The organism is Paenibacillus sp. FSL R5-0490 (assembly GCF_001956215.1).
In the GTDB taxonomy this organism is placed as follows: domain Bacteria; phylum Bacillota; class Bacilli; order Bacillales; family Cytobacillaceae; genus Cytobacillus.
Genome location: NZ_MRTQ01000002.1, coordinates 1 through 115,343, shown reverse-complemented (window position 1 = coordinate 115,343; position 115,343 = coordinate 1). Strand labels below are relative to the sequence as shown.

Annotated in this window: 115 protein-coding genes, 1 pseudogene and 1 riboswitch (1 of these 117 running past the window's edge); of the genes and pseudogenes, 35 read left to right on the top strand and 81 right to left on the bottom strand. The window is 41.8% G+C overall.

The features are described from left to right. The 3 genes from BK139_RS02425 to BK139_RS02415 form a co-directional block, all read left to right on the top strand. Nucleotides 1–187: the 3' portion of a hypothetical protein gene (locus BK139_RS02425; RefSeq protein ID WP_083675282.1), read on the top strand. The gene continues 110 nt to the left of window position 1, outside the view; the window shows 187 of its 297 coding nt (coding positions 111–297); its start codon lies beyond the left edge, outside the window; it ends in the stop codon at nucleotides 185–187. A gap of 93 nt (nucleotides 188–280) precedes the next feature. Beyond that, nucleotides 281–1,072 (top strand): LAGLIDADG family homing endonuclease, encoded by a 792-nt coding sequence (locus tag BK139_RS02420; RefSeq protein WP_076256425.1) that lies wholly within the window; start codon nucleotides 281–283, stop codon nucleotides 1,070–1,072. Nucleotides 1,073–1,102: 30 nt separating this feature from the next. Further along, on the top strand, nucleotides 1,103–1,474 hold the full coding sequence (locus BK139_RS02415; protein WP_076256423.1) for an rRNA methyltransferase: 372 nt from the start codon (nucleotides 1,103–1,105) through the stop codon (nucleotides 1,472–1,474). Between the two features lie 598 nt (nucleotides 1,475–2,072). Here the strand turns inward: BK139_RS02415 and BK139_RS02410 are convergent. The 24 genes from BK139_RS02410 to BK139_RS02295 all read right to left on the bottom strand — a co-directional run bounded on the left by BK139_RS02410 (nucleotide 2,073) and on the right by BK139_RS02295 (nucleotide 26,220). After that, nucleotides 2,073–2,546 carry a staygreen family protein gene (locus tag BK139_RS02410; protein WP_076256422.1) on the bottom strand — a complete coding sequence of 158 codons (474 nt, stop codon included), beginning with the start codon at nucleotides 2,544–2,546 and terminating at the stop codon, nucleotides 2,073–2,075. 75 nt (nucleotides 2,547–2,621) lie between these two features. Then, on the bottom strand, nucleotides 2,622–3,383 hold the full coding sequence (locus tag BK139_RS02405) for a hypothetical protein (RefSeq protein WP_076256420.1): 762 nt from the start codon (nucleotides 3,381–3,383) through the stop codon (nucleotides 2,622–2,624). 104 nt (nucleotides 3,384–3,487) lie between these two features. Then, nucleotides 3,488–4,918, bottom strand: a complete 1,431-nt coding sequence (locus BK139_RS02400) for an alanine/glycine:cation symporter family protein (RefSeq protein WP_076256418.1) — start codon at nucleotides 4,916–4,918, stop codon at nucleotides 3,488–3,490. Between the two features lie 324 nt (nucleotides 4,919–5,242). After that, nucleotides 5,243–7,687 carry a DNA topoisomerase IV subunit A gene (gene parC, locus BK139_RS02395; protein WP_076256416.1) on the bottom strand — a complete coding sequence of 815 codons (2,445 nt, stop codon included), beginning with the start codon at nucleotides 7,685–7,687 and terminating at the stop codon, nucleotides 5,243–5,245. Beyond that, entirely contained in the window at nucleotides 7,684–9,666 is a 1,983-nt protein-coding gene (parE, locus tag BK139_RS02390) for a DNA topoisomerase IV subunit B (protein ID WP_076256414.1), read from the bottom strand. The genes parC and parE overlap by 4 nt, the downstream gene beginning before the upstream one ends. A gap of 314 nt (nucleotides 9,667–9,980) precedes the next feature. Further along, nucleotides 9,981–10,394, bottom strand: coding sequence for a CoA-binding protein (locus BK139_RS02385; protein WP_076256412.1), 414 nt, complete (start codon nucleotides 10,392–10,394; stop codon nucleotides 9,981–9,983). Nucleotides 10,395–10,466: 72 nt separating this feature from the next. Further along, on the bottom strand, nucleotides 10,467–11,327 hold the full coding sequence (locus tag BK139_RS02380) for a GNAT family N-acetyltransferase (RefSeq protein WP_076256410.1): 861 nt from the start codon (nucleotides 11,325–11,327) through the stop codon (nucleotides 10,467–10,469). A 71-nt stretch (nucleotides 11,328–11,398) separates the two neighbouring features. Then, nucleotides 11,399–12,736 carry a 5'-deoxyadenosine deaminase gene (locus BK139_RS02375; RefSeq protein ID WP_076256408.1) on the bottom strand — a complete coding sequence of 446 codons (1,338 nt, stop codon included), beginning with the start codon at nucleotides 12,734–12,736 and terminating at the stop codon, nucleotides 11,399–11,401. Beyond that, nucleotides 12,733–13,905, bottom strand: coding sequence for a M20 family metallopeptidase (locus BK139_RS02370; RefSeq protein ID WP_076256406.1), 1,173 nt, complete (start codon nucleotides 13,903–13,905; stop codon nucleotides 12,733–12,735). Before BK139_RS02370 ends, BK139_RS02375 begins: the two co-directional genes overlap by 4 nt. Then, nucleotides 13,905–14,528, bottom strand: coding sequence for a DUF1989 domain-containing protein (locus BK139_RS02365; protein ID WP_076256404.1), 624 nt, complete (start codon nucleotides 14,526–14,528; stop codon nucleotides 13,905–13,907). Before BK139_RS02365 ends, BK139_RS02370 begins: the two co-directional genes overlap by 1 nt. Nucleotides 14,529–14,548: 20 nt before the next feature. After that, nucleotides 14,549–15,232, bottom strand: coding sequence for a cyclase family protein (locus BK139_RS02360; protein ID WP_076256402.1), 684 nt, complete (start codon nucleotides 15,230–15,232; stop codon nucleotides 14,549–14,551). A gap of 59 nt (nucleotides 15,233–15,291) precedes the next feature. Next, on the bottom strand, nucleotides 15,292–17,103 hold the full coding sequence (locus BK139_RS02355; protein ID WP_076256401.1) for an adenine deaminase: 1,812 nt from the start codon (nucleotides 17,101–17,103) through the stop codon (nucleotides 15,292–15,294). Between the two features lie 3 nt (nucleotides 17,104–17,106). After that, nucleotides 17,107–17,385: a EutN/CcmL family microcompartment protein gene (locus tag BK139_RS02350; protein WP_048010084.1), complete on the bottom strand. Its 279-nt coding sequence runs from the start codon at nucleotides 17,383–17,385 to the stop codon at nucleotides 17,107–17,109. Between the two features lie 13 nt (nucleotides 17,386–17,398). Next, complete coding sequence (locus BK139_RS02345; RefSeq protein ID WP_286147727.1) at nucleotides 17,399–18,106, bottom strand: hypothetical protein; 708 nt, start codon at nucleotides 18,104–18,106, stop codon at nucleotides 17,399–17,401. A 26-nt stretch (nucleotides 18,107–18,132) separates the two neighbouring features. Next, on the bottom strand, nucleotides 18,133–18,417 hold the full coding sequence (locus BK139_RS02340; RefSeq protein WP_009334686.1) for a BMC domain-containing protein: 285 nt from the start codon (nucleotides 18,415–18,417) through the stop codon (nucleotides 18,133–18,135). A 23-nt stretch (nucleotides 18,418–18,440) separates the two neighbouring features. After that, nucleotides 18,441–18,854, bottom strand: a complete 414-nt coding sequence (locus tag BK139_RS02335; protein ID WP_076256396.1) for a BMC domain-containing protein — start codon at nucleotides 18,852–18,854, stop codon at nucleotides 18,441–18,443. Nucleotides 18,855–18,943: 89 nt separating this feature from the next. Then, a complete protein-coding gene (locus BK139_RS02330) occupies nucleotides 18,944–19,903 on the bottom strand; it encodes a hypothetical protein (protein ID WP_076256394.1) in 960 nt (319 codons plus the stop codon). Between the two features lie 32 nt (nucleotides 19,904–19,935). Next, a complete protein-coding gene (locus tag BK139_RS02325) occupies nucleotides 19,936–20,199 on the bottom strand; it encodes a BMC domain-containing protein (RefSeq protein ID WP_076256391.1) in 264 nt (87 codons plus the stop codon). Nucleotides 20,200–20,224: 25 nt separating this feature from the next. After that, nucleotides 20,225–21,562, bottom strand: coding sequence for a UbiD family decarboxylase (locus BK139_RS02320; protein ID WP_076256389.1), 1,338 nt, complete (start codon nucleotides 21,560–21,562; stop codon nucleotides 20,225–20,227). Then, nucleotides 21,559–22,146: a UbiX family flavin prenyltransferase gene (locus BK139_RS02315; RefSeq protein ID WP_420485106.1), complete on the bottom strand. Its 588-nt coding sequence runs from the start codon at nucleotides 22,144–22,146 to the stop codon at nucleotides 21,559–21,561. The genes BK139_RS02320 and BK139_RS02315 overlap by 4 nt, the downstream gene beginning before the upstream one ends. Beyond that, nucleotides 22,139–22,729 (bottom strand): cysteine hydrolase family protein, encoded by a 591-nt coding sequence (locus tag BK139_RS02310; RefSeq protein ID WP_076256384.1) that lies wholly within the window; start codon nucleotides 22,727–22,729, stop codon nucleotides 22,139–22,141. The genes BK139_RS02315 and BK139_RS02310 overlap by 8 nt, the downstream gene beginning before the upstream one ends. Nucleotides 22,730–22,757: 28 nt before the next feature. Further along, nucleotides 22,758–24,218 (bottom strand): allantoinase AllB, encoded by a 1,461-nt coding sequence (gene allB, locus BK139_RS02305; RefSeq protein ID WP_076256382.1) that lies wholly within the window; start codon nucleotides 24,216–24,218, stop codon nucleotides 22,758–22,760. A gap of 70 nt (nucleotides 24,219–24,288) precedes the next feature. Then, nucleotides 24,289–25,617, bottom strand: coding sequence for a nucleobase:cation symporter-2 family protein (locus BK139_RS02300; RefSeq protein WP_076256379.1), 1,329 nt, complete (start codon nucleotides 25,615–25,617; stop codon nucleotides 24,289–24,291). A 252-nt stretch (nucleotides 25,618–25,869) separates the two neighbouring features. Next, entirely contained in the window at nucleotides 25,870–26,220 is a 351-nt protein-coding gene (locus BK139_RS02295) for a Na-translocating system protein MpsC family protein (RefSeq protein ID WP_076256378.1), read from the bottom strand. A gap of 162 nt (nucleotides 26,221–26,382) precedes the next feature. Further along, a riboswitch (purine riboswitch) is annotated at nucleotides 26,383–26,480 on the top strand. 181 nt (nucleotides 26,481–26,661) lie between these two features. Between BK139_RS02295 and BK139_RS02290 the strand changes: the two genes are divergently transcribed. From BK139_RS02290 to ade, 8 genes are all read left to right on the top strand, one after another. Further along, on the top strand, nucleotides 26,662–27,150 hold the full coding sequence (locus BK139_RS02290; protein WP_076256376.1) for a (2Fe-2S)-binding protein: 489 nt from the start codon (nucleotides 26,662–26,664) through the stop codon (nucleotides 27,148–27,150). A 3-nt stretch (nucleotides 27,151–27,153) separates the two neighbouring features. Continuing rightward, complete coding sequence (locus tag BK139_RS02285) at nucleotides 27,154–27,750, top strand: nucleotidyltransferase family protein (protein ID WP_076256372.1); 597 nt, start codon at nucleotides 27,154–27,156, stop codon at nucleotides 27,748–27,750. Nucleotides 27,751–27,754: 4 nt separating this feature from the next. Beyond that, on the top strand, nucleotides 27,755–28,630 hold the full coding sequence (locus tag BK139_RS02280) for an FAD binding domain-containing protein (RefSeq protein WP_076256370.1): 876 nt from the start codon (nucleotides 27,755–27,757) through the stop codon (nucleotides 28,628–28,630). Then, complete coding sequence (locus tag BK139_RS02275; RefSeq protein ID WP_076256368.1) at nucleotides 28,627–30,915, top strand: xanthine dehydrogenase family protein molybdopterin-binding subunit; 2,289 nt, start codon at nucleotides 28,627–28,629, stop codon at nucleotides 30,913–30,915. Before BK139_RS02280 ends, BK139_RS02275 begins: the two co-directional genes overlap by 4 nt. Before the next feature lie 8 nt (nucleotides 30,916–30,923). Beyond that, nucleotides 30,924–31,757, top strand: coding sequence for an XdhC family protein (locus BK139_RS02270; protein ID WP_076256366.1), 834 nt, complete (start codon nucleotides 30,924–30,926; stop codon nucleotides 31,755–31,757). After that, nucleotides 31,736–32,050 (top strand): XdhC family protein, encoded by a 315-nt coding sequence (locus tag BK139_RS02265; protein ID WP_076256364.1) that lies wholly within the window; start codon nucleotides 31,736–31,738, stop codon nucleotides 32,048–32,050. The genes BK139_RS02270 and BK139_RS02265 overlap by 22 nt, the downstream gene beginning before the upstream one ends. 88 nt (nucleotides 32,051–32,138) lie before the next feature. Next, nucleotides 32,139–33,506: an NCS2 family permease gene (locus BK139_RS02260; RefSeq protein WP_076256363.1), complete on the top strand. Its 1,368-nt coding sequence runs from the start codon at nucleotides 32,139–32,141 to the stop codon at nucleotides 33,504–33,506. A 38-nt stretch (nucleotides 33,507–33,544) separates the two neighbouring features. Beyond that, complete coding sequence (gene ade, locus BK139_RS02255) at nucleotides 33,545–35,287, top strand: adenine deaminase (protein ID WP_076256361.1); 1,743 nt, start codon at nucleotides 33,545–33,547, stop codon at nucleotides 35,285–35,287. A 26-nt stretch (nucleotides 35,288–35,313) separates the two neighbouring features. Here ade and BK139_RS02250 read toward each other — a convergent pair whose 3' ends face one another. From BK139_RS02250 to BK139_RS02240, 3 genes are all read right to left on the bottom strand, one after another. Next, on the bottom strand, nucleotides 35,314–37,035 hold the full coding sequence (locus BK139_RS02250) for a glycosyl hydrolase family 18 protein (protein WP_076256359.1): 1,722 nt from the start codon (nucleotides 37,033–37,035) through the stop codon (nucleotides 35,314–35,316). A 129-nt stretch (nucleotides 37,036–37,164) separates the two neighbouring features. Next, entirely contained in the window at nucleotides 37,165–38,607 is a 1,443-nt protein-coding gene (locus tag BK139_RS02245; protein ID WP_076256357.1) for a phospholipase D family protein, read from the bottom strand. Between the two features lie 130 nt (nucleotides 38,608–38,737). Continuing rightward, nucleotides 38,738–39,061 (bottom strand): DUF3243 domain-containing protein, encoded by a 324-nt coding sequence (locus tag BK139_RS02240; protein ID WP_076256355.1) that lies wholly within the window; start codon nucleotides 39,059–39,061, stop codon nucleotides 38,738–38,740. 194 nt (nucleotides 39,062–39,255) lie between these two features. On the opposite strand from BK139_RS02240, the gene plsY reads away from it, so the two are divergent. The 5 genes from plsY (at nucleotide 39,256) to BK139_RS02215 (ending at nucleotide 43,270) form a co-directional block, all read left to right on the top strand. Further along, nucleotides 39,256–39,840 carry a glycerol-3-phosphate 1-O-acyltransferase PlsY gene (plsY, locus tag BK139_RS02235; RefSeq protein WP_076256353.1) on the top strand — a complete coding sequence of 195 codons (585 nt, stop codon included), beginning with the start codon at nucleotides 39,256–39,258 and terminating at the stop codon, nucleotides 39,838–39,840. Between the two features lie 159 nt (nucleotides 39,841–39,999). Continuing rightward, entirely contained in the window at nucleotides 40,000–40,716 is a 717-nt protein-coding gene (locus tag BK139_RS02230) for a sensor histidine kinase (RefSeq protein ID WP_076256351.1), read from the top strand. A 114-nt stretch (nucleotides 40,717–40,830) separates the two neighbouring features. Continuing rightward, nucleotides 40,831–41,991, top strand: coding sequence for a CapA family protein (locus BK139_RS02225; protein ID WP_076256628.1), 1,161 nt, complete (start codon nucleotides 40,831–40,833; stop codon nucleotides 41,989–41,991). A gap of 66 nt (nucleotides 41,992–42,057) precedes the next feature. Further along, on the top strand, nucleotides 42,058–42,870 hold the full coding sequence (locus tag BK139_RS02220) for a CPBP family intramembrane glutamic endopeptidase (protein ID WP_076256350.1): 813 nt from the start codon (nucleotides 42,058–42,060) through the stop codon (nucleotides 42,868–42,870). A 106-nt stretch (nucleotides 42,871–42,976) separates the two neighbouring features. Further along, nucleotides 42,977–43,270, top strand: coding sequence for a HesB/YadR/YfhF family protein (locus BK139_RS02215; protein ID WP_076256348.1), 294 nt, complete (start codon nucleotides 42,977–42,979; stop codon nucleotides 43,268–43,270). A gap of 94 nt (nucleotides 43,271–43,364) precedes the next feature. Here BK139_RS02215 and BK139_RS02210 read toward each other — a convergent pair whose 3' ends face one another. The 9 genes from BK139_RS02210 to acnA all read right to left on the bottom strand — a co-directional run bounded on the left by BK139_RS02210 (nucleotide 43,365) and on the right by acnA (nucleotide 51,389). Further along, nucleotides 43,365–43,664, bottom strand: coding sequence for a hypothetical protein (locus BK139_RS02210; protein WP_076256346.1), 300 nt, complete (start codon nucleotides 43,662–43,664; stop codon nucleotides 43,365–43,367). A gap of 67 nt (nucleotides 43,665–43,731) precedes the next feature. Beyond that, a complete protein-coding gene (locus BK139_RS02205; RefSeq protein WP_076256344.1) occupies nucleotides 43,732–44,169 on the bottom strand; it encodes an acyl-CoA thioesterase in 438 nt (145 codons plus the stop codon). Between the two features lie 2 nt (nucleotides 44,170–44,171). Continuing rightward, the gene (locus tag BK139_RS02200) at nucleotides 44,172–46,484 is read right to left on the bottom strand and encodes an AAA family ATPase (protein ID WP_076256341.1); all 2,313 of its coding nucleotides are present in this window, start codon (nucleotides 46,482–46,484) and stop codon (nucleotides 44,172–44,174) included. Nucleotides 46,485–46,610: 126 nt separating this feature from the next. Next, nucleotides 46,611–46,862 (bottom strand): small acid-soluble spore protein Tlp, encoded by a 252-nt coding sequence (tlp, locus tag BK139_RS02195; protein WP_076256340.1) that lies wholly within the window; start codon nucleotides 46,860–46,862, stop codon nucleotides 46,611–46,613. Nucleotides 46,863–47,018: 156 nt separating this feature from the next. Continuing rightward, nucleotides 47,019–47,162 carry an acid-soluble spore protein N gene (locus BK139_RS02190; protein ID WP_035332449.1) on the bottom strand — a complete coding sequence of 48 codons (144 nt, stop codon included), beginning with the start codon at nucleotides 47,160–47,162 and terminating at the stop codon, nucleotides 47,019–47,021. A gap of 61 nt (nucleotides 47,163–47,223) precedes the next feature. Beyond that, the gene (locus tag BK139_RS02185) at nucleotides 47,224–47,355 is read right to left on the bottom strand and encodes an FbpB family small basic protein (RefSeq protein WP_175609044.1); all 132 of its coding nucleotides are present in this window, start codon (nucleotides 47,353–47,355) and stop codon (nucleotides 47,224–47,226) included. Nucleotides 47,356–47,587: 232 nt separating this feature from the next. Continuing rightward, nucleotides 47,588–48,109, bottom strand: coding sequence for a peroxiredoxin family protein (locus tag BK139_RS02180; RefSeq protein ID WP_076256338.1), 522 nt, complete (start codon nucleotides 48,107–48,109; stop codon nucleotides 47,588–47,590). Between the two features lie 55 nt (nucleotides 48,110–48,164). Continuing rightward, a complete protein-coding gene (locus BK139_RS02175; protein WP_076256336.1) occupies nucleotides 48,165–48,581 on the bottom strand; it encodes a hypothetical protein in 417 nt (138 codons plus the stop codon). 99 nt (nucleotides 48,582–48,680) lie between these two features. Further along, nucleotides 48,681–51,389, bottom strand: coding sequence for an aconitate hydratase AcnA (gene acnA, locus BK139_RS02170; protein WP_076256334.1), 2,709 nt, complete (start codon nucleotides 51,387–51,389; stop codon nucleotides 48,681–48,683). A gap of 353 nt (nucleotides 51,390–51,742) precedes the next feature. Between acnA and sspO the strand changes: the two genes are divergently transcribed. Next, on the top strand, nucleotides 51,743–51,892 hold the full coding sequence (sspO, locus tag BK139_RS02165; RefSeq protein ID WP_061790826.1) for a small acid-soluble spore protein O: 150 nt from the start codon (nucleotides 51,743–51,745) through the stop codon (nucleotides 51,890–51,892). A 358-nt stretch (nucleotides 51,893–52,250) separates the two neighbouring features. Here sspO and BK139_RS02160 read toward each other — a convergent pair whose 3' ends face one another. Beyond that, on the bottom strand, nucleotides 52,251–52,508 hold the full coding sequence (locus BK139_RS02160; RefSeq protein WP_076256332.1) for a hypothetical protein: 258 nt from the start codon (nucleotides 52,506–52,508) through the stop codon (nucleotides 52,251–52,253). 86 nt (nucleotides 52,509–52,594) lie between these two features. Here BK139_RS02160 and BK139_RS02155 point away from each other — a divergent pair, with 86 nt between their 5' ends. Both BK139_RS02155 and BK139_RS02150 read left to right on the top strand, forming a co-directional pair. Further along, entirely contained in the window at nucleotides 52,595–52,774 is a 180-nt protein-coding gene (locus tag BK139_RS02155; RefSeq protein ID WP_076256331.1) for a hypothetical protein, read from the top strand. After that, nucleotides 52,771–52,917 carry a small acid-soluble spore protein P gene (locus tag BK139_RS02150; protein ID WP_076256329.1) on the top strand — a complete coding sequence of 49 codons (147 nt, stop codon included), beginning with the start codon at nucleotides 52,771–52,773 and terminating at the stop codon, nucleotides 52,915–52,917. Before BK139_RS02155 ends, BK139_RS02150 begins: the two co-directional genes overlap by 4 nt. A gap of 44 nt (nucleotides 52,918–52,961) precedes the next feature. On the opposite strand, the gene selA is transcribed toward BK139_RS02150, so the two are convergent. Next, nucleotides 52,962–54,359, bottom strand: a complete 1,398-nt coding sequence (selA, locus tag BK139_RS02145; protein WP_076256328.1) for an L-seryl-tRNA(Sec) selenium transferase — start codon at nucleotides 54,357–54,359, stop codon at nucleotides 52,962–52,964. A 92-nt stretch (nucleotides 54,360–54,451) separates the two neighbouring features. Between selA and BK139_RS02140 the strand changes: the two genes are divergently transcribed. Next, nucleotides 54,452–54,853, top strand: a complete 402-nt coding sequence (locus BK139_RS02140) for an Hsp20/alpha crystallin family protein (protein ID WP_076256326.1) — start codon at nucleotides 54,452–54,454, stop codon at nucleotides 54,851–54,853. 86 nt (nucleotides 54,854–54,939) lie between these two features. Here the strand turns inward: BK139_RS02140 and BK139_RS24530 are convergent. Then, nucleotides 54,940–55,122: pseudogene (locus BK139_RS24530) on the bottom strand (Rdx family protein); the annotation flags it as partial. A gap of 330 nt (nucleotides 55,123–55,452) precedes the next feature. Between BK139_RS24530 and BK139_RS02130 the strand changes: the two are divergent. Continuing rightward, entirely contained in the window at nucleotides 55,453–56,196 is a 744-nt protein-coding gene (locus BK139_RS02130) for an arylamine N-acetyltransferase family protein (RefSeq protein ID WP_076256324.1), read from the top strand. Between the two features lie 34 nt (nucleotides 56,197–56,230). On the opposite strand, the gene BK139_RS02125 is transcribed toward BK139_RS02130, so the two are convergent. After that, on the bottom strand, nucleotides 56,231–57,175 hold the full coding sequence (locus tag BK139_RS02125) for an L-threonine 3-dehydrogenase (protein WP_076256322.1): 945 nt from the start codon (nucleotides 57,173–57,175) through the stop codon (nucleotides 56,231–56,233). Nucleotides 57,176–57,231: 56 nt separating this feature from the next. After that, the gene (locus BK139_RS02120; RefSeq protein ID WP_076256320.1) at nucleotides 57,232–58,422 is read right to left on the bottom strand and encodes a glycine C-acetyltransferase; all 1,191 of its coding nucleotides are present in this window, start codon (nucleotides 58,420–58,422) and stop codon (nucleotides 57,232–57,234) included. 353 nt (nucleotides 58,423–58,775) lie between these two features. Between BK139_RS02120 and arcA the strand changes: the two genes are divergently transcribed. The 4 genes from arcA (at nucleotide 58,776) to BK139_RS02100 (ending at nucleotide 64,648) form a co-directional block, all read left to right on the top strand. Further along, nucleotides 58,776–60,011, top strand: coding sequence for an arginine deiminase (arcA, locus tag BK139_RS02115; RefSeq protein WP_076256319.1), 1,236 nt, complete (start codon nucleotides 58,776–58,778; stop codon nucleotides 60,009–60,011). 292 nt (nucleotides 60,012–60,303) lie between these two features. Beyond that, complete coding sequence (katA, locus tag BK139_RS02110; RefSeq protein ID WP_076256317.1) at nucleotides 60,304–61,761, top strand: catalase KatA; 1,458 nt, start codon at nucleotides 60,304–60,306, stop codon at nucleotides 61,759–61,761. A 208-nt stretch (nucleotides 61,762–61,969) separates the two neighbouring features. Then, on the top strand, nucleotides 61,970–63,523 hold the full coding sequence (locus BK139_RS02105; protein WP_076256316.1) for an ABC-F family ATP-binding cassette domain-containing protein: 1,554 nt from the start codon (nucleotides 61,970–61,972) through the stop codon (nucleotides 63,521–63,523). A 270-nt stretch (nucleotides 63,524–63,793) separates the two neighbouring features. Beyond that, nucleotides 63,794–64,648, top strand: a complete 855-nt coding sequence (locus BK139_RS02100; RefSeq protein WP_076256625.1) for a DegV family protein — start codon at nucleotides 63,794–63,796, stop codon at nucleotides 64,646–64,648. Nucleotides 64,649–64,680: 32 nt separating this feature from the next. Here BK139_RS02100 and BK139_RS02095 read toward each other — a convergent pair whose 3' ends face one another. The 27 genes from BK139_RS02095 to BK139_RS01965 all read right to left on the bottom strand — a co-directional run bounded on the left by BK139_RS02095 (nucleotide 64,681) and on the right by BK139_RS01965 (nucleotide 93,315). Then, entirely contained in the window at nucleotides 64,681–65,835 is a 1,155-nt protein-coding gene (locus BK139_RS02095; RefSeq protein WP_076256314.1) for a homogentisate 1,2-dioxygenase, read from the bottom strand. Nucleotides 65,836–65,844: 9 nt separating this feature from the next. Further along, nucleotides 65,845–66,768 (bottom strand): fumarylacetoacetate hydrolase family protein, encoded by a 924-nt coding sequence (locus BK139_RS02090; RefSeq protein ID WP_076256312.1) that lies wholly within the window; start codon nucleotides 66,766–66,768, stop codon nucleotides 65,845–65,847. A 4-nt stretch (nucleotides 66,769–66,772) separates the two neighbouring features. Then, nucleotides 66,773–67,393 carry a flavin reductase family protein gene (locus BK139_RS02085; protein WP_076256311.1) on the bottom strand — a complete coding sequence of 207 codons (621 nt, stop codon included), beginning with the start codon at nucleotides 67,391–67,393 and terminating at the stop codon, nucleotides 66,773–66,775. A 5-nt stretch (nucleotides 67,394–67,398) separates the two neighbouring features. Further along, entirely contained in the window at nucleotides 67,399–68,493 is a 1,095-nt protein-coding gene (gene hisC, locus BK139_RS02080) for a histidinol-phosphate transaminase (RefSeq protein WP_083675279.1), read from the bottom strand. Nucleotides 68,494–68,560: 67 nt separating this feature from the next. Further along, nucleotides 68,561–69,676 (bottom strand): 4-hydroxyphenylpyruvate dioxygenase, encoded by a 1,116-nt coding sequence (hppD, locus tag BK139_RS02075; protein WP_076256309.1) that lies wholly within the window; start codon nucleotides 69,674–69,676, stop codon nucleotides 68,561–68,563. A gap of 113 nt (nucleotides 69,677–69,789) precedes the next feature. Beyond that, complete coding sequence (gene lpdA / locus BK139_RS02070; RefSeq protein ID WP_076256307.1) at nucleotides 69,790–71,232, bottom strand: dihydrolipoyl dehydrogenase; 1,443 nt, start codon at nucleotides 71,230–71,232, stop codon at nucleotides 69,790–69,792. Next, on the bottom strand, nucleotides 71,233–72,456 hold the full coding sequence (locus BK139_RS02065; RefSeq protein ID WP_076256305.1) for a dihydrolipoamide acetyltransferase family protein: 1,224 nt from the start codon (nucleotides 72,454–72,456) through the stop codon (nucleotides 71,233–71,235). Nucleotides 72,457–72,467: 11 nt separating this feature from the next. Next, the gene (locus BK139_RS02060; protein ID WP_076256303.1) at nucleotides 72,468–73,463 is read right to left on the bottom strand and encodes an alpha-ketoacid dehydrogenase subunit beta; all 996 of its coding nucleotides are present in this window, start codon (nucleotides 73,461–73,463) and stop codon (nucleotides 72,468–72,470) included. Then, on the bottom strand, nucleotides 73,463–74,530 hold the full coding sequence (gene pdhA, locus BK139_RS02055; protein WP_076256621.1) for a pyruvate dehydrogenase (acetyl-transferring) E1 component subunit alpha: 1,068 nt from the start codon (nucleotides 74,528–74,530) through the stop codon (nucleotides 73,463–73,465). The genes BK139_RS02060 and pdhA overlap by 1 nt, the downstream gene beginning before the upstream one ends. A gap of 74 nt (nucleotides 74,531–74,604) precedes the next feature. After that, nucleotides 74,605–75,714, bottom strand: coding sequence for a Leu/Phe/Val dehydrogenase (locus BK139_RS02050; protein WP_076256302.1), 1,110 nt, complete (start codon nucleotides 75,712–75,714; stop codon nucleotides 74,605–74,607). An 84-nt stretch (nucleotides 75,715–75,798) separates the two neighbouring features. Further along, nucleotides 75,799–76,188 carry a thioesterase family protein gene (locus BK139_RS02045; protein WP_076256300.1) on the bottom strand — a complete coding sequence of 130 codons (390 nt, stop codon included), beginning with the start codon at nucleotides 76,186–76,188 and terminating at the stop codon, nucleotides 75,799–75,801. 165 nt (nucleotides 76,189–76,353) lie between these two features. Beyond that, nucleotides 76,354–77,148 (bottom strand): ABC transporter ATP-binding protein, encoded by a 795-nt coding sequence (locus tag BK139_RS02040; RefSeq protein ID WP_035332534.1) that lies wholly within the window; start codon nucleotides 77,146–77,148, stop codon nucleotides 76,354–76,356. Beyond that, nucleotides 77,123–78,154: an ABC transporter permease gene (locus tag BK139_RS02035; protein WP_076256298.1), complete on the bottom strand. Its 1,032-nt coding sequence runs from the start codon at nucleotides 78,152–78,154 to the stop codon at nucleotides 77,123–77,125. The genes BK139_RS02040 and BK139_RS02035 overlap by 26 nt, the downstream gene beginning before the upstream one ends. A 75-nt stretch (nucleotides 78,155–78,229) precedes the next feature. Continuing rightward, nucleotides 78,230–79,240 (bottom strand): ABC transporter substrate-binding protein, encoded by a 1,011-nt coding sequence (locus BK139_RS02030; RefSeq protein ID WP_076256296.1) that lies wholly within the window; start codon nucleotides 79,238–79,240, stop codon nucleotides 78,230–78,232. A 246-nt stretch (nucleotides 79,241–79,486) separates the two neighbouring features. Next, the gene (locus BK139_RS02025; protein ID WP_076256294.1) at nucleotides 79,487–80,437 is read right to left on the bottom strand and encodes an NAD(P)H-dependent flavin oxidoreductase; all 951 of its coding nucleotides are present in this window, start codon (nucleotides 80,435–80,437) and stop codon (nucleotides 79,487–79,489) included. A gap of 111 nt (nucleotides 80,438–80,548) precedes the next feature. Beyond that, a complete protein-coding gene (gene paaX, locus BK139_RS02020; RefSeq protein WP_061790851.1) occupies nucleotides 80,549–81,424 on the bottom strand; it encodes a phenylacetic acid degradation operon negative regulatory protein PaaX in 876 nt (291 codons plus the stop codon). 177 nt (nucleotides 81,425–81,601) lie between these two features. Further along, nucleotides 81,602–82,798 (bottom strand): thiolase family protein, encoded by a 1,197-nt coding sequence (locus BK139_RS02015; protein ID WP_076256292.1) that lies wholly within the window; start codon nucleotides 82,796–82,798, stop codon nucleotides 81,602–81,604. After that, nucleotides 82,795–83,661 (bottom strand): 3-hydroxyacyl-CoA dehydrogenase, encoded by an 867-nt coding sequence (locus BK139_RS02010; protein ID WP_076256290.1) that lies wholly within the window; start codon nucleotides 83,659–83,661, stop codon nucleotides 82,795–82,797. Before BK139_RS02010 ends, BK139_RS02015 begins: the two co-directional genes overlap by 4 nt. Nucleotides 83,662–83,776: 115 nt before the next feature. Then, nucleotides 83,777–84,550, bottom strand: coding sequence for an enoyl-CoA hydratase-related protein (locus tag BK139_RS02005; protein ID WP_076256288.1), 774 nt, complete (start codon nucleotides 84,548–84,550; stop codon nucleotides 83,777–83,779). 18 nt (nucleotides 84,551–84,568) lie between these two features. Continuing rightward, on the bottom strand, nucleotides 84,569–85,348 hold the full coding sequence (locus BK139_RS02000; protein ID WP_076256286.1) for an enoyl-CoA hydratase-related protein: 780 nt from the start codon (nucleotides 85,346–85,348) through the stop codon (nucleotides 84,569–84,571). Continuing rightward, nucleotides 85,341–85,649 carry an EthD family reductase gene (locus tag BK139_RS01995; RefSeq protein ID WP_076256284.1) on the bottom strand — a complete coding sequence of 103 codons (309 nt, stop codon included), beginning with the start codon at nucleotides 85,647–85,649 and terminating at the stop codon, nucleotides 85,341–85,343. Before BK139_RS01995 ends, BK139_RS02000 begins: the two co-directional genes overlap by 8 nt. Before the next feature lie 63 nt (nucleotides 85,650–85,712). Beyond that, nucleotides 85,713–86,210 carry a 1,2-phenylacetyl-CoA epoxidase subunit PaaD gene (gene paaD / locus BK139_RS01990; RefSeq protein WP_076256282.1) on the bottom strand — a complete coding sequence of 166 codons (498 nt, stop codon included), beginning with the start codon at nucleotides 86,208–86,210 and terminating at the stop codon, nucleotides 85,713–85,715. Nucleotides 86,211–86,231: 21 nt separating this feature from the next. Beyond that, nucleotides 86,232–87,032 carry a 1,2-phenylacetyl-CoA epoxidase subunit PaaC gene (gene paaC, locus BK139_RS01985; protein ID WP_139325592.1) on the bottom strand — a complete coding sequence of 267 codons (801 nt, stop codon included), beginning with the start codon at nucleotides 87,030–87,032 and terminating at the stop codon, nucleotides 86,232–86,234. A gap of 13 nt (nucleotides 87,033–87,045) precedes the next feature. After that, entirely contained in the window at nucleotides 87,046–87,411 is a 366-nt protein-coding gene (paaB, locus tag BK139_RS01980; protein WP_076256278.1) for a 1,2-phenylacetyl-CoA epoxidase subunit PaaB, read from the bottom strand. A gap of 9 nt (nucleotides 87,412–87,420) precedes the next feature. Further along, on the bottom strand, nucleotides 87,421–88,380 hold the full coding sequence (gene paaA / locus BK139_RS01975; RefSeq protein ID WP_076256276.1) for a 1,2-phenylacetyl-CoA epoxidase subunit PaaA: 960 nt from the start codon (nucleotides 88,378–88,380) through the stop codon (nucleotides 87,421–87,423). 34 nt (nucleotides 88,381–88,414) lie between these two features. Continuing rightward, nucleotides 88,415–89,722 (bottom strand): phenylacetate--CoA ligase family protein, encoded by a 1,308-nt coding sequence (locus BK139_RS01970; protein WP_076256274.1) that lies wholly within the window; start codon nucleotides 89,720–89,722, stop codon nucleotides 88,415–88,417. Nucleotides 89,723–89,919: 197 nt separating this feature from the next. Further along, nucleotides 89,920–93,315 (bottom strand): hypothetical protein, encoded by a 3,396-nt coding sequence (locus BK139_RS01965; RefSeq protein ID WP_286147693.1) that lies wholly within the window; start codon nucleotides 93,313–93,315, stop codon nucleotides 89,920–89,922. 353 nt (nucleotides 93,316–93,668) lie between these two features. On the opposite strand from BK139_RS01965, the gene BK139_RS01960 reads away from it, so the two are divergent. Together BK139_RS01960 and BK139_RS01955 are read left to right on the top strand one after the other, a co-directional pair. Further along, nucleotides 93,669–94,853 (top strand): processed acidic surface protein, encoded by a 1,185-nt coding sequence (locus tag BK139_RS01960; RefSeq protein WP_076256270.1) that lies wholly within the window; start codon nucleotides 93,669–93,671, stop codon nucleotides 94,851–94,853. Next, nucleotides 94,850–95,449 (top strand): class D sortase, encoded by a 600-nt coding sequence (locus tag BK139_RS01955; RefSeq protein WP_076256268.1) that lies wholly within the window; start codon nucleotides 94,850–94,852, stop codon nucleotides 95,447–95,449. Before BK139_RS01960 ends, BK139_RS01955 begins: the two co-directional genes overlap by 4 nt. A gap of 51 nt (nucleotides 95,450–95,500) precedes the next feature. On the opposite strand, the gene BK139_RS01950 is transcribed toward BK139_RS01955, so the two are convergent. The 3 genes from BK139_RS01950 to BK139_RS01940 form a co-directional block, all read right to left on the bottom strand. Further along, a complete protein-coding gene (locus BK139_RS01950; protein WP_035332513.1) occupies nucleotides 95,501–95,692 on the bottom strand; it encodes a hypothetical protein in 192 nt (63 codons plus the stop codon). A 361-nt stretch (nucleotides 95,693–96,053) separates the two neighbouring features. Then, nucleotides 96,054–96,773, bottom strand: coding sequence for a YebC/PmpR family DNA-binding transcriptional regulator (locus BK139_RS01945; RefSeq protein WP_048010155.1), 720 nt, complete (start codon nucleotides 96,771–96,773; stop codon nucleotides 96,054–96,056). A 190-nt stretch (nucleotides 96,774–96,963) separates the two neighbouring features. Further along, nucleotides 96,964–97,914, bottom strand: coding sequence for a Gfo/Idh/MocA family protein (locus tag BK139_RS01940; protein WP_286147688.1), 951 nt, complete (start codon nucleotides 97,912–97,914; stop codon nucleotides 96,964–96,966). A 176-nt stretch (nucleotides 97,915–98,090) separates the two neighbouring features. Between BK139_RS01940 and BK139_RS01935 the strand changes: the two genes are divergently transcribed. After that, nucleotides 98,091–98,321, top strand: coding sequence for a hypothetical protein (locus tag BK139_RS01935; protein ID WP_286147686.1), 231 nt, complete (start codon nucleotides 98,091–98,093; stop codon nucleotides 98,319–98,321). A gap of 85 nt (nucleotides 98,322–98,406) precedes the next feature. Here the strand turns inward: BK139_RS01935 and BK139_RS01930 are convergent, their stop codons facing one another. From BK139_RS01930 to BK139_RS01910, 5 genes are all read right to left on the bottom strand, one after another. Beyond that, entirely contained in the window at nucleotides 98,407–99,519 is a 1,113-nt protein-coding gene (locus tag BK139_RS01930; protein WP_139325589.1) for a thermonuclease family protein, read from the bottom strand. Nucleotides 99,520–99,633: 114 nt separating this feature from the next. Beyond that, nucleotides 99,634–100,512, bottom strand: a complete 879-nt coding sequence (gene sdaAA / locus BK139_RS01925) for an L-serine ammonia-lyase, iron-sulfur-dependent, subunit alpha (protein WP_048010158.1) — start codon at nucleotides 100,510–100,512, stop codon at nucleotides 99,634–99,636. Nucleotides 100,513–100,543: 31 nt separating this feature from the next. After that, entirely contained in the window at nucleotides 100,544–101,206 is a 663-nt protein-coding gene (gene sdaAB / locus BK139_RS01920; RefSeq protein WP_076256264.1) for an L-serine ammonia-lyase, iron-sulfur-dependent subunit beta, read from the bottom strand. 78 nt (nucleotides 101,207–101,284) lie between these two features. Next, on the bottom strand, nucleotides 101,285–101,968 hold the full coding sequence (locus tag BK139_RS01915; RefSeq protein ID WP_286147791.1) for a helix-turn-helix transcriptional regulator: 684 nt from the start codon (nucleotides 101,966–101,968) through the stop codon (nucleotides 101,285–101,287). A gap of 163 nt (nucleotides 101,969–102,131) precedes the next feature. Continuing rightward, entirely contained in the window at nucleotides 102,132–102,365 is a 234-nt protein-coding gene (locus BK139_RS01910; RefSeq protein WP_076256260.1) for a group-specific protein, read from the bottom strand. A gap of 161 nt (nucleotides 102,366–102,526) precedes the next feature. On the opposite strand from BK139_RS01910, the gene BK139_RS01905 reads away from it, so the two are divergent. From BK139_RS01905 to BK139_RS01895, 3 genes are read left to right on the top strand one after another with little or no spacing between them, the layout of a single operon-like run. Continuing rightward, nucleotides 102,527–103,903 (top strand): HAMP domain-containing sensor histidine kinase, encoded by a 1,377-nt coding sequence (locus BK139_RS01905; RefSeq protein WP_076256258.1) that lies wholly within the window; start codon nucleotides 102,527–102,529, stop codon nucleotides 103,901–103,903. Continuing rightward, on the top strand, nucleotides 103,900–104,577 hold the full coding sequence (locus BK139_RS01900; RefSeq protein ID WP_076256257.1) for a response regulator transcription factor: 678 nt from the start codon (nucleotides 103,900–103,902) through the stop codon (nucleotides 104,575–104,577). Before BK139_RS01905 ends, BK139_RS01900 begins: the two co-directional genes overlap by 4 nt. Before the next feature lie 3 nt (nucleotides 104,578–104,580). Further along, nucleotides 104,581–105,141, top strand: coding sequence for a TVP38/TMEM64 family protein (locus BK139_RS01895; protein WP_076256255.1), 561 nt, complete (start codon nucleotides 104,581–104,583; stop codon nucleotides 105,139–105,141). Nucleotides 105,142–105,181: 40 nt separating this feature from the next. Here the strand turns inward: BK139_RS01895 and BK139_RS01890 are convergent, their stop codons facing one another. The 3 genes from BK139_RS01890 to ltaS all read right to left on the bottom strand — a co-directional run bounded on the left by BK139_RS01890 (nucleotide 105,182) and on the right by ltaS (nucleotide 108,390). Further along, nucleotides 105,182–105,781 (bottom strand): YdhK family protein, encoded by a 600-nt coding sequence (locus BK139_RS01890; protein ID WP_076256253.1) that lies wholly within the window; start codon nucleotides 105,779–105,781, stop codon nucleotides 105,182–105,184. Between the two features lie 181 nt (nucleotides 105,782–105,962). Next, complete coding sequence (locus BK139_RS01885; protein WP_076256618.1) at nucleotides 105,963–106,292, bottom strand: four-helix bundle copper-binding protein; 330 nt, start codon at nucleotides 106,290–106,292, stop codon at nucleotides 105,963–105,965. A 130-nt stretch (nucleotides 106,293–106,422) separates the two neighbouring features. Next, complete coding sequence (gene ltaS, locus BK139_RS01880) at nucleotides 106,423–108,390, bottom strand: lipoteichoic acid synthase (RefSeq protein WP_076256252.1); 1,968 nt, start codon at nucleotides 108,388–108,390, stop codon at nucleotides 106,423–106,425. 327 nt (nucleotides 108,391–108,717) lie between these two features. On the opposite strand from ltaS, the gene BK139_RS01875 reads away from it, so the two are divergent. Next, a complete protein-coding gene (locus tag BK139_RS01875) occupies nucleotides 108,718–109,344 on the top strand; it encodes a YczE/YyaS/YitT family protein (protein WP_076256250.1) in 627 nt (208 codons plus the stop codon). A 34-nt stretch (nucleotides 109,345–109,378) separates the two neighbouring features. Here the strand turns inward: BK139_RS01875 and BK139_RS01870 are convergent, their stop codons facing one another. Then, nucleotides 109,379–111,670, bottom strand: a complete 2,292-nt coding sequence (locus BK139_RS01870) for an ATP-dependent DNA helicase (protein ID WP_076256249.1) — start codon at nucleotides 111,668–111,670, stop codon at nucleotides 109,379–109,381. A gap of 158 nt (nucleotides 111,671–111,828) precedes the next feature. Here BK139_RS01870 and BK139_RS01865 point away from each other — a divergent pair, with 158 nt between their 5' ends. Further along, a complete protein-coding gene (locus tag BK139_RS01865) occupies nucleotides 111,829–112,263 on the top strand; it encodes a hypothetical protein (protein WP_076256615.1) in 435 nt (144 codons plus the stop codon). 434 nt (nucleotides 112,264–112,697) lie between these two features. Further along, entirely contained in the window at nucleotides 112,698–112,883 is a 186-nt protein-coding gene (locus BK139_RS01860) for a hypothetical protein (RefSeq protein ID WP_076256247.1), read from the top strand. A 70-nt stretch (nucleotides 112,884–112,953) separates the two neighbouring features. Here the strand turns inward: BK139_RS01860 and BK139_RS01855 are convergent, their stop codons facing one another. Next, nucleotides 112,954–113,988: a mechanosensitive ion channel family protein gene (locus tag BK139_RS01855; RefSeq protein WP_076256245.1), complete on the bottom strand. Its 1,035-nt coding sequence runs from the start codon at nucleotides 113,986–113,988 to the stop codon at nucleotides 112,954–112,956. A gap of 136 nt (nucleotides 113,989–114,124) precedes the next feature. On the opposite strand from BK139_RS01855, the gene BK139_RS01850 reads away from it, so the two are divergent. Further along, entirely contained in the window at nucleotides 114,125–115,210 is a 1,086-nt protein-coding gene (locus BK139_RS01850) for an AI-2E family transporter (protein WP_076256243.1), read from the top strand. Nucleotides 115,211–115,343 lie beyond the last annotated feature (133 nt).

Sequence of the window (115,343 nt, the reverse complement as noted above, 5' to 3'; positions counted from 1 at the left end):
ACTAATCAGCATAGTGCTGAGCACAGCAGCGGTAGCTTTTACACGCAGCCGAAACCACAGCGCCAATATGCATCCCATGCAGCAGATCATGAACAAATCAAATATGAACAATGCTTTTAAGAACCAAAACCTGTCAGCACTCACTGAAATGGCAGATGAGCTTGGTTTTGAGAAGAAGAAGCAATAGATGGAAATGCCCACAAGTATGTGGGCATTTTTATATTTTTTCAACAAACAAGAACATATGTTTGATATAATAAATTAAAGGGAGAGGATAAAAATGCGAAATCCTGAAATTGATGATAAGCAAATCATAAATATGTATAAAAGCGGGATGAGTTTTAAGGAAATGACAAAGATCATAGGTTTAAGCGACAGAGCCATTCGCAATGTACTATATAAACATAAAATAGAAATGAATCGGAGTCGATCATCTGGACAACCCAGAAAGAATATGGTTAATGAGGGTTTCTTTAAGACATGGTCTAATGAAATGGCGTGGGTCCTAGGATTAATAATTACAGACGGGTGTATAAATAAAACTATAAACACAATAACTCTAACTCAAAAAAATGAAGATATTTTAAGATTAGCCGCAAAGTATATGGAAGCAGACTATATCCTGGCACCTGCAGGAAAAACTAAATCAACTCCGACATTAGTCATTAATTCAAAAAAAATAAAAAATGATTTGTTAGCGTTAGGTATAACAGCAAATAAATCTTTAATTGTTCCATTTCCCAAGGTTCCAGAAGAATATATGGCTTCTTTTATAAGAGGCGTAATAGATGGAGATGGCTGGGTGCAGAAAAAAGGGTATGTGATGAATATTACAACAGCTAGCCAAACATTTGCCAAAGGCTTACTAACTGTTTTTGAAAATTGGAGCTTAAGAAGCGAAATAACTATTGAGGTGAGCATCACGGGAAACCTCATATATCGAGTATGGGTAAAAGGAAAAACCTATCTTCCTTTGCTTGCGAATATTCTATATAATGATGCTGTTGAGCACTTGGAATCACAAAAGAAGGCAAATATGCTGATACATTCGACCTTAAATTTAAATAAATAATTTACCATTAAACAGGAGGCGGGCGTAATAATGTGGGAATTAGTAAATGGCAAGTTAATTCAAAAAACTGACGAGAATAGAGTAAAATTCAGGACAAATATAAGTAAGTCTATACTAAATGAATTAGAAACTTTATCAGCAGAACATGACACTCATATTAACTATCTGCTTGAAAGCGGACTTCAAGAAGTATTGAATCAGGATTTTATTACATATGATAAAAAAACTCGGCCAAAGGATCGAGTTCAATACAAGACAACCTACGATAAAGTCTTATTGGAAAAAGTTAAAGATTTCGCAAACAACCACGGACTCTTTATAAATGATGTTATTGAATACAGTGTACGTTTTATAAATCTGGAGAAAATAAAAAACAGCAGCTATAAGAACAGGGTAGAGTAGCAGCAGCTGCTTTATTCTTAAAATATATTACAACGCCCCGAACATAATATATATTATAGGAAGTAATGAATTGAAATAAAAATACTGTCTCATTATCAAAGTATACTTAAGATAGTGAGACAGGATTAAAATTTTCATCAAATTAATCCTGCTTGTTTAAAACGCATTTATAGAATTGTTAATTGTTAAATGAACTTTCAGCTGAATTTATTAACAGCCAAATTCATTTTCACTAAACTCCTGGCTTTACTTCTGATGCTCCAGCTAATATTGATTTAATCCTTATTTAAGGGATATTCTGATGATTTATAAGCCCCTCTTATAATTTATATTTAAACCAACTAGTTTACATAATATTTTTACGCACAACCTTCGTCAGTCTTTTATTCACTATCCTGTGTACTATTAAAGAACATTTCTGCCTGATCTTTATTCTCTTCACCTATTTTTCCATCAGATTCATAACTTAATTCAAATGTATTTTTCTAATTCCTTCTTCATTTCGATCGCTCCAGTGTTTATATGATTTGGTACAGCGTCTTTTCTGTTAATAAATGCGTTTTTACCACAACGCGAACACGCGTTCCGATTAAGTGTATCACACTGGCATCAGTGCGGCAGTTAAATACTTTCTGGGTGTCCCATAATAAATCAGCTTGCTGAATTCCGGATAAACAGATTCAAAGTATATAAAGATTGGCGAATCAAGCAGCCATGGATAGTTGGAATAAAAAGACCGGTCTCCATAGACCATGGCTGTCAGCGCCAGATTTAATTCTTTCTGGAAAATGAGAAACCTTATTTTTGAGTATTGATGATCAAATTCCCCGCTGCTGATATACACCCTACCGCTCAGAACATACTGCCCCATTTGCGGAATCCATTCAGCAAAAACTTCATCACGGAATTTAGGATTAATTGCATTAAAATCATAGCATCCGCCTATTGCCAAAAATAATTCTCCGCTTGCATCTGAGTGTGTAAGTGTATATTTCCTGCTGTCTACGGGTCTGAATTCCGTCGCAGGAGGCAAATATTTTACCGACAGCTTAGATGGATTAAATTTGCTCACATGAAGCCCCCCTATACAAATTTCCTTATGCCCAGTATATGGGAGCCATAAAAAAACGTGACAAATGCCCAGCCACTAACGCTTACGGGAATTCATTTTCATGACTTTGGTATCTTTTAAATTCCATTTCCCATCTTCATACAGCCAAAATGACTCTACAAAGGCAATGGTATCTGCATTATAGGCCCCGCTTATTCTCTGAACTCCCATTAATCCCTCTTTCCCTTCAACAGGGATGATCTTCAAAGTGCTATAAGGATTTACCATAAGCTCAGTTGGCTCGCTAAGCTTCCCGTTTACATACAGACCGAGCCGTTCATACTCTTCACTCCTGTCCCGTAAATCGAACGTATACGATTGTTTTGTTTCCTGTATGCTGATATTCGCTTTGTACCCATTTTCAAATTGACTATTAATTACTAAAGGATCTGGAACGGAGAGGTCAACCAGCTTAAAGTCCTTCAAAGTATATAAATAAAAATTCGACAGGCCTCCGCTTCCGCCAGTTGGAATACTAATATACATATCTTTGATTGAATCACGGTTTAAATCTTCAAACTGTATTTGAGGTTCATATCCTCCCTCAAGCTCCGCTTTATACGTATTACCGTCTGACGCCTTTACTTCAAGTGAAATCTCCTTTAAAAATGAAGCGCCTTCCTCATAATAGACACCCTTAATATAGACAGAGTCTGCCTTATTATCACCGGTAACATCCACTTTATCTTTTGACAGCGTTACAGTCTTTTGTTCTTGTTCACCTGCATATACACCGGTTATAGCGGATAAAGACATAAAAAAGAAAGCCGCAAACGCAAAAAGCAATTCCTTCTTCATTTACGTATCCTCCCTATTTTTTTATTATCTTGCCCAATTTTGGAAATAACATGTAAAATCAAAAAAACCTCCTATCCTAAGGATAAGAGGCTGTGATAAATACATTATTTAGCTTCTTTTTTTAAAGCACTTTCTTTTGTTTCCCAGGATTCAATCCCTTTTAGACCTGGGATAGAATCCGCATAAAACACTGGGTCTTTCCCTTCTTTCCTCTGTGCCTTATAATCATTTAAAGCGGCATAGGCGACTTTAGCAAGCAAAATAATCGCTATAAAGTTAATGATCGCCATTAAGCCCATGAATAAGTCAGCAAGGCTCCAAACGATAGCTAAATCAACTACAGATCCGAAGATAACCATTCCGATTACAGCCAGGCGATAAATAAATAGCGCAGTGCGGCTCTCTTTAATAAATTCAATATTGGTTTCTCCGTAATAATAATTTCCGATAACCGAAGTAAAAGCAAATAAGAAAATAGCAACTGCAATAAAAATAGGTGCCCATGATCCAACATGTGTGCTAAGAGCTGCCTGAGTCAATTCTATGCCAGTAAGATCTGAATTCGCATAATCACCTGATAGCAGGATAATAAACGCAGTAGCAGAACAGATTAAGATCGTATCCACAAATACACCAAGGGTTTGGATCAGTCCTTGTTTTACAGGATGGGAAACCGCTGCTGTTGCCGCTGCATTTGGTACACTACCCATACCTGCTTCATTTGAGAATAGACCCCTTTTAATACCCATCATCACAGCTGCACCCATTGCTCCGCCCGCAGCCTGATCAATTCCAAATGCACCCTTGACTATGCTGCCAATCAGATTAGGGATTTCAGTAATGTTCATGATAACAATGATGATAGCGACAGCTAAGTATATAACCGCCATAATCGGCACAACAACTTGAGAGACATGCGCAATCCGTTTAACACCGCCGAAAATGATAGCCGCCGTTAATACCGCCAGCACAATTCCGATTGTTAGACGGCTAGTGCCAAACGCTTCATTAAACGCTAAAGAGATGGTGTTCGATTGGACAGAGTTAAAGACCAATCCGAAACAGAATGTAATAATGATTGCAAAAATGATCCCCATCCAGCGCTTGTTAAGGCCTTTTTCCATATAGTAGGCAGGTCCACCACGGAAACCATCTTTATCTTTTACTTTGTAAATCTGGGCAAGTGTGCTTTCAATGAAGCTTGAAGCTCCCCCAATAAATGCGATAAGCCACATCCAGAAGACAGCACCAGGTCCCCCTGCAGCAATCGCAGTTGCTACACCGGCAATATTACCTGTACCAACACGGGAAGCTGCACTAATAGTAAAGGCCTGAAAAGATGATATCCCTCTTTTGCCTTCAGCAGATACCATTGCTTTATCGCCCAATATTCTGAACATTTCACCAAAATATCTTAATTGGACAAACCTGCTTTTAAAACTGAAAAATAAACCAAGAATAATTAATGCGGCAATCAAAATGTACGTCCATAAAAGATCATTTAGAAAGCCTACGATTGTTTCCAATAAACCCATGCTATTCCCCCTAATTATTTTTATTATCTTGCAAAAACAACACACACCTTATAATCTATCAAAAGAATTTTTAATAGACAAGTCGAATATTCATTCGCAGGAGAGAATATGCAACAAGAACCTTGATATTAAGCGGATTAGAATGGATTTTTCCACTATGCAATGAAATATTTTTAATCGCTTCCATTTAAACTAGTATTAATTTTTTATGCAAATAAACTTTCAAAAGAATAACATTATTCAAACTATTTTGATACAGTTTTTATTTTAAAAGATGATATCACAGCAGACAAAAAACCCCTGTATTCACAGGGGCTGTTAATTCTATTCAGTTGCATTGACGGCATTTTCTGCTTCAGCCTTCCAGATGCATTTTGCTTTGCCGCTTTCGGAATCGTCAATGATGAACGATCCATTTGAATAGCGGTCATTAAAACGAATTGACGAAGCATTAACTGCTTCTATATGCCCTTTTTCTGTTTCAATGTATAAGTCATCTTTACTGCGGACAATTACACACCCAACAATACGATGAGGGTTTGATTTCAATTCACGAAGCATCACTACACCGCGCTTGGCACGGGAGGTTCGTTCAAATTCAGTCAGCTTCATTTTTTTCATGGAGCCGCGCTGTGTAACAATCACGACAGCCTGCTCTTTCGGGTCCTCTATAAGCTGAGCTCCTGTAACAAAGTCGCCGTCTTTGAGATTAATGCCTTTAACGCCGGCAGCCCTTGCCCCTACAATGCTGACCTCTTCCTCATGGAACCAAAGGCCGTATCCCTGGTGGGTCGCAAGGAAAATTTCCTTCGTGCCATCTGTTAAATAAACGTCAAGAACTTCATCATCGCCCTTTACATTGACAGCAACCAGCGGTTTAGAATATCGCTGTGCCTTATATGATTTCAGTTCGGTTTTCTTTACCATGCCGTTCTTCGTCATGAAGAGAAGATAATCTTCCGTCTCAAAATCTTTTACAGGAATTGCCCGGATAATCGATTCATTCCGGTCAATCGGAATGATATTGGCAATATGCTGACCAAGGTCTTTCCAGCGGATATCCGGCAGCTGGTGAACAGGGCAGTACAGATAGTTGCCTTTATTCGTAAATACAAGGAGAACATCGGTTGTATTCATATCAAGCTGGGCAATAATTCTGTCTGAATCCTTCATGCCGAAATCCTGCCCGTTAGAGGCGGCAAACGATCTCTGGCTGGTACGCTTGACATAGCCTTCCTTCGTTACCGTTACAATAACATCTTCACTTGCTACCAGAACTTCAAGATTGATCCTGATTTCCTCGATTTCCGCTTCAATTCTGGTACGGCGTTCATCAGCAAAGCGTTTTTTGACATCCCTTAACTCTTTTTTAATAACAGAGAGCAGCTTCTTCTCGCTTTCGAGAATAGCTTTAAGCTCGCCGATTAGCTTAGCAAGCTCCTCGGCCTCTGCTCTTAAGGCGGTTATATCGGTATTGGTTAAGCGATATAGCTGCAGGGAAACAATTGCTTCTGCCTGAGGTTCAGTGAATTCAAACTTGGCAATCAGATTATCTTTCGCATCCCGTTTGTCTTTAGAAGCGCGGATCGCTGCAATCACTTCATCCAGTATTGACAGAGCCTTCATGAGACCCTCAACGATATGCTGGCGCGCCTCGGCCTTTTGCAGCTCATACTGGGATCTGCGTGTAACGACTTCTTTACGATGGCCTATATAAGCATCCAGCAACTCTCGTAACCCCATTAATTTCGGGTGGCGATTATGAATGGCAACCATATTGAAGTTATAGGGGATCTGCAGGTCACTGTTTTTGTACAGGTAGTGAAGCACACCTTCAGGATCTGCATCCTTTTTTAACTCGATCACAATGCGAAGGCCGGTCCGGTCTGTTTCATCACGGACTTCAGCAATACCTTCCACTTTCCGGTCAAGGCGGAACTCATCAATCTTCTTGACCAGATTTGCTTTATTCACTTCATAAGGAATCTCAGTGATGACGATCTGTTTTTTTCCTCCGCGCAAATCCTCAAATTCAGCCTTTCCGCGGACAATGATTTTGCCTCTTCCTGTTTCATAAGCCTTTTTTATTCCATCGACTCCCTGGATTATGCCTCCTGTAGGGAAATCCGGACCTTTGATATGCTCCATCAGATCATCTATGGAACAATCAGGCTTATCCATCCGTAAAATAACACCATCAATAATCTCATTTAGGTGATGGGGCGGAATATCAGTTGCATACCCCGCAGAGATGCCTGTTGAGCCATTGACAAGCAAATTCGGATAAACTGCCGGCAAAACGGTTGGCTCACTGGACGTGTCATCAAAGTTCGGGATGAATTCAACGGTTCTTTTCTCAATATCTCTCAGCAATTCGGAAGAAAGGGGAGATAAACGGGCTTCTGTATAACGCATGGCTGCCGGGGGATCTCCATCGATGCTCCCATTATTTCCGTGCATTTCCACAAGAAGGTTACGGACCTTCCAATCCTGGCTCATCCGCACCATCGCGTCATAAACTGAAGTATCGCCATGCGGATGATAATTGCCGATTACATTCCCGACTGTTTTAGCGGACTTTCTAAAGCCCTTTTCATGTGTGTTTCCTTCTACGTGCATGGCATAAAGAATCCGTCTTTGAACGGGCTTTAGCCCATCACGTGCATCAGGAAGGGCACGATCCTGAATAATATATTTACTATAACGCCCAAAGCGGTCGCCTAATACATCTTCAAGAGGAAGGTCCCGGAATTTTTCAGCAGAACTCATGAGTCAACACCCTCCTCCTCTAGTACTGAAATATTTTCATTTTCAAGTATGCTTCCATCTTCTTCAAGGCCGAATGCCACATTCGATTCAATCCATTTGCGGCGGGGTTCAACCTTATCGCCCATCAAGGTGGTCACACGGCGTTCAGCTCTGGCTGCATCATCAATTTTAACGCGGATCAATGTGCGCGACTCCGGATCCATAGTTGTCTCCCACAGCTGGTCGGCGTTCATTTCCCCGAGCCCTTTGTAACGCTGGAGCATGTAGCCTTTACCCACCTTTTTAATGGTATCCTGAAGGTCATCATCACTCCATGCATACTCAATCACTTCTTTTTTGCCTGACCCTCTGCTGACTTTATATAAAGGAGGCAGCGCAATGAATACCTTTCCCGCTTCAAGCAGCGGTTTCATATACCTGTAAAAGAACGTGAGCAAAAGGACCTGGATATGCGCTCCATCAGTGTCGGCATCTGTCATGATGATTACCTTATCATAGTTGACATCATCCAGATTAAAATCCGCGCCAACACCTGCCCCAACGGCATGGATAATGGTATTGATTTCTTCATTTTTAAAGATATCCGCAAGCTTTGCTTTTTCTGTATTGATTACTTTACCTCTAAGCGGAAGCACAGCCTGAAAACGCCTGTCCCGGCCCTGTTTGGCTGACCCTCCGGCAGAATCACCCTCAACCAGATATAATTCATTTCTTTGAGGGTTCCGCGATTGGGCCGGAGTCAGTTTTCCCGAAAGCATTGCTTCCGATTTTTTCCGCTTTTTCCCGCTTCTTGCTTCCTCACGTGCTTTGCGGGCCGCTTCTCTTGCCTGGAAAGCTTTTATCGCCTTTTTAATTAACAGAGAGCTTGTCTCAGGGTTTTCTTCAAGGAAATAAGATAAATGCTCGGAAACAACTGAATCGACAGCAGAACGTGCTTCACTGGTCCCCAGCTTGCCTTTCGTCTGTCCCTCAAACTGCAGAAGCTCCTCAGGAACACGAACAGAGATGATCGCCGTGAATCCTTCACGCAGATCCGCTCCATCCAGGTTTTTATCTTTTTCCTTCAGAAGATTCACTTTGCGGGCATATTCATTAAAAGCCCTAGTCATCGCAGTTTTACTCCCTGCCTCATGCGTACCGCCGTCCTTTGTGCGGACATTGTTGACGAATGAAAGAACATTTTCCGAGTACCCATCATTGAATTGAAAAGCAAAATCCACTTCAATTGCATTGCTTTCGCCTTCAAAGCTTACGACAGGGTGCAGAACATCCTTTTCTTCATTTAAATATTCTACAAATGCTTCTATGCCGTTTTCATAGTGAAAAACGTCATGAAAATCATTACGCTCATCTATGATTTCTATTTTCATTCCTTTTAGAAGGAAAGCAGATTCACGAAGACGCTCACAAAGCGTTTCGTAATTATAGGTGGTTGTCGAGAAAATCGACGGATCCGGCTTAAAGTGAATGGTGGTCCCTGATTGATTTGTCTTGCCGATCTTTTCCAATGTGGTCACCGGCTTGCCGCCCAGCTCGAAACGCTGTTCATATACAAAGCCGTCACGTTTAATTTTAACCACAAGCCATTCGGAAAGGGCGTTGACGACAGATGCACCAACACCATGAAGCCCGCCGCTTGTCTTATAGCCTCCCTGGCCAAACTTTCCCCCGGCATGAAGGACAGTTAATATGACTTCTGGAGTCGGCTTGCCCATTCTGTGCATACCTGTAGGCATTCCGCGTCCTTTATCTTGTACACTAATAGAATTATCTTTATGTATTCTGACAATGATATGATCCCCGTAACCTGCCAATGCCTCATCGACAGCATTATCGACAATCTCATATACAAGATGGTGCAAACCCCTTGCATCCGTACTTCCAATGTACATCCCAGGGCGTTTTCTAACCGCTTCAAGCCCTTCGAGTACCTGTATGGCATCATCATTGTAGTCAAAAGCTTCCTGATTTCTTGCCACGAACATACCCCTTTCATTTCCTGCAAAACACTTGCCGCTGAAAACACGGCATTGGAACACCCCATAAGAATTCGGCTGTACGGCCAATTTTCATTGTGAAAAAACAACGTTCGAACAGGTGTTCTATACTTATATTTTACCATATAAATTAGGATGGTCTATGCTTTATTTTATCTATTTATTTGGTTTTGGCAAATAAGATCTTAAGATTTAAGAGATTTATCATGATTATTTCCGTTACACGAACCCTTTATTTACAGGGATTCTATAAAAAATAAAAAACATGAGATCTTATATAGACCTCATGCTTTAGCTTACTTTGTCAGAGCATGTTCAACTTTAATGCAGCGGTCCATGATGACAGTGTACCCTTTTTCTTTAAGAAAATCGTATGCTTCCTGGTTTGCCACTCCGAGCTGAGCCCAGAAGATATCAGCATCTATTTCAGCAAATTCCCGCGCGATTTCCGGAAGAAACTCAGATCGCCTGAATACATTAACGATATCTACATGCCCCTCGATGTCTTTAAGACTGGGCACTGCCTTTACTCCAAGTACTTCATCAACAGACGGATTAACCGGAATGATTTCATAGCCCGCTTTTTGCATCGCCTCTGATACCATATAGGATGTACGATCAGGATTTCCGCTTAATCCTACAACAGCTATCCGCTTTGCCTTTTTTAAGAGGACACCGATTTCGTCCCTGCTTGGGTTTTCAATAGCCATTTTGTTCCCTCCAATTTTATCTGGTTAATTATATTTTACCTAAAAACACAAGAGCACACTAACTTATTGCTTTTATTCCCGAATATCGAGCTTATAAAAATTCAATGACCTCTCAACTGTAAACCCTGCTTTTTTATAAATAGACAGCGCTTTCCCGTTTGCTGTCCCTGCACAAAGCTTTATGCTTTCGGCACCACTATTTACAAAAAGATCATGAACCGCCATTTCCAGCAAATTCAGTCCAATCCCAATCTTGCGCTTACTGGGATTCACACCAATGAATTCAATGCTTCCTTCTTTTTCTTCACGATTGTATTCTGCATATAAATAGCCATTTAATCCATCCGCATCATCGGATGTATAGACTTTTTGATCAGCATTCATTTTTTCGATAATCTCTTTCCCTGAATAATATGTATGAGGAAACACAGTATCATGCAAATGAATAAATTCTCTATGGCGTTGAATGGGCAATAAACTGACCTTTCTTAAACCATTGCTTGAATGTTCTTTCAGTTCCATGTATGTTTGAGCCGATTGCAGCCTGAATCCATTTTTGGATGCAAATTCGGCTGCAGCTTGGTTGGATGTATCAGCAAATAAATAGTATGTATCCAGCTTTCCTTCAAAATAATGGAGTGCTTTTTCCCATAATATTCTCATAAGTTCCTTTTTCTGTACAAAAGGTCCCCATAACTCAGCTGTCCCTTTATAAAGATCTGCATCTATACCCAGAAAACCAGCAAGAGCATCACCCTCCCGGACAATAAACGCAGCTGATTCGGCATCATGATTCATTTCTTCCAGACTTTGAAAAATATCGTTTTGGCTGGTCCCCAAATACCCTATATGACACTCTGGCAAGGCGTTCATTTCTGCAATAAACTCAGATGCCTGCATGAGATTTGCATGGTCTAAAATTTCAGCTTTCAAAACATCACACCCCTTTACTATATTTTACCATAAAAAAACCCGGCTGATTTGCTTTCAGCCGAATTAGAAGATTAATAAACTGCTGTCTCTAATCTTTTGAGCAGCCTCTTTATGCTAGTGTTCGCTTCTTTTAAAACCATTTCTTTATCAACTGTTTTCAGCTTCCGTTTTTCCATCACCATTTTCCCGTTAACAATGGTGGATTCTACGTCTGCACGAGTGGCTGAATAGACAATTCTCGAGATGGTATCGATATCAAAAGACGGATACACATGAAAATCATTCAGATTAAGGATAGCAAGGTCTGCTTTCTTTCCGGGCTCCAGACTTCCGATTTCCTGTTCCATTCCAACTGCCTTAGCTCCGCCGATCGTCGCCATTCTGAAGACAGTTCTCGCATTCATTGCAGTTGGGCCGTGTACAGGCTTCTGAATGATTGCAGCCAACCTCATTTCATTAAACATATCCAGATTGTTATTGCATGGAGCTCCATCTGCTCCCAGGCTGACAAAAGCCTGCTGATCCAATAAGGAAGGAATCTCTGCCACACCAGATGCCAGCTTCAGATTGGATCCCGGACAATGGCTGACCTTTACACCCCGCTCTTTAATGATTCTTTTTTCTTCTTCATTTAGCCAAACACAGTGTGCCAGTATAAGCCTTTCATTGGCAAGCCCAATGCTGTCCAGGTAGACTACATTCCGCATGCCCAGTTCTCTTTCAACAAGGAGAATTTCATTGGCATTTTCCGATGCATGAGTATGGACCCTTACGTTGTATTGTGCAGAGAGATCCCTGACATTTGTCAGCAATTCCTCTGTGCAGGAAACGACAAATCGGGGACAGAAGGCATATTGTATTCGTCCGTTATCACGATTGTGCCATCTTTCAAGGAGATCCACGCTTTGCTGGATGGATTTGGAAGTATTTTCTCTTAACGGAACAGGGACCTCATCCCCTTTATCCATCATGACCTTTCCGGCAAGTGCCCGTATGCCGCTTTCGGCAATGGCCTGAAAGGCATATTCAGTATGATTAACGGTTTCCATGTCCACTACAGTTGTTGTTCCGCTCTGGAGCAATTCGCCAATTCCGAGCATAGCAGAATAATAGATGGACTCTTCATCATGCGAAGCCTCAAGCGGCCAGATCTTCTGCTTCAGCCAATCAAGAAGCTCCAAATCATCAGCCTGCCCGCGGAATAATGTCTGGCACAGATGGATATGTGTCTGAATAAATCCCGGAATGACCGTCTTTCCGCTGGCATCGATTACTTTATCCGCTTTATGTGTTAAATTCTGTCCAATTTCGGCAATGCGGTCATCTACAATATATAAGTCTCCGAAAATGATTTCTTCAGCTGCATTCATTGTAATAATTTCAGCGTTTTTTATCAGAATACTGCTCATTTTCTTTCTCCCCCTTGCATCGGACTGACTTCTGACGGCTCCAGGTTTCCATATGACATAATAAGCTGTCTGTAAAATTGAATGGAGCGCTGATATGCCGCCAGACTAACCCACTCATTTGGCTGATGCGCCAGCTTTTCATCACCTGGGCCGTAAATCAAGGTAGGAATTTCACTCCTTGGATTAAGTACGGCACCATCTGTATAGTAGGACACCCCGTAATGGTCCGCTTCCGATTCGCCCTTTACCATCTGCGCAATTTGAATAATGTCCCGAGCTGGATCAGTTAAAATAGATGGACGGTCAAGAAGAGTTTCAACATTGTATTTATAAATATCGCCCTGATCCAATAGAACATCCAGTTTGGATTTTAGCTTTTTTATAAAATGGGAATGAGATTGAGGGGGAACTGTTCTAATATCTGCTCTGATGCTGCATTTATCCGGAATGACATTGGTCTGCACTCCGCCTTCAATCATGGTAACAGCCAGGCTGCTTTGTCCGAGGGGCTTCTTTTCTGTCTTCCATTCAATTTTCATTTCATCCAATACCCGGATAATTTTCAGCATATGATCGACTGCATTGATTCCCTGTTCCGGCATGGAACCGTGAGAGGTTTTTCCATAAGCTGTAATCTCAAGCCAAAGGGCTCCCTTATGTCCAATCACAATTTTTTCATTTGTCGGTTCGGCAATGACAAGTGCATCAATTTTTCGGCCATCATTTTCTTTTAAAAAAGTCCTGGCACCGCAGCTGTCGACTTCTTCCCCCGCTGTTGCCAAAAAGGTAACATCTGCTGGAGGAACAGTATTTGAAAGATACAGCTCCTCCAAAGCCAGGAACATTGCTGCAAGGCCGCTTTTCATATCAGAAGCTCCTCTGCCATAAATCCGGCCATTTGCGATTTCCCCTGAAAAAGGGGAGTAAACCCATTCTCCTGTTCCAGGTGAAACTGTATCCATATGACCGCATAAGAATAGCTGTTTACCGCTTTTTCCTGGAAGCGTAACTTCAAAATTGCTTCGAGTTTCATCAAGTATGGTCACTTTAAACGGCAGACCATTTTGCTTGCATCTGTTAATAAAAGCTTCAGTCACTAAATGTTCGTTTCCGGGCGGATTGGAGCTGTCAATTTGGAGCAGATGCTGAAGGAACTGAATATCATCCATTAATCTGCCTCCATAATTTGCATTTTAATAGGGGTCACTTTAAACCCATTAACAGGCGCCATGTCCTGGGAACACGTTGTACAGGCAATGACAACATCGCACAGTGCTTTCAGCCTTATGTAATCGCCAGGCTTGGAAAGGGGTTCTGCAATGACATAATCCCCGGCATCATCAAGGACATTATTCATAAAGATATTAATGGGATCCGGAATAACCGGGGGATGAATATTATACTTTTTCAATGCATTCGCAATATTATCATGGCAATTAGGGTGGTCCTCTTTATCGAAATCAACTTTGTAGCGGTAATAATCACATGCCGGAAAGAAGAAATCATGTTTTCCAACAGTATCTTCCATCAGCTGCATTAGAGGACGGCGGCGGTTGCTGTAAAGCCAGTCTCCCGTTTTAAGCCGTATACTGCTTAGTGAAGCCCGCATATGAACAGGTGAAACATGTTCTTCGGGATCTTCATAGTTAAAGCAGACAAAGTCCCCGACCTGTTTTCCTTCCATATCAATAATAATCAGATCTTCCCCTTTGTGAATCAGTGCGCTTCTTCCTTCATACGGCGGGATAATAATTTCGTCCCGGATCTTGCCTCTGTTAAAAACCTCTTTCATTTGATCACCATCCTTTGTTGTTATTCAATGAAAACTGCCACCGCACGAATCGGAGATCCCGTTCCTTTCCGAATTCTGAGAGGGAGTCCGAAATATAGAAATCGCATGCCTGCGATCTGGTCGAGATTGCAGAGATTTTCCGTATTGGTTATTCCGTATTCACGGCAAATAAGATGTCCGGAGTACTTTGGATCATCCGGATGGTCAATGGCCGGGGCATCAATGCCTATATTGACTGCACCTTTATCAGCCAGCCATTTTGCTGCCTGATAATCCAGGCCAGTATACGTGGTGAGCCATTTATCAGTACCATAAGACCGATTGTAATGGCCTGTATAGAGGAGGACAATATCTCCTTTTTCAATAAACTGCTGTGATTTCCTCAGCGCATCCTCGAGATCACGGTCTGTTATATATTGATGAGGCTGGATGTGGGATACATCAAGGCAAACTGCGGGCCCGTAAAAATACTCAAGCGGCATTTCATCGATGTATTGGCCGTCAGGATCATACTCATAAGTTGCATCACTATGAGTTGGACCATGTTCATTGATTAATAGATTATTAGTTGCAAACGTAAATCCAATTTGCTTTTCACTTTCTTCGTGGGAGATATTCGGGAAGATCATTGTTTTCTGATGAAGGGGAAAAACAGGCATCCCCTGATAAATTTCCTGCGTTAAATCGACAAGCTTAACTCCCATGCTATTCCTCCTTTACCTGCTGTATATATGAAAAGCGGCAGAGAACGCCGCTTTAATGATCAATTAATAATGGTCGGGATAACCTCAAACTTATCTACATCAATAAGCCCCATATCTGTAATTTTCCATTTCGGGCTTGTTACCAATGACCAGAATGATAAATGCATAAAGGGAACTTCCATACCGCAGCCCAGAACTTCTTTGGCAAGATGCGATAATTCGTCGACCTTTTCACTCATTTCTTTTCCAGTTAATTCATCTGTCATTAAACCGCCAATCCGGAGAGGAAGATCACCTACTACTTTGCTATCCTTTATCATGGCTATTCCGCCATCCATGGCAATGACACGGTTAACCGCCATGGCCATATCTACGTAGTTAGTTCCTGTTACAATAATATTATGTGTATCATGAGCAACGCTTTCTGCTATGGCTCCGCTTTTCAGATCAAAACCATGAAGAAACGTCTTGCCGATTTTTCCGGTTCTGCCGTGGCGTTCAACTACCAGCAGCGGCAGCACATCCTGCTTTAAGCACGGCTGCACAATACCGTCTTTGACATTCAACATATATTCGCTTCCGCCAGTTAAGTTCTGGAAAGGTATTGCTTCAATTGCCCTAACTTTTGCACGGCTGCCTGGAGCTTCAATGGCGAGTTCCTTCACTGTTACAGGCTTCCGCTTCACTGACTTTTTCACACTTTCCGGATATATGTAGGGAGCAATATCTATAGTTAATTCGCCTTTTTCAGCTGCTTTTTTCCCTGCCAGGTATACCTGATCAATTGTCATATTGTTCAGATCGCTGATCACGACGACATCTGCTCTTTTGCCTGGTGCAATTACCCCCACATCCTTAAAGCCAAAGTGGGTGGCAGGATTAATGGTCGCCATTTGGATGGCTTCCACTGGATCAATGCCAACTGCAATGGTTCTGCGGACGATATCATTCATATGTCCGTAATTTAACAGATCAGCAGGCACCATATCGTCCGATACAAGGATTGCACGGCGGGAATCCAGCCCATCCTCGGTTATGGCGCGAATACAGTCTGCCATATTTCTTTGGGAAGAGCCTTCACGCATGAACACACTTACGCCATTGCGCAGCTTTTCGACTGTTTCTTCTTTCGTTGTAGTTTCATGGCAGGACACATGGTTCCCTCCGCTGATAATATGGGCGGCAAGCTCTTTGCCAAACAATCCCGGTGCGTTCCCTTCAACGGTTTTCCCTATGCTGTTTGCATATGAAACTGCGGCAACAAGGTCGTCTATTAATTCCGGTGCATGCTCATACACGGGACCGATATTGCTGAAGCTTTGAATCTCCCCAATTCCCTGCACATATGGGTCTGCCAGGAGCTCTTTCATATCCTTTGATGTCACATCAAAGCCGGATGTTTCAAGACCGGGAGCATCAGGCACAGCACAAGGCACCGTGAATAATACCCGGTTTGGAAGTGTCTTAGCTTCTTCAATCATTGCCTGCATCCCGTGAACACCCAGGACGTTCCCTATTTCATGCGGATCACCAATCAGCGTGGTGGTACCTGTCGGAATGGAAAGCTTGGAGAATTCCGTACACGTCAGCATCGCACTCTCAAAATGCATATGAGAATCAATGAACCCTGGACAAACGAATTTCCCCTGAATGTTTTCCACTATCGTTTTTGGTCCAATTAAGTCTTTTGCGTCCCCTGCCATTAATATATATTCGCCTTTCATCGCAACGTCTGCTTCATAGATCTCACGGGTGATCACATTAATAAAGTATCCCCCTTTCAGAACTACATCGGCATATTGGCTCGAATCAAGCAACACATCAATAAGCTTGCGGTACTGCACTGCCTTTTTGATATTTTTTGCATCCATTTATTAACCCCCTGTTTCCATTCCTTCTACACTGTCAATAATTCCGATAATGGCAGCATCGATAGGTGCATCTTTATTCTGAACCGCTCTTGATGCCATGCTTCCAGTCACATAGATGACTTTCTCGCCAATGCCGGCACCAACAGTATCAACGGTTATAATGGGGTTCGGTAACATTGAGCCGTCCAATCCTATAGGCTGGGTAATTAATAGTTTTGTGCCCACCAGATTATCATCTTTTCTTGTGGCAGTTACACGGCCAACCACTATTCCCATTTGCATAAAGACCTACCCCTTAATGTAAAATAATTTCGATCTTAAGTTCCTTTGCTGTATCTTTTGCCAGGGGGGTTATGATAGCCCCTTTTGGAACAGTCAGCTGATCAAGATTGTTCAAATAGGCAAACCGGACTGTCTCCTCGGATATAACCGTTTTCTTCATTTGATGAACAGCAAAGTCTGTCCTATCATTGAAATCTATTAATCTGATGCCAAGCACCTTCAGCTCTGTCATCTGCCCATTAAGCTTTCTTTTTAAAAAGTCCGGACCTTTATCCATTCCTTTCAGTTTCCAATACTGGCTGAAAGGATCACCTCCAGCCTTCAAAGCCGTGACCCGTTTCCCTTTTAATAAACCCATTAGGATGATCTGCACCAATGGCCTTTGTTCGTTAAGATTCAATAGATCTGCTATTAAAGAAAAAGATAGAATTGGCAAAAGAATTTCATCAAAATGATCAAGAAGCTGATCATTAATCATTGAAGCAGAGATCCAATCGTCATTTCCGGTCAGAGAAACTAACTCCTCAAGCGGAAATTGGGCCAGCATTTCTTCTTCAGCAGCCATTCTAAGTGTAATATCTTCCTCTGTTAGCTTTTTCAAGTAAGAAAATCCCGGTTCCATTCCTATCAAATGAGAGGTTAATAGAGCCAGGACATGAGGTTTTCTGTCTCTGCAGTTTTCATTTCGCATATAAAGCGCCTGCAGAGTGTTTTTCGCCATAACACTCTGCTTTCTGCTCCTCATGCTTATTCACCGATATTTTTTGATAAAAGAGCTCTTTCAACTTCGCTGTGCGGTCTCGGAATGACATGTACCGAGATCAGTTCTCCAACTCTGCTGGCAGCTTCGGCTCCTGCATCGGTCGCAGCTTTAACCGCTCCAACATCTCCTCTGACCATAACTGTTACAAGACCAAATCCCACTTTTTCATATCCGCAGATCTCCACATTTGCTGCTTTAACCATTGCATCCGCTGCCTCTACTGCGCCGACTAGGCCTTTCGTCTCGATTAATCCCAATGCTTCACCCATTGTGTGTTTCCTCCTTAAGTTTATTAAACTGATGGTTTGTCATTATCATTTTCGTCAGGCTCATTTTGTATTTTAGCTTTCTTTTTTTCATGCGGCTTTTCTACGGATTTAACCTCTTTTTCAGCACCTGCTTCCGGTTGCATGTCTTTCAGTTTGAAATTCGGAAGCAGCTTCCCTGCCACTTCACTGTGTGCACGCGGGATGACATGAGCAGAAATTACTTTTCCTATTCTCTCTGCTGAACTCACACCGGCATCGACTGCAGACTTTACAGCCGCAACATCACCGTTAAAATGGATTGTGACGCCAAGGTAGCCATCCACTCCTATTACTTTTTCAATTCCTACAATTTCTACATCTGCTGCTTTTACAGCTGCATCTGCTGCAGAAACTGCTGTTGAATAACCAACGGTTTCAATCAAACCCAATGCTTGCAACTGAAGAATCCTCCTCCTATGAAATTGTCAGACCGGCTAAATTTTCAGGAATTATTGAGCTGATCTGTGACTGTGCTGCTGGCCAAGCCTTATTTAATCCTGTCGTATTCCTTACAAAGCAGATCCGTGATCCGGGATACCTCATCAAACTGACCGTGAAGAAGCACATAGTTCTTCTCTATCAAAAATTTGATGTGTTCGGCCGTATTTTTTTTCATGTGCCGGTCAAGGAGCAAAATGCTGGAATAATAGTCGATTCCTTCAATGACACCGACACCGCCAATTGACGAGTTTAGCCCCAATTGTTTTGTAAGCCATGGACTGGGGGACTTTTCTATATGTGCTGTAATCGTTTTAAATTTTTTTTGGGAAAGTTTTTTAAAGAAGCTCTTTAAAGCGTTTAACAGTATTCCATCATCCTCTTCATAAAGCTCCAGCGAAAAGGATTGCCCGCTGTTTTTGTCCCAAGACAGGCAATATCTTAAAGAAGGAAACTCTCTTAAAAGGTCATTCAGTAAAAATAGCTGTCCCGGCGTACATTTCTCTGAAGTAACAACCCCGATTAAGGCTGTTTTTAATTCCCGCTGAAAGGAGCCTTCCAATGCGGGGTGAAGATCTGAGAACAGCCAGACTTTAACACCCTCCGGAGTTTGTCCGATAAGCTGGCTTTCTCTAGCATTTCGGCCGGGTTTTGTTTCAGCGGATTCAGCCCTGGCAGAAACCCGCTGCTTCCCTTGTACCAGGGACAGGGTCTGAAGCTGTGCAATTTTTTCTTTAGCGGAAGGCGTGGGTGAAGAAAGTGAAACTGTCTGCCTTCTAAAGTTTGGTTGTGGATTAGCAGCCTGGGGCGGGTCTGCATGCTTAACAGCTATTCTTTTATTCATTTTTTCTTTCTGATAATTTGGCCGGCTGATGCCCGGTATACCCGACTCCAATCCCGGCTGGCTTTGGTGCGGGGAAAAATTGGCAGCTCCCTTAATAGGATTTACTTTTTGCTTGCTGTAGGGCTTCATCACTTCTTCTACAACACTTTTAATAAAGTCAGACACACATTATGCACCTCCACTTATGGAACATCTTCTTATAGAATTTTGCGAAGTTCTGAATGAGGGCGGGGTATCACATTAGCCGAAACCAGTTCTCCTCCAGCCACTGTATGAGCAGTCTTCCCAACCTCGACAGCAGCTGTAACTGCCGCCACATCCCCTTCAATAATGACGGTGACAAGTCCGGATCCGACTCTCTTTAAATCAACTAAGCTGACATTTGCTGCTTTTGCCATTGAGTCCAGCGCTGCAATAGCTGCTGTCAAGCCTCTTGTTTCTATTAAGCCAATTGCCTTCATTTTTGACCTCCTCTACTGCAAAAGCTTAAAGATAGTCTTCGAGATTCACTTCAATGGGGATTGAAGTTCTTTTAAATAACTCTTCTTTTCCAAGCGGATAGGTTGCATCGATGCCCATCTTATCACTGACTCCTTTTAAATGATGAGAAGACTCGAGCGGTGAACCCTTCGCACCCTGTACGATAAAAATATCATCCCCCGCCTGCACTCTTGTCGCTATAGCCCACTCAACATCATCCGAATCAAAGATATCGACGTCATCATTCACAACAACCACATGCTTTAAATCCTTATCGCTTGCAAAAGCTGCAAGTGCCGCCTGTTTGCCGTCACCATCATGCTTCTTGTCAATTTGTATGACTGCATGATAGCGGGCGACACCGCCCATCGGGATATGTACAGCTTTGATATTTGGAACAACCTGCCTGACGGTGCTTAAAAGTGTAGCTTCCCTGACAAGCGCCATTGGCAGCCTTTCTTCATAACTTGATGGAAAAATAGTCTGTGAGATAGCGTTATTCCGGTAAGTAACGGCTGAAAATTCTACTATCGGCTGTGGCGTTCTGGTGCCATAATAACCGGCCAGTTCGCCGAACGGACCTTCCAGTTCTCTTTCAAATGGAAGCATCTTGCCTTCCAGAACAATTTCCGCTTCAGCCAGTACTTCCAAATCGACCGTTTTGCACTGAACCACATCCAGAGACTGGCCAAGCAGTGCACCTGCTACATCCAATTTGTCGGTATGATACAAATGCGTACTGATCTGAGAACTTAAGACAACAGCCGGAACCACCCCAAACATAACAGCCACTTCCATCGGTTCGCCGATGCTTTCATAATGGGCATATTGCTCCATCAGCTCCGGGGATGTTATGAGAATGTTCGTTCGATTGCCGCCAAGGTATTGCATCCTGCGAATCGAGGTATACCTTTTTCTGCCCGATAAGTCTTTAACCACCAATATTCCTGCTACATAATAAGCACCTGAGTCATCTGCATGATAGGTTGGGATAGGAAACAAATCTGCCAGATCGAATTCCCCGGTCACAAGATTCTCCTGAACAGGACCAGTTTGCCTTAAAGTTGTCGGAATAGGATTAACTATTGATTCGATGATTTTAGGTATAAGTTCAGATGGGGTGATCCCCATGCTGTCCGCCAAAAGTTCTCTGTCTCCTCCCAAACCGGCAGCCATGGAAGATTGATAGCCTTTGATTTTCTGAAATAAAAAAGGCTGTCTGCCATTTTTCGTATTTATCACTGCTCCCAGTTCATAGAGAGGGTCCACCTCTTTTTTCACCCGATGAAGAAGTCCCATGCTATCCCATCTATCCAGCAAAGCCCTCATTGTTACAGGGTTCATGCCTTTTCCCCCCATCTCTCCAAGAGCTCATGGTCGATATCCAGCATGTCCAATATCCTCGCCACCATAAAGTTGGCCAGCTCCCAAATTTCCGTCGGCTTATGATAAAAACCTGGAGATGCGGGCATTATGCAAGCCCCGCTCTCAGCAAGGAGAGTCATATTGCGCAGGTGAATCAAATTAAAAGGAGCTTCTCTCGGAACAATAATAAACTTTCGATTCTCCTTCAAAACAACACTGGCAGCCCTGCTTAGAAGTGTATCCCCGACTCCGTTCGCAATCGCACCCAATGTATTCATCGAACATGGCACAATCACCATTCCGTCTGTTTTAAAGGATCCGCTGGCAACCGCAGCGAAAAGATTCCGGTTGCTGTGGATAGCGGCATATTCCTTCAGCTCGTCCATCTTGACCCCGCATTCAAATTGCATTACTTTTTCTCCCATCTCCGTAGCAATTAAATGCGTTTCGATCTCTAATTGATGAAGAGCGCGGATCAGTGTATATGCATACAATGATCCGCTTGCTCCGGTTATGCCCACTAAAATTCGTTTTTTCCTTGGAACTGGAGAAGAGTTAGACAACGGATTCGTCTTGGGAGAATTTCTTTTTAGCCAGTTCTTTGTATTCTTCTGTTGATAATATATCTCCGAAAATGTCAATGTCTCTTAGACCAGATACGTGCATATCATCATCCTGTGAAGCGGTGGCATCTGAAACGCAAATCACATTATAGCCATGATACAAGGCATCAGAGGCGGTACTGCGTACACATACATTGGTCCAGACTCCAGTAAGGACGACCGTATCAATTTCTTCTTCTCTCAGGAAGAGATCAAAATCGGTATAGCTGAATGCACTATGCCGCCTCTTTTGGACCACATAGTCTCCTTTGCTCTCATCCGGCTGAAGCTCTGGAATGAATTCAGAACCCCAGGTTCCCTTTATGGCATGGACAGGTCTTACACGGAAATCACGGTCATTCTTTCTGTGAGCCTCCTGAACATGCACAACCTGGATATTGTGATCATGTGCGAATTCAATAAGCTCTTGAATTTTAGGAACAATTTTTTCGCCATTTTCACACCTTAATGCTGCTTTTTCGCCTATAAAGTCGTTTAACATATCAATAATGACTACACAGTGTTTTTTTCCCCTAAGTTCCAATCCGTTCTGCCTCCCTCGATATAAATAGTTATTGCTGTGCTACAGGATCTTTAGTTTTCACATTTACCGCTTCATATTTTTCAAACTTAAATGTTCTCTCAAGCCTCTGGATGCTTTGGCGTGGAACATACTCACCATATCCCGCTTCTCCGACAATCCCTTTGTCTTCTTCAAAGACTACGTTTCCGCGGATAATGGTCTGGACTGGCTTACCTTTTAGTTTCATGCCATGCAGCGGGTTGTATTTAGCCATTGATTCTGTTTTCTGCTCATCAATTACATATTCTTTTTCAAGATCAATAACCGTGAAATCTGCATCACTGCCAATTTCCATTGAGCCTTTCTTAGGATAAATGCCATAATGAATGGCGGCATTTCGGCTCGTTACTTCGACAAATCTTGATAGGGATAGACGGCCTTTATTTAACCCTTCACTGACAAGGATTGGCACCATCGTTTCTACCCCAGGAATGCCAGGGAAGGTGTTCCAGATCGTTGCACCAGGATAATCCTTTTCGGTGGCAATTTCATATGGAGCATGGTCAGTTCCGACAAAGTCGATTGTTCCATCAGCCAAAGCCTGCCAGTGGGATTCGTTATCCTCTTTTCCACGCAGTGGAGGAGCAATCTTTGCATAAGAGCCCCGCTCTGACATTGAATCCTTAGCATTAAGAACAAGGTAGTGAGGGCAGGTTTCAGCTGTAACCTTGACACCACGCTTCTTAGCAGCTTTAACCAGCTCGACGCCTTCCTTTGTGCTCATATGTACTACATGTACACGTGCGTCTGTAGCTTCCGCGAAGCTGAGAATCAGTTCAATGGCCACTTTCTCAGCGAGGCTCGAACGAGCTTCAGCCCATGCAGGTCCGTCAAGGCGGCCTTCTTTTTCAAGTTTCTTCGAATTGAATGTGCAGATATCGTAGTTTTCGGCATGAACACCAATCGGAAGACCGGTTTTTGCCACGTTTTTGAAAATCTCCAGCATTTCTGCGTCAGATACTTTAGGGAAGGTAGGCACAGAAGGAGTCATGTAAACTTTAAACGCAACAACTCCCTGATCGATCTGAGGGTAAATATTATCAATCCAGCCTTCACGTGCATCTTCACCTGTCATGCCGCCCCAGAAGCAGTAATCAATATAAGCCTGATCTCTGATTGGTCCGATTTTTTTATTGAAGCTATCCCCATCCCGAACAGACGGCTTGCTGCAGCACGGCATATCGATAATGGTTGTTAAGCCTCCGGCTGCTGCAGAACGGCTGCCGGTTGCAAAAGTCTCTCTGTGAGTAAAACCGGGATCCATAAAATGAGTATGCGGATCAATACAGCCTGGAACGACTAATTTCCCTTGAATATCAATGACCTTAGATGCATTGAGAAACGAAATGTCATTTGTGTAGCCGACAATCTTTCCCTCGTTTACTAGAATATTCGTTAAAACCTGACGATCTCCCTGCGGAATATTTGCATTTTTCAGAATTAAGTCCATTTACCCTGCTCCTATCTATTAATTTGATTTCTGCCTCAAAAAAAGAGGCAGATGGTTACAGTTGCTGCTATTAAATCATTTCAGCTGAGTGATCTCCTTTCAGCTGTTCGATTCTTTCACTTTCACTTATATTTAACTCTTTATAATTAAATACCAAATTTAATAAAATTGCTGTGATGCTTCCCAGTACAATTCCATTTTCAACCAGAAGCCGTGCACTTGTCGGCAAACTCTCAAAAATCTGCGGTACAACTGCCGAACCAAGTCCGATTCCTATTGAACAGGCAACAATCAGCAGGTTTTCATTTTTGCTGAAATCCACTGCAGAAAGCATTCTGATTCCTGATGAGATAACCATCCCAAACATTGGAATCATGGCTCCACCAAGAACAGCCATAGGAATAATCGTAGTCAGAGCAGCCACTTTAGGTAAAAGGCCTAAAGTCATTAATATGACACCAGCTGCGATAACAACATTTCTCGTTTTTACTTTAGTCAATGCTACCAGTCCCACATTCTGTGAAAAGGACGTATAAGGAAACGCGTTAAAAATGCCCCCTATAACAACAGCCAGTCCTTCTGCACGCAGCCCTTTTTTTATGTCTTTAGAGTCCAGCTTTCTCTCACAGACATCTCCGAGAGCGAGAAATACCCCAGTAGATTCAATCATGCTCACAATCGCTACTAAAGTCATCGTAAGGATGGCTGAGGCATTGAATGTGGGAAATCCGAAATAAAACGGCTGAACAACATGAAACCAGGAAGCCTGGCTGACTTCGGCAAAGCTGACGAGCCCCATAAAATAAGCTGTTATCGTCCCGGCCACCAATGACAGCAGGACAGAAATCGCTTTCATATAGCCTTTAAAAAACCTGTTCATTAAAATAATCAGCACCAGTGTAAATGCAGCCAGGAATAGATTTTCCGCACTTCCATAATCAGGTGAACCAAGCCCGCCTGCAGCATTATTCATGGCAACAGGAATCAGTGATACCCCGATAATAGCGACGACTGAACCGGTAACGACCGGCGGGAAAAACCTCATAATTTTACTCATAAATTGTGATAGGATCATGACGATAATGCCTGAAGCAATAATAGCCCCGTAAATGGCAGTAATGCCCTGCAAATTCCCGATGGCAATCATCGGGCCGACTGCTGTAAAAGTACATCCCAGAATGACAGGCAGCCTAATGCCAAAATGCTTCCCCCCTATAACTTGAAGCAATGTAGCAATCCCGCAGGTAAACAAATCAATCGATATTAAGTAAGCAAGCTGCTGGGCATTAAGCCCAATTGCCGGTCCCACAATCAGCGGTACAATGACAGCACCTGCATACATGGCTAGCACATGCTGAAATCCCAAAGTCCCTACCTTCCAAGGATTTAGCTTTTCCAAAGATTTTCCCCCCAGGTTTAATTCTTTGTTATGCCATAGCCTACTCCAGCATTTTAAAAAACGGCATCACCTCCCAAAAGAAATATTTGTATAAAAAAAACCGCAGCAATAGATAACATCAAAGTAAACCAGATGTTCTATTACTGCGGTCTCATTCAGCTTCCGTTAAACAAAAGACAAAGGAACCGCTCTTATATTCAGGTTTAAGAAAACTGCGTCATGCACAGCTCCCCCAAACATAATGTAAAACTGCTATTCTTCAAAATAAATAATGGTGCATGCTTCTTCAGTAACAGGATCATAATCTTTTAAAATCGTTTTGACTTTTAAATGAAGAGCATCTTCAATCAATCCTTTTAAATGCGATTTGAATTCAACAATCAATGCTGAATCAACCGAAATGGTCAGATGATGGAAGTTCCGGCTCAGCATCTGCAGTGCCTGAACACGCTTATGCTGGGCAAAGATGATGACTCTATCATCAAAAGTTTCAATACGCTGTTTTTTTACGCCTGTTCCATAGATCTCCTGGTTGACTCGATTATAGAGAAAAGCGAGATCTTTTTTGATTGTCTGAGATAATTTTGAGGTTAGTACAGTCATGTAATCCTCCTGTAATCACTATATTAAACAAGGCAATTTTATAAGTCAACATCTTTTTCAGAAAATTCTTACTTGACAAAATATTGACTTAACTATTACACTACAAATCAACTCCCCCTCTATTTCTATAATTGTCCCAATAAAACCTCCCTTCAGCACCATGAAAAATTAAATAGAATTTTTCGTATAACCTCAATAATCGGTTTGAGGGTTTCTACTGGGAACCGGAATTCCTATCTACGAAAGGTATATTTTCTGTGTACTTCATACAGGAACCTTTTGTGCAGGAATTTTTTTGTGCTTATTAGTCTATTTAGAAGAAGATGCATAATATCATAATTTAAATACCTCTGCTTGCTCGCCAGGCTTATATCCCTACAAACTGCTAACACTATCTTTTCATTGTCATTATAGTTTCAAAATCTATGAGGAGGCGAAGATTTGAAAAGTATTCAATTTATTGTTAATGGAAAGGAATGTACGGTCCTTTGCCCGCCTGCGAAACCGCTCCTTGATGTTTTGAGGGAAGATCTGGGTCTGACTGCCAGCAAGGAATGCTGCGGAAAGGGAGAATGCGGATCATGCTCTGTTTTAATCAATAATGAGGTTGTTTGTTCCTGTCTTATTCTCACTGGCCAGGCGGAAAACCAGGTGATCACTACTTGTGAAGGAGTCGGATTATCGCCAAATCTGGATGTGATTCAAGAATCATTTATTGCCGAAGGAGCAACACAATGCGGGTACTGTACTCCGGGAATCATCGTATCTGCAAAAGCATTCCTGGATGGAATTGACCATGTTCCATCCGTTGGGGAAATTAAAACCGCATTAGGAGGCAACCTCTGCCGCTGTACAGGCTATACCAAAATAATTAAGGCCGTTCAGACAGCTGCCAGCCAAAAAATATCCGAGCCGGAAACAATCCGATAATCCATGACACATACCGCCATTTTGCTTGCCGCGGGCCAGTCCAGCAGAATGGGTACTCTAAAAGGACTGCTGCCATGGAATGGAACGACATTATTCGAGCATCAGCTAAACACCCTCAGTAAATCGGTGTTCACTGATCTTGTAGTCGTATTGGGATGTAAAGCTGAAAAATTCCTTCCACTCGGAAAAAATCATTCTGCAAAAATGATAATAAATGAACATTTTCAAGATGGTAAATGCTCGTCCATCATTGCAGGGGTGAAAGCTGCAGACACGTTATCAGAAACGATTCTGATTACATCCGTGGACCAGCCGCTTCATTCTGACATCGTTGATAATCTCGCCGGGAATCTTACAAAAAGCGGCTGCCTGATTGCAGTCCCCAGCCACCAAGGCAAAAGAGGACACCCCATCCTCTTTTCCTCCCGATTAAGGAACGAGCTTTTATCGATAAAGGAAGAGAAAATGGGCTTGAGACATGTAATTCAGCAGCATGAGAAATTTCTCCTTGAGGTGCCAGTTGAAAATGAGCAAATTCATCTTAACCTGAATCATCAGGAAGATTATAAAAATGCTCTTAAAAAATATACCAGGAGGTAAGTCGATGCTTGTTTCAGAGATTGACATGATTACCCCTTCCTCTCTATCCGAATGTCTGCTGCTGCTATCAAAGGAGGGCAGAATCCATAGATTGATAGCCGGCGGTACAGATGCTGCAGTCCGGATGAAGGAAGGCAAATGGCGGCCGGAGGTTTGGATCAATATAAAAAACTTAAATGAACTGCGGTATATCGAGGAAAGTGATGATTATATCCATATTGGCCCATTGACCACACATACAGATATTATTCATTCTCCGCTTCTGCAAAGAAAAGCGGATGTACTTGTGGACGCAGCGCGTGAAGTCGGCGCCACTCAAATGCAGAATATGGGAACAATCGGCGGCAATATTGGAACTGCTTCCCCTGCAGGTGATACCCTGCCGGCTTTGTATGTTCTTGGAGCAAGGCTTGAACTCACTTCTATGTCAAATAAACGAATCCTTCCAATCGAAGAGTTTATCCTTGGTCCCGGCAGGACAGTTTTAAAAGAAAATGAAATGATCACAAAAATCCTCATAAAACCGCAAAAACCAAATGAAATAGGCATTTTCCAGAAGCTCGGCCCCCGGAAAGCACAATCTATTTCCATTGTGAATGTTGCTATTTCGCTCACAATGGACCAGGACCTGAAATGCAAGGAAGGTAAAATCGCCTTCGGGTCTGTGGCACCAACTATTATCCGGGCACGCAAGTGTGAATCTATGCTTCCCCTCGGACAGCTTAATGATGAATTAATCCGGAATATCGCCAAAATTGCCTGGAAAGAGGTCATGCCCATCACAGATGGAAGAGCAACTGCTACATATAGAAGGGATATGGCGAGCGCTTTATTGGAAAGAGGATTGTACCGTTTAATCAGGAGGTGGAATAACCAGTGAACACCAAATGGGTTGGAAAAAGGGTGAAAAGAATTGATGGCCCGGAAAAAGTAACCGGAGAATTAAAATATATGACCGATTACCATTTTGACAATATGGTTTGGGGCAAAGTGCTGCGGTCTGAATATCCGCACGCAAAAATAAATTCCATTGAAATTGAAGCAGCCAAAAATCTGCCTGGTGTTATATGTGTACTAACCCATAAAGATATTCCCGGATTTAATGGATTTGGGATTGTTGTTCCCGACCAGCCTGTTCTGTGTTCTGATGTCGTCCGGTGCACAGGGGACGCTGTAGCCCTGGTGGCCGCAGAAACACTGGAAATCGCCGAGCAGGCACTGAGTTTAATTAAAGTGGACTATGAGCCCCTTGAAGTTGTTGCAGATGCTGAATATGCCCTGACAGATTCTGCTCCTAAGCTTCACCCTGATGGCAATCTGCACAGCCATGTCAAAATTAATAACGGTAACATTGAGAAAGCCTTCGAGGAAGCTGACATCATTGTAGAGAATACCTTCTACTCTCCCCGGCAAATGCATGCTTTTATCGAAACAGAAGGCGGCTGGGGGGTAATGGATGACGAAGGCTTCCTCACGATTCGCTGCCCTGGCCAATATGCATACCGCGATCGAATGCAGATTGCAAGGTCCCTGGCTTATAACCCTGAAAGAATAAGAGTCATTTCAAGCCCAATTGGCGGTGCCTTCGGCGGGAAGGATGAGATCACGGTTCAAATATACCTTGCTCTCCTTGCGCTCCATACAAAGGGACGGCCTGTAAAAATCCATTTAAGCCGGGAAGAGTCTGTCATTGCTGGCATAAAAAGGCATCCTTTTAAAGTCCAGATGAAGACTGCTGCTAAAAAAGACGGGACACTTCTTGCCAATCAGGTAAAAGCCATAGGAGATACTGGTGCTTATGCATCACTTGGAGGGGCAGTTATTGCCCTTGCGATCGAACATTCATGCGGCCCTTATAAAATTCCCAATGTGGATCTCGAGGGCTTCTGTGTGTATACCAATAATGGCATTGCCGGTGCTTTCAGAGGCTTTGGCGTCAATCAGGTATGCATGGGAATTGAAACACATATGGACATGATTGCAGAAAAGCTGGGAATGGACCCTATCGAATTGCGCAAAAAAAATGTCTATCACCAGGGAGAAGTTTCAAGTGTCGGCCATATTGTCAAATCCAGTGTTGGCACCTATAAAACCCTGGAAACAGCAGAGAATTGCGATCTGTGGAAGAACCGTGAAAAGTATAAATCCGAAGTAAGTGAGCCATGGAAAAAACGGGGAGTTTCTGTAGCAACATCCTTTCATGGCATCGGAATGGGTATTGGCCTTCCTGACTATGGAGCCGCCTCTATTGAACTGCTGCCGGATGGAACATTCCTTGTAGGTGTGGGCTGCGAGGAGATCGGAGGAGGCAACAGCACCGCCTATGCCCAGATAGCCGCTGAAATGCTGAACTGTGATATCAGCAATATTAAAATCGTTCAAGGTGATACACAAAAAACCCTTGATGGCGGTACAGTAACTGCCTCCCGCTCCACCTATACCGGAGGAAGAGCTGTTGCGGCAGCAGCACCCAGGATGACTGAGCTTCTTATTCAAACTGCTGCTGAAATGTTGAATTTAGATTCATCTCAAATTGACTTAAGACCGAACCATATTTCAGCCCATGGAGAAATCATCCCTTATAAGTCTATCTATAAATACCTTTATGATCATCATCAGGCAACTAGAGTAGAAGGACACTTCTACCTGCCGAAAGAAAAAGAAGAAATCAAAGGTTCAGGCGGTGCTCCCCACCATTTATACGGTTATTTGACACATGTGGTGATGGTGGAAGTTGATACTTTAACAGGTGAAACGGAAGTTTTGCGGGTTGTATCCATCCCGGATGCGGGCAAAGTCATTAATCCGCAGGGGCTGGAGGGCCAGACTGAAGGCGGAGCCGTAATGGGCATCGGCTATACCCTGTATGAAGATGTACTGATCGAAAATGGATATCATAAAACGCGGAATTTCACTGATTATATCATTCCTACTATCCGCGAGACTCCTTTGATTGAGACCTTTCCGGTAGAAGAGCCCGAACAATCAGGGCCCTTTGGGGCGAAGGGAATTGGAGAAGTGGTGATGATTCCGATTATTGCTGCTATCATGTCAGCCATATATGATGCAACCGGAGCCAGAATCCGCCATCTGCCCGCTACTCCCGAAAGAGTGTTCAATGCATTAAAAGATCTCAAAAAACAAAAAGTCCAATCCTCAAGGTGATCCTATTGATGAGCCGCAATTTATTTGCCAGATTAGAAGAGTCAATCAAAAACCGGAAAGATACATTTCTGCTGACCATGACAGATTATCCGGATGAAAAACTCATTGGAACGAAAGCTTTATTATGGCCTGACGGAGATTTCTGCACCGAAGCCTCCCTTCTGCCGCTGGATGTGAGAGATTTATTAGCGGTACATTGCAATAAAATGGTCACTAAAAAACGATCCGGCACTGTGAGATTTATGTGGAAGGATCGTTTAGTTGAGTGTTTTGCTGAGTACTTCCCTTCTCCTCTCCATTTGATCGTCGCCGGTGCCGGCCATGTGTGTGAACCCGTGGCAGAAATGGGACGTATGCTCGGATTTTTCGTGACAGTAATAGACGATCGGAAAGAATATGCAAACAGGGAGCGCTTTCCAAATGCAGATGAAGTGGTTTGCCAATCCTATCTGGATTATTTCCAGCATGTCGACATTACAGATAAAACCTATATTCTCCTTCTCACCCGGGGACACAAGTACGACGTTCTCAGTTTGAGTGAACTTTTAAAAAGGGAAAGTCGGGCAGGATATATTGGCATGATCGGCAGCAGAAGACGTATTTCAGGTGTATTTGAAGAACTTCAGCAGGATTTTCCGGATGAAAGCTTTGAAAACTTATACACCCCTGTGGGTCTCGACATTGGTGCTGAAACTCCTGCAGAGATTGCAGTCAGCATCATGGCAGAAATTCTGAAAGTGAAAAATCAAAAATCCGGAGATTCCTTAAGTTCGCAAATTAAAAGATTTGCAAAAATGGGTTTCCATGAGGGGGCTGCCAAATGGACCAAATGCAGCTTATAAAGCGTACCCTCGATATCAGGAAAGGAGGTGAGAAAGCAGCACTCGCCACAATTATCCGCACGAAGGGCTCTACCCCGAGAAAAACCGGAAGCCGGATGATTGTGTTCCCCTGCGGAAGAATAGAAGGAACAATTGGCGGAGGCTGTGGTGAAGCAGAAGTAATTGAGAAGGCTTTCCAGGTCATACAAACAAATACCCCAAGTCAAAAGCGCGTAGATTTAACAAAAGGGCTGTTTTATGAAGATGGCGGAATATGCGGTGGAATTATGGATGTTTTTATTGAACCCATCTAACCAGGAAAATAGATCTCCCGCCTGTTCCATGGTCAAGTCAGTTCGTGTCTCTGGATGAACATTAACCATGAATAAGGAGTGACCTTTCATGTCGATGATTGAAAAGGATCTTGGGTCGGGCCTCCCGCCTGCCTCTAATGCGAACCTCTTAGAACGGCTCTTTAAGCTTTCCGCACGGAACACAAATGTAAAGACAGAAATTCTGGCAGGCATTACGTCGTTTATGACAATGAGCTATATCATCTTTGTCAACCCGATTATCTTAGCTGACGCTGGAATACCAAAAGAAGCCGCATTGGCTGCAACGATTTACGCAAGTGTCTTCTGTACCCTTCTAATGGCACTGTGGGCAAATTTCCCTGTAGCAGTAGCTCCAGGCATGGGGCTGAATGCATTTTTTGCGTATACAGTTGTTCTTGGTCAAGGTCTTTCCTGGCAAACAGCCCTTGGAGCTGTATTTATATCGGGTATAGTGTTTTTAATTTTGACAGTTACCGGGGTCCGGCAGAAGATCGTAGATGGTGTCCCGGATGTCTTAAAGTCAGCTATAGGTGTAGGGATTGGTTTATTTATTGCTTTCATCGGGTTAAAAAATGCAGAACTTGTAGTCGCAAATGACGCTACGTTTGTCGGCTTGGGAAGTATCACAAGCAAGGGGCCGCTTCTAGCTCTATTCGGATTAATTATTGCCGCCCTCCTGATGGCAAAGAAAGTAAAAGGCGCCCTGCTTATCAGTATATTGGGTACAAGTGCAGCAGCCATGATTATTGGCTTCATTGCCTACCCAAAAGCCGTAAGTGATATCGTGTCACTCAATCTCCCAAGCATGTCTGAGACGTTTCTGGCTATGGACATTATGGGAGCAGTAAAATATGGCATCATCTCAGTCATTTTCTCCTTTACGATTGTAGAATTATTTGACAATTTAGCTACCCTCATCGGATTATCAAGAAAAGCTGGCCTCACAGATGAAAATGGAAAAATTGAAAACCTGGATCGTGCCCTTCAGGCAGATGCAGTTGGAACGATGGCAAGTGCAGCCTTCGGAAGCACTGCCTTAAACGCTTATGTGGAAAACGCCACAGGGATCTCGGAAGGCGGACGCACTGGTTTAACTTCTTTAACCGTAGCTGCACTGTTTTTCCTGTCGCTCATTTTCGCTCCACTCATCTATTTCATACCGTCTGTCGCCACTGCACCTATTCTTATTCTGGTTGGCGCCTTAATGCTTAGTGAAATAAAACATATTAGCTTTGATGACTTTACTGATGTAATTCCTGTATTTTTAACGATTGTTCTCATGCCATTAACTTTCAGTATCGCCCAGGGACTGGCATTCGGCTTTATCTCTTACACAGTGCTTAAGCTTCTTACAGGCAAGCATCAGCAAATCCATTGGATCATGTATTTTGTCAGTGCTGCTTTTATTATTAATTTCATTATGGGCGGACATTAATCTCATGACAGTCATTTTTTAAAAAGCGAGGAGTCCGAATGAAGCTTACCCTTGAAACGTTACGAAAAAGAATTGATGTGGCGGCCAAAAGAACTCCTGCCGATCTGGTTATTAAAAACGGAAAAGTAATAAACGTATTTACACGTGAAATCATCGAGGAAGACATAGCGATTGCGGATGGATTCATAGCTGGATTAGGAAGCTATGAAGGCAAGGAAATTATTGATGCTGGGGGCAGCTATATCGCCCCCGGCTTTATTGATGGGCATGTTCATATTGAGTCGGCGATGGTTACTCCTGCTGAGTTCAGCAATGTTGTCCTCCCCCATGGAGTAACGACTGTGATTGCAGACCCTCATGAAATAGCCAATGTCAGCGGAAATGACGGCATTGACTTCATGCTGGAATCTTCAGATGGTATCCCGCTCGATGTATTTTTTATGCTTCCATCCTGCGTGCCTGCAACTCCATTTGAAAATGCCGGCGCTTCCCTCAGCTACACAGATCTCGAAAAATATTACAGTCACCCAAGAGTGCTGGGGCTCGGTGAAGTTATGGATTATCCCGCTGTTATGAACAATGATGATGGAATGCTGAAAAAACTGGAAGCAGCTTATAGTAAAGGAAAATGTATTGATGGGCATGCAGCAGGACTTAATTCGGATGAAATCAATATTTACATGGCAGCCGGCATAAGAACAGACCATGAATGCATCAATCCTGAAGAAGCACTGGACCGAATTCGCAAAGGGATGTATGTTATGCTGCGGGAAGGGTCTGCGGCAAGAGACTTATTGTCACTTCTCAAATCTGTCAGTGAACAAAACGCACGGCGCTGTTTATTCGTTACAGATGACAAGCATCTGGATGACCTGATCAATGAAGGCAGCATCGACTATAATGTCAGAATGGCCATTAAGGAAGGGATGGATCCTCTCCTAGCCATACAAATCGCTACTCTGAATGCAGCAGAATGCTTCGGCCTGAAAAATAAAGGGGCTATTGCTCCCGGGTATGAAGCCGACCTGATTTTTCTGAGTGATCTCAGGAATGTCAAGGTTGAGAAAGTTATGAAGACCGGAGTAATTGCTGCAGAAAACGGGGTCATGAAGAATTCAGTTCCAAACAGCATTGCACCTGCAGCACCCATCTTGAACAGTGTCATAATCAGCAGCATGAGCTATGAAGATTTAAGCATTCCGATTGGGAATGGTGACTGCAATATCATTGGCATTATACCGAACAGCATTGTGACCAGGCACCTGGTGGAAAAGGCAGAATCAATTGATGGTAATTTCCAGCCAAATCCTCATAGAGACCTCTTAAAGCTGGCTGTTGTGGAGCGGCACAATTGCACAGGCAGCCTGGGACTTGGCATTGTGAAGGGAATAGGGATCACAAGAGGCGCGATTGCTTCAACAGTTGCCCACGATTCTCATAACATTGTCGCAGCAGGCACATCGGATGAGGATTTGCTGGCTGCCATTAAGCAGACCGCAGCCATGAAAGGCGGCCTGGCTGTAGTCCAGGATGGGAAGATTCTTGCCGAACTGCCTCTGCCTATTGCAGGGCTCATGACTGATCGGGATTCTTCATTTATCCATTCACGTTTATCCCAATTGAATCATGCACTTATGACAATCGGATGCAGCATGGAATTCAACCCGTTTTTGACGCTCTCATTTTTAGCGCTTCCGGTTATCCCTGAACTAAAATTAACTGATAAGGGTTTATTTTCTGTAAGATCTTTTAGCCACATTAAAGCTGAGGCAGAAAAATAAGGCCGGGATGTTCTCCGGCCTTTCTTTCATTTTTTAGCTGCTTCCTTATTAGTTAAAGTTAAGGCAGACCAGGCTGTTTCATCTGCAAAGTACCTGCTCCAGCTTGCAACACCGGCTAAATTATACTTCTTAGCTAATTCAGCCCGTTTGGATAGTGAAATTTCATCTTCAAGCCACACTCTGTATGTGATTTTATCTTTTTCTGAATAATGCTCCGCATAATTTTGCCCGCTTACCGGATCGTATACCGGAGTAATTTTATTTTGACTGAGCCATTCTTTCACTTTGCCCATCGAAAGGGCTTTGGAAGAAACATCCCCATTTGATTTTTGTTCCCATAATCTTGTATATAAAGGCACACCCAATATTAATTTCTCATTGGGCACAACCTCGAGCAAAAGTTTCAGGTTTTCCTCGACCCACGGGAGGCTTGCTACACTTCCCGCAACCTGTGAGCTGCCCCAATGCTCATCATAAGCCATGACTACCATATAATCTGCTATCCCGGCAAGCTTATCCCTTTCATAAAAGGCCGACCAATTACCGCTTGATGAAATGAAGGTGATATCCATCGACACTACTAAACCTGCGTCATGAAAGTATGGAGTGGCTTCCCTCACAAACTGTGTAATGAAAGGCCCGTCTGCAGGATTAACATTTTCAATATCAAGATTGATCCCGTTTAATTCATATAATTGACTGAAATGCAGAAGCTGGCGAATCATATTCTGTCTTGTTTCAAAAGAACCAAAAGCTTCATGTGTTAATTCAGGGTCAAATGCATTTGAAAACAAACCCCAAATTTGGTATCCCTGTTTTCTGGCCCATTTTGCATAATCCTTCGAACCCAGGTTCTTGATATTTCCTTTTCCGTCCGCAAGCTCAAACCATGTTGGTGAAATGACATTAACACCAGGCATTTTTGGGATGCTCGAAGTATTCGGGTTTTTAGTATATACAGCTTCCCAGGTCAGCTGAATTGGACCTTCCATTTTCGGAACTGTGTTTTTTGTTTCTTCAAGAGAAATAGCTATCTCCTTCCTCTCTCCCTTTTTTATGTATTTCTTTTTCAAAAAGCCGGCTGTACCGTCTTCTTTTCTTATAAAATAGTAGTCTTCTTTTTCCTGTTCTATAAATACATTCTCTTTCGGAGCCACGGATGCCGTATAGGGTGAATCCAGGCTTGCTTTCGTTCGCAGCCGGAGCAATTCTTCATGAATTTCTTTTTCCTGCACTTTACCAGCAACCATTGTCTCTCCATTCTTTTGAACCCAAACTGCATTTGTATCGGATAGAAGCGAATACGTTATTGGGTAGAAAACCAATAGGGGCTCAATCGCCAAATACCTGTCTCCTTCTATCTGTTTAACAGCTGAAAAGTCCAGTTTCACAGGCTTATCATTGACATAATAGGTCGACGATTCAGACGGCATCTGCGCTACTTTGTTTTTAGTGGCAATAATGATAGATTGTGAATGTTCATCAAAAATCATCGCTTCGTCAATAAACTCCTGCAGAAAAGTTAGTGGCAGGTAAATCGTTTCCCCTTCTATATAAGCATTTCCCGCCTGTTTGCCCATAAACAAAATCGGATGATCTCCTTTAAAGTAATCTGCCTTCTCCTTTGAAGCAAAAGGGTAAAAAATTAGAATTATGCTTGAGGTTATCAGTGTAAAAGCAAACAAAAGCCCCGCAAAAATAAGTTTTTTAGCGGAAGGCTTTTGTGGTCTTGTTTCAATTTCATACATTCCTTTTCCTCCCCCTGCATTCATCGTAACGAAATTATCAAAAAATGGGAAGAAAATTTACAATGTTTTCCTATTATTTCACCCCTCCTATATTAACGGAATTTATATAAGAAAGGTTTCATGTTTTTGTCAGTATGTTGTAAAGTGAGTAAGCTTCTGCAGTCTGTAAGTAATATATTTAACCCCCGGCATTTTCTCATTGGATGAATAGTTCTTTGTATAAATGGCACCGTTATTATTCCAAAGCTTATTAAAATACCTGTCAACATCCCTCATAACCTGGGATTGGGCTGGGGCACTGATTTTTATATTTGTCTCCAGGTTTAAATCATCCAGATTTCTTCTTGTAAAATTAGCTGAACCAGCTATGATCAAACTTTTTTCTTTGCCGGTTACATACATGATTTTTGGATGGTATTGTTCAAATCCAGTATTATACCATCTGATTTTTATGTTTTCATGGCCTAGCTTGTCCAATTCAGCTGCAACAGGTATATTAGGCAGCCCAATTTTTTCAGATCCGAAAGCGTTCTGGTTGGGATCCAGGATCATTTGTACTATAACTCCCCGGTCGGCTGCTTCTTTAAGTGCGTCAACCACTTTTCGGTCAGCAAGATAAAACATGCCCAGCCAGATGGTTTCCCCTTTCTTGACTTTATTGATTTCTTGAAGGATATGTTTATAAATCTTGCCTTCAGTCAGCACCTGGGCCTTAAGCGGGCCGGTTTTATTGCTCTTTTCAGGTTTGAAATCTGCCAATTTGCCGGATGCTGAATAATCGACCACTGCCTGCTCGGTTTTGACGAGATCAGCTAAGATTGGCCCTTTTACTTCAAATGCTATATTGGAATGAAACCCGCTGGCATTGTGAGGGTTTCCTGAAGTTACAATTCCTGTTTTTTCCGTCACAAAAACCTTCCTGTGATTTGCTTTTATGTTCATTAGATCAAGATAGGACCTGAATGTCACTTTTGGAGCGTTTTCTGCAAGCGGATTGGGCAGCCAGCCTTCACCAGCCTGGCCAAACCATTGTATAAATACACGCCAAAATGCCGAATAAATGGGATTTGAATCCCTTAAAGGAACTAGTGAAGTATAAACCACGTTTATGCCATTCTCTTTAAGTTCCCGGAATTCCGGAACTTCATGCGATCCATAGGTGCTGTTAATCCGATCTGTGATCACAGTAATATCCATATTCGGGCGGCTGAGCTTTTTTTCAATCAGCTTATCAGTTATTTTACCGCTAATATCCGGATATTTTTTATCCCCATCGTTAAATCCATTAAATAAAAACATATCCATCACTATAAAATCCTCTGACTCGTCAATTGCTTCTAAAATACGCTGAAAGATCTGCTGTTCACTTTCTCTTTTGCCATTTTCTTTCTCATAGGTTAAATCGTAAAGGAACTGAACATCCTCTGCAGAATATACTTCCCCTTCGAATGAAAGACCCTTTGGCAATGATTTATTGGATTGATAGATAATGGTTGCTGCCAATACCAGCACAAGGCTCAATATGGGTATCCATACCTTTTTTATTTTTACTTTTCCCAGAACCTTTTTCACCAAGACTCCCCCTGCTCCTTAGACTGCGATAACTATATATAGACCATTTTTGACTATTGTAAACTCATCTATGCGCCTTCAGGCAAAATAAAAGACGAAGGCCGGGTGCCTTCGCCATTTATCTATATTATTAGCCAACAAGCTTTACAAGCATATGAGACAGCTTATGCTTTTCTTCTTCTGTTCCTACCTTCCACAATTCCTGAAGTAGCTTTTCTTCACGGTTTCTCGGTTCTTCTTTGGAAGCCAGATAATCTCCAACCTTTTGAGCAGTATTAGCAAGCTGCTCCTCATCCATGCCCATTTTCTGTCCCATGGAAACCTTACCGCTTAAATAATCTTTAAATCCGTCAAAGCTTGAAAGTATTTCATCTTTCTTTTCGCTCCCCATATTATCTAGCTTTCCCTCTACATTGGCTGCTTGTCCATTTACGCTATTCATATTTTGTTCCATGCTGAATCTCTCCTTTAATTGGATTTGATTGCTGTGACAGTCTACTAATACCCGGTGTCAAACATATCAAACACAAGCCAGAGAGTTTGAAGCCCCCGGTGAAATAAATTGGACTTCTTTTTAATTGCACATGGTATGCTGCTTTGCTCACATGGTACAATATACTAACATAGAAAGTATGAAGGAGAGTTCTTATGATTTATGGAATTATCATTATTTTAGCTTATTTACTTGGCTCCATTCCTTCTGGTTTAATTGTAGGAAAACTTTTTTATGGAGTGGATATTCGAGAGCATGGCAGCGGAAATCTAGGCGGTACCAATACTTTTCGGACACTTGGAGTTAAGGCCGGCATGATCGTGACCATAGCTGATATCCTAAAAGGCACCCTTGCTGCATCACTTCCCTTGTTCTTTGGATCGGATATGCATCACCTTATAGCCGGAATTTTTGCTGTTATTGGACATATGTACCCTCTGTTTGCCGGTTTTCGCGGAGGAAAAGCGGTGGCAACCTCAGGCGGAGTGCTATTAGCCTATGTACCGTTCATGTTTCTTATCATATTGGGTGTTTTCTTCTTAAGCCTTTACATAACCAAGTATGTGTCATTATCCTCTATTCTGGCAGCAGCAGCATCCATCATTTACGCTCTTATACTAGGTGACATACCCCTGATTATAGTTGTTTCTATCCTGGGATTCTTTGTTATTTACAGGCATAGGGCAAACATTAAACGAATCAGGGACAAAACCGAACCCAAAATAAAATGGCTTGGCTGAAATCCAGCCGTCAATGCAAAACAGCAGACCTTTTATCTGCTGTTTTTTACTTTGCGAAAAAATTTTTATACATAAAAAAACATAAATTGATATCTTTCGCCATACATTAGTTTAGGCTTAACTTTTGCCGAAAACGCTAATGTTAGGATGAACAATGAGATGGAAAAGGAAAAAAACAGATATATAAAAAAAGCAGAAAGAGAAATCTGCGAAAGCGGCAGTCAGCTGGCAGCAGCATTAGCCCATGAAATAAGAAATCCGCTGACAACAGTGAAAGGGTTTATGCAGCTCTTGATGCCCCATTTAGTTGAAATCGGCAAAGAACAGTACGCCCAAATTGCCATTGATGAGATTAATAGGGCAAATGATATGATTTATGAATTTCTAAATGCATCGAAACCTGGATTAAACAAGAAAACCGAAGTAGACTTAAACACATTGATTCAGGAAATGAAGATTTCATTCGAAAATCAGGCAAATATAAAAAAAATAAACCTTTCAGTTAACCTATGTCCTGGAGAGCCCACCATCTATGGTGATTCTAATAAGATAAAGCAAGTACTGATCAATTTAATTAAAAATGCACTTGAGGCATGTGAAGACGCTCATGCAGGAGAAGGAAAGGTTTGCCTGACTGCCAAATCAAACAGCCGTAAAGCCCAAATCATTATTGAGGACAATGGACCGGGCATGACAGAAGAAACGATTAACAGATTATTTGTTCCATTTTATACAACGAAAGAAAAAGGGACTGGCATTGGTCTGTCAATATGCCGGAAAATAATTGAGGAACATAATGGCAGAATTATAGTCCAATCCACTCTTTCACAAGGCAGTGTTTTTACAATTGAACTTCCTATGGCTTCGAACCAATAAAAGGCATTAAATATGATGGAAAAATTGCAGAAAATGATGAAAAATGCAAAAGTTCATATTAAAATTAGACTATTAATATATTTTATGATGCTTTATATTAAGGGGATAATTTTGATGAAAAACAGCAAAGCCTTCCTGTTATCTGCATTTTTCTGTACCACATTAGTAATTTGCCCGTGTCTCTTAATCTATAAAATGCACACTGAATATAAGGCTGAGGCAGCCGAAGCCAAATCTTTTCAATTGCATGCTGAAAACAGGGAAACTGCCGAGGGTAATAAAATCCTTATTGAAAGGGTGACCTTGGGAGCTATTGGAGACATCCTTATACATGATTGGGTATATAATGATGCAAAAACAAAAACAGCCTATGATTTCAAACCGATGTTTGAACATGCAAAATCGCTATTAAGTACACCCGATCTCTTACTTGCCAATCAGGAGACTATTCTGGGCGGCCCTGAAATAGGAATTTCCAGTTACCCAATGTTCAACAGCCCTCAGGAAGTGGGGAATGCTCTCATTGATGCAGGCGTTGATATTGTTTCAACTGCCAATAACCATTCACTCGATAAGGGAGTCAAGGGCTTGGAAGCATCTCTGGATTATATGGACCAAATTGGATTGCCGCATGTGGGAACAAACAGAACACCAAGTGAGCAGCAAACCTTGAAAATACTCGGCAAAAACGGAATTAAAGTTGCCTATCTTTCTTATACATACGGCACAAACGGAATTCCCGTTCCGTCAGGGAAAGATTACTTCGTAAATCTCATTGATGAAACCGCAATGAAAAAAGAAATTAAACGGGCTAAAGAAGGAGCTGACGTCGTTGTGATGAGTATGCATTGGGGAGATGAATACGAGCTTCAGCCAACAGAGGAGCAAAAGAGATTAGCTGAGACTCTCGTAAATGAAGGTGTTGACATTATCTTCGGCCACCATCCGCATGTTCTTCAGCCTATGGAGTGGATTGACAGAAAAGACGGCGGCCGGTCATTGGTCGTATACTCGCTTGGCAATTTCTTATCCGGACAGATGCGCGATTATAAGGATATAGGCGGACTTGCAACCGTGGAGGTTACAAAATATATTGATCAAAATGGGGTGGATATCAAACTTTCCGATCCTGGCTTCGTCCCGACCTACGTCAGCAATAAACAGCTGAAAAATTACCGGATCGTGCCGCTCGAGGATGCTGCAAGCTTTGGTTTACCCCATGCAAAGTCCAAATTTGCCGAAATTATGAAACATATGATGGGAAATGTTCAGTGAAGCGCTTTATAGCGCTTTTTTTGTGTAAAAAATGGTAAAATATCTTGTATGCAGGGAGGTTCGATTATGAAAACCGCTTACGTTAATAAGTCTCTTCCTTTTTTGCAGCTAAGTGTATTCACCGCTGGCGTATTGCTTTTTCAATTGAAGCTTTTCGCTTTAGCTTTCATACTTTCGTTTGGACTTATCATTTTTTTATTGCTCCTCTCAAAGCAGGAGCGTGTTTTTTCCTGGACCATTGCCGGTTATTTAACAGGCAGCCTTTTGTTTCTTTATGGCGATAAGCTGCTTGATGCACTGCCTCTTCCATACTATATCTTAATGATAATAAATAGGCTTCTTTTGGCGATCCCGATCCTGATTCTGGTCTATATTTCAATAAAGTTTAATAAAACGGCTATCCCCTTTCTGCAAAAACCGGATTGGAATTCCCTCATATTTTTCCCATTTATATGGAGCGGTTTCCATTCAATAAAAATAAAACATTTTCTTATGATTGCTATCCTAATTAATTTTGCCGGATTTGCTTATTCTATTTTTTCAGCAGATAACTCGTTTTCAAGGGACTTTTTGATATTCCTGATTGGCTTCTCAATTGTAAATGGACTAATGGAAGAGCTTTTATGGAGAGGAATCATCTTATCCAGAATGGCTGAACTGTCAGGTGAAAAGGCAGCAGTTCTTTTTTCCGGGCTGGCATTTGGATTTTCTCATATGATGCTTGGCTACTCATTTATTTTGTGTCTTCTGTTTGCTGTCGGCGGGATATTTTACGCGGCCGTCACAGTGAAATCCCAAAGCATCTTTCCTGCTTTCATATGGCATATGGCCATGAACGTATTTATGATATTAAGCGGTTTAATATCTTTTCCGGGCTAGTTGAATGCTGACATGGCATCAAAAAAGAAATGAAACAGACATTTTATTCGCACACAGGGAAAAACTAGCCTATAATATGACTATCACCCAGGAGGAGGAATTTCAAATGAACATACATATCGAAGATCAGGCTGCCCAATGGTATCAGGAGGAAATGCTCTTAAATAAGGGTGACTATGTCCGCTTTTTTGCAAGGTATGGAGGCTGCAGCACTGTGCAGCAGGGATTTTCATTAGGGGTCTCGAATGAACAGCCACACGACGCTGGAGTGCAGACCGAAAAAAACGGAATTACTTACTTTATCGAAGAAAAGGACTTATGGTATTTTGATAATCACGATTTAGTCGTGACATTTAATGAAAAAGCACAGGAGCCTGAATTCAAATATAACAATGAGTAAAAGAAGCAGACACCGCCTGCTTCTTTTTTTTAGGTAGTTAAGAATAATTCTTAAGCTGGATAACTGTCTAGCTCCCAGGCGCCTTCCGCCTTTCTCATTCCAGCTGTTCCAACTGCTCCAATAGCTTCTCTTTTTCAAGGATTTCCTTCTGCCTGGCCCCAATCAAATCAAAGTGTGAGTAGCCATCAGTCCGATAATCAATCCACTCTGGCTTAAGGCCATGCGATTCTCCCCAATCAATCAATTTCTTCAAATCTGAACAGCCGACCTTTGTGACCGTTTTACACCCAGGGAACCGCTCATCCAGCCAATAATGAGTTAAAAAAGCAATTTCTCCACGGTCTATTTTCCTCTTCCATTCTTGAAGATCTTTTCTTCGAAGGCCGAATGCCATTTCTATTCTCCATCCTTTAGTTTATCGCAGGTCAAGGCAGTAAGACTCCCACTGATTGAAGTTTCACTTATCTGACAGCACCTTCAGGAAGCTTTTTCGCTTGTTCATATGCTTCATGCCAATCAGGATATTTCTTTTTTATTGAAATTGGCCGGAAATTATCCTTCTTGACGCAAACATGCTTTGACAAGCCTGTTACGGCAAGCTCTCCTTCATCATTGAATATTTCATATCCGTAGCTGACGCGGAAACCGTCATACTCTTCGATCCAGGTTTTAATTGTGGCAGTCTGCCCGTAGCGCAATGGTTTTTTATAAGAAGCAAGAATATCCAGAACAGGAGAGATAATTCCATCCTTCTCCATTTCAGCATAGCTGAATCCAAGATCTTTAATGATCTGTGTCCGGCCAAGTTCCATCCATACCAGGTAATTGGCGTGGTATACTACTCCCATTTGATCTGTTTCTGCATACCTTACCTCTATTTCTTTTGTTGAGATGAGCATCCCTATTCCCCTTTACTAATTTTATTTAAAGCGATTTCGAAATCCGGCTTCTCCAAAATGCTTACCTGCTCAATATCCTCAGCAAGTGCTGAAACAATTCTCATGGCCTGTGCCTGAATGGCCTCATCAGCAAGATTGGCCGCAAAACGTCCATTCCCGTTTACTTCAATCTTTGATAAAGTGTGGTTAAGGTAATCCTTTGCTTCCTCCGTTAGAGTGTATTCATATTTTCCAGCATACGAAATAATAATTTCCAGGAGCTCTGCGGTTGAATAATCTTTGAAATGAAAGAACTTTTTGAATCGGGATTTCAACCCTGGGTTACTTGACATTAGCTTCTCCATTTCATTCGGGTAGCCTGCCAAAACAACGACAAGATTTTCATTATGCTTTGTCATTTCATCCACTAACGTATCAATGACTTCTTTGCCAAAATCTCCTGATGTCTGGGAAAGAAGTGAATATGCCTCATCAATGAATAGGACACCACCCAATGCCTCTCTTATCTTTTTCTTTGTCTTGATAGCAGTTTGGCCAACATAGCCCGCTACAAAATCAGCACGGCTCGCAACTATCAAATGTCCGCGTTTGAGAAATCCGCATTCCTTCAGCAATTCTGCATAAATCTTTGCTACAGTCGTTTTTCCTGTTCCCGGATTACCGGTAAATACTGAATGAAGCTGGATTGGTACAACCGGAAGACCTCTTTCACGACGCACCTGCTGCATTTTAACAAAGGACACTAAGTTTTGAACTTCTTTTTTAACTGTTTCAAGTCCGATCAGCCGGTCAAGCTGCTCCCGAGGATTCATCAGCTTTTCTTCTTCTTCACTTTCAAAATCTTCTTTTTCCAAAAGTGTATAAGACATGATGTTTTCATTACTTTTTGCTTGAGAGCCTTTTTTAAAAATCGCATCCAGAACAATGTTTCTTACAGTCCTGGCATTACCGAATGTATCATCAACCCGCTCTTTTTCAATACGTTTGCCCAGTTCCTGTTTTGCTCCTTCTGTTAGAACATAATCATTATCGGCTGACAGCTTCTCAGCAATCTGCAATAGCTCCCCATTCGAATAATCAGGCAGCGCAATAAAGTTTGACTCCGGGAAACGGCTGCGGAGACCAGGATTACTGTCCAGAAATTGTCTCATTTCTTCAGGATAACCGGCCATAATTACCGCAAACTTTCCTCCGTATTCAGTTCCGGTCATCAGTGATACAAGTGTATCAATGGCAGTTTGTCCATAATCGCTGCCAGTCTGACCCTCACGCTTTAAGCTGTAAGCCTCATCAATGAACAGTACACCGCCGATCGCCTTTTCAACTGCCGCTCTGACATTTTCTTCTGTTTGTCCGACAAATCCGCCAACCAGCTGTGACCGGTCCGCTTCGATTACTTCTTCCCGAGGCAAAACACCAAGGCTATGATAAATCTTCGCCAAAAGCCGTGCGATAGTTGTTTTTCCCGTACCTGGATTCCCGGTTAGTATCATATTAAGGCTGAGTTCATCCTTTGTCTGAAAACCAAGTGACTTGCGTTCGTTTTGATATTTTAAAAACCGGTAAAAGTCATGAACTCTGCTTTTGACCGAGTTAAGCCCAACCATGTCATTAAGTTCATTCAGTGGATCGGTTTGTACATCGGATTCCTCTTCCTCTGATTCAAATATCTCTTTCCAATCATTTTTAAGTCTGTTGATGGCACTTAAGTGGTTTTTCATATCTGTATAGTATGTTGAAGTATGGAAGACACCTGATATAGATTGTTCATATTCCTCAGAAGCCTTTAAAAGAAAAGCTGTCTCTTCAATAGCTTTATCAAGTATTTCAGTCAACTTCCGGTATTCCGCATCCTCATAGGCATGCTGCTTTTTCTGCAGGTCTTCTAACTCGTCATCCGCTTTGTTCATGAAGCTTCGGCAAATTTCAATAAATTGCTCAGCTGTTTTCTTTTTGGCTGCCCTGTTATCGGTTTCCCGAATCGGCGGGAAAGTCAGGGTTTCAAGAAGATTACTTTTATTTTTCCATTCGGATTTTCCTAATTGGGCTGCTGCCATTGTATTGCCAGTGTCCAGTTCAACTGCTTTCTGCAGCCATGCACTGGCAAGAGTATCATCAGTATTCTTATTGAACCGGGAGATAGCAGCCAGGGCCAATAATTCCGAAAGCAGACCTGGATTTGTCTTTTCATTCATATTCTTAATTACATTTAGCAGCTCTGCTTCATTTTTTATGTATCCGTATTGATCAAGCTCATTTATCCAATGGCCGACCTTAATATCATCTGATTTAGCCTGTCTATTCTGCTGTGTCATCTATCATCACTTCTTCTTCTTAGTTTCCTCAACTTATCTTACCATATTTCAATAATTATCTATAAGGATGCGCTCCTTATCTCCATAGGAAAAGACCTAATCATATTCGATTAGGTCTTGAAGGTATCAATAATTATTGTTCTCGATGCTATTGCCGTTTTGCTGTGCCTGATATTCATCCTTTATTTCTGAACGGAAAGAGTCAAGACTTTCCCGTCGGCGTTCATTTTTAGCTTCAATTCTGGCAAGATCTTCTGCATTGGCATACTTCATTGATTCTTCTGCTTCGTCCATATTCTCAATCGTATGAACGATCATGGATTGAAGCTTTTCAACGTTATCGCTGCGGTCATCCGGGTTAGGTCTGTTATGTGCCATGGTATGTTCCTCCCTTTGTTAGGTGTTGGTACAAATTTAGTTTGTGAAAGAACAAGAAAAATATTGGCGGAAAAGTGTGGGTTGCTTGCCTGATATACCAGAAATGTTCAGAAACAAAAGAACCTGCCCTATAAAAATGGCAGGTACTACTATCAATTATTCGCCTTTAGTCTGTATCACTTGAGCATGCTGTCCGGATTTGTCCTGCATCTTCTTGCCTTTGTTGCCGCCAAATCCGCGTGATTGTGTACCAATATGGTTCGGATTGAAATGATTAGGGTGTCTTTTTGGATTACTCATTATATCCCTCCTCATTTAAAGTTTGTGCATTTGAGAAGGGTTTCATGATTGGCAAGTAATTCTATTCAGCCTTGTTCAGACGTTTAAGCTCGAGGCGCTCTTCAATTTTTTCCATAGCATCATGATCTTTAAGCAGCTGGCGTTTATTTTCTAGTACTAATTCAGCAAAGGAGCGTTTTCTAGGCTTTCTCATAAATCTTTCACCTTCCTTTAATAACATTGTAACAATCATTATCTCCAGAAAACCGTTAAATTATTACAACTTTTCGAAAATTTAATCCGCATATACCCAGACTACGTGAAAAGAGTATATATTGTTCGGAATTATTGATAAAATATTCAGAAAACATTAACGCTATTTAATTTTTCCCTTTTTTTTACAGCATAAACCTATAAAAAAACATCTGCTTATGCAAATGTTTTTTTTACATTTCATCTATATACTGATTCATAAGCTCAACAGACATCGCACTTAAATATTTATTCCGAATAATTCCTTCTTCATCAATAAAAAATGTGGTTGGAATTGTTATTATTTGATAGGCATTAGAAGCTTTTTCATCCACATCAAGTAAAATCGGAAAGTTCACTTTCATTTCTTCAGCAAAACCTGCAACATCAGATTGAGGATCGATGTTCACCGCCAATATAGCAACATTATTTCCCTTCTGAGTATAGAATTTTTGAATATCAGGCATTTCAGCTTTACAAGGAGGACACCAGGTTGCCCAAAAGTTTAGCATGACTTTTTTGCCTTTGTAATCTGAGAGCTTGACTGTTTCCCCTTGCAGGTTTTTCAATTCGAAATCAGGGGCTTTCAAGCCTATTCCTAATCCTGTCTGATTAACGGGCTGACTTTTGACATCACCTTTTTCAAAAGCCTGCACTGCAAAAACCGCGGTAATAATGATTAATAACACAGAAGCTGCAAACATTTTTTTGAACATGCTGTTTTCCCTCCCGGCTATTCAAGCCTTTTTGCTTCCTTGATTGTATTTTAACCTAGAAAAGCAAAATTAATAAGGTTCTGAACAGCCAATAAGACAGCATAAATGTGACAGATCCGTAAACAATCCCATGAATCCATTTTTTAAGCGGATAGTTGTCTTTCTTAATTGCCAGTATTAAATAGATTAGAGCCAAAAAAGCCCCTAAAATAATTCCTTTTCTTCCTCCGGTAAAATATAAAAACGCGATCGGGCTGCTTAGAATATTTCCTGTTTGGAAAAGGATTGAACTGAACTTATAAGTAAAAAAGCCAATAAGAACGGAATTCAAGATGACATTCAGAAAAACTTTTTTATAATCCCCGCTGTCTCTTAAGACTTGTACAATAGTGAAATAAGAAACAATACCTGAAAGCAGGACTAAAACCCATTCGTATTTCACTAATAATGGTCCAATCATAAAAGCACCCAATGTCAGCCCTCCAAATTACAGATACATTCAAGATACCTCAACCCGTTTTTGTAAATAAATAAACCGCTATGTGAGCAAACACATAGCGGCGAGTCAAAATTAGTTAGCCAATTTATCACGAAGAACCATTTGCAGGATTCCGCCATGACGGTAGTAATCGATCTCAACTTCAGAGTCGAAACGGACAAGAACTTCGAATGTAGTCTGGTTGCCGTTTTCATCTGTAGCTGTAACCTTAACAAAGTCACGTGGTCTAACATTTTCATCGACTTGAACATCGATCGTTTCTTTTCCTGATAAGCCAAGAGTTTCTGCACTTTCGCCTTCCTTGAACTGAAGTGGAAGAACTCCCATTAGAACAAGGTTAGAACGGTGGATACGCTCATAGCTTTCAGCAATAACTGTTTTAATTCCAAGCAGGTTCGTACCTTTGGCAGCCCAATCACGGGAAGATCCCATTCCATAGTCTTTGCCGGCAAGAACAACAAGGCCAGTTCCATCTTCTTTATACTTCATGCAAGCATCATAGATAGATGTAACTTCACCAGTTGGCCAGTAAGTTGTGAATCCGCCTTCTGTGCCTGGCGCAATTTGGTTGCGGATACGGATGTTTGCAAATGTACCGCGCATCATTACCTCATGGTTACCGCGTCGAGATCCATAAGAGTTAAAGTCACGTGGTTCAACACCGTTCTCGCGAAGATATTTTCCTGCTGGCGTATCTTTGCCGATCGCACCTGCCGGAGAAATATGGTCAGTTGTTACAGAATCACCGAACTTGCCGACAACACGCAATCCTGATAAAGGTTTAACTTCATCAGCATTAGGAGTTAAGCCTTCGAAGAACGGAGGATTCTGGATATATGTTGAATTATCATCAAATGAATATAAAGGCTCATTGCTAGTTTGAATTTGATTCCAGCGAGCATTGTCGTCAAATACATGCTCATATTCTTTACGGAACAATTCAGGTGTAACAGTCTGTTTAACCACTTCATTAACTTCAGCAGTTGAAGGCCAGATATCATTAAAGAAGACATCATTGCCATTCTTGTCTTTTCCGATTGGCTCGTTTTGAAGATCAATATCTACCGTACCAGCTAGTGCATAAGCAACAACTAATGGCGGAGAAGCCAGGTAGTTAGCTTTTACAAGCGGATGGATACGTCCTTCAAAGTTACGGTTACCGGAAAGAACAGAAGTTACAAGAAGATCGCTTTCGGCTACAGCCTTTTCGATTTCTTCTCTTAATGGACCGGAGTTACCGATACATGTTGTACAGCCATAGCCAACAAGGTTGAATCCAAGCTGTTCCATGTATGGAAGAAGTCCTGAATCACGCAGGTATCCAGTAACAACCTTAGATCCCGGAGCCAAAGAAGTTTTTACGAACTTAGGAACTTCCATTCCAAGTTCAACTGCTTTTTTCGCCACTAAACCTGCACCAACTAAAACGTAAGGGTTTGAAGTATTTGTACAGCTAGTGATTGCTGCAATGGCAACAGCACCTGTTTTCATCTTAGTTGAATCGCCATTTGCAAATTCAACAGTGACTTCTTTGTTGATTTCTTTCTTATCCAAGCCAAAGCCCTGGTTGCCCTGTGGAGCAGTGATTGCGTCATTGAACTCTTTTTTCATTGCTGAAAGCGGAATTAAATCCTGCGGACGCTTAGGACCTGAAAGGTTCGCTTCAATTTCGGAAAGATTGATTTCAACTACATTTGTGTATACCGGCTCTAGAGATGGATCGAAGAACATTCCATTTTCTTTGCAGTATTTTTCAACAATCTTGATTTGCTCTTCAGGACGTCCAGTCAGGCGCATGTAATCAAGGGCTTCTGCATCAACAGGGAAGAAACCGCAAGTTGCACCGTATTCTGGAGCCATATTAGCAATTGTAGCGCGGTCAGCCAATGGAAGCTGTGTAACACCAGGGCCGAAGAATTCTACAAATTTGCCAACCACTCCCTGGCTACGCAGTACTTGTGTTACCTTTAATGCAAGGTCAGTAGCAGTAGTTCCGTTAGGAAGTTCGCCAGTAAGCTTAACCCCTACAACTTCAGGAACTGGGAAATATGAAGGCTGTCCCAGCATGCCTGCTTCAGCTTCAATACCTCCTACACCCCATCCAAGAACGCCGATACCGTTGATCATGGTTGTATGGGAGTCAGTACCTACAAGAGTATCAGGGAAAGTTTCATAATCGCCTTCCGTTGTCTCAAGCGCATGAACAACATTCGCAAGGAACTCAAGGTTTACCTGGTGAACAATACCTGTTGCAGGCGGAACTGCACGATAATTGTCAAATGCTTTTTGTGCCCAGCTCAAGAACTGGTAACGCTCTGCATTTCGTTCGAATTCGAGCTCCATGTTGGCTTCAAGTGAATCAGGTGTTCCATACTTATCTACCTGTACAGAGTGGTCAATAACCAGATCTACTGGCTTCTCAGGATTAATTTTATCAGGATCCCCACCCATGTCAGCCATTGCCTTACGCAATGAAGCAAGGTCAACTACTGCCGGAACTCCTGTGAAGTCCTGCAGAATTACACGTGATGGTTTGAAAGGAACATCTACTTCTTTTACTTCAGAAGTTCCCCATTTTGCCAGGTTTTCAACATGCTCTTTTGTAATTACACGGCCGTCATATTGACGAAGTACTGATTCCAATAATACCTTAATTGAATAAGGCAATTTAGAAACATTACCTACCCCAGCTTCTTCCAGAGCACCTAAATGATAGTAATGATAGCGCTTCCCGTCCAGATCAAAGGATTTGCGGGAATTGAACACATCGTTCTTTGCCAAATGTATTACCCCCTCTTTCAATAAACATCATATACCAAGTGTTAGGTAATTGTCGAAAAGTTTGAATTTTCATCCATCCTTACTTTTCTCACAATTCCTATATTAATACAACCTGCTATATAAGTAAATAACAAGAAAGTTATTGTTTTTGATAAGTTTTTCTTATCATAATTTCTCATTTACTCCATTAAGCCTTTTAAATGCCGTAATTGATAGTGTTTTTCAATTAGAGAAAAATACCCTGCCTTGCCTGGTTATTATTCTGCAAAAACGAAAAAGGGAATCCGCCAGTCCAAAAAACAACATAAATTGACATTATCCAAGGAAAAATAGTACCAGGGAGGTGAGTGACTATGGCTAAAAGAAAGTCTAATCATATTATTGAGGGTATGAACGCCGCAAAAGGCCAGGGCATGGGCGCAGGGTATAATGAGGAATATGCGAATGAACCATTAACAGAAGCGCAAAAGCAAAATAATAAAAAGCGCAAGAAGAATCAATAAAGTGAAACTTCAAACAGTGGGGAGTGCTTTTCTCCCCGCTGATTGTTAGTTGCGGCCCACAGGACAAGGAAGGCTTCGTAAGCATGAACATCGCACGACCAAATGCGTCAGCTTTTGGGAGGAAGTGGGTCACAAAGACGTTGCCACAGGACAAGGAAAGCTACGGCAGCGATACATCGCACGACCGAAAGCGGCAGCTTTTGGGAGGACGTGGCGTTCTTAGTCTTTGTCCTTCTTTCGGGCCTTTACGGGCAGTTTGACCCCACTTATCTTCCTTTGAGTCTTGAAGTGGGGGTCTTACTGCCCTTTAGACTGCGATAAATGATAATACCCGGCTGTACTGCAGCCGGGTAAATTCCTAGTACTGGTTTACATCATCAACCATGGATCTTAAATCCTGCTGGAATCTCTCCAGCTGTGCACGCTGATGGTCAGAAGCAACCTCCAGGGCATTTTCAATTTGAGCGTATGCTTCATTTACTTCCTGCTTTAGATGTTTTAGCTGATGTCCATAACTGGCAGAATCTCTTACAATTTCAGCGTAGAGCTCCTGTGCATCTTCCATTCCCTGCTGTGCAGCCTGAAATGCCTGCTGTTTATCTTTATGATATGGCATGCTTATTTCACTCCTAATAAAATTTGTACCATTAAATTGTGCAATAGCATCATAAAATATTCCGCGAAATCAATCAGGAGGAAATCTTGACATTCAGCCACATTTTGCAAGGCAATTTTTCAATGAAAAGAGACAAACTAACACATGAGATGAAGGTGAATATCACCTTGTATCTTTTCTACCCGTCAGCCATTAAGACGGCAGCCGGCATATCAGCTGTTTGGAGCGGAAGAAACATCCTATTATCCGAGGAGGGCTTCAATTGAACAAAAACAATGGCAAAGACATGCGCAGGAATGCACCTAAAGGACATAATAATGATGGACAGCCTGAACCATTAAGCGGCTCTAAGAAAGTAAAAAACCGTAACCACACCAGACAAAAACATAATTCACACCACGATATGTGAATGTAAAGAAGCAGCTGCCTCATCATCAGGCAGCTGCTTTTTCTTTAAACAGCAATTAAAGCATTTATTATGGTGTCCTCTTCTTCAGCTGTTACTGTCCTAAGATCAATCAGAATTTCTTCCTTTTGAATCCTGACTATTATGGAAGAATTAATCCTTAACTGGCGGCCGATATGATCTGCTGAATATTGACGGTGCTTTAAAACAGCAATCCAGGATGGAAGCTCTACCTCAGGCATCGTGCCTCCCCCAACCTGCCCTGTACTTTGTCTCATTGAGCATACATAATCGTTCCCGGCGGCTTGTAATCTGTTAAGAAATTGGGACGTCCTCACTTTGAGTTCATCACTGGTCATCAAAACATCATGGACCACAGGAATATTTTTCAGACCCTCTTCGCCTTTTAAGTAATCAATTAGCGTGCCTTCGAGAGCAGCAATGGTCATTTTATCTACCCGGAGAACCCGGGCAAGCTGATGTTTTTTCAGCTTTTCGATTAAATCCTTTCTTCCGGCAATAATTCCTGCCTGAGGACCGCCCAAAAGCTTATCTCCGCTGAAAGAAACGATATCTGCCCCCATTTTTAAAACATCGCTTACTGCTGGTTCATTTCCGATTCCTTTGCTTTTAAAATCAAAAAGTGCACCGCTTCCCAGATCTTCATAAAATAGGAGGTTTTTTTCTTTTGATAGGCGGGCAAGTTCCCCGGTGCCGACTTCTTTCGTAAATCCGATAATTTTAAAATTGCTCGTGTGCACCTTCATAATCATAGCTGTATCTTCATTTATCACTTTTTTATAATCTTCCAGGTGGGTTTTATTTGTTGTTCCCACTTCAACGAGCTTTGCCCCGCTCTCTTCCATTATGCTTGATACCCTGAAGGAGCCTCCGATTTCAACTAGCTGTCCACGGGAAACGATTACTTCTTTTTCTTCCGCAAGAGCTCTTAAAATGAAATAAACGGCAGCAGCGTTATTATTGACTGCCATGGCTGCTTCTGCACCTGTCAGTTCTTTGACCAGATTTTCCAGGTGACTATGCCTGGATCCCCGTTCGCCTTCACCCAGGTTATATTCCAAATTGGAATAGTTCATGGCAGCTTCAAGCACATGATCCGCTGCAGACTTGCTTAACCGTGCCCGGCCAAGATTAGTGTGAAGAATAGTGCCAGTAGCATTAATAACCCTTTTAAGTGTATATCCATACCGAACAGTGATAACCTCTTCTGCTTTTTGAAAAATTAGGTCCGTAAACTTCTCCGTACCGGGCTCCTCACCGGTCCAATTCCCGGCAAGAATAGTATTCCTTATATCAGAAATTACCTCTTTCAGCATGTTGGTTGTATGTATAAAGTCAAGTCCATACTGGTTCATTAAATTAGTAAAACGCCGGTCTTTTTGCAGTTCATGCACCGGCAAAATATTTCTGACTGTACTCTTCATAATATCCCTCCAGCATTTGCCCCGTTATTATATCATTTTTCACTAATTTGCATGAAATGAATACTATAGAATGAAACAAGGGGGTTTTGAAGTTGAACAAAAAGGAAGATTTCCATCCGTTTAATATGAGTGAATTGGAAAAATGGATGGAGGATTATTACCTGGACCCGCTTTCTTCTTATTTGGATCAGATGACATTCCGCATCGACTTATACGATACGGAAGCGCAGATTATCGTTGAGGCGCTTTTAACGGGATGTGCATCAAAAGATGTAACCGTTTCCTTAAAAGAAGACAGCGTAATCATCAAAGCTGCTAAAATAGATGACACAGAAACAATTCGGCGCGGTCATCCATGCATGCGAAAAGTGAAACTGCCTTTCTCAGTTGTAAATAAAATGGTTAGTGCAGAGTTTGCAAATGAGATATTAGAGATTTTTATCAATAAAAATGAAGCGGGACCGGGATGCAATAGAGAGATAATCATCGATTGATAAACTGAGCTAGAGGTTGCCTTATACCCTTTGTTTACATAGATCAGCAAAAAACCTTCTCCGCCCGGAGAAGGTTTTTTACCGTTTTATTTTTGCATTTTTTCGATGATTTCTCTGGTTTTAGGAAAAACGCCTGTATCCAGCTTAGAATAAAGCTTTTCTCCATTAACTGTTACTTCAAAAGCTCCGCCCTTGCTTGGGACCAGCTCCATTTTTGAAATATCAGAACGAAAATGAGTAAATAGCTCTTCCGCGAAACTCGCGGCTTTAGGTGCGTAGTTTCACATCATGCAAAATTCAACTTTTACTTCATAAGTCATATTTTAACCCCCGTGTATAATTTGTTAAAGTGAAACTTCATTCAGTGGGGGGTGTTCGTTTCCCTCACTGATTGTTAGTTGAACCAATCGGGCCTTACGGGCAGTTTGACCCCCACTTATCCTCTTTTGATTCTTCTGAGTCTTGAAGTGGGGGTGTTAGTGTCCGTTAGACTGCGATAAAATTAAATATAATGACATTCTAGTATAACTATTTTATTACTGCAAATCGATTTGTTTTTCCTTCAAAATAGAAAGCAAAAAAATTTATGGAGTGATTTGATGGATGCACAAAAATACCTGCAGCGAATTAAAGTTTCCGCTGACCGTAATCTTGATCTGGAATATCTGACAGAACTGCAAAGCGGGCATATGCTCAATATTCCATTTGAAAACCTGGATGTGACACGAAAAATCCCCATAAGGCTGGACACAGATTTGTTTTCCGAGAAAATACTGGAACGGGGCCGGGGAGGCTTTTGCTATGAATTAAACGGTCTGTTTCAGCTTCTCCTGTCAGAACTGGGATTTCAATCACATCTTATTTCCTGCACCGTTAAAAAGCCTGATGGATGGGCCAGAGAAGATTCTCATGCAGCTATACTGATTTACTTGCACCAAGTTCCTTATTTGGTTGATGTAGGGTTTGGTGATTCCGTCAGGCGGCCTCTGCCTTTAACCGGTGAGGAAAAAACCGATGTCAGCGGAACATACAGGATAAAAGCGACAGCTGGAAAAAAATTTGATCTTCAGCGGCTTGAAGATGACAAATGGAAAATTCTATACCGTTTTTCTGATAAGCCGGTGCAGCTTGGCGACTTTCATGATGCCTGTTTATTTAATCAGACCTCACCCGAATCCCATTTTACACATGACGATCTGGCCACTATCGCTACAAAGAATGGCCGTATTACAATTTCAGGATTAACTGTCACCAAGTCCGAAGAATCGGGGAAAAATAAATTCGAACTAACCGAGGAGCAAAAAAGAGAATTTCTTCTCGGGCAATTCAAAATAAAATTGTAAAAGGGACAGCCCAGCGGCGTCCCTTTTAATTTGATTATAATTTTGTTCTTAATTTATCAAGCATATCAGCAGTCATTTTTGCTAAATCAAAATCTGCTTTGAATCCCCACTCTTCTTTTGCTGCAGAAGCATCAATCGAGTTTGGCCAGCTGTCTGCAATTCCCTGGCGCACAGGATCCACTTCATAGGAAATTTCAAATCCCGGGATATGCTTTCTGATTTCAGCCGCAATCTGTTCAGGTTCAAAACTCATCGCTGTTACATTAAAGGAGTTGCGGTGGATGAGTTTATCTGCATCAGCTTCCATTAAATCAACGATGGCATTCAGCGCATCCGGCATATACATCATATCCATATATGTGCCTTTGTCGATGTAGGATGTATAGCGGCCATTTTTAATGGCTTCATAATAGATCTCAACAGCGTAATCAGTCGTACCGCCCCCTGGAGGAGTTACATAGGAGATTAAACCAGGGAACCTCAAACCTCGAGTATCCACACCAAACTTGTAATAGTAGTAATCTGACAGCAATTCGCCCGCAACCTTATTCACGCCATACATTGTAGTTGGGCGGTGAATAGTATCCTGTGGAGTGTTGTCTTTAGGCGTAGAAGGGCCAAATGCACCAATAGAGCTTGGCGTAAAGAATTGTGCATTGCACTCTCTTGCTGTTTCAAGTGCATTCATAAGCCCGCCCATATTTAAATTCCATGCAAATACAGGGTTAGCCTCAGCTGTAGCTGATAATAGAGCAGCCATATGAATAACTGTATCTACATTGTATTTCTTTGCTGTATCCAGCATTGATTTTGCATCGGTAACGTCAACCATTTCAAATGGCCCTGAATTAGCAGCCTCAGAGTCATTTTTTCTGATGTCTGTTGCGATAACATTGTCCGTTCCATAAATTTCTCTTAATTTCAAGGTTAGTTCAGAGCCGATTTGGCCTAAAGCTCCTGTAATCATAATCCGTTTCATTTTATTCCTCCAACGTTTCCTCTTTGCCTTAATTTTGAAGCCATTTATAGTCGAACTTAAATAATTCCCATTTCCTTGCCGACTTTTTCATAAATCGCAATTGCCTGATCCAGCATTTCTTTCGTATGTGCTGCAGATGGCATGTTTCTGACACGTCCCGTTCCCCTAGGGACAGTCGGGAAGACGATTGATTTTGCATAAACGCCTTCTTCATTGAGCTTTTTGCTGAATTCCTGTGTTTTTACTTCATCTCCAACAATACAAGGAGTAATCGGTGTTTCACTGTCGCCAATATCAAAGCCTAATTTTTGCAGCCCGTCTTTAAGGTAGTTGGCATTTTCCCATAGCTTTTCATTCAGCTCCGTGCTTTCCATGAGCAGCTCAATAGCTTTCGTACTTGCTGCTACATCTGCAGGTGTTAAAGAAGTAGAGAATAGGAATGGTCTGCTTCGTACTTTCAGCCAATCAATCAAATCCTTCTTGCCGGCCACATATCCGCCAACAACACCAATCGCCTTTGAAAGTGTGCCGATCTGGAAATCGATTTTATCCGAAAGGCCGAAGTGCTTAACAGTGCCTGCTCCCTTTCCAAGAACACCTGAACCGTGTGCATCATCCACATATGTGATCAGATCGAACTCTTCCGCGATTTCCACGATCTCAGGAAGCTTGGCGATATCCCCATCCATCGAGAATACTCCGTCAGTAATAACCATGATCTTGTTGTACTGTCCTGATTCTTTCGCTTCCTTCGCTTTTGCTCTTAAATCTTCCATATCAGAATGATTTACGCGAATAATCTTGGCTTTGGATAAGCGGCAGCCATCTATGATGGAAGCATGGTTTAATTCATCAGACAAAATGGCATCATTTTTATCCATAACAGCAGAAATAGCAGCCATATTACAATTAAATCCGGACTGGTATGCGATAGCTGCTTCTGTATGCTTGAACTCAGCCAGCTTTTCTTCAAGCTTCGTGTGAAGCTCAAGCGTTCCATTGATCGTGCGGACTGCACCTGCGCCAACACCAAATTTTTCAATTGCTTCGATTGCGGACTTTTTTAGTCTTTCATCAGTAGCCAAACCTAAATAGTTATTGGATGAAAGATTAATTAGTTCTCTGCCGTTGATTTTGATTATTGGACCATTCGGGCTTTCAAGTGGGTCGATTACGTTGTAAAGTCCTCTATCCTTTAAATCCTCCAGGTTTTCCTGTAAAAAAGCATCTAAAATTTTGCTGGTCATATCAGTATCCCCCAGTACATTTTTATTGAATGTCGCCAACTCATATACAACTGTATTTTTAGAGCGGACATTATTTCATTAAACAAACTTAGCTATGTAAAGGTTTTTTCACTTTATACTTTAACACAATTTTTCATTTTGTACACTTATGAAGGACAGATTTTCTATCAGAGATTCTTTGAGATTTCCTTATATACAGTTTTCCCTATTATCACGAAAAAATTTACCTGCCTATTTAGCTTAATTGAATAAATATACACATAATTGATCTGTTTACTCTATGATTACACAGGGAACCAATCAAACATAGAACAATAGGTCAGGCCATTAAGCCTTTGGAGGTATTTATTATAATGAAACATCCGCTAAATGTAACTTCGGAAATAGGAGAATTAAAGACGGTCCTTCTGCATAGGCCGGGTAAGGAGATCGAAAATCTTACGCCTCAATATTTGAAAAGACTTTTATTCGATGACATTCCATTTCTGCCTGCCATTCAAAAAGAACATGATTATTTCGCCAATATTTTAAGCAACCGGGGAATTGAGGTCTTATATCTCGATAAATTGATGACAGAAGCCATACAGCAGGACGAGGCAAGACTGGCTTTTATTGAAAAGGTCTTATGGGAAAGTCAATCTAATATCAACGGTTCCTACGATACAGTGAAAGAGTATCTCTTATCTCTTCCTCCCGATGAACTGGTTAAGAAAGTGATGGCTGGTGTCGTTAAGTCGGATATTGATCAGGATAAGAAAATTCATCTTCATGAAATGATGCCGGATCATTATCCTTTTTATCTCGATCCTATGCCTAACCTCTATTTTACGCGAGATCCAGCTGCGGTAATCGGTGAAGGCATTACGATTAATCGAATGCATGAGCCTGCAAGGAGAAGGGAATCCATTTTTATGGACTGCATCATGAAACATCATCCGCGTTTTAATAAACATGAGATCCCTGCTTACTTTAAGCGTGATGATCTCTACTCTCTTGAAGGCGGAGATGAACTGATTTTAAGTGATGAAGTGGTTGCCATTGGCGTCAGTGCAAGAACCTCTGCACAAGGAATTGAAAAACTTGCACGAGAGTTATTCTCCCGTCAGGATGCCATTAAAAAGGTTGTGGCAGTTGAAATCCCTAAAATCCGCGCATTCATGCACCTGGATACCGTTTTCACTATGATTGATCATGATAAATTCACCTACCACCCTGCTATTGAAGATAGAGATGGCAGTATGAAGATTTACATACTGGAACAGGAGAATAATTCTGATACTCTAAAGATTACAGAGAAAAACTCGCTCAAAGAAACATTAAAAGAAGTACTTCATCTTAATGAATTAGTGTTAATCCCCTGCGGAGGAGGCTGCCCGATTGCATCGGCACGCGAACAGTGGAACGATGGCTCAAATACACTCGCCATTGCTCCCGGCGTAGTTGTCACTTATGACAGAAACTATGTTTCAAACGACATCCTCCGGCAAAATGGAGTTGAAGTTATTGAAATTCTCAGCTCGGAACTTTCAAGAGGCCGCGGCGGCCCAAGATGCATGAGCATGCCGATCATAAGAGAGAATATTAGCTAATAAATCGGGCGGTTGCCAAACCGCCCGATTTTTTTATGATTACTATTTTATTTCAGAGATCCTCCCCTTCTGTGTCCCTCCTTCGAAAAAACCAGTTCTGTCAGGAAAAAACGAAAATATAAATATACTAATGCCCTTTTCAAACAAGCAATTACCCGTATTTTGATAAGATGTCGTTATTAATAATTTATATTTAATTATAATTATTATAAAAAAGTATTGATTTTACTTTGAGAAGTGTTATCATTGCAAATATAAGCAAGTTATTAAACTTTTATGAGGTGATTATAGAATGACAAAAAAGAATAATCTTACGACAAGCTGGGGCGCGCCAGTTGGCGATAACCAAAATTCAATGACTGCCGGCTCAAGAGGGCCAACATTAATTCAGGATGTACACTTGCTGGAAAAGCTCGCCCATTTTAACAGAGAGCGTGTACCTGAGCGTGTTGTTCATGCAAAAGGTGCCGGTGCACATGGCTATTTTGAAGTTACAAATGACCTCACTAAATATACAAAAGCAGCTTTTCTATCTGAAGTAGGCAAAAGAACGCCTTTATTCATCCGCTTTTCAACTGTAGCCGGCGAACTTGGTTCTGCAGATACAGTCCGTGACCCGCGCGGCTTTGCTGTTAAGTTCTATACAGAAGAAGGAAACTACGATCTTGTCGGAAACAATACGCCTGTATTCTTTATACGGGATGCCATCAAGTTCCCTGACTTCATTCATACACAAAAGCGTGATCCTAAGACACATTTGAAAAATCCGACTGCCGTCTGGGACTTCTGGTCCTTATCTCCTGAGTCGCTGCACCAGGTAACCATCTTAATGTCTGACCGGGGAATTCCTGCAACACTAAGACATATGCATGGATTTGGAAGTCATACCTTCAAGTGGGTAAATGATAAAGGCGAAGGTGTCTGGGTGAAATATCACTTTAAAACAGAGCAAGGTGTTAAAAACCTCAGTGTAGAAGCTGCAGCTAAAATGGCAGGCGAAAATCCTGATTATCATACAGAGGACTTATTCAATGCAATTGAGAATGGAGACTATCCTTCCTGGAAGCTTTGCGTGCAAATCATGCCGCTTGAGGATGCAAATACTTACCGTTTCGACCCATTCGATGTCACGAAGGTGTGGTCACAAAAAGACTACCCATTAATCGAAGTAGGACGTATGGTTCTCAATAGAAACCCGGAAAACTACTTTGCTGAAGTTGAGCAGGCTACCTTCTCTCCCGGAACTCTAGTGCCTGGCATTGATGTGTCACCTGATAAAATGCTCCAGGGCCGCCTGTTTGCCTACCATGATGCCCACCGTTACCGTGTAGGTGCAAACCATCAGATGCTGCCAATCAACCGCCCTAAAAACGAAGTGCAAAACTATCAGCGTGACGGTCAGATGCGCTTTGACAACAATGGCGGAGGATCTGTATATTACGAGCCGAACAGCTTTGGGGGACCAACTGAAGTACACGAGCACAAACAGGCTGCATACCCTGTCTCCGGTTTAGCTGAAAGCGTTGCGTATGACCATAATGACCACTACACACAAGCCGGTGATCTATACCGCTTAATGAGTGAAGAGGAACGCTCCCGTCTTGTAGCAAACATTGTTGCTGCCATGAAGCCTGTAGAAAAAGAAGAAATTAAACTTCGCCAAATTCAGCATTTCTTTAAAGCGGATCCTGATTATGGTACACGTATTGCTAAAGGCCTTGGTCTGGCAGTGCCGCAGGGAGTAAAGTAAACCACTAAAAATAGTGAAAGGTGCCATAAGTTACTTGGCACCTTTTTTCGTGGTGAAGTGTTAGTATGATCCCCTATTTACGGATCCCCCACCATTACTGCCGCGGCTTCAATTTATCCAATAATCGAGCAGGAAATAACTTTAGATAGAAAAAAAAGTCTAAATCTAGTAAGATATCCACATGGAATAGTAGAGAAGGGGTAAAAAAATGAGTGTATTAAACGTACAAAATTTAAGTCACGGTTTCGGTGACCGTGCGATTTTTAATGATGTTTCTTTTCGCCTTTTAAAAGGTGAACACGTTGGACTGGTTGGGGCAAATGGTGAGGGTAAGTCTACTTTCATGAATATTGTAACCGGAAAGCTGCAGCCTGACGAAGGGAAAGTTGAGTGGTCACGAAAAGTTCGTGTTGGTTACTTAGATCAGCATGCTGTACTTAAAAAAGGCACTACGATGCGTGAGGCTTTGAGTACTGCTTTCCAATATCTTTTTGATGCTGAAACAGAGATTAATGAACTTTATGCAAAAATGGGTGATGAAGGTGCCGATATCGATGCATTACTCGCAGAAGTTGGAGAGCTGCAAGAAACGTTAGATAGTAATGATTTCTATCAAATTAATTCAAAAGTTGAGGAAGTTGCCCGTGGTCTGGGATTAGACGAAGTTGGACTTGACCGGGATATAGATGATCTTAGCGGTGGGCAGCGTACCAAAGTTTTGCTGGCTAAGCTTTTGCTGGAAAAGCCTGAAATCCTGTTACTGGACGAGCCTACAAACTATTTGGATGAACAGCATATCGAATGGCTGAAGCGCTATTTACAGGAATATGAGAATGCATTTATCTTGATTTCACATGATATTCCATTCCTGAACAGTGTTGTTAACTTGATCTATCACATGGAAAACCAGGAATTGAATCGCTATGTTGGTGACTATGATAACTTCTTAAAAGTATATGAAATGAAAAAGCAGCAGCTGGAGTCTGCATACAAGCGTCAACAACAGGAAATTGCTGATTTAAAGGATTTTGTTGCACGCAACAAGGCAAGTGTTGCGACTCGTAATATGGCGATGTCCCGTCAAAAGAAGCTAGACAAAATGGAAATTATTGAATTGGGAAGAGAGAAGCCGAAACCAGAGTTTATTTTCAAAGAAGCTCGTGCAGCCAGCCGCTGGATTTTCACGACTGAAGATCTTGTTATTGGTTACAATGAACCACTTTCCCGCCCTCTGAATTTGAAAATGGAACGCGGACAAAAAATCGCATTCGTGGGTGCTAATGGTATTGGTAAGTCTACTCTTTTAAAAAGTATTCTTGGCTTGATTAATCCCATTTCGGGAAAAGTGGAACGCGGTGAGTATCAACACATCGGTTACTTCGAGCAGGAAGTTAAACAGTCAAACTACAACACTTGTATTGAAGAGATCTGGAGCGAGTTCCCAAGTATGAATCAGGCTGAAGTTCGTGCTGCTCTTGCAAAATGCGGGTTAACGACGAAACATATTGAAAGTAAAGTCGAAGTCCTTTCCGGTGGCGAAAAAGCCAAAGTTCGATTATGTAAAATTTTAAACACAGAAACGAATTTATTAATTCTGGACGAACCTACCAATCACTTGGATGTGGATGCAAAAGAAGAATTAAAACGTGCTTTAAAGGCATATCGCGGAAGTATCCTAATGGTATCCCACGAACCTGATTTCTATCGTGAAATTGCGACCGATATTTGGAATTGTGAGGATTGGACTACGAAAGTTTTTTAATAAAGATTAATGATTCCCCTGCCACGCAGGGGATTTTTTCTCCTTTCAGGCCCCCTTTTTATCAGGTTCAAACATTGTTCACAAAAGATTCTTATTTGCCTTCAAGTGCTTCATATAAACGTTCTAACAACCTACTCAGGATACTTCCTATAAATGGATTACTAAAAAGCAATACAGGTAATGGCCTATTCATGTATAATGAGGGGAGTTTTCAATAATGGAAGCGGTTCAATTTATACCAAAATAATTGACAAAGGACTTAAAACATTCATGACAAAAAAGAAAATTGCCTGGATAACAGACAGCACAGCCTATGTTACTAAGGAGCTGCTGGAACATCCTGACGTTTATGTGGTTCCTCTAACCATTACATTCGGTGAGGAATCCTATGAAGATGGTATTGATTTAAATACAGATCAGCTGTATAGCCGGATTCGGAATGAAAAAGAAGTTCCAAAAACTTCGCAGCCCTCTGCCGGAAAATTTGCCGAACTATTTGAATCTTTGAAGCCGGAATATGATGCTGCAGTTGCTGTCCATGTATCCAGCAAGCTTAGCGGCACGCTAAATAGCTGTTTGACCGGAGCAGAGCTGGCTGAGTTCCCTGTTTTTGCAGTAGATTCTAAATGTATGTCATATGCCATTACATCATTGATCAATAAAGGATTAAAGCTTGCTGAAAATGATATGCCGGCTCATAAAATTGCTGATATCCTGCAAAATGAGACCGATAAATCCGATAATTATATATTGCTTGGAAGCCTTGAGCAATTTTATAAAGGCGGCAGAATGTCTGGCACACAATACCTGCTGGGAAGCATATTAAAAATAAAGCCAATTATCCGCATTAACCGGGACGGGGAGTTTGAACTGTTTGATAAAGTCCGTTCAGAAAAAAAAGCAAATAAGAGAATGATAGAATTGCTAGGGAATTCATATGAAAACCACACAATCCCCCAGGTTCAAATCATGCATGGGAATGTGCCTGCCAAAGCAGAGGAACTGGCCGAAGAAATACAGTTTCATTTTCCGCGGCTTGATATTTTCATTGGTGATATAAGTTCAACGATCGCTGCCCATGCCGGTGAGGGAACACTGGCCATTATATGGCAAAACGAAAGTTAAAAAAGCACTCTCCAAAAGGAAAGTGCTTTTTTCTATTCAACCCATGTGAACATGTAATTTTCATCTTCAATTAACTTAGCGTTTTTCACCAGTTTTAAGGGCTTGAATGTATCAATCATGACAGCAAGTTCGAGTGTTTCCTTTTTCCCGATGCTGGCTTCAGTTTTTCCCGGATGAGGCCCATGTGGAATCCCGCTTGGATGAAGGGTGATGGAGCCTTCTCTAATCCCCTTTCTGCTCATGAAATTGCCTTCCACATAGTATAGCAGTTCATCACTGTTGACATTGCTGTGATAATAAGGAGCAGGGATGGCCTCTGGATGATAGTCATATAATCTGGGAACAAAGGAACACACAACAAAGTTATGTCCTTCAAATGTCTGATGGACCGGTGGAGGCTGATGCACTCTTCCGGTAATCGGTTCAAAATCTTCTATATTAAAGACCCACGGATAAAGATAGCCGTCCCAGCCCACTACATCAAGCGGGTGATGATTCAGAATATGGGAATGCAAGTATCCCCTTGTTTTCGTAATAACTTCATATTCTCCTTTTTGATCATATGTTTCCAATGTCTCCGGTCCCTGAATATCCCGTTCGCAAAATGGACTATGCTCAAGCAGCTGCCCATACTCATTCCGGTATCTTCTTGGTGTTGTAATCTGGCTGAAAGACTCCACAAGGAGCACTTTAGTCAGCTGCTCTTTATCCGGAATCACGCGGTAAATAGTGCCAATCGGAATAATGACATAGTCTCCCGGGCGATAGGATAAAGTTCCGAACATGGTCTCAACTTTTCCGGTTCCATAGTGAATGTAGAGCATCTCATCTCCATCGCCATTCCGGTAAAAGCTTTTCATCGGATCAGTAATATTTATGGTGCCTATTAAAAGGTCATCATTCCCGAGTAGATATTCCCTTGCTGAAAGTGCATCCCCTTTCTTTTCAATTTGATCTGTAAACAAATGCCGATGCTTTAAGCTCTCCTGATCTTCATACTCTGGAACATATTTTCCGATCAGTTCAGTTCTTGCTACTTCAGTCGGCATATAGTGATGATAAAGAATGGATTGGGTGCCGGAAAAACCTTTTGTCCCCATTACCTGTTCCCTGTATAGGGTTCCATCCGATTTTTTGAAGGTTGTATGGCGTTTGTGCGGGATCTTCCCCATTTGGCGATAAAACATATTTCCACCTCACTCATTTGCAATTCGATTTTTTAATATTCCGAGATTGCTAATCTCAAGCTCAACCTCATCTCCAGGTTTCAGCCAGCGGTGCACATCCGTGCCCAGCTCAAGAATGCAGCCGCTGCCAACAGTCCCGGAGCCTATCATTTCACCTGGACAGAGGGTTACACCATCTGAAGCCCGCTCAATCATTTCGTAAAAGGAATAGTAGATATCCTGCATATTCCCTTCTGAAAGAAGAGTTCCGTTGACTTTTGCTGTCATCAGCAAATCATAGCCATTTTCAACACGGAAATTCTCAAGCTCATCCTTTGTAACGATATATGGCCCGACGGAAGTGGCAAAATCCTTCCCTTTGGCAGGGCCAAGACCTACCTTCATTTCTTTTCGCTGAATATCTCTTGCACTCCAGTCATTCAGGATGCAATACCCAAATATATAATCATCCGCATCGGAAGCTTTAATATCCTTTCCTTCTTTGCCGATGATACAAGCAATTTCGAGCTCGTAATCAAGCCATTCGCAATGCTTGGGACGCGAAATTTCTTCATTTGGCCCCTTAATGCTCAGATGATTTGAAAAATAAAAGACGGGTATTTCATACCATTCGGATATCATATCAAGTCCGCGGTTATCTCTTGCCGTTTTTACGTGTTCTTCAAAAGCATAGAAATCCCGAAAGCTTTTGGGATTTGGCAGTGGAGCCATTAAGTTCACTTCGGATAAAGGATATACCCCTTTATCTGTGTTCTTCAGTTTTTTGCTGGAAGACAGGTATTCCATAAAAAACTCATGATTCTCAAGGAATGCCAGCATTGTTTTTGGCAGAACACCATTGGTCGCTTCATGCATATCAACAGCATACTCCTCATTCTTCAGCCAGCCCGCTCTTATAGATCCATCCGGTTTTTGAAAGGTTATGAATTTCATGGCATCACCTTGGGTCCGTTTTTCGGATCAATTCAAATACATCAGTCATTGGCCTGGTATAGATATGTCCTGCCATCCGGCCAACAGGCTTCAGCTTTTCGGAATTAATCCTTCCATTTTCGTAAAGCTCTTCAGCAACATGCACATGCTCCACTTTTCCAATCACCAGGCTTCCTGAACCGGGATGTTCTCCAAAATGAAGTACCTGATAGAGACTGCATTCCAAATGGACTTTTGATTCTTTAACCCGAGGCGGCTTAACAGCGGCACTGTTTTCTTTTTCGAGCCCTGCTGCATCAAGTTCGTCTGTACCAGCCGGATAATCCGCTGCACAAATATTCATCTTTTCGGTAAAGTCTTCACTGACAATGTTAATAACGAATTCCCTGGTGGCTTCAATATTAGCAAGCGTATCTTTCTTAGAGCCATCTGTCCCTTTTCGCATCGGTGAAAAGCAAATCAGCATCGGATCTGCACATATGGCAGTAAAAAAGCTGAATGGAGCTGCATTTACATTTCCATCTGTGTCCATAGTGGTTACAAACGCAATAGGACGCGGCAGAATTGAGCCAACCATCAGCTTATATGCGTCTTTCCACTCAAGACTCTGTGGATTTAATTCCATATGCCCTACACCGCCTTTTCATTCAGAAGTTTGTGTATTACAGCCAATGCCGCCTCGTTATCTTCTCTCGTTCCTAAAGTCATCCGAAAAGCATCAACAAAGCCGTCAAGCCTCATTTTCCGGACCACTAAGCCATTTGCAATCAAGTTATCTGCAATAGGAAGCTGGCTGAAAATATATATAAAATTAGTTTGGGAAGGAAAATAGCCGACATGCAATTCAGTTAGTTTTTGGCACACAAATTTCATCTCTTCGGCATTTTTTTGTGCACAATCCTTTATAAAGTCCTGATCATTTAGTGCTGCAGAAGCCGCTGCCTGTGCCAGGTGGTTGACATTAAAAACATCTTTTACCTTTTGAAGGTCATTCACGATCTCCGGATCCATGATTCCATAGCCGACACGGAGACCGGCAAGGCCGTAGATTTTAGAGAAAGTCCTTAGAATGATTAAGTTAGACCTCTGTGCAAGAAGCGGAATAGAGTGAGGATAATCCTCGGAATTCACATATTCATAGTATGCTTCATCAAGAATAATAAGGATATGAGAAGGAACTTTATCAATGAATTGCAGCAGTTCTGATTTTCCGACTATGGTTCCAGTAGGATTGTTCGGATTGCAGATAAACACCATTTTTGTTTTTTCGTTTATCTTCTCGTACATGGCACTTAAGTTATGTGTTCCATTTTGCAGCGGTACTGTTATCGCACTGCCTCCTTCAATCAGGACGTTTGTTTCATACCGAGGAAATGTATTCTGCGCCATAATAGCTTCATCTCCAGCACTTATGTATGCTCTAGTCAATAATCGGATGATCTCTTCTGAACCATTGCTGACCAGAAAGTTATCTTCACTTATATTATAGAATCCCGCCAGCTTGCGTTTGAGCAGGGAAACAGTGCCATCCGGGTAAAAGTAAAGACTGTTCATCGCTTTGCTGATGCTGTTTTTGACTTCGGGTGAACAGCCATACACATTTTCATTATCAGACATTTTCCGGACAGCCATTAAATTGTACTTTTCTTTGATCTCTTCCGGCGAACTGCCAAGCGGATAAGAAACAATCTTCTCCACAGCGCTTTTTGTCTGGATTCTAGCCATCTGGATTGCCTCCTTCTTAAATTTATTAAAAAAGGGAGAAATGCTTTCTCCCTTTTAAGCTGAAAAGTTATAAATTCCCCCGTCTTTCCTGCTCACGTTCAATAGATTCAAAGAGTGCTTTAAAGTTGCCTTCACCAAACCCTCTGGCACCTTTACGCTGAATGATTTCAATGAATAGGGTCGGACGGTCTACGATCGGTTTCGTGAAAATTTGAAGCAAATAGCCTTCGTCATCGCGGTCAACGAGAATATTTAATTCCTTCAATTTGTCTATCTCTTCATCAATTTTCCCTACACGCTCAGAAAGCATTTCATAATAAGAATCAGGAGTGCTTAAGAACTCCACCCCATTTTTTCGGAGGATGCTGACAGTGCTGACAATATCTTCTGTTAGAATGGCCAGATGCTGTACTCCAGGCCCGTTGTAGTATTCAAGGTATTCTTCAATCTGGGATTTGCGCTTCCCTTCTGCAGGCTCGTTAATCGGGAACTTAATTCTGCCTCCATTATGCATAACCTTGGACATCAGAGCGGAATATTCTGTTGTAATGTCTTTATCTGTAAAGTGCTTCATTTCCTTGAAGCCCATTACATTAGCATAATAATTCACCCATTCCTCCATTCTCTCTACATTTCCAACCACATGGTCGACGCCGATAAAACCTGCATCCTCAAATGGTACTTCAGTTTGATAAGGCTCAAAGCCAGGCATGAATACCCCTTTATAATCATTCCGTTCAACAAGTGTATGAATGGTATCTCCATATGTACCAATTACTGCCTTTTTGACTGTGCCGTGCTCATCTTTTATCTCAGCTGGAGGCTGTATTTCGATTGCACCTCTTTCAACCGCTGCTTTGTAAGCCTTTTCAACATCATCAACAGCTAATGCTATATCTTTTACACCATCTCCATGCTTATGAATGAAATTTGAAACTCTGGAACTGTCATTTAACGTTCCTGTGATCACCAGGCGAATCTTTCTCTGCTGAAGGACATAAGAGACTGTTTCTCTATTGCCGGTTTCCAGACCGGAATAAGCAACTGGCTTAAAACCGAAAGCTGTGCAGAAATAATGGCAGGATTGTTTTGCATTTCCTGAATAGATTTCTAAATAATCTACCTCCTCCACAGGAAAGAAATCGTCTGCCTTTTGTTCTTTCAATAATTTTTCATCTTGCATGCTAACCCCTCCGTTTTAATATTAATAATATTTTGAATTCATCATATAGGAAACGTGTAAATGTTCTCAAGAGTTCAAGTTAAAGCTATAATGCACTTCTGCATTAAAGGAATTTACACTTTCACTTTTTGCGTTTTTTGCTTTGGGGGCGGTATGTGAACAGCCAAATTCTTTAAAGCTTCTACAGCTTCCAGCAAGCCTTCATTTACACTTGGATGCGGGTAGTTAGGGAAAATTAAATCTTCATCCCTTGCTCCCATTTCCAATGCAGTAATTCCGGCGGAAATTAGTTCTATTGCTCCGTGGCCTACCATGTGGATCCCCAGAAGAACTTGTTTTTCCCTGCAGCTGATCACTTTTATAAATCCGTCTTTTTTCCCGCTCAATGTGCTGAATCCGTTGGCAGATAATGAGGATACACCAATTTCAATGTCATAGCCCATGTTAATGGCTTCCTGTTCCGTTAACCCGGCACTCGCAATAGGAGGCTGTGTATGTGCAGCAATCGGAATGAAGTGGAAATCTGATTCCGATTTAATTCCCGCAATTGCTTCAGCGGCTGTTTTTCCTTGTTTGATAGCTTTTACAGCAAGTGCAGGACCTTCTGTTACATCACCGGCTGCGAAAATATGTTTCTGTGTTGTCCTGCTTTGACCGTCAACCTTAATAAACCCTGCTTCACATTGCTCCACCCCTATACGGGAGAGTCCCAGCTGGTCAGTATTTGGTCGAATGGAAGATGAAACAAATAGATGTGTGCCTGAAATGGTTTCTCTTTTTCCTTTACTCTCAAAAGTTACTGTTAACAGTCCTTCATTAGTCTGCAGTTCCAATACATCCGAGTTTCTTACAATGTCTATCTTTTTCTTTTTTAAAATCCTCTTCAGTTCCCTGCAAATGGACTGATCAAAATCAAAATCCTCTTTCCCATCTTCGAGGATCAGAGTAACACTAGATCCCAGAGCCTGATAGGCCATACCTATTTCGAGGGCAATGTAATCACTGCCATAAATTAATAGTTTATCGGGTATTTCACTCAAATTTGAAATGGAATGCTGATCTAATACCATTTCACTTAACTCTCTAGTCCAAAGAGGCTTTTCCGGTCTCCCGCCAGTCGCAATGATGGCATTCTGAAATCGGAAAACATCAAATTGGTCTCCTTTTTCGATGCCAATCTTGTCCTCTGACAGAAAAAAGGCTGAACCATTGAGAACTTCTATTTTATTAGCTTGACAGAGAGCTTCAATTCCTGCCCGCAGCTCCTTAATTTTCTTCTGCTTGTATTCCTGGAGCTTGTTTAAGTTTAATGAAATATTTCCTCCTTCAAGCCCCCAATTTTCCCCTTCCTGGAATGAAGTGAATTTTTCAGCAGACTGTGTGAGGATCTTGGAAGGTATGCAGCCTTTATTTAAACAGATCCCGCCAAGCTGATCATGTTCAACTAATGTAACATTTCGTCCCAGCTGAGCAGCGCGAATCGCTGCATGATAGCCCCCTGGGCCGCCGCCGATTACGATGACATCACGCTCATGTGCCAGTTCTCCAACTACCATTTATACCATCTCCAGAACAAGCATTTTCGGATTTTTAATCAATTCAGCAAAGCGGTTTGTAAAGCGTACAGCTGTCGCCCCGTCTGCAACTCTATGATCAAAGGACATAGATATATTCATCATCGACCGAATGACAATCTGGTCATCATCGGTCACAACAGGCATCTTTTTTGTTTTATGGAAAGATACCAAAGCGGTTTGAGGATGCTGGATAATCGGAGTCGCTCCAAAGCTTCCCCCAAGCGGCCCCACATTGCTGATTGTGAATGTCCCGCCAGATATTTCTTTAACAGAAAGCTTATTCTCCACTGCTTTTGCCGTAAGCTGTTTCATTTCTGCATGAATTTCTCTGATTGTTTTATTTTCGACATGCTTTATAACCGGAACGATTAGACCTTCGTCCGTATCAACCGCAATACCGATATGATGTTCACCTGCCAAATGTATTTCTTCCTTTTCTTCATGCAGCACTGCATTGAACACAGGAAATTCTTTCAGGCAAATTGATAAAGCCTTCAGGAAAAAGGCTGTAGCAGATATATTTAGGTTTAGAAGCTTAAGATCTTTTCTGAAAGCAATCAGCTCGGTTACATCAATCTCTTCAAAATGTGTACAATGGGGAATGTTAAAGAGTGATTGTGCCATTTTCTTGGCAATCTGCTTTCGTCTGCCCCTAAACGGAATGATTTCTTTCTCAGCAGGGGGCGTTTTTGTATTATCCTTCAAAACTGCTTGCTCCTGTTCATCATGGGCCGGCTTCGTTTGAAGGGAAGCTATATACTGATAGATGTCTTCATCTAAAATTCGGCCAGCAGGACCTGTTCCCGTGATTTTCTCAATATCAATTTCATTATCGCGCGCTATTTTTCTTGTGAACGGAGAAGCAAGAACCCGTTTTCCTTTGAATGCCACAAAAGAATACTTTTGCTTCTGCGGCGAATCTGTGTAGACAGGAATAGAAACGGCATTCTCTTTTTCAGCGCCTTCCTCACCAGCCGATTCTAAAATTAAAATGGTGGAACCCACTTTAACCGTATCGCCAGGCTGCACTTTAAATTCCTTAATAATGCCTGCTCTCGGGGCAGGTATTTCAGCAGTCATTTTATCAGTTTGTACTTCAACAAGCGGATCGTCTGCTTTCACTGCATCCCCCGGCTTAACTAAAAAGCAATTAATATCCGCTTCCGTCATTCCTTCACCAATATCGTGCAGTTTCACCTCCACGGCTTCTCCTCCTAAAACTTCATTACTTTTTCTATTGCCTGCTGAATCCTTGCCGGAGTTGGCAGGTAATGGTCCTCAAAACCAAAGTATGGAACTGGCGCATCAAATCCAGTAACCCGTTCGACAGGTGCTTTCTGATATAAAAAGGATGTATCATTAATGATGGCAAGCACATCATTTCCGACTCCGCCGGTGGCATGAGCTTCATGAACAATAACCGTTCTCCCTGTTTTTTGGACAGATTCTGCAATCATGTCTTTATCCAGCGGAAATAGGGTTCTTAAATCAATGACATCACAATGTACGTTATTTTCTTTCATCTGCTTTGCCGCTTTCATAGCCTCTGGCACCATTGCTCCCCATGTAATAACCGTTACATCGTCCCCATCCATGAGTTTTTTGCCTTTTCCTATTTCAACCGTATACTTCCCTTCAGGCACTTCCTCCCTGGCCGAACGATAGCAGCGCATCGGCTCAAGAAACAGAACCGGATCCGGGTCTTCAATCGCAGCAATCAGCAATCCTTTGGCATCATAAGGACTGGATGGGCAGACGACCTTGATGCCGGGCATATGAGTGAAAATAGCTTCTGTGGAATCACAGTGAATTTCCGGAGCCCTAACCCCCGCACCATATGGAGCCCTTATTACCATCGGAACAGTAAAATGTCCCATTGTCCGCATCCGAAGCCTTGAAGCATGTGTCATGATTTGTTCATATGCAGGATAGATAAAGCCGAGAAACTGAATTTCGATCACCGGCAAAAATCCATTAACAGCCATTCCGATCCCCGCTCCGACAAAACCTGCTTCACTCAAAGGTGTATCGATAACACGGCCTTCGCCATACTTGGCCTGGAGACCCTCGGTTGCACGGAAAACTCCGCCGTTCCTTCCGATATCCTCGCCCAGCAGCAAAACCTCTTCCTTTTCATTCAGCATAGTATCTAAAGCATCCGTAATGGCTTGAACTAATGTCATGGTTTTTGCTCCAACTGCTGTTTTCATTATCGGCCGCCTCCAATCAGCTTCAGATATTCTTCTTTTTGCTGCTTGATTTGCCATGTAGGCTCAGCAAAGACATAGTCAAAAATTACTGCAGGATCTGCAGGAGGAAAATCTTCCATTGCAGCTACAGCTTTATCTATTTCAGCTGCTGCTTCCTCTTCTATTGCCTGTTGCCATTTTTCATCAAATATTCCTTCGTTTTTCATCCAGCGCTCCAGCCTTAAAATAGGGTCAGTCTCCTGTCTTCTGCTAGTGCTTTCCGATTGATCGCGGTATTTGGATGGATCATCTGCTGTAGTGTGTGCACCATATCTCCATGTCACGGCTTCAATTAGCGTCGGCCCTTCACCTTTACGGGCCCGCTCTATGGCTTTCAGTGTTTCAAAATAAACCATGAAAACATCATTCCCATCGATCCTGACTCCTGGAATATCATATGCCAGGGCTTTCTGGGCAATCGTTTTTGTATTCATCTGCTTCTCAAGCGGAACAGAAATGGCGTATTGATTGTTCTGATTAAAAAAGACAACCGGAGCTTTAAATACGCTGGCAAAATTTAAGCCTTCATGGAAATCTCCCTCTGAGGTGGCACCATCACCAAAATAAGCAATAGCAGCATTGGCAGTGCCTTTTTTCCTTTCAGCAAATGCGGCTCCTGCTGCATGAGGGATTTGTGTCGCAATCGGAATGCCTGGAGGGAAAATCTTCTTTCCGTCAGGCGGCACACACCCTTCATTTCTTCCGTTCCAAAACAACAGGATGTTTCGCAGTGAGTGGCCAAAAGTCATAGCTGCTCCGTGGTCGCGATAGGTAGGAAACATCCAATCGTTCTCCCCCAGCGCAACAGCAGTTCCGACCTGGGAAGCCTCCTGTCCTTCATAAGGAGCATATGTGCCTATTCTGCCCTGCCGCTGAAGTGAAATAGCTTTGCGGTCAAAAGTACGGATTCTAACCATATGTCTATACAACTCTTTTACAAGCTTTTCAGTTACTATTTCTTTATATTCGGAATTGATGATCGTTCCATTTTCGTCCATTATTCGCCTGATCGGAAAGTGATTTTCCATCTTCTCACCCTTTGGCTGGTAAATTATTTTAATAACTTTTATACGGTACAAATATTGTTATCCAAGCAAAAAAATTATGTTCTTACTGCCCACTTCGGGCGTTTCATATGGGAGAAAAAGCTGTTTCTGCGTGTGCGTGCTTCAATGCGGCTCTCGCAGAATTGGTTGGATGCTTCAACTGTTGTAATTCCATTTGCTTCAGCATGTTCGTAGATGTTCAGAAGAGAGTTATAAATAGCTTTTGTTTTACGGAGTACCCTTTCTTTATTAGGTGTATATAATTCATCTGCGACCTGGATTAATCCCCCTGCATTTACAATATAATCGGGAGCATATAAAATCCCCTTATCTTTAAGGATTTGTCCATGGCGCATATCCATTAGCTGGTTATTGGCAGAGCCAACGATTGCTTTTACTTTTAAAAGGTCGATTGTGTCATCGTTAATGATTCCACCCATTGCACAAGGAACAAAAAAGTCGGCCTGGGCCTCATAAATCTCATTGCTGGATAATACCTTCACGCCGGCTCCAATTTCTTTCGCTTTGCTGAGAAGCTGGTCGATTGCCTGCTGGCTGATATCTGTGACAAATAAATCTGCCCCTTCCTCCAGCAGTCTTTCTGCGACTTTATATCCCACTTTGCCAAGTCCCTGAATGGCATAACTCTTGCCTGAAAGGTCGTCTGTTCCGCTCAGTGCTTTATTTGTTGCCTGGAGGCCGTAAATAACACCCTGCGCTGTTGGAACAGAAGAATCGCCGCTTCCCCCATAAACCTCATCAACCCCCACAATGCAGTTCGTTTCCTTTAGGGCATGAACGAAATCCTCTGTAGAAGTACCCATGTCTGTTCCTGTATAGAAGCGTCCGTTCAATGATTCAACAAATTGGCCAAAAGCACGGAACAGCTCAGGTGTTTTATCTTTTAATGGATCCCCGATAATGACAGCCTTCCCGCCTCCGAAGTCACAATCACTAGCCGCACATTTATAGGTCATGCCTTTTGATAATCGGAGGACATCCTCAAGGGCATCATCAACGCTTTTGTACGGAAACATGCGGCAGCCTCCCAATGCCGGCCCCAGCCTTGTGCTGTGGATAGCAATGATTGCCTTTAGTCCGGTAGATTCATCGTTGCAGAATACGACTTGTTCATGGTCTTTAATTTTTTGAAACATATCTGTCATTTCATTCTCCCCTTTATATATGATAGCGCTTACAATAAAATTGAATTAAAATCCCTTTTTTCCGGCTCTGATTCTGCTATTCTTTTAATCTTTCTTTAACAACTGTGCAATCCTGCTTTTCTTCAGAATCACCTGTTTGACTTCACCTTTGCCAGCAAGGATTTCTCCATTATGGACGGTTACAGTTGAGTAAACTGCATTTCCTTCCAGCTTGGATACGGTAGCTGTAATAACAATGGGGGATCCTTCAGGTGACGGAGATAAATGCCTGGCAGAAACAGCTCCACCCATCCCTTCTTCTTCCTCATCCAAATAGGGGGTGATCAGGAGTCGGGAGGCCCACTCCATGTGATAGATCATGGTTACTGTGGAATAGACAGGATGAATGACCTCTCCTTCAAATTGTGCGAACATTTCAGGTGAGACCACTGCACGGATAACTGCCTGGTTCCCAATCTGCAGCCCAGGTTTCATAACACCCCTCCCTTTTTGATCATAAATATGTATGACGTTTATTTAACGATATGATACCATTACGTTAAATGAATAGTCAATAAATTGTAAAAACTTTAAAAATTCTTTTGATTTGACGCATGTAAAAAGGATTAACCGGCAAATTGGCTAATCCTTTTTATTATTCTAAGAAAGCAGCGCACGATCACTTGCCATTTTTGTTCCGCGAATTCGCTGAAATTCATTCAACAGCTGTTCAATTGTCAGATGCTGTTTCTGTCCATCATCTACTTCAAGGATAATCTGGCCTTTATCCATCATAATCAGCCTGTTTCCTAAATCCAGCGCCTGCTGCATATTATGAGTGACCATTAAGGTTGTTAAATTGTACTTTTGAACAATTTCTTTTGTGAGATTGGTAATAAGCTCTGCACGTGCCGGATCGAGAGCTGCTGTATGTTCATCCAGCAAAAGAATCGAAGGCTCTGTGAAGGTTGCCATTAATAAGGAAAGTGCCTGCCGTTCTCCTCCCGATAATAAACCGACCTTAGCATTTAGACGGTTTTCCAGGCCAAGATGAAGGGTCTCAAGAACTTCACGGAAATAGTCTCTGCGCTTTTTCGTCACACCTTTTCGTAATGTTCTTGTTTTATTCCTTGAATATGCCATGGCCAGATTTTCTTCAATTGTCATGGATGGGGCAGTGCCGGCCATCGGGTCCTGAAAAACCCTTCCTATCAGCTTTGCCCGGTTATATTCCGACATGCCTGTGACATTTTGACTGTCGATAAAAACAGACCCAACATCAGGAATCATGACGCCAGAGATAATATTCATTAAAGTGGATTTCCCTGCCCCATTACTTCCGATGACGGTGACAAAGTCTCCCTCATTCAATGTAAGATTGATCGTATCAAGTGCGATTTTTTCATCAGGTGTCCCTTCATTGAAGACTTTATGAATCTGATTTAATTGCAGCACCAGTCTCACCCTTTCTGCCTGATGGCAACTCACTTATGTTCATGCTTCCTGCCAGTCTTTTAGCTTTCCGTTTCTTCTCCTTCGTGCGGTCAATAATCTTCGGCATTATTAATGCCAGGATGACGATAGTTGCTGTTATCAGCTTCATATCACCCGGCTCAAGGAACTCTACCCTTAGCGCCATGGTAACCACGATACGATAGATAATTGCTCCGCCAATGACCGCTAATGTAGTCCTGGCAATTGTTTTTGTTCCGAACAAGGCTTCACCGATGATAACTGAAGCCAGTCCGATAATAATCATTCCGATACCCATACCAACATCGGCGAATCCGCCCTGCTGGGCAATCAGTGCTCCTGAGAAAGCGACCATTGCATTAGAAAGGCCCAGTCCTAAAATCACCATCATATTGGTATTTGCAGAAAGACTGCGAATCATCCTTTTGTTGTCACCTGTTGCCCTTAAAGCTAAACCAATCTCAGTCTGAAGAAAGCGATCTGTCAAAAATTTTATAGCCAATGTGACAACTAACATAAAGAGAATAATGCCCCAAGTTCTCGGGAGGCTGTCGCCCAGCCCAATCACCGACAGGATTGCGTTGAAAAAAGAATCGATTCCTGTTTTATCCCAAAAATCTCTTACATGTGTAATGGCTGTTTCTGTGTTCAGGAGAGGAACATTTGATTTACCCATGATGCGGAGGTTTATCGAATACAGAGCAATCATCATCAGGATTCCTGATAACAGAGCATTTATTTTTCCGAAAGTATGAATAATACCCGTTAGGCAGCCGGCAATAAAACCGGCAAATAATGCAGTGACCGTAGCAAGAAAAGGATTAGCATCGCTGACAATCATGGTTGCAGCTACAGCCGCTCCGGTCACAAAACTTCCATCCACCGTTAAATCCGGAAAGTCCAGTACCCTGAACGAAAGATATACTCCAAGTGCCATAATTGCGTAAATAATTCCTGACTCAAATGCACCGAATATCGCTGTAAACACTAAGAATCACACCCTTTATTTGTTTTAGCTTAAAAAGCAGCCGGCCGGATATTTTCGTTCCAGCCGGCGTATTTTTTACTCTTCATGGAACTCTGCAAAATCAGCCCATTCCTCTTTTACTTCAAGTCCCTGTGCTTCAGCTGCTTTTTTATTAATGACCAGTTTCAGGCTTCCAGGAAGCTCAACCGGGATTTCAGAAGGCTTTTTGTTTCCTTTTAAAATCTCAGCGGCCATCTTGCCTGTCTGGTAACCTAAATCAAAGTAGTTGAATCCGCTTGCTGCTATAGCTCCGCGTTTCATGGAATCAAGCTCACCAACGAATAGAGGAATCTTTTTGCTGTCAGCGACAGAGATAACGGATTCAAGAGCCGACACAACTGTATTATCCGTAGGGATATAGATGGCATCCACTCTTCCAACTAGGGAGTCGGCAGCCTGTTTTACTTCAGCAGAGGTTGAAACAGAGGCTTCTACAATCTTGGCTCCTTTTGGTTCAGCAAGTTCCTTTACCTGTTTCACCTGAACCTCGGAATTTTGCTCTCCGGAATTATAAATGATGCCAATATTTTTAACACCCGCTTCATCAATCATAAAATCAATGGTTTTAGCAGTTCCTTCCGGATGGTTATCAGTAGTGCCTGTAATATTGTCTCCAGGCTGATCAAATGATTCAACAAGACCGGCTCCAACAGGGTCTGTAACAGATGTAAAGAGAATTGGAATGTCTTTAGTCGCATTAAGAGCACTAACAGCACTTGGAGTGGCATTTGCAAAAATCATATCCACTTTATCGCCTACAAAGTTATTAGCGATCGTCTGGGTATTGTTCATATCAGCCTGAGCATTTTGGAAATCAAATTTTACATTATCGCCTTCTTTAAATCCTTCATCTTCCAATGCTTTTTTAAATCCCTCTGTAGCTGCATCCAGGGAAGGATGCTCGACAAACTGTGTGATGCCTATAGTGTACTGCTTCTTTTCATTACCTTCTGAGGAAGAACCACTCGATTTCTCCTGTCCGCAGCCGCTCAAAACAAGCATGCCTGCAGCCATTAATAAAGAAAAAGCTTTCAACGATTTTTTCATTATATGACCCCCTATACTACTTTATTTAACTATCAGCTTGCTGATAGCTTATACCCTTTATGTATACGCTTACATGGTGAAGTAAATAAATGGTTATTACCATTTATATGATATTTACTTTAGATATCGTAAATACAACGTTATATTATCACCCTAAGGCCAAGAGTGTCAATAATATTCTAAAAATTTGATATATTTTAATAAATCGTTTTAACAAAAAAGCAAGCAGGTGTGAAACCCTGCTTGCTAATTTAATAGCTTCTTAGCCTTTTGAAGCTGAAGATCAGCATCCTCTATCATTTTATCCAAAATTTCCTTTACGCTCGGGAGATCACCAATCAGGCCGGCTATTTGGCCGCTGTTCATAAAACCCTCCTCGCCGTTTCCACTTATTGCTCCAATTTTATGATAATCTTCAGAAGTTAGTTTATTAAACTCATCCAGAGAGATTCCTTTTTTTTCGTAATCCAGCAATTTATTGGCATAACCGGTGGAAAGCACTCTTCGTATTCTGCCAACTGAACGCCCCACTATAAGGGTTTCATGATCAGATGCTTCAATGATTTTCTTTTTATACTCCGGATGAAATGGCGCCTCTTTGGTTGCTATGAATCTGGTACCCATTTGTACACCGCACGCCCCCAGGGCAAGCATGGCAGCAAGACCTTTACCATCACCGATTCCTCCAGCTGCCACGACAGGAACTGAGACTTTGCCTATTATTTGAGGAATCAAAACGAGTGTGGTGGTTTCAAGAGCACTATTGATTCCAGCTGCCTCATACCCTTCCGCCGCAATGATATCAGCTCCTGCTGCCTCTGCTTTTAGCGCCTGTCTTACAGAAGCAGCCACTGTAATGACCTTCACCCCATTTTCATGCAGCTTAGGTATAAAAGAAGCAGGATTTCCAGCCGAAAGGGATACTGCAGGAATCTTATGTTTAATGATAAGGGATAAGATTTCCTTAACATACGGGGAAACACTTAAGGCAATGTTAACGGCAAATGGTTTATCTGTTAAACTCTTAGTTTCTACTATTATCTTCTCAACTTCCTCCGGAGGCATTGTTCCTGCTCCGATCGTGCCAAGCCCGCCGGCTTCAGAGACGGCGGCTGTCAAAATGGCGTTGCTGATATTCCCCATGCCGCCCTGAATAATTGGATATTTAATATTTAAAATGTCTGTTACTCTATTCAATAAAATTCCTCCTTCGTTAAAATAATGTTATACTAATCTCAATAGTTTGACAATTGGAGAATTACAAAAAAAGAGCCATCCTGCTTCCTATGCAGAAGAATGGCTCTTTTTTTACTCAACCATGTAAGGGTGATTTAATGCATCATAATCAGCATCTCTGTTTTTCAGTTCATTTCCTTCTTTAAAAACACTTTCAAAGAATCTGGATGCGGGTTCTGCCAGTTCTTTGTAATATTCACTAAATAAGGCAGCAGCATGACTGCCCAGCCACTTATCAGGCAGAAGCTCTTCAGGCAGACCAGGGTCCACAAATAGGAACTTCCGGTATTCATGCACAAGCTTCGTTCTTTCTACGAAACATTCTGCATCAGTCATATTTCCCTTCAGAATCTTATTTCTATCAATTATATATTTCTGGCTGTATTGAGAAATAAACTCCTGGTATTTTTCGTTGATTTCTGTCAGGTTCCAGCTTTTTTCTACAATTTCGATATTTTTATGCGGTCCTGCATAACGGGCAATAAAGAAATCGACATAGTTGGCAATATCATATTTCTCAATTAAATCAAATACTTGTTTCTCGAGATTATTAGCAGAGATCCAGCAGCTGCTGGACATGGATCCAAAACCGCTCCATACAAGCTCCTTGCGCAATTCATCCCTCACATTGCGTATTTCTTCCGGGATGGTATACATAAGGATGCGCCACTCGCCATCCCACTCCTCAGGCTTTAATTTAAAGATACGCTTAGCCGCTTCCTCAATCCTTTTCTGCCCTCTTGGCGTTAAGGAATAATAGCTTTTATTGCCGATCTTTTCTGCGCTTACCCAGCCCTGCTTATTCATTCTTGAAATAGCTGCTCTGACAGACTGGTCATTGTGGCCAAATTCACTTAAAAGTTTTATAAGACTGCCAATCCAAATTTTGCTTCCGTAATGTGTAATATAATCACCATAAAGTGTGAAAATCATTGATCTTGTATTCAACTTGCCTTCATCCTCATTTCATCATGTCGGTTGAACGGATAAATTTCGTTATATATTAGTGTACTAAAGTTAGGCAGTTTTGAAAATACTTTTTCGGCATACTAAAGAATTGTCTTCCTGCTGCCACGCTAAAATCGTTAAGAGCTTTAAAAACCATAGAGTATAATGCCTCTATGGTCAGCGCTCAACAATCGTTGATATCCCCTGCCCGACACCCACACACATCGTTGCCAGGCCGTATTTAGAATTCCTGCGCTTCATCTCATGCAATAAAGTTGTCAAGATACGGGCGCCGCTCGCCCCAAGCGGATGGCCAAATGCAATCGCTCCCCCATTCACGTTTACCCGTTCCGGATCTGCGCCCAGTTCATTAATGCAGGCGAGGGATTGCGAAGCAAACGCTTCATTTAATTCAGTTAAGTCAATATCACTCATGGCAAGTCCCGCCCTCTTTAATGCTTTCTGAGTGGAAAACACAGGACCTGCTCCCATAATTGACGGCTCAAGCCCTGCTGCTGCGGAAACAATATAAGTTCCAAGGGGCTTTAATCCCAGTTCACCGGCTTTTTCCTCAGACATCAGCAGCAATGCAGAGGCACCGTCGTTAACCCCTGAAGCATTGCCTGCCGTTACAGTTCCGCCCTGAAAAATCGGCTTTAAGCTGGAGAGCTTTTCATAAGTTGTTTCCGGACGGGGATGCTCATCATGTGAAATGGTGATTTCCTTCCCTTTTTTATCCATGTATGTAACAGGAATGATTTCATCGTCAAATAAGCCTTTTTCAATTGCTGATTTTGCCCTCTTCTGGCTTTCAAGAGCAAACCGGTCCTGCTCTTCACGGGATATACCATATTTCTCTGCAACATTTTCTGCTGTTTTGGGCATGCTTTCAGCACCATACATGTTCTCAAGCCTGTTGTTTGTAAATCGCCAGCCGATGGTTGTATCAAACATTTCCATATTTCCTCTTGGAAACTCGCTGCTTGGCTTTGCCATGACAAATGGTGCACGGGTCATGCTTTCGGTGCCTCCAGCAATAAAAATATCTCCTTCTCCTGCTAAAATAGCACGTGCAGCATAATTTACAGCATCTAAACCAGATCCGCAAAGCCGGTTAACCGTAGAAGCAGCCACTTCGACAGGCAAACCGGCGAGCAACGCTGCCATCCTGGCGACATTGCGATTATCTTCTCCTGCCTGATTTGCATTTCCCAATATGACCTCTTCAATTTCTGCAGGATTCACCACGGGATTTCTATCCAGCAAGGCCTTAATAACAATGGCTCCCAAATCATCGGGACGGATATCCTTTAACCCGCCTTTATATCTTCCAATCGGAGTCCGGACAGCATCAACGATTACTGCTTTCCTCATTGCCTGACACCCTCTCTGGCAGTGTAATCATAAACACCTTTGCCCGTTTTGCGTCCAAGCCTGCCAGCTTTCACATACTGTTCAAGGAGCGGTGCCGGCCGGTATTTTTCACCCAGCTTGCTGTGAAGGTATTTTAAATTATTCAGGCGCGTATCGAGGCCGACAAGGTCGCCCAGTTCGAAAGGGCCCATGGGATAGTTCAGACCAAGCTTAATGGCTTTATCAATTTCTTCGGGGGTGCCGAGACCTTCCTGCAGCATATAAAATGCTTCATTCCCCACGAGCGCGCTGATCCTGCTCGTCACGAAGCCCGGAAACTCATTTATGACGACTGTTTCTTTTCCCATTTGCTCGGCAGCACGTTTTATTGACTGTGCTGTTTCTTCGCTCGTTTCAAGCCCTTTAATAATTTCTACAAGCGGCATTTTATGGACGGGGTTAAAGAAATGCATGGCAATCACTTTGTCCGGGCGATTGGTAAAGGACCCAATCTCTGTTGGACTCATGGTAGAGGTGTTTGTTGCAAAACAGCAATGCTCTGAAGCGTGCTGATCGATCACTTCAAAAATATTTCTCTTTATATCCATCACTTCAGGAACGGCTTCAATAACAAGATCTGCTTCACTTACATGCTGTGCAAGACTTACAGAATAGTTAAGCCTGCTTTTGCTTTCTTCCAAATCAGCGGCTGTAATTTTCTTCCTAGCGAGCCCTTTTTCAAAGATGCTGTCAATCTCGTTTTCCGCACGGATTAATTGCTCCTGGCTGATATCTACAAGGGTTGTATGGAAGCCCCCGACTGCACTAACATACGCAATCCCGCGCCCCATGACACCTGAACCGATCACGACAATATTTTTCAAGGTATAATCCCCCTTTCAGTTTAAAAAAAGACGAGCACCCGATACGAGATGCTCGCAAACCATATAACGGGCAAATATTCTAAAAGTAATTCTAAGTTTTATAGTTTTACAAAGGCTATTTCCCTTGAAACACTGGCTTCCGCTTTTGCATAAATGCCGCTACACCCTCTTTATGATCAAGAGTAAGGCCCGCAATCCGCTGTCCTTGTGCATCCCGCTCCAGACTTTCTTCCAGAGTGGATTCCCAGCTCGCTTTCAAATTTTTCTTGATTACGGCAATCGCTGCTGTCGGCATACTGGCAACCTTTTCTGCAAAAGCAGTTATTTCAGCCTGCCATTGCTCCATAGGAATTACCTTTGTAGCAAGGCCCAGCTCTTTGGCTTCCTCGGCATTAATCTTTTCACCAAGCACAGCAAGCTCCATGGCTTTGGCATGACCGATCAGCTTTGGAAGAAAGTATAGGTTACCGGCATCTGGGACCAGCCCGACATGAATAAAAGCTTCTAAAAAACTGGCTTTTTCAGACAGGAGTCTGAAATCGCAGGCTAACGCAAGACTCATACCGGCACCTGCTGCCACCCCATTAACAGCTGCGATAATAGGTTTCTCGCATCTATGAATCTCCAATACCATTGGATTATAGAACCGCCGGAGAACCTCGCCATGATCCATGTCCTCATTTACACCCTGAAGATCCTGGCCGGAGCAGAATGCACGCCCTTCACCTGTAATGACGAGACATCTGACTTCTTTCTCTCTGCTTGCCTGTTTTACGGACTGCTGAACCTCTTTATTCAGCTGTTCGGTGAACGCATTCAGCTTATCCGGACGGTTTAATGTAATCCATGCTACACCGTTTGCTACCTCGTATTTTACGGTTTCAAACATCAGCTATGTACACCTCCTCTACTTTCCTTTAAAATGAGGCTTGCGTTTTTCAATAAAGGCATTCATTCCTTCTTTTTGATCTTCTGTCGAGAATAATAGGTAGAAGTTCTTTCTTTCGAATTCCATTCCTTCATTTAAAGGTGTGTCAACTGCCTTTAGGACTGCTTCTTTTATAAGGCGTATGGCGATTGGAGCCTGGCTGGAGATTTGCTCAGCCGCTTTCATCGTTTCTTCGAGCAGAAGCTCCTCTGCTATTAGCTGGTTGACGATGCCATGGTGAAGGGCTCCCCTCGCCGAGATTCTTTTGCCGGTAAAAAGCCATTCCATTGCTTTCGTTTTTCCCACTAGCTTAGTAAGCCTTTGCGTTCCGCCTGCACCCGGCATTACGCCAAGGTTCACTTCCGGAAATCCAAATTCCGCATTATCCGCCGCATAAAGCAAATCACAGCATAACGCAAGCTCAAAGCCTCCGCCAAGGGCAAAGCCCTGCACAGCTCCGATAATCGGTTTCTTGATCATGGCAAGACGATCCCAATCTTTAAATTGATTGCGAAGCTCAAAATCGATTGCATGATCATTTGCCATTTCATCAATATCTGCCCCGGCTGCAAAGGCTCTTCCATTGCCGCTTAATACAATGGCCTTGACGCTTGAGTCTGCCTCAAAGTCCTCCATTGCCGAAAGAATCTCTGAAACCATCGTGCGGTTAATAGCATTTAGAACCTTAGGCCGGTTCAAAGCGATTAAACCAAGTTTTCCTTGCTGTGAAACTTCAATGGTTTCATAGCTTTTATTCATCTGCTTCCTCACCGATCATAAGTGTGATAATATCACCTGCAAATTTCATGGCGTCTTTGCCTGATGCCTTGCCTTCGTCTGTTTTCATGGCTTCCTGCAATGCTTCATGGCTGTCATAGTACATTTCGCACATCAAATAGTACTTCCCTTCGCCTCCCATAGGGCTGCCCACAATTTTTGTAACTTCCATTTTGCGGAGACCCGGAATTTTGGCTGTAAGAGGCGCGTGCGTATTAAAATAATGATCATCAAATGCCTCCTTATTTTCAGGATGCTTATAAAGAGCGATTAATTTTACCATTTGTCAACTTCCTCTCAATTTTTAATAGTTTTAAGTTCTGGATTTTATTTTTTAAAAAGCCTGCTACATCATAGTCGATACTGGTTTCATAGCTTCAAAGGGGTTCTTGCAGGATTTGCAGTATAGGATGCTGCGGCAGGCTGTGGGGCCAAAAAGGTTATCCATCGTCGTATATGCGGACCCGCAAAAAGGACAATCCACATGCCATTCGCCCGTTTCACTTATGAATTTTGGAGGTGGCGCGATCCCGAATTCCTTAAGCTTTATCCTGCCGGTCTCTGTTACCCGGTCAGACGTCCATGGCGGATGATAGATAAACTGGACTTCTATTTTTTCAAAAATCCCTGCTTTCCCCAGCTCGCCTTCAACGTTTTTTTGAATAATATCCAGGGCAGGGCATCCCATAAAAGTAGGCAGGAGTTTAACCAAAACTGACTGGCCCTCCACCTTAATCTGTTCTACCATTCCTAAATCAACGATTGAAATGGTATCTATTTCAGGGTCTTTAACATTATGAAGCGCTTCTAACGCGGTTTTTATCAATATTTGATCCTGCTCCATTTACATCACCCTTTAGAAAACTTACCAGCTTGCAGCCGGATTTATGTTATACACCTCGCTCAAAGTGGACAATGCGTCATCAAGGTCGGCAGTATGCTCTCCTATTCGTCCATTTCCAGTCTTCATAGCAAGGTCCGCTTCTGAGACTGCCAGATTGACAGATTCAAAAACAGGCTTCATGATTAACAGCCAGCGCTGCTTTAATACTTCTTCCTTTTCAATGAGGCCATGTTCAGCCATTTCTTTTGCCTGGGGCCCCAAATTCAGAACTCCTTCGAAATCTGCTAATACCTTCTCAATGGCCGCTTCCATTCTTGTTCTGGCTTCTCCGCCAGCCTGCAGCAACTGTATAAACCATGTTTTCCAGTGAAGAAGGTGGTAATAAAGCTCCATATTGACCTTTAATGCCACTTCGGCTAAAGGCCGATAAGAAGAGTTTTTCAGAGAGTCCAATCTGATTTTTTTCGCTTGGCAATAAAAATAATTTCTTACAACCGCAAATGCCCAGTCATATTGTGCTGAAGACAAGTAATGACCAGGGCCATTTACCAATTCTAAAAGGACAGCATTTCGCCTTTCAGAAGCTTCTCTTGCATGTGCAAGACTGTCTGCATTGCCTTCTCCGAGATCGGACAGCAGCTGATAAAACATAGCTGCATGGCCCATGGTATCCTGGCTGATGGATGAAAAGGCGACATCCTCCTCTATATGGGGCGCCAGTCCAAGCCATTCTGAACCCCGGTAGGCAAGGATGAAATCATCGTCAGCCAACTGATACAATAATGATGTCAGTGGCGGCTTAACCTTAGTGTTGATTGGCATATTTCCTGCTGGCTCAGTCACCTTTCTTCATCCCTCCCCATGAAAGAATTTCCTTTTCATCAAGCATTTCCTGCTCATAGTGCCGCCACTTTTTCTTCAGATATCCATATCCTTTTGTCGTGCGGTATTCTTTGTTGTCTAGACGCTGAAGTGATTGCTTTTCTTCCGGCGTCAGCTTCCGGATATCAGAGCGTTTGACGACCCAGATATCAGCAACCGGCTCTCTCCTCATAAAATTTTCCTGCGCCATAACGAGTGCAAGCTCCCGATTTGGCGCCAGCAGGGAAAATTGATATTGCAGAGGCGAGGTATCGGTTCTTTGACTAAAAACTTCAAATTCCTGATAAAATCCTTCGTTACCCAAAGGTACCCCTCCCATCTGAACGGTTTAATTTGCAGTATTGAGAGCTTCCCGCACCCATTTGTTAGTATCGTAAGCTGTGCGTCGGAGGCCGAGCCGCTCCTGAGATTTTGGACCATTATTTTTAATAATGTCCTTGAACCTATTCCAATCAGGCTGCTTATAAACCCACAGCTCCCGCTCCTGATCGAAATGCATCGTCTCGTCCGGCAGCGTGAGGCCCAGCGAGAGAACGCGGGGAATATATTTTGTGAAAAAATCCTGTCTTAAATCTTCGTTCGTCTTTGTCCGGATTCTGTATTTTATCGTTGTATCCTGTTTGGAAGTGCCTGTTGTAGAGGCGTCACCCGGACCAAAGAACATTAACAGCGCTTCCCACCAGCGGTTAACGGCATCTTGAACCATTGCTCTTTGCTCGTCGGTTCCTTCAGCCAGCGCCATGATGATGGCTTCACCATGTTGGGCATGAAAAACCTCCTCTGCGCAAATTCTCTTAAGCGCTCTTGCATAAGGGCCATATGAGGCGTTAAGCATATTGGTCTGGGTAATGATCGCCGCTCCGTCAACCAGCCAGCCAATCAGACCGGCATCTCCCCATGTTGGTGCTTCCATATGAAAGACATTATGGAATTTCAGTCTGCCGCTGAATAAATCCTGCATAATATCTTCACGGGTCTTGCCGAGAGGCTTCATTAAATCCTCTGCTACACGAAGCAGCAGCTGACCATGTCCCATCTCATCCTGCACTTTCGCCATGATCCCCAGCTTGCGTTTTAAAGAAGGGGCTTTCGGCACCCATTCCTTTTCAGGAAGTGCTCCCATAATTTCACTGATTCCATGCATTGAAATTAATTTGATTAATGTCATTCGATAATCTTCCGGCATCCAATCATCCGCTTCAATTTTTTCTCCTGCATTAATGCGTTTCATAAACTGCTCATATTTTTGTTCTTCCGTCATTTCTTGAAAGAAAAGAGCTTCTGACATGTGTTTCACCCCCAGTGAGTTTAAAATGATTCATTCAGGTAACTGCATTTACCACTGCCGGACTAACAATCCTGACAGCTTTCCCTTCCGATCTTGGCAGCGTTTTGGGCGGATGGAGAACAAGTCTGATGGTAATAAAGCAGTTTTGTTTCAATGCTTCCTGAATCTTCTTTTTTACGAATTCCTCTTCTCCCATATCCCTATAAAACTCTTCGCTCCATTCAGCATGAAGCTCTAAAACTTTTAAGCTTCCCTTTTTATGCACATGGATCTGATAATGGGGAGCAAGCTCAGGCACCTGAAGAATACACCGTTCAATTTCGGACGGAAAGACGTTTACACCATTAACATTGAGCATATCGTCAATGCGTCCTTTCACACGGCTCATGCGGATCGTGGTTCTCCCGCACGCACATTTTTCTTTAGAAAGGGAGGCAATATCACCAGTACGATAACGGATCACAGGAAAAGCTTCCTTCGTTAAACTGGTAAAAACAAGCTCACCTTCTTCTCCATTTGAAAGCGGTGTCATATTTATCGGATCAATCACCTCCGCATAGAAATGATCCTCTGCAATGTGCAGCCCATCTTGAGCTTCATGGCATTCCATTGCAATACCCGGTCCCATTACTTCACTGAGCCCATAAATATCGCATGCTTTAATTCCAAGCTTAGCTTCGAGAGCTTTCCGCATTTCTTCAGACCAGGGCTCAGCACCAAATATCCCAAACTTTAATGAGGTATTTGCAGGGTCGATTCCCCGCTCCTCCATCTTCTCCGCTAAATTGAGGACATAGGAAGGAGTTCCGCAAATAACTTCCGGCTTAAAGTCCTGTATCAGCATTATTTGTCTCTCGGTATTTCCTCCAGAAACAGGTACGGTTGCCATGCCAAGCTGTTCGCTGCCATAATGGAGTCCCAGTCCGCCGGTAAACAGACCGTATCCATATGCATTATGCAATGTCTGACCAGGTTCGCCTCCTCCTATGGAGATTGCCCTGGCTATCAGATTACTCCACATTTCAATGTCATTCCGGGTGTAGCCCACTACAGTCGGCTTTCCGCTCGTTCCCGAAGAAGCGTGCAGACGCACAATTTCTTTTTTATCCACAGCAAAAAGCCCGAATGGGTAATGTTCCCGTAAATCTGCTTTCACAGTAAAGGGCAGCTTTCGAATATCATCCAGGCCGGTAACGTCTTGAGGTGCAATATTACTTTCCAAAAACTTTTTCCGATAAAAAGGCACATGGTTATATACTCTTTCCACTGTCTGCCTGAGCCGGTCCAGCTGCAATTCCTCTATCCTATCGCGGCTTTCCGTTTCAATATCATGCAGAATCAAGACATGACCTCCCAGAATATTAGGATAATAATTTAATATAACGTTTAAATATCGTTAGATAAAATAAGTGTTATATATTTAACACAAAGATACCGTGTAAACAGGAAAAAGTCAACTTATTTTCTGAAAATTTACTTTTTTATTTTAAAGTTAATAAAAAGACCTAGCCCATATAATAGAGGGCTAGGTAAAATTTCTCAGGACCATTCTTTTAACTTATTGACTATGTTATTTTTCCATTGAGAAATTAAAGGCTCTTCACCTTTTGCTGTTTTCTGTTTCTGCCATTCATTATAGCTTGCTGCAGAAATGAGAATTGAGCCGGCGATTAAAAGGTATGCCCACCAAGGGAGATTCCCCCAATATGGTCTGGTTTGCAGCAGTACATTCAGGAGCAGAACCCCGGAACCTACAAAGAAATAAGACTTTATCCTCCAAAAAGTGCCGGCCAGCATCGAGGTCAGCGAGAGCGTACCGACTATAAGTGCATCATAAACCGTATTACTTGTAAGGCCGTCCTGCACAAGCAGCAAGGATACTGCTATGAGAACTCCCCACTGAATTTTACTGGTCAGCTTTGAGTACTGCCCCTTCAGGACTTTCCTGACAAAAATAATCAGGATGATCCAAGGGAGAACATATGCCTCTCTTATAAAAAGATCCGGTATTTCAATAATCCTTAATACACTATAATATGGCTCCAGTAATACTGCTCCTGCCAGCAATCCAGGGAGCCTATAGTATTTGGATGCCACTCTGCCCTTCTGTAAAAATAAAAATACACTGATCAGGAGTCCAGGGAGAACTTCCGCCCATAGGGAAACCGCTGGAAAAAGATAAGCGGTTAGCAAAAATAGCATGGAAATCATTGTGTAGCTATCCGCTTTTTTGCCCATGAAAATTTTGGCATATACCATTTTGCCAATGAAAACCGCAGCCATGCCGAAGCCAGCGGAAATCACAATTTTCATATCTGGAGCAATACCGTTAATGAATAGGAATTTAAGTACTGCTGCATACAGTAAAAACAATGGAATAGCACCTAATATATCAAGCTGGGTTCTATGCATATATATGATCAACCCTGCTGTATAGATAATAGAAACGATAAAGGGGAGAACTCCAAAGGGATAGGACGCCAGAAAAGCCAATATCCCAATCACAGACCATGGTATAAAAAAGTAAACACTCCTCTGTTTATCCTGAGTTTTACCAGTCATCCAGAATAAGAATACAGCACAGCTGACTGTTAATATGGCATACTCACTATAGCTGTCCCCCAGAATTTGCTCCATACCCGTCAAGATCACCATAAACAAAGTTATAAATGAGCTGTAGAGGAATATCTTTACTTTCCACTCATTAGCAGAAACCTTGAAACTGATCCAATAGACTGCCAGGGTGGCTATAAATGGCCAGATACTGTTTTCCCTATAAAGGAAAAATGTCAGGATCATGGCAAAAGGCATGAAGATATGGCCAATCCAGCTGAACCCTCTTGCCAGGACAACGTCTTTCTTAGAAATATAAAAAGCCGCACCAATCAGGATCCATGCCCCTAAAGGAAATTGGACCCAATTAAAAATTGTAAAGTTAAATGGTAAAGCAATCAAAATCATTAAGTAAGCAAAAAGTGAAATCGATGCTGTCGCAAATGGTATCCAGGTTTGCTTATGGAATTGATACAGGCCAAGGTACATTGCTATACCGCCTATAAAAACTGCTGGTCTCATCCAAACTTCATTGATCGTCAAAGCAGCGGCTGTAAACAGTGAGATTGTATAATATCCCAGCGAAATTAAAAACACGTTTTTGGCTTGAGTTTTGTGCCCTTTCTTAGAAAGAATGACATAAAGGATAAGGAGGGCTATACTTGCCATTACGGTATTCATGGCCATACCCAGCTCATTCTGATAAAAGCTTGAATAACTTCGCAGATGTTCACCATAAAACATAAAGGCAAACCCGATTGACAATGGAATAGCCCAGGGAATCGTCTCTGTATAAAAAATCCGATTTTCAGCCTTATTCATGAGGTACAGGACAAAGCTGAAGATTAATAGCATGGTGCCTGCAGCAAGCCAATCAAGAAGTCCTGAAGCTATCACAGCCGAAAACAGCATAATACTGACAGCCACATCGCGTGAGCTTGATTCCACGACTTTTATTAGCGGATGTTTAAGCAGATACCCGAAACTGATAATAAGCACAAAGCCAATGAAGAAAACAGGTAAAGATAGATTGTTGAACGGGATGGCTTTATCCAGCATAAGAACTGCTTGGAATAGGGAAAAAGCTAAAAATACAGGTGCCAGGTAAGCAAACAGCCTGTTTCCCATAATATTTGCCAAATAGATAAACTGCCCCGCGAGTATTGTATAAGCCAGCAGCAGTGATACAGAGGGTTCCCCGGCCGTTAACAGGATTCCTTCGATTGAAATATAAAGAAAAGCAAGTATCGAAACTGCTGCACTGGTCAGTCTGAAAATCTTCTCCCAGGAATATTGCTTATCCATTACCATAGGAACAAACAGAAAACCAATTCCTGCAAGCGCATAGAAAACCGGGCCAGCTGCATTTAACATACTGTTTTCAATCAGCTGATAGGCACCATAGACAATCAGTAAGCTGAAGACGAAATGAAACTCCGTCCTGCCTGTTACATACACCATTGATAAATAAACGGCTGCAGTCAGCAGGATATTCACACTGTAAAAAACATGGCTATTGAAAAAGACAAGCATCAATAAAGTAGAGATCACTAAATTGATTTGAGCAAAGTAAACCAGTTCTTTCGAAAATAATTTAAGATAGGCATGCTTTTTCATGCGATGAAAGGCTGCGGACAGAAGAGCATTAAAAATCATTAATCCTAGATAGAAACTGTCATTTTCAAGACTGAATGCTGCCAGGATATAACCAGCACAAGCAGTCAGGGCAATAAAAGCAAACCAGACAAAAAGACGGGAACTCAGTTTCTTAGCAAATATACTGTATATTGGAAAGATCAATAAACTTCCAGCCGCTCCGAGTATATAGCGTCCTTCCCCATAAAAGGAAAGATATGGGCCAAGCAGTTCAAACCAGCCGACAGACAAAATGAATATTGGCAAAAATAAACTCCCAAGAACAATGAAAGCAAACGATGTTCTTTCAATTTTCAGCAGCTTTCCGGAAATAAACGCAAAGCCATAGAAAAGAAGGGAAACCACTGCAATGGATGCACTTTTCATGAAATTCGACATTGTCGCCCAGTTGCTTGTTGCCACAAAAAGTCCACCGATCAGGAGCAGGATGACTCCAATATTCAGCAGCCAGGAAATGTTCCTTTCACGGATTTCTTCCTGAGATAACTTCTTTTTCACAGTTTCTTTTGCTGGCAGAATAGGCTTTTGTCTAATTTCTTCTGCAGCTTTTGCAGCCCTAATGTGCTCTCTTTTCAGCTCTTCAAGGTCCTGATAGTACTGATGATGGGCTTTTAGAGTCATTTCATAATGTTCTGGTGAAATATAGTCCTTCTCTTTCAATTTAGTGAGTTCAGCATGAAATATGTCGTGATGATATTTTTCTGTTTGTGGGTTCAAGGGATCCACCTCTTTTAGATAGAATAATATTCGTTTGGTTCTATTAGTGTAATATTACACATTTTGAACGTATAAAGCAATCCCTGTTTTGACACTTATTACTTCTTAAGGAATGTGTATATAATCTTTATTTAATTACAGGAAAAAATGGGTTAATAAGGAAATTCATTCTCAGGTTTGACCTGGATTCTAAGACTACAATTGTTAAACCCCTTGATAGAACAAGCATTTCATCCATCCAATTCCGCTTCAAAAAAACCAAATATTATAGCTAATAACATTCCAAATAACAATTCTATCCGAAAAATATTTTTTACATTATATTATTCTAGAATTAATTATCATATTTGGAGGAACCACCATTGAAAAGACTTAGTATTGTTATAGCATCGATCCTTTTGTTGAGCCTGTTTCCGGCTGTCAGCCTGGCAGCTCCAAGCGATGAGGAAGTGGCTGAATTCCTGAAGGAAACAAATTGGTCTGAAGAAGGCCTGAATGACCACCTGGAATACTTTTGGGATATGAGTATTGAAGATTTCGAGACCATCGAAGAAATGATTGAATATCTTGGTGAGCCTATTACTGAAGAAAACCTTCAGCAGCTGCTGGCTGACTATGGTTTTGAAAATGAGGAGGAATTAACAGCACTGCTCGTTGAGAATGGGGAAATGGAAGCGGCTGATGATGTTCGCGATGTTTTCAAATATATTGATGCATTGGATACAACTGTTTCTTTTTTAACCTATACAGGCACTGAAATTAACGACGAAACTCTAAAGCAGCTATTAAATGACTACGGACTTACAAAAGAGGAGCTCATTTCTCTCCTTGAGGAAAACGATGATTCACTTGAAAACTATGAATTTATTGAGGATCTTGATATCATGGTTTCCATTTATCTGGGCGGCGATGAAATGCCCGGTGAAGACGAAATGACTCAAATACTTGGAGATATAGATCTTACCGATGAAGAACTTGAAGCATTATTTGCACATTTTATGACTTTGGATTTTGAAGATCCAGTATTGCTTGATAAAATGATGGATCTTGAAAACCGGTTAATGGCATTTGGCGAGTTTGACAGTGCCGATGACTTAACAGAAGCAGAAATTGCTGATCTTATCAGCATTATGCAGGAAATGATGAATCTGTTCCAGCTTGATGCCGAGTTTTACCTTGTGAAAGATGGTGAGAAGGTTCATTTAACAACAGCTGAAATGGTTGCTTTAGAAGATACAAAAGACTATGACCTGCTTATAGAGCTTTATAATACACAAGGCCAGTTCCTGGCAGATATGATTATTACAGCTGAGATGTTCAGTTCTGAACTAATAGAAGACACAGTGACCGATTTGAATCAGGCCGAAACGGTAATTAAAAAACAAGATCCTGATAAAGTGAAACAGGTTTCAAAGCATGTAAAAACTGTGAAAGGCGGAAAACTGCCAAACACAGCAGGAAACTATTCTGAAGGAGTTTTAGCTGGCATTGGACTTCTCCTAATAGGGATGGGCATTTTACTCAGACGGAAAGTGAAAGAGGCGTGATAAGAAAACTTACGTTAATAAAAGTTATTGGTCTGGCTTTTATTTTTGGGGGGATTTGGCTTGCCGTCTCAAATCTTATGCCTCTTATGAATAACCAAAAGACTTCAGCCCATACAGCTTCCCCCAGCAGCAATGTAAAAACAGAAGTGAAGGCCGCACAAAAAACGGAGCCTCACAACCTTTACACTGACCGTCCAAAAATGGGCGAAGAAATGGGTGTCTTGTCAATTCCGAAGATATCAGCGGATTTGCCAATCTTTCATGGCACTAATGAAGATGAGCTGGAAAAAGGCGTTGGCCATTATGCAAGCAGCGTCCTTCCTGGAGAAGAAGACAATTCTGTCCTGTCCGGCCACCGGGATACCGTCTTTCGTAAACTTGGAGAAGTAGTAAAAGGCGATCTTCTTGTCGTGAGGACTTCTGCCGGGGAATTTACCTATAAGGTGCGTAAAATCAGAATTGTCGATGCAGACGACAGAACAGTTATTGTTCCTAAACCTAGAGCAACTCTGACTGTAACCACCTGCTACCCTTTTAATTTTATTGGAGATGCACCAAAGAGGTACATTCTGATTGGGGATCTAGTTAGAAAGTAAAAAGCCCGCTAATCAGGCGGGCTTGGGGGGAGGCCGATTCCGGCCTTCCTTTTATTCTGTGATTGTGACTAACTTTACATCAGCGAAATCAAATCGGTGATAGTGACCTTCAGTACATGTCAGTTCAACATACCCTTCCAGATCTTTAATGCTCCCGATTACCTCGGATTTATTTTCTGCTTCAATCTCTTCTGTTACGGTAACGCCTTTTTCAAAAGTATAAATAACCTTAAACGTATTCATGTGTGTAAAACTCTCCTTTCCCTATTTTTGTTCCCATCACTGCAGTGATTAAAACACAAAAATTTTTATTTCAGTTATTTTCCAATATCCAGAATTATAATCTTTCAGTGGAAAGTTAATGGCATTATCTATATCAGGCAATAAAATAGCATGCGCTAGCAATATGATATTCGACAGATATCATCTGATATCAGCATAAAATTGCACTTACCGCCACTATTATTAATAGAGGTCCATTTTTTCGACAACCTTAATTTCACTTAGTGAAAATGATAATGGATTTCTAGTTTACATAACATTATTATAGAAAACTTATTAAATAAAAAAGGAGCCCAGCTATTAAGCGGACTCCTCTTCTCCATTATTCACCTAAATCAACATTATGGTATACACGCTGGACATCTTCCAGGTCTTCAAGGGCATCAATCAGTTTTTCAAATTGCACCTGTGCATCAGCTTCAAGGGTGACTTCATTTTGCGGGAGCATTGTTAATTCAGCAACAGCAAACTCATTGATGCCTGCTGACTTGAATGCTTCCTGAACTGCATGAAACTGATCGGGCTCAGCATATACAATTACCGTATCTTCTTCTTCCAGAATATCACGTGCGTCTACGTCTGCTTCCATTAGGATCTCCAGTACTTCTTCCTCTGATTTGCCTTCAATGCCGATAACAGCGGTTGAGTCGAACATATAGGAAACCGATCCGCTCACACCCATATTTCCGCCATTTTTTCCGAATGCAGCACGTACATTGGAAGCTGTACGATTTACGTTATTCGTTAATGCATCAACAATAATCATGGATCCGCTAGGCCCGAATCCTTCGTAGCGAAGCTCGTCATAGTTTTCTTCCGCTCCGCCTTTTGCTTTTTCTATTGCACGATCAATGATATTTCGTGGCACGTTATATGTTTTTGCACGCTCAAGCACAAATTTCAAGGCCTGGTTTGCTTCCGGATCAGGCTCCCCTTGCTTGGCAACCACATATATCTCAAGTGCAAACTTGGAATAAACACGGCTAGTATTTGCGTCTTTTGATGCTTTTTTTTCCTTGATATTGTTCCATTTACGGCCCATATGTCCCACTCTCTTTCAACTTTGGATCTATGAAATTTTTAAATAGTAATAGGTTCTTCTTTAACCTGAAGAACTCTCACCAGATTATTATACATTAAAACACGGGTCTTTTTCGAGCATTGTTTCATACTAAGCTGCAGGAGACACCTGAGGAGTACAGATGAAAAAAGAGACACGAATATGCCTCTGATCAGCTCAATAGGATTCTTTCTAAAACCTTTTGCACCTGGTGCCCTTCTTTAAAGGATACCAATAAGGCTTTATCTCCTCTTATTGCTTTGAGGAGTTCTGCAGGAAGACTGGTTTCTGGCTCACCAAGCTCTATAATTTCTCCGCTATTTTCAATAGTAGTATGAACCAGAATACTCCAGTTCTGCATATCCAGAGTTCCTTTATCACCAAAAACTTTAAAAGACAGATGTTCTTGCTGCCCGATTCCGGATATTCCGTTAAACACAACCGGAATACCGCCTGGCAGCGTTAATAAAGTCGAAAAGCTTGTTTCACATAATCGTTCATCTTCAGGGTATTCAACAAAAGAATGGACATTGTCCAATTCTCCGAATGCATCGTGAATCATGTGAATAAAATGGGGCGCTACTTCCCTGATAAAGCCTCCCTGTTCCCTGCTTGATATCCAATCGTTCTGCTGCCATTCACGCGGCCATTGCTTAAACTGCAGGTGCAGTTCAACTTTCTTAATCTTACCCAGCTCACCATTATGTATCTTATCCTTAAACAATTTAAAAGCTGGACTGTATGCCATGGGAAAATTCATTGCGTGTATGATCCCGGCATTCACAGCACCTTCACACATTTCCTTGGCCTCTTCAATGGAATTGGCCAGAGGCTTCTCACAAAGCAGATGCTTGCCGCTCTTTATAATATCCATTGCAATTGTATGATGAAATTTTGGCGGAACACCTAAATAGATCAGCTTGATGGTTTCATCCTGAAGTATGTCTAAATAATTGGTATGCATTGTTGTATCCGGCAGCTCAGCTTTAAATTTATCTAGTCGTTCAGCATTTCGATCGCAAAGTGAGGCAATCTCAAACTCCTCATTCTGCCGAAATTGACGGAGTATTCTTTCCCCTACGGCACCCATCCCTATCAATCCAACTTTAATCTTTTCTCTCACATACTTCACCTTCTTATGAAAAATCATGTACTAAGTGAATTATAACGTTAATTGCAAATATTCAAAAGTTTAATTTATCTTACAAGTTCTCAGAGTATGGTTCAAAAATATACCGGCCAATAATTGGATAGAAAAACGTTGTATGGGGATAATAATTTTAATAATACAATCAGGAGGTGCCACCATTGAACCTGGATAAGGATATGCAATTTGAAATCACAAGTACCTTCATGCCAAACCTTAACCGTTCCCAAACACTTAAAATTCTGGAGGTGACCCAGAACAGCGTTGTCATTCAGATGGACAGATCAAATGGCCGAGGAGTTTTTCCGGCAGAAAACTTTCATTATTGGATTAAAAGAGGCTCTCTTATTAAATTGAATGGTCACCATAAAAGAACCTCATAGAGCACTGGCGCCAGTGCTCTTAATTTTTTTTCACATTGCAGCCTATTAAAAGAGGCTGGCTCTACATCCGGAGCCAGCCCTTCTCTTATCGTTCACAAGCATAATTGTCTTTATCTCTATCATGCTTTGAATCATATGCAGGGTGTGTAGATGGCACACCATTTGGATATACCTTTCTCAACTCCGTACAGTTTTTGTAGGACTCTGAACCGCTTTCTGAAGAAGTTGAATTGCCGGCTGTACCGCTGCTGTCATTCGACCCGCTATTAGCGGCACTGCTTGACGAACCGGCTGCAGCTGCAGAATCCAGGTCCCCTTTTGTCGTTCCCTCATCTCCGAGAGCCCATAATCCTTTGTTGGCTTCTCTTGCTTCCCTGCCAAATTCTCTGAAGTATTCACTATATTTAACATCCGGATTGTAGGTGGATGGCTCCGCATAACCATTCAGTACCAAATGGGCATTGAACATTTTTTCACGTATTTCATCTTCGTCCATATCATCCGCCGGAATGTCCAGCCAAATAATTCTCAGGAGGCGGCCATACCGATCTGTGTCCGACACATCCTTTTGCACCCAGACTTTCTTGCCAGTCAGCTCAGATGTGGTAAATTGGCTTGCTTCTTTCCCGTATTCTTCTACTCTTGTTGTTGATTCTGGAGTGTTTACTCCAATCAGGCGGACTTTTCTGCCATCAGAGGTTTCAATTGTGTCACCGTCTACTACTCTGCCAACGGTAACTAATTCCAGGCCCAAGCTCTCTGCAGCCTGCCTTTGTTCCTGTTTTTGCTTTTCAGCCTCTTCCTGCTTCTGTTTTTCTTCCTGTTCTGCTTCTAGCCGAGCTTGCTCCTCAGCTTGCTTTTTTGCTTCCTCTTCTTCAGCCTTCTCTTGGGCAAGCTTTTCGTCTTCAGTTTTTTTCTCTGCTTCATTCTCTTCTGATTGTATTTGTTCCTTCTCAGGCTCATTTACCGTTTCGGTTGCATCGGAATCTGCAGTTGCTAAAAATATGGATAAAATGAAGCCTGCTGCCATAATCCAGCCCGATTTATTAAAATTTATTTTATATTTACGGTGCTGGTTATTTAAATATAAACCAATTAAAAAGATTGCTAACCCAATAAATGCCGCAGGAGCAGCTATGCTCATTAAAAGCATAAACACAATAACAATAGTAATAATAGTTCCTCTTATAACTTTCAAAACTCTTTTTTCTCTCCCCTTTTAAAAATAATCCAAAATAAGCATACCTTTTTTCCTTCCAAATTTAAACACCAATTCGCAAATGAATTGGTGTTTATAAGCCATTAAATAAAATTACTGCTTTTTACCAAAAATCTCTTCCTGCAGTCTTCTGCCGGTAGGCGTTGCAGCGAGTCCTCCCTCAGCTGTTTCCCTTAGTGCTGACGGCATAGATTGCCCGATAAGGAACATTGCGTTAATGACTTCATCACATGGAATTCTGCTCGTAATTCCGGCAAGTGCCATATCTGCAGCTGTCATGGCATTGGATGCACCCATGGCATTCCGCTTTACACATGGAACTTCTACTAGTCCGGCAACTGGATCACATACAAGGCCCAGCATATTCTTAAGTGTAATTGCCATCGCTTCGGCGGCCTGCTTTGGTGTTCCGCCTGCCAGTTCTACGATGGAAGCTGCCGCCATGCCGCTTGCAGACCCGACCTCAGCCTGACATCCTCCAGCTGCACCTGAAATGGAGGCATTGTTTGCCACAACAAAGCCAAAAGCTGCGGAAGTAAACAGGAATTCGATCATTTCCATCCGTGTGGGTTTGAGGACTTCTTTTACAGCGAACAACGTACCCGGCACCACGCCCGCTGAACCTGCTGTCGGTGTGGCACAGATTATACCCATTGCTGCATTAACTTCATTGGTTGCGACTGCTTTGCTGACAGCATCCAATAAAATATTTCCTGATAAAGCCTTTCCGCTCTGAATGTATTTTTGCAGAAGAACTGCATCGCCGCCTGTAAGTCCTGTAACAGATGTTACCCCTTTCAGTCCCCTCTCAACTGCCTGTTCCATGACAGTCAAGTTGCGGTCCATTTTGGCAATAATTTCATCACGTGTTAATCCCGTTACTTCTATCTCCTGCTGAATCATAATTTCAGCTATTTTTACACCTTTATTTTCAGCGAGCTCTACAAGCTCAGCAACATTTCTAAATAACATTAGACTTTCCCTCCTGATGACCAGCTAACTATTAGTCAACCATTCTGATTATTTGCGTTACATTTGGAAGCCCTTCAAGCTCCGTCATCACATCCTGGTCGATCTTCTGATCCACTTCAATAACCATGATGGCCATTTTTCCTTTTTCCTTGCGCGAAACTTCCATATGCCCAATATTGATCTGGTGCTTGGATAAAATATTCGTTACAGCGGAGATAACACCAAACTGATCGTTATGAACAACTAAAATGGCAGGATGCTCCCCGGATAATTTAAGTTCAAAGGAATTCAGTTCAGTTATTTCAATGGTTCCGCCGCCAATGGATATTCCTACAAGTTCAATTTCACGATCACCATCAGTCAGCTTCACTCTTACCGTATTAGGATGGTCTGTAACAGTATCTTCAACTGTAAAAATGACTTCAATCCCAGCTTCTTCAGCTAATTGAAGGGCAGAAGGAATTCGCTCGTCAAAGGTGTCAAAGTCAAGGATACCGCCAACAATCGCCACGTCCGTGCCATGTCCTTTATAGGTTTTTGCAAAAGAACCATATAAGGAAATCTCTGCTTTGGACGGCTGTTTTCCAAAAAGAGTCCGGGCAACACGTCCAATGCGTGCCGCTCCTGCTGTATGAGAGCTTGAAGGACCGATCATAACCGGGCCGATAATATCAAATGCTGATCTGTATTTCATTTTGTATGCCCCTTTACTGTTAAGGTCTATAATTGGATAAAGCTGTAATGATAACAGCATCTATTTTAATAACTACTCTTATTTATGCTCCAGGGCTGCTTCCGGCTGGAGCTCATTTATTGTTCTGATTTTCTGAAGGTAATTATAGATGGTAAATTTCGAAACCCCCAGAACCGATGCGACATAATCAGTTGCCCCTTTAATGAGGAATGTCCCTTTATCTTCAAGCTGGCGTACACATTCAACTTTTTCTTCAAGCGTCATCAATGAAGGTGCCTTCTTAAAGCTCTGAAGAACCTGATCTACCATCTCGTGAATAACATCCTGAACGGAATTAAAAAAGGTTTCCGATTTAGATGAATGTTCATCAAAGCTGATAAATTGTTCAATTTCTCCTCCGAATTGCATGAGCAGACTAATATCATAATTAAGGCATAATGCGCCAATTACTTTATTTTCATCATCCCGGAGAAAAATCGTAGATGATTTCATGACATTTCCTTTTTTGGACTGTGTTTTATAATTCGCAATATCATTTACATCGTTTTTATGTTTGGCTAATTCATTCAATACAAGGTCGGTGATGGGTGACCCGATCTTTCTTTCGGTTATATCTCCTGCTATATGGATAAGCGATTTTTTTAAGTCGCTGAAATCGTGCACGGCCACTTCACAGCGGGAACCAAACATTCGCACAAGCATATCTGCAGTCCGGATCGCCAAATCAAAAACAGGTCTATGGCATTCCTTCAACTTTGTCACTTCCTTTAATGAAATCGCTTTCAATATTATACTACTCTATATTTCTCTTTAATTTCATAATAACATAAAAACAATATAGTTAAAATAAAATTTTAATAGCTACAAAAAAATTGTAATGCACATAAAAAATTGCCGCATATAAATCAGAGGCGGCAATTTTTTATTAAACATTCTTTAGTACAAGGTAAAGCCTGCTGACACGTTCTGTTCGTTCTTCTTCAGAAGCAAGATCAAATTTTTTCAGCAGATGGAAGACCTCATTTAAGATATCCTGTGTATGTTCCTGCTGGAAAAATGCCTGAAACAGCGGGTTCATATCTTCCGGGAGAAAACCTCTCTGCTGTTCAAATTTTTTTTGAACATCTTCCGGAGTATGATCCAATTTACATTCGCTCATTTAAAATACCTCCTGTATGACTGTATACTTATTTTTCGTTAGTATTAATCCTTATTCTATTTTACCTTCTACAGTCCTATTAAAACATATACCTCTTCTGCATCGTTTCTTCAAACATTTCGACTATAATAGAAGTAATTGATTTGAAATGAGTGAGTTCTTTGAAAAAACTTTCTATGAAGCTCGGTCTGCTGTTCCTTCTGATCCTTTTTGGCCTAGAAACAACTATGTTCTTCTTTTTACATAGTACCCTTGTTGAATCACGTGTGGAAGAAGAGCTCATAGCCTTGCAGACACGCGGCAATTCACACCGTGCTATACTCGAAAATCATTTTGATGAAAATACGATTTCCCATGTAGCTCTGATGGAATCTGAAGCCACTACAGATGTAGTTATTACAAATTCAACCAAGGAAATCCTTGGTTCTTCTGTTGATAGCAGTTTGATCCAAAGGTACATAGAAAAGCCGGCTACATCTTCTGATAGGGAGGGCAAAACCATTGGTGACAATTGGAAAGAAGAAGATTATATTTCAACTGTCAGCCCGATTGAACAGGATGGTGTGCTGATTGGCTATGTATATATGTTTCAAGATACAGCCTGGATTCAGTCGTTAATCTCACGCTTAAATGAACAATTTCTAATAGCCGGGTTCATTGCCGTCATTTTTACCATTACGATCATTATCTTTTTATCAAAGGCTCTGGCGAAACCGCTGATTAAAATGAAGGAAGCCACCTCACAAATAAGCAGCGGTGATTTTTCAGTTTCCCTTCCTAAAACCGGTGACGATGAACTTGGGGATTTAGCACGGTCCATCCAGTTATTGGCGGGCGACCTGAATTATCTCAGAGAAGAACGCAGTGAATTTTTATCCAGTATTTCCCACGAACTTCGCACTCCTCTTACTTATATAAAGGGGTATGCGGATATAGTTCAGAAGCGGAACCTGAGCCCGGAAGAGAGAAATCAGTATTTATCGATTATCCTGGAGGAAACCAACCGGCTTTCAGATATGGTTAAAAATCTTTTCGATTTGGCAAAGATTGATAAAAATACCTTTGATATTATAAAAAAACCAATAGACTTGAAGAAATTAATGAATAAAATTGAAACAAAATTTTCTCCGGCTTTCGCTGAAAAAGGCATGCAGCTATCTGTCAGCTGCCGTGAATCAATCATCCTTTCGGCGGATGGATCAAGGCTGGAGCAAATCATATTTAATCTTCTGGATAACGCGATTAAATATTCCTCAGCTGGAGATAAAACAACAGTAGAGGTAAGCAGGACTAAAAAACATGTCATCATCAGAATAAATGATTCCGGAAGAGGAATCTCTGAAGAGGAACTGCCCTTTATCTTTAATCGTTTTTACCGGGTGGATAAATCACGTGCAAGAGCTCTTGGGGGTACAGGTCTTGGACTCGCCATTGTGAAAGAACTTGTCCATGCCCATGGAGGGACTATTTCTGTCTTCAGCAGAGAAGGTGAAGGAACAGAATTTGAAATTGTTTTTAAGGGAGAAACGGAAAGATGAAAACAATACTTTTGGTTGACGATGAAACTAGAATGCTTGATCTAATTTCTCTATACTTAGCGCCGCGCGGCTACAATTGCATAAAATTGACTTCAGGTTCAGATGCCTTGCTTTACTTGGAAACCCATTCTGCAGATCTGGTCCTTTTAGATGTCATGATGCCTGAAATGGATGGATGGAGTGTATGCAAGGAAATAAAAAAATATTGGGATATTCCTATCATCATGCTTACTGCCAAAAGCGAAAAGCCGGACATTGTAAAAGGATTGAACATTGGAGCAGATGATTATATTTTGAAGCCGTTCGATGAAGAGGAATTATCTGCAAGGATTGAAGCGGTTTTAAGAAGAAGCAAAAAAGATGGAAAAACCAAAACCTTTAAAGGGCTGGAACTTAAAGAAGATTCTTTTGAGCTTTCCTATAAAAATAAGGAAATTCTGTTAACTCCAAAAGAGTTTTCAATGTTAAGCCTTTTCCTCTCAAACTTGAACAGAGTATTTTCACGTGAGCATTTAATAGGCTCTGTTTGGGGTTATGGAGTGTCAATCGAAGATCGCACCATTGATTCGCATGTAAGAAATTTACGTGAAAAATTAAGGAAAGCCGGGTTTCCTGCAGATGAGTATCTGACGACTGTCTGGGGTTTAGGCTATAAATGGGCCGGAAAGGATTAATAGATGTTTTCTGATATCATCGAATCGCTTTCAGATGAACCGATATTGGCGGCTTTATTTAGTATATTCATGAACATTGCTGCAGCAATAACTGGATTCCTCCCAAGTGCCTTTATTACGGCTGGAACAGTTGCCGCTTTTGATTTAAAAGCGGGTCTAGTCCTTTTGATCATCGGAGAAGCAGCCGGAGCAATTATAAGTTTTATACTTTATCGCAAAGGAATCACCAAGCTTACTTCCTCTTTTCCTCAGCTTAAGAATAACCAATTTTTTTCTAAGCTTCAGAGTGCGGAAGGTCCAGATGCGTTTTTCATGGTTGTTTTGCTGAGGGTCTTGCCTTTTGTCCCATCAGGTGCAGTCACACTGGCAGCTGCATACAGCAAAATGAGGCTTCTGCCCTTCGGCATTGCCAGCACGATCGGTAAAGTACCTGCACTGTTCATGGAAGCCTTTGCTGTTTCACATATACTAAAATTTGAAAGGGAGCTGCAAATAGCCATTTTTCTCTTAGTTGCGTTCTTCTTTTTAATTTACTATTTATATAAAAATTATAAATTAAGTTAAAGAGCTTATCTTCTGCAGATAAGCTCCTTAACTTTCTATATTATTCAGCAGGAGAAAACTCGTTTTCTGTTACCCACATGTGATTTTTTACTTCCTGCCCGTCAGCTGTAGTAAAGTCAACCATATAGACAGTTGTTTCCTTCACAGAATCGATTTCGGCAGCTGCTCCTTCCATCCCCTTCATGTGGCTTGCATTTAATGTTACCTCGTCGCCTTCTTTAAATGGTTCCTCCCCTGCATCAGCAATCTCCTCATGAACTACCCATTTATGATTTTTAACTTTTTTTCCGCCAGTGGTTGGTGTATAAGAGACCGTATATACGATTGTATTATATGCACCTGTAATAGTTGCTTCTGCTCCCTCCATCCCCTCCATATGTCCTTCTGTAATAAAGGCTTTGCTTCCAACTTCATATTTAGGGTTTTCAGCTTCCTTTATTCCTTCAGGAACTTCTCCGGAGCTGGAATGATCCATGCCTGAATGGTCTCCTGAATGGCCGCTGCTTTCATTATTCGTTGTGCTCTCTTCTTTGCTGGCACTTTCCTGTCCATTATCCCCGTCATTTCCGCCGCAGGCAGTTAGAGTTAGCGCGGCAGCCAGAGAAACAAACCAAATGGCGAATTTTTTTCTTGATAACATATTCAATTCCTCCTTTTCTTCATGAAGTTAGTATGGCAATAAATTGTGCAGAAATTATGAAACAGGTATACAAATGTCTATTTTAATTAATACTGCCCTGGCAGATGGAAAATATGTACAATATTGCAATAATCCAGGATGAAAACAGACACCCTGCTGGATGTCTGTTTTGTCTGCTAATTTAAGCAGCCATTTTACGGCATTCTTCTGCACACTTAAAGCATGCTTCTGCACAGAGCTGGCAATGATCGTGATCGTGTTTTTTGCACTCATTTCCGCACGCATCGCATATATCTGCACATAGATTGCAAATTTGCTTGACAAAGGGGCTCTCAGACTGCATTGCCTTAGCAGCAAAGGCACAGATATCAGCACACTCCCTGTCCAGGCGAATACATTCTGCCATCATTTTAACATTCTCTTCTTCCAAGCATGCATCATAGCACACATTACAGGCTTTCATACACTCTAAACAAGCTTGGATGCATTCTTCAAAAGATTGGCTGTACATCCTTATCACCCTTTCTTTATATCTTTTCAATGATATTCTACCCTTGCATTTTCTCAGTAAACTCCATACTTTCTGCATATATTTAAGGGTTAAAAAAAAGAGCAGAGAGTAATCTCTCCGCTCCTGAATCTTACTTCTGTACACCAGGCCCATTTCTTTCCTCTTTAAATGGGACCTCTTTCTTAATATATGAATAATCATTCCGGTTGATTGGAACAAATCCTTCCGGCTTATAAAAACGAAGCAGGTCCTTGTAAACAATGTTGTCTGACATTTCAAGCTCTTTTTTCGCCTGATCGGAAAATGGCTTACATGCATTAGCTTCAGCTATTTCTCCAGTATCAGTAAAATAGCAGGTTTCTTCAATTTGGGTATATTCCGGTGAAATAAAGTTGCCGTTTCGGAATGGGACAACTTCACGGTGTTTTGCCGATAACAAATCTGATCCCATTTCAAGATGATTTTTTGTATCAATGCCCAGCAGGTGAAGTAATGTTGGACGCACATCTACCTGTCCGCCGACGTTGTGGACAATGCCGCCTTCCACTCCAGGTACATGTATGAACACTGGCACCCTTTGAAGCTTGGCATATTCGAATGGCGTAATTTCTTTTCCGATCACCTTAGCCATTGCCTCATTATGATTTTCGGAAATTCCGTAATGATCCCCATACAGAACAACTACGGTATGATCATACAATCCGGAATCCTTTAAATCGATAAAGAATTGCTCTAGTGCCTGGTCCATATAATTCGCAGACTGGAAATAGTGATTCACCACATCATTATCTGTTTCTCCTGCAGGAAAGTCAGTATCCCACTCATCCATTTTAAAGGGAAAGTGATTTGAAAGCGTGATGAACTTTGTGTAAAAGGGCTGTGGCAGACTGGTCAGCAATGGCATGGATTCCTTGAAAAACGGCTTATCCTTCAAGCCATAGTTTTTCGTGTTTTCATTGTTCATATCGTAGTACTCTGCATCAAAAAATTTATCATAGCCCATGGTTTTATACATTTCGTTACGATTCCAGAATGTCTTGTAGTTTCCATGGAAAGTTGCTGAAGTATAGCCATGTGGCTTTAAAATAGCAGGTGTGCCATGGAATGTATTTTGCGCTTTTGTTACATAAACGGCTCCCTGTGACATGGGATATAGCGATGTATCCATCATGAACTCGGCATCGGAAGTCTTTCCCTGTCCGGTTTGGTTGACTATATTATCAAAGTAAAATGTCTTGCCGCTATGTGCAAGTGAGTTCAGGAATGGGGTAACTTCTTTTCCATTCAGCTTGTAGTCTATAATAAAAGTCTGCAGTGATTCCATGGATACATAAATAACATTCATGCCCTTGGCTTTTCCGAAGTATTCAGGGTTTGGTGGTGCATATTTTGCTTTAACATAGTTCTCCACTTCAGTCACATCGTTCGTATCCGCAAGAGCTCTCTGGCTGGCAGACTTCGCATTCTGCACTATATCATAAATCGTGAAATTGTATGCTCCCAGGTATTTCACCAAATAATTGCGGTCAAAAGAACGTGTAAGCAGTTCAGGGCGGTCATTCTCGGCCATTCCAAGATTAATGAAGAATACAATGATCCCTGCTGCCATAACAGCCAAAGCTGGTTTACGGGTGATTTTCTTTCCCGGATTGTACCACTTCCTGACTGCCAGAAAAAGAAGCAGCAGTGTATCTGTAAAATAAAAGATATCCCAAGGAGTCATTAACGACAGAGCGCTATCTCCCAGCTGCCCTCCATTTACTTTTGCCTGCATGAGAACAGGAACAGTAATAAAATCGTTAAAGAATCGGTAATAAACGACATTTGCATAAAGCAGGAAGGATAAGAAGAAGTTCAAGCCAATAAGCATGCCGGATTGCCATTTCCCTTTGAAAAACAAAGCCAACCCCAGGAATACCAGTGTAGAACTTAACGGATTCAAAAACAACAGAAATCGCTGTATGTCATTATTAATCCCTAAGTTAAATTCAATGCGATAGGCTCCATATGTTTTTAGCCAAAAAAGGATAACAGTCAGAAAGAATACAGCAAGGCTGCTTTTAGCTAATTTGTCAGGCGATTTGAATAACTTTCTCATTAGTGTGGTTTCACCTCTTAAATTGTACACATGCGAACTTAGCAGCGGCTAAGTTTTTGTTATGTAAAAATTTTGTAGCAGCAGCATTAATAAATGGTGAACGAATGTAAAATAATATAGCACAATTCCAATTCAATGAAAATGGATTTCGCCTTAATATCTTTCGCCTTTTTACCGCAAAAACCAACAATTTTTAATAAAATAACCTGTTGCCCAATATATTTTAATGGTAAAATGAATTTTCCCTTCATAATTTCAATGCTGAAGGAGTATTGATGTTCAAAAGGGCCAAGCTAAAATTAAACATAGTTGGATTGGAGAGTCTTCATGAAAGAACGTCTATTATTTTTTGTTATTGGGATGCTGATCCTGACAATGGGTGTAGCCCTGATTATCAGGTCAAACCTCGGAGCTTCTGCATGGGATGCCCTGGCTGTTGGTGAATCGCAAATGTTTAACTTAACAGTTGGCACCTTTGTTTTTATAAATGGAATCGTGCTTATTTTTATAAATGCCTTTCTAATGAAAAAAAAGCCTGAAGTCCTTGCAGCCATTTCCATTTTGATTATTGGCGCACTGATTGACTTTTGGCTTCTCATCATTTTTGGTGACCTTTCGCCGCAGACATTGGCAATGCAATCGATCATATTATTCGTCGGAATTCTTTCGATGGGAATGGGAGTTGCCATCTATCTTCAGGCTAAATTTCCGGCAAGCCCTATGGATACATTAATGGTAGCCATTCACACCAGATTCGGATTAAACTTAAGGAATTCAAGGATCATCAGCGAGAGCTTTGCTTTGCTGCTTGCGTTTTTATTCAGAGGTGCAATCGGAGTAGGCACAATCGTGGTAACATTGACACTTGGACTTGTAGTACAATTCTTTTACCCGGTTTTCGAAAGAGCGCTCGGAAAAATGCAGGACCCGAAAGGTCCTGTCATTACTAAATAATACGATTACATCCTGCTCAAAGAGCAGGATGTTTTTAACTTCTTAATACTTTAAAATCCTTCCATTCCACTGGCAGCAGAGCCTGATATTTTGCCTGCACATACCTGTCATCCATTAAAACAATCATTCCTGTATCGTCCTCAGAGCGGATCAATCTGCCCCCTGCCTGCAGAACCTTGTTCATACCAGGATAAGTATAGGCATAATCATAGCCGTCTTTTCCTTGCTGATTAAAATAAGCTTTCATAATGTTGCGTTCAAACCCTAACTGTGGAAGCCCTACCCCCACCACGAATACACCGTTCAGCCTATCTCCCTGCAAATCAATTCCCTCTGAAAATATCCCGCCCAGGACGGCGAATCCCAACAGAGTTCCAGAAGGATTTGACTGAAATGCATCCAGAAACTTCTCCCTTTCCCCTTCATCCATTCCAGTCCTTTGAATGATTGTATGTACCGGCAGTTCCTCATCGAGTAACCGACAATAGACATCCTCCATATATTGGTAGGATGGAAAGAAGATCAAGTAATTCCCCTTCTGTTCCTTTAACATGCTCTTAATAGTACTGACGATCGGTCCAATAGACTCTTCCCGGTCGCGATATCTAGTGGAAAGCGGCTGTATGTATACCTTAGCCTGATCTTTTGAGAAAGGGGAAGGAACAGATAAAATAAAATCTTCTTCTTGAAAGCCAAGCATGTCCAAATAATAATTAAGTGGCATTAAGGTAGCTGAAAAAAAGATAGCTGACTTATATCCTTTTCTGGCCTTGTACAGAAGATTAGATGGATCGAGGCAAAATAGCTTGATATTCAGATCATTTCTCTGCTTTTGAATATACGTTACAAACCTTTCATCATACAGTTTACCTATTCTTACGAAGTTCTGGGCAGCAAAAAATACTTCCAGCAATTCCTCATCCGTATTGTTCCTGTTTTGTCCCAGATAGTCTTCGGCATATTGAACAAATTCCTCAAGAACTTCAAAAAGTTCTTCAGGGGGATCCTTTTCTGCGATTTCCTGATTTTCACCACAATTCTTTTTTAATGCAATAAAAATTCCATTAACCTGTTTTGCACTTTTTTGAATCCTTTCATCCTTCCCTTTAAAGCTTCTGCTCAATTGAAGAAAAGATGATTTCTCAAGCGTGCTTGAATACATTTCCCTTCCGCGGTCCACTAGATTATGTGCTTCATCGATCAGGAGCGAAGTTTTCTTTTTCTCCTCTTCCAGCAATCGCTTCAGTGAGACCTTCGGATCGAAAATATAATTATAATCACCAATAATGGTGTCAGCTGCATATGCAGCATCCAATGAAAATTCAAAAGGGCAGACTTTATGCTTCATCGCATATTTTTCAATTGTCGTTCTGGTTATCAAGTTCTCATTTGTCAGGAGGTCAAGTAATGCATTATTAATCCTGTCGTAATACCCATTGGCAAACTCACAGCTGTCTTTATGGCAATTAGTTTCTTCCTTAAAGCAAATTTTGTCCTTGGCCGTGATTGTGACTGATTTAAGATTCAATCCATTTTCCCGCATTAGGTTAATGGCCCCTTCTGCAGCCTGACGGGTAATGGTTTTAGCTGTGGCATAGATGATCCTCTGAATATGTCCTTCCCCAATGGCTTTTAATGCTGGAAAAAGGGTGGAAATGGATTTGCCGATGCCTGTAGGTGCGTTGGCAAATAAGTTTTTCCCTTCAGCAATTGTTTTGTACACTGCCCCTGCAAGTTTCCTTTGGCCATTTCGATAAGCTGGAAAAGGAAAAGTCAGTTCCTGAAGACCTTTTATTAAATCCTTTTGATGCCGAACCCTTAATTCTGCGTAAGGAGAATAGGATTCAAGAAGATGCACTATGAATTCTTCCAGTTCACAAAAAGAATAACTGTGCTGAAATCTTTTCACTTCATCAGTTTTAGCATGTACATAAGTTAATTGAATTGTTATTTTTGAAATATTATGGTCTTTCGCATACATGAAAGCATAGCATTTAGCCTGAGCCCAATGGACAGGATATGCAAATTGATCAATTTCAGATAGTGGGATAGATACAGACTTAATTTCATCAATAATCCGTTCGCTATTATTGATGATAAGCCCGTCACATCTTCCTTCGATCTGAAAGTCGAGATTATTGACGGTTAATGCTGTTTGCAGATACACTTCTTTTTGATCTTCTTCGCCATACAGTTTTTGAATTCTCTGATGAATTCTTGTTCCTTCTAAAAGCGGCACTGCAGAACGGAAGCCTGTTTCAATGCTGCCGCTCTTATATACATATTCAACAAGCGATCTTACAGAAATTTTTATCTTTTTATCCATTGAAACGGCCCCTTAGTTTACTATCACTCCATTATAGCACATACGTTCTGCAGATAAGAAAGATTTGCAAAAGAAGGAAATAACCATTTACAATTTAAGAAGAAGGAAATGGGAGGAGTGTGAACGGAACTGTTCGTTTCTCAGAGCAGCCCATAAAGTTGAAAAAAATTATTTTTTGGACTATCACTGGAGGGTCTTTTATTCTACTGGGTTTTCTCATTTATTTTGCTTCAATGAATTTGATATCAAATAAAGTAATGACAGAAGTTGCCGGCAGCATATCTGAGGATGATCTTGCGATGCTTGCCAATGATCCAAACGTAGAGGCTCTGCTTGGAAACAGTATGGATGATTTAAAAGCTGCAGATCTTCAAAAGACATCATTGCCGATCAAGACAAAAGAAGAAGCGGTAAAGAAGATTTCAGAAAGCTTTTCGATTGATGAAATCAAGCAGAGTGTCTCAAAAGTAAAAGGCGGACTGACTGCTGAAGAACAAAATGAATTATACAGTCTTTTAACTGAAAGATTATCGGATGAAGAATTAACTGCTCTAAAAATCATAGCTGTACAGGAAGCAAATCAGAATCAATAAAGTGAAACTTCAATCAGTGGGGGTTTTCCTAATCCCCCACTGATTGTTAGTTGAGGCCCACAGGACAAGGAAGGCTTCGTCAGCATGAGCATCGCACGACCAAATGCGACAGCTTTTGGGAGGAACTGGGTCACAAAGATGTTGCCACAGGACAAGGAAATCTACGGCAGCGATACATCGCACGACCGAAATCGGCAGCTTTTGGGAGGACGTGGCGTTCTTAGTCTTTGTTCGTTTTCGGCCCTTTACGGGCAGTTTGACCTCCGCCTATCCTCCTTTGATTCCTCTGAGTCCTGAAGTGGGGTATTACTGCCCGTTAGACTGCGATAAATAATTCCAAAGAACTGTTTTTGCGTTATTCGGAAGATTCGGGATATTAGACCAAGCAAGATTCCTTCATTTTCATACGTTAGTATGGAAGGGAGGGATCTATAATGTATCAATTGGCATTATTATATCTTGCATGTATGCTTGCTGGCTACGGCATGACAATGGTACCTGTTTCTGCAGTTATTACTTCAGGTATTGCCAGCTTTTTCACCATTGTCGGCAGTCTGGCTATGATCATCTTTGGTCTTGCCATTCTTTATCTTGGAGTGAAAGCTCTGTTGGGAAAATAGATTTCACGTTGGAAAACACCAGCCCTTAGCAGCTGGTGTTTTCGTTATTTCTACTGCTTAACATGTATTGTCACTCACCGGGCAGCAGCTGTGCTGAGGCAAGTTCAATTCCGTTCAAATAAAAACTCTCTGCAATTACATGCCTTAGCCGGCTTTCAAATTTCTGCTTGGCTTCAAAGTTTGCAACAGGGACCTCTATCAGAAAGTCCATGGCTTTGCTGCGAAAATCAACAAAACGGATATCAGGCGCAGGTTCCATTAAAACTCCTTTTGTTTTCGGCACTTCCAAGTCCACTGCCTCTCTCAGAAGCTTTTCTACTTTCTCAGTATCAGTGCCGTACACTACGCTGATTTGAACCTGGGCAAGCATTTCTGAGCCCGTCCGGTTCTTGATGATCTGTTCTATAAAGTATTGATTTGGCACAATCAGGGTTCCCTCTTTAGCCGTACGGATGATAGTGGATCTGAGACGGATGCTTTCTATTTTACCGATTTTGTTGTTTATCTCAATTACTTCCCCAATTTCAATCGGCCGTTCGAAGAGGATGATAATGCCTGAAATAAAGTTACCGGCAATATTTCGCATCCCGAAACCTATCCCAATACCGAGAACACCCAGTATGGCAGCCGCCGCTGTTAAATCCAGCCCAACCGTTGTCAGGCTGATGGCGAGCGCTGCAACCATGACGGTATAATAGATCATTCTGTTGAATGAATAACCGAGCCCGCGGTCAACTCCATAGAATTCATAAACAGATGTTAATACATATTTGGTGAATACTTTTACGATCCGGTTTGCGAGCGAGACTGTCAAGAACGCTACAATTATTAAATATAGCGTTACATCTACCTCTCCTGCTGTAAACAAGGTATAAAAAAGCCATTTCTCCTTTGAAAAATAATAAAGGAAAAGAATGATGATTCCATAAAAAGCAGCCCAGTTCACGAGTGAAGAAACACCCTGCATGATCCGGTCATTCTGAATCGACTTGCCCCTCCTCTTATTCACCAGTAAGTTAACTGTCCATTTGGCAGCGAGTATCAATCCTGCAAACAATAAAAACAGCAGTACTTCCTGCAAGGTTACATTCTTAAAAAATAGCATCGGCAGCTTCCCTCACCTGTAATATAGTTCATTCTTAAACTATTCCTCTTACATAGATTCTTAAACCGGTGTTTAATACTGTTTAAAAAAAGGAACAGTGAGTAGTAAATACATATATAAGGGTTGGGGTATATGCATGTGGATCAATAAACCTTTTTTTAAATATGCAGCAGGCACCATTTTTGTGTTAATCATCATTTTTCTCCTTGGGAAAATTGATTATTTTTTATGGCCGATCCGTGCTCTAATTGCAACTATTTTCTTCCCTGTATTAATTGCCGGCATTTTTTACTATATACTAAGACCCCTCGTCAGGCTGGTTTCAAGGGCTGTGCCAAAAACAGCGAGCATTCTGCTTATTTTTGCTGCGGTCCTGGGTTTAGGATATTTAGGTTTTAATCTGCTCGGCACAACAATTGGCAGCCAGATAGCAGAAATCAGCGAAAATCTGCCTGCTAAGATGGAAGACTTATCGGATGAAACGGAGAAAGTGGTTGAGGAAAATAATATGGGCACCTTCTCCTATGACCGTGTAAAAAATAAAGTACTGAACTTCCTGGAAACACTTTTATCAGGGGCAGGAGAAAACGTAATGAAAGTTTTTTCTACCATTACAAGTATTGTCACTGTCATCGTTGTTGTACCTTTTATCCTTTTCTACTTCCTTAAGGATGACCACAAGCTCAGGCCTTTTCTTTTAAAATACCTTCCTGACAAACACGAGGAAGAAGGCCAGCGGATTTTGGGGGATATAGACAAGACCTTATTTTCCTATGTAACCGGCCAGTTTATTGTGGCAGTCGTCGATGGCGTGTTAATGTATGCCGGGTATAAGATTATCGGATTGGAATACGCATTGATACTAGCTGTGTTTGCGATGTTCCTGACTGTTGTTCCTTTTCTCGGTCCTGTACTCGGAATCATTCCTGCAATATTCATCGGGTTATTGCAGGGACCGGGAATGGTATTGAAAATTATAATGGTACTGATTTCAGTTCAGCTTCTTGAAAGCAATCTCGTCTCACCTCATGTGATGGGCAAAAGACTTAATCTCCATCCGCTTACAGTCATTATTATCTTAATGGCTGCAGGATCGATTTATGGTTTTATCGGAATCCTGATTGCTATACCTTTTTATTCTGTCATAAAGGTTCTCGTAAAAGACTTCAGAAGGTTTTACCGATTAAGAACAAGGAAAAGCCTCCTATCCGAAGAAATATAAATAAATGGACTGCCGTTAAGGCAGTTCAGACTGTAGACAAACTCGATGAAAAACGAGCTTGTCTGCAGTTTTTTTATTTAGCGTGTAATCGAGGCTGTTGATTTCCGTTCCAGGCGCTTCGCTTTCCTGCGGG

Excerpts from the sequence above, each read along its gene's own strand:
- BK139_RS02420 (WP_076256425.1), top strand. The coding sequence starts at position 281 with ATGCGAAATCCTGAAATTGATGATAAGCAAATCATAAATATGTATAAA.
- BK139_RS02415 (WP_076256423.1), top strand. The coding sequence starts at position 1,103 with ATGTGGGAATTAGTAAATGGCAAGTTAATTCAAAAAACTGACGAGAAT.
- BK139_RS02405 (WP_076256420.1), bottom strand. The coding sequence starts at position 3,383 with ATGAAGAAGGAATTGCTTTTTGCGTTTGCGGCTTTCTTTTTTATGTCT.
- BK139_RS02400 (WP_076256418.1), bottom strand. The coding sequence starts at position 4,918 with ATGGGTTTATTGGAAACAATCGTAGGCTTTCTAAATGATCTTTTATGG.
- parC (WP_076256416.1), bottom strand. The coding sequence starts at position 7,687 with ATGAGTTCTGCTGAAAAATTCCGGGACCTTCCTCTTGAAGATGTATTA.
- BK139_RS02385 (WP_076256412.1), bottom strand. The coding sequence starts at position 10,394 with ATGGCTATTGAAAACCCAAGCAGGGACGAAATCGGTGTCCTCTTAAAA.
- BK139_RS02375 (WP_076256408.1), bottom strand. The coding sequence starts at position 12,736 with ATGAGCAGTATTCTGATAAAAAACGCTGAAATTATTACAATGAATGCA.
- BK139_RS02370 (WP_076256406.1), bottom strand. The coding sequence starts at position 13,905 with ATGGATGATATTCAGTTCCTTCAGCATCTGCTCCAAATTGACAGCTCC.
- BK139_RS02365 (WP_076256404.1), bottom strand. The coding sequence starts at position 14,528 with ATGAAAGAGGTTTTTAACAGAGGCAAGATCCGGGACGAAATTATTATC.
- BK139_RS02360 (WP_076256402.1), bottom strand. The coding sequence starts at position 15,232 with ATGGGAGTTAAGCTTGTCGATTTAACGCAGGAAATTTATCAGGGGATG.
- BK139_RS02355 (WP_076256401.1), bottom strand. The coding sequence starts at position 17,103 with ATGGATGCAAAAAATATCAAAAAGGCAGTGCAGTACCGCAAGCTTATT.
- BK139_RS02350 (WP_048010084.1), bottom strand. The coding sequence starts at position 17,385 with ATGCAAATGGGAATAGTGGTTGGCCGTGTAACTGCCACAAGAAAAGAT.
- BK139_RS02345 (WP_286147727.1), bottom strand. The coding sequence starts at position 18,106 with ATGGCGAAAAACACTCTGCAGGCGCTTTATATGCGAAATGAAAACTGC.
- BK139_RS02340 (WP_009334686.1), bottom strand. The coding sequence starts at position 18,417 with ATGGGTGAAGCATTGGGATTAATCGAGACGAAAGGCCTAGTCGGCGCA.
- BK139_RS02325 (WP_076256391.1), bottom strand. The coding sequence starts at position 20,199 with ATGAAGGCAATTGGCTTAATAGAAACAAGAGGCTTGACAGCAGCTATT.
- BK139_RS02320 (WP_076256389.1), bottom strand. The coding sequence starts at position 21,562 with ATGAACCCTGTAACAATGAGGGCTTTGCTGGATAGATGGGATAGCATG.
- allB (WP_076256382.1), bottom strand. The coding sequence starts at position 24,218 with ATGGACTTAATTCTGAAAAATGCAAATATTCCGCAGGGAGATCGTCAG.
- BK139_RS02295 (WP_076256378.1), bottom strand. The coding sequence starts at position 26,220 with ATGACTGTACTAACCTCAAAATTATCTCAGACAATCAAAAAAGATCTC.
- BK139_RS02285 (WP_076256372.1), top strand. The coding sequence starts at position 27,154 with ATGACACATACCGCCATTTTGCTTGCCGCGGGCCAGTCCAGCAGAATG.
- BK139_RS02280 (WP_076256370.1), top strand. The coding sequence starts at position 27,755 with ATGCTTGTTTCAGAGATTGACATGATTACCCCTTCCTCTCTATCCGAA.
- BK139_RS02270 (WP_076256366.1), top strand. The coding sequence starts at position 30,924 with ATGAGCCGCAATTTATTTGCCAGATTAGAAGAGTCAATCAAAAACCGG.
- BK139_RS02265 (WP_076256364.1), top strand. The coding sequence starts at position 31,736 with ATGGACCAAATGCAGCTTATAAAGCGTACCCTCGATATCAGGAAAGGA.
- BK139_RS02260 (WP_076256363.1), top strand. The coding sequence starts at position 32,139 with ATGTCGATGATTGAAAAGGATCTTGGGTCGGGCCTCCCGCCTGCCTCT.
- ade (WP_076256361.1), top strand. The coding sequence starts at position 33,545 with ATGAAGCTTACCCTTGAAACGTTACGAAAAAGAATTGATGTGGCGGCC.
- BK139_RS02250 (WP_076256359.1), bottom strand. The coding sequence starts at position 37,035 with ATGTATGAAATTGAAACAAGACCACAAAAGCCTTCCGCTAAAAAACTT.
- BK139_RS02240 (WP_076256355.1), bottom strand. The coding sequence starts at position 39,061 with ATGGAACAAAATATGAATAGCGTAAATGGACAAGCAGCCAATGTAGAG.
- plsY (WP_076256353.1), top strand. The coding sequence starts at position 39,256 with ATGATTTATGGAATTATCATTATTTTAGCTTATTTACTTGGCTCCATT.
- BK139_RS02230 (WP_076256351.1), top strand. The coding sequence starts at position 40,000 with ATGGAAAAGGAAAAAAACAGATATATAAAAAAAGCAGAAAGAGAAATC.
- BK139_RS02225 (WP_076256628.1), top strand. The coding sequence starts at position 40,831 with ATGAAAAACAGCAAAGCCTTCCTGTTATCTGCATTTTTCTGTACCACA.
- BK139_RS02220 (WP_076256350.1), top strand. The coding sequence starts at position 42,058 with ATGAAAACCGCTTACGTTAATAAGTCTCTTCCTTTTTTGCAGCTAAGT.
- BK139_RS02215 (WP_076256348.1), top strand. The coding sequence starts at position 42,977 with ATGAACATACATATCGAAGATCAGGCTGCCCAATGGTATCAGGAGGAA.
- BK139_RS02210 (WP_076256346.1), bottom strand. The coding sequence starts at position 43,664 with ATGGCATTCGGCCTTCGAAGAAAAGATCTTCAAGAATGGAAGAGGAAA.
- BK139_RS02205 (WP_076256344.1), bottom strand. The coding sequence starts at position 44,169 with ATGCTCATCTCAACAAAAGAAATAGAGGTAAGGTATGCAGAAACAGAT.
- BK139_RS02200 (WP_076256341.1), bottom strand. The coding sequence starts at position 46,484 with ATGACACAGCAGAATAGACAGGCTAAATCAGATGATATTAAGGTCGGC.
- tlp (WP_076256340.1), bottom strand. The coding sequence starts at position 46,862 with ATGGCACATAACAGACCTAACCCGGATGACCGCAGCGATAACGTTGAA.
- BK139_RS02190 (WP_035332449.1), bottom strand. The coding sequence starts at position 47,162 with ATGAGTAATCCAAAAAGACACCCTAATCATTTCAATCCGAACCATATT.
- BK139_RS02185 (WP_175609044.1), bottom strand. The coding sequence starts at position 47,355 with ATGAGAAAGCCTAGAAAACGCTCCTTTGCTGAATTAGTACTAGAAAAT.
- BK139_RS02180 (WP_076256338.1), bottom strand. The coding sequence starts at position 48,109 with ATGTTCAAAAAAATGTTTGCAGCTTCTGTGTTATTAATCATTATTACC.
- sspO (WP_061790826.1), top strand. The coding sequence starts at position 51,743 with ATGGCTAAAAGAAAGTCTAATCATATTATTGAGGGTATGAACGCCGCA.
- BK139_RS02160 (WP_076256332.1), bottom strand. The coding sequence starts at position 52,508 with ATGCCATATCATAAAGATAAACAGCAGGCATTTCAGGCTGCACAGCAG.
- selA (WP_076256328.1), bottom strand. The coding sequence starts at position 54,359 with ATGAAGAGTACAGTCAGAAATATTTTGCCGGTGCATGAACTGCAAAAA.
- BK139_RS02130 (WP_076256324.1), top strand. The coding sequence starts at position 55,453 with ATGGATGCACAAAAATACCTGCAGCGAATTAAAGTTTCCGCTGACCGT.
- BK139_RS02125 (WP_076256322.1), bottom strand. The coding sequence starts at position 57,175 with ATGAAACGGATTATGATTACAGGAGCTTTAGGCCAAATCGGCTCTGAA.
- BK139_RS02120 (WP_076256320.1), bottom strand. The coding sequence starts at position 58,422 with ATGACCAGCAAAATTTTAGATGCTTTTTTACAGGAAAACCTGGAGGAT.
- arcA (WP_076256319.1), top strand. The coding sequence starts at position 58,776 with ATGAAACATCCGCTAAATGTAACTTCGGAAATAGGAGAATTAAAGACG.
- katA (WP_076256317.1), top strand. The coding sequence starts at position 60,304 with ATGACAAAAAAGAATAATCTTACGACAAGCTGGGGCGCGCCAGTTGGC.
- BK139_RS02105 (WP_076256316.1), top strand. The coding sequence starts at position 61,970 with ATGAGTGTATTAAACGTACAAAATTTAAGTCACGGTTTCGGTGACCGT.
- BK139_RS02100 (WP_076256625.1), top strand. The coding sequence starts at position 63,794 with ATGACAAAAAAGAAAATTGCCTGGATAACAGACAGCACAGCCTATGTT.
- BK139_RS02095 (WP_076256314.1), bottom strand. The coding sequence starts at position 65,835 with ATGTTTTATCGCCAAATGGGGAAGATCCCGCACAAACGCCATACAACC.
- BK139_RS02090 (WP_076256312.1), bottom strand. The coding sequence starts at position 66,768 with ATGAAATTCATAACCTTTCAAAAACCGGATGGATCTATAAGAGCGGGC.
- BK139_RS02085 (WP_076256311.1), bottom strand. The coding sequence starts at position 67,393 with ATGGAATTAAATCCACAGAGTCTTGAGTGGAAAGACGCATATAAGCTG.
- hisC (WP_083675279.1), bottom strand. The coding sequence starts at position 68,493 with ATGGCTAGAATCCAGACAAAAAGCGCTGTGGAGAAGATTGTTTCTTAT.
- hppD (WP_076256309.1), bottom strand. The coding sequence starts at position 69,676 with ATGCAAGATGAAAAATTATTGAAAGAACAAAAGGCAGACGATTTCTTT.
- lpdA (WP_076256307.1), bottom strand. The coding sequence starts at position 71,232 with ATGGTAGTTGGAGAACTGGCACATGAGCGTGATGTCATCGTAATCGGC.
- BK139_RS02060 (WP_076256303.1), bottom strand. The coding sequence starts at position 73,463 with ATGAAAACAGCAGTTGGAGCAAAAACCATGACATTAGTTCAAGCCATT.
- pdhA (WP_076256621.1), bottom strand. The coding sequence starts at position 74,530 with ATGGAAAATCACTTTCCGATCAGGCGAATAATGGACGAAAATGGAACG.
- BK139_RS02050 (WP_076256302.1), bottom strand. The coding sequence starts at position 75,714 with ATGACAGATATGTTTCAAAAAATTAAAGACCATGAACAAGTCGTATTC.
- BK139_RS02045 (WP_076256300.1), bottom strand. The coding sequence starts at position 76,188 with ATGAAACCTGGGCTGCAGATTGGGAACCAGGCAGTTATCCGTGCAGTG.
- BK139_RS02030 (WP_076256296.1), bottom strand. The coding sequence starts at position 79,240 with ATGAAAAAATCGTTGAAAGCTTTTTCTTTATTAATGGCTGCAGGCATG.
- BK139_RS02015 (WP_076256292.1), bottom strand. The coding sequence starts at position 82,798 with ATGAGGAAAGCAGTAATCGTTGATGCTGTCCGGACTCCGATTGGAAGA.
- BK139_RS02005 (WP_076256288.1), bottom strand. The coding sequence starts at position 84,550 with ATGTTTGAAACCGTAAAATACGAGGTAGCAAACGGTGTAGCATGGATT.
- BK139_RS02000 (WP_076256286.1), bottom strand. The coding sequence starts at position 85,348 with ATGAATAAAAGCTATGAAACCATTGAAGTTTCACAGCAAGGAAAACTT.
- BK139_RS01995 (WP_076256284.1), bottom strand. The coding sequence starts at position 85,649 with ATGGTAAAATTAATCGCTCTTTATAAGCATCCTGAAAATAAGGAGGCA.
- paaD (WP_076256282.1), bottom strand. The coding sequence starts at position 86,210 with ATGGAGCAGGATCAAATATTGATAAAAACCGCGTTAGAAGCGCTTCAT.
- paaC (WP_139325592.1), bottom strand. The coding sequence starts at position 87,032 with ATGCCAATCAACACTAAGGTTAAGCCGCCACTGACATCATTATTGTAT.
- paaB (WP_076256278.1), bottom strand. The coding sequence starts at position 87,411 with ATGGGAGGGGTACCTTTGGGTAACGAAGGATTTTATCAGGAATTTGAA.
- paaA (WP_076256276.1), bottom strand. The coding sequence starts at position 88,380 with ATGTCAGAAGCTCTTTTCTTTCAAGAAATGACGGAAGAACAAAAATAT.
- BK139_RS01950 (WP_035332513.1), bottom strand. The coding sequence starts at position 95,692 with ATGAATACGTTTAAGGTTATTTATACTTTTGAAAAAGGCGTTACCGTA.
- BK139_RS01945 (WP_048010155.1), bottom strand. The coding sequence starts at position 96,773 with ATGGGCCGTAAATGGAACAATATCAAGGAAAAAAAAGCATCAAAAGAC.
- sdaAA (WP_048010158.1), bottom strand. The coding sequence starts at position 100,512 with ATGTTATTTAGAAATGTTGCTGAGCTTGTAGAGCTCGCTGAAAATAAA.
- sdaAB (WP_076256264.1), bottom strand. The coding sequence starts at position 101,206 with ATGAAATACAGATCAGCATTTGATATTATCGGCCCGGTTATGATCGGT.
- BK139_RS01910 (WP_076256260.1), bottom strand. The coding sequence starts at position 102,365 with ATGAGCGAATGTAAATTGGATCATACTCCGGAAGATGTTCAAAAAAAA.
- BK139_RS01900 (WP_076256257.1), top strand. The coding sequence starts at position 103,900 with ATGAAAACAATACTTTTGGTTGACGATGAAACTAGAATGCTTGATCTA.
- BK139_RS01895 (WP_076256255.1), top strand. The coding sequence starts at position 104,581 with ATGTTTTCTGATATCATCGAATCGCTTTCAGATGAACCGATATTGGCG.
- BK139_RS01890 (WP_076256253.1), bottom strand. The coding sequence starts at position 105,781 with ATGTTATCAAGAAAAAAATTCGCCATTTGGTTTGTTTCTCTGGCTGCC.
- BK139_RS01885 (WP_076256618.1), bottom strand. The coding sequence starts at position 106,292 with ATGTACAGCCAATCTTTTGAAGAATGCATCCAAGCTTGTTTAGAGTGT.
- ltaS (WP_076256252.1), bottom strand. The coding sequence starts at position 108,390 with ATGAGAAAGTTATTCAAATCGCCTGACAAATTAGCTAAAAGCAGCCTT.
- BK139_RS01875 (WP_076256250.1), top strand. The coding sequence starts at position 108,718 with ATGAAAGAACGTCTATTATTTTTTGTTATTGGGATGCTGATCCTGACA.
- BK139_RS01870 (WP_076256249.1), bottom strand. The coding sequence starts at position 111,670 with ATGGATAAAAAGATAAAAATTTCTGTAAGATCGCTTGTTGAATATGTA.
- BK139_RS01860 (WP_076256247.1), top strand. The coding sequence starts at position 112,698 with ATGTATCAATTGGCATTATTATATCTTGCATGTATGCTTGCTGGCTAC.
- BK139_RS01855 (WP_076256245.1), bottom strand. The coding sequence starts at position 113,988 with ATGCTATTTTTTAAGAATGTAACCTTGCAGGAAGTACTGCTGTTTTTA.
- BK139_RS01850 (WP_076256243.1), top strand. The coding sequence starts at position 114,125 with ATGTGGATCAATAAACCTTTTTTTAAATATGCAGCAGGCACCATTTTT.